The following is a 112,910-nucleotide window of genomic DNA, read 5'->3' as shown; positions in this document are numbered from 1 at the left end:
CTCGACGGCGCGTTCAGCGCGGGCGACCTGATGATGGTGTCGGTGCTGCTCAGGCTGAGAGCATCGGGCATTCTCGAAGAATATCCGGGCCTGTCCGCCTATGTCGCCCGCGGCGAAGCGCGGCCGGCTTACCAGCGCGCTTTCGAGGCTCAGCTGGCGGTCAACACGGGTAAGCGACCGACCGGCTGAGGTTGGCGACAACAGGGACAGCGCCCTTGCGCGGACGGCAAAGCCCCCGGACATCGCTGCACTCGTCCGGGCCAGGTTTGCTAGTCGAATGGATCGTGTTCTGGCAGCGGTTCGGTCAGTTCGAATCCTGGATGAAGTTGCGAGATAATCTCCAGTGCGGTGCGGCCGGGTGCGATCCCCGCGGGGTGCACGCCCGACGCATCGAAATACTGGTTGCTCAGCACCGCGACACCGCATTTCAGTTCCGGCACGACGATCACGATCGCTTCGAATCCGCCTCTGCTCGTCGCGCCGTTCTTTGTGAAAACGGTATGGCCCTGCGTGTCCGTGGTGATCTGCCAGGCGAGGCCCATGGTGACGCTGGTCTTCTCCCCGCAGATGGGGAATGTCCCCCGGTTCTGCTGCGTCAGTGCGATCTGCGACCCGAGCGGCCCCTTCGGCGCCGCGATCTGCGCCGCAAGGAACTTGATCATGTCGTCGCCGGTGGTCTTCAGATCAAAGGCCGTGCCGCCGGTCGGCGTGTTGCGGTCGAAGACGATCGGATATGGCGGCTCGGAGCTCTTGCTCCAATGCCCGATACATCCCTGCGCGATCTTCCATGATGAATTGACGAAGGCTCCGGTCTGCTTCATGCCGAGCGGACCGGTGACGTATTCGGCCAAAATTTCGTTGTAGTTACGGCCCTTGTCTTTCGCAAACATCTGCGTGACCGCAAAGCCCAGGGTCACGAAGCCGATGTTGGAATACTGCCAGCAGCCCTGCGGCGGCGTATCATATTGATTCCACCAGTTGATGAGTTCACTGGAGGGCGGCTCGTCCGCAAACAGCTGCTCGCTGTAGCCAGTCAAGCCGTCCCCCGGCTGCTCCGGCATGCCGGAGGTATGGGTGGCGAATTGCACGAGCTGGATGGCGTCCAGCACCGGCGTTCCCACCGCGCTCGCGCTGAAGAGGTTCAGATAAGGGCCGATGGCGTCGTCAAGAGAAGGCCCGCCCGCCTTGACCGCCACCGCCAACAATGTGCTGGTGAACACCTTGGTCACCGATCCGATCTCGAACACCGTGTCGGTCGTGACACTGAATGGCGCGGGCGAAGAGCCGGCCACGCCTGACAGTCCCTTGGGGTAGACGTAGCCCTTGGTGCCGAACGACTTTTCGTCGTAGACCGCGATGCAGCAGCCAGGGGCGTTGCTGATGCCGAGGTATTTTTCGGCCGCCTGTTGAACGATCTGTGCCGGACTTGTCGTCGCTTCGATCATTTGGTCGCTCATTTCGCCCTCCTGCCGGTGAAGATGCACCATGTTGACCTTTGGTTGCATCATTTCATAGATCGTCGTCCAGCGCGAGTGAAATCACCGTGACCATTTGTTTCAAGTTCGCTCGGTGGAACGTTTGCGCGGAAATCAGCATCGTCAGACGCCGGCTTGCGCCGACTTCCCGGCAGTCGCGAAAAGTCTGGCGCACCTCGCAGGGCGGGTTAACGACGCGCAATCCGCCGCCTCGCGCGTGGCTTCAAGATGCGGCGGATCACGCTTCACCGGTCCACCTGCGCGCTCGGCTGGATTATGCTTGCTGCCGGAGCATCGGAAATGACATGGTCGATCTCACACCGCCGATGCAGGCAGAGCGCAGGACTTCTTCGTGAGCAACAATCAAGCGATCAAACTTGCGGTGATCGGACGCGGCCTGATCGGATCGGCAGCTGCGCGGCATCTGAGCAAGATGGGCCACGATGTTGCGCTGATCGGGCCCGATGAGCCGGCGGATTTTTCGCGCCATGGCGGCGTCTTCGGCAGCCACTATGACGAGGGCCGCATCACGCGGAGTTACGATCCAGGGGCGTTCTGGCGGCAAGCGAACCGCGCTGCGATTTCGCGCTACGGCGAGATTTCAGCGGAGAGCGGCGTGGAGTTCTATCGGGAAGCCGGTGCGCTTCACATCGGCCGCAGCGAAACCACTGATGTTGCACGCAGACGATCACGGCGGAGCGCGCCGGCGCCCGGATCATCGACGAACCCGCGCTGGGGATTTCGGAAAGCGGCTCCGGCGTCACGATCCGGACGCGATCGGGGAGCGTCGAGGCCGAGCGCGTTCTGGTTGCGGCGGGCGGGCACACCCAATCGCTGCTCGGCCGCTCCCTGGGCTTTACGGTCTATGGGCGGACCGCGGCGCTGTTCCGGCTTGGTGCGGCGGAGGTTCAACGCCTGGCCGGAATGCCGTCGATGCGTTGTCTCGGGCCCAAGGGCGACAATCCCTACATCCTGCCTCCGATCCGCTATCCGGACGGCCAGACCTGGCTGAAGCTCGGCGGCGATCCGGTCGATCTTCCGCTCGGCAGCGAGGCCGATATCAAGGACTGGTTCCGCTCGGGCGGATCGATTGAAGTCGCCGATCGGCTTCAAGGACAGATCCTTGAACGCATTCGCGACCTCGCTTTCGAGGAACGCCGCGTCGTGCCCTGCATGACCACCTTCGGCGACAGCGGCCTGCCCTGCATCGGACCGCTTCAGAGCGCGTCACGGTCGCGTTCTGCTGCTACGGCAAGAGCGCAAAATGTTCGGACGAACTGGGCCGGCTCGGCGGCATGGCGCTGCTCGGCGAGGTCCGAGCCGAGCTCGCGCCGTGACGGAGTTTTGTGCGGCGTTTGCGTCCGAACGTTCCTGGGCACGCAGGACGGGTTCGCCAGCGGGTAGCCCGCATGAGCGCAGCGATATGCGGAACGCCACGACACGCCCCGGATGTCGCTTCGCTCATCCGGGCTCCGCTTGCTGAACCCGTAGGAGTGCCAACGCGGACGTAACGCACCCTCACGATCATCACCCGAAGACGTGATGGATTACGCTTCGTTCATCCGGACTGTCGGTGATGGTCTGCATCGCGTGACACAACGGCGAGGATCTCGTTGCTCACGCAGCGTTGAGCCGGCGTGAGTGATGATTGCATTCAAGTCCGCCGATGCCGCGCACAAATATCTGACGAGGCCAGACTCCTTGGCCCCATAAACAACACGGAGAAACTCCATGACCAACGTCGAACTCCTGTCGGCTTCCTTGATCGCGGTTGCCATGATCGCGTCGCCGGCAATGGCGCGTGAAACCCACGCGATGTCCCGCCACGTCGCGGAGGCGAGCGCCGCCGCGCCGACTGACCACGTCTATGTCGACGGTCGCGCCTGCATTCCGGCGCCGCGCGTCGGTTCATTCGCCACCGCGCCCTGGACCGGCAACAATGTCCCCTGCGAGCCGGGTCCATATTGATCGCGTGGCGCGCATCGATCGGTCGAGCGGCCTCCTAGCTGCTTGACCGGCGCGATGTGCCATCGCTCCGCTGAAACAGTGAGTAGCCCGCATGAGCGCAGCGATATGCGGGACTCCACGCGACACACGATAGAAGATGCCCTGGATATCGCTTCGCTCATCCGGGCTACGCTTGCTACCGTCAGCAGCGCAAGGGATTGACCGCGATTTCGCTTGGTGCAATCGCGGCTCGGCTTCCGATCGGATTGCGGCAAGCGCCATCGGCGACCTGCCGCGCATCAGTCGCGTGATACGGACAGTCCGGCGAGAAGCGGAGCGTATGCGGTGAGCCTGCGGGATACGAACTCGGTGAAGAGCCGCACGCGCTTCGTCTTGCGTGTCTCTCCCTGTGTGAGAAGCCAGAGCGTTCCGTACATGTGCAGGTCGGTGCCCGGCACCCTCACAAGCAGAGGGTCGGCATCTCCGACGAAGCACGGCAGCGTCGTCATGCCGATCCCCTGCTGCACCGCGACGATCTGCGCCGCGGCATCTGTCGCCCTGAACGGAACCTCGGCGGCGCGAACCTCACCCTCGTGGGCCCAGTCCGGGATTCCGTGAATACTTATGACGATCCACCTGACGGGATCAGGCGCGCCCGCGCGCCACGCGGCCAGTCGATCGCGGGATATGTAGATGCCGCCGAACAGCTCCGGTCCCTTCAGGCCGTGAAGATTGAGCGGCAGGGTTTTGCGGTCGTAGACGACGCGGATCGCGACATCGGCCTCCCGGTTGGTCAGATTTGCCAGCTCACCGGACGACAGGATTTCCATCTCGATGTCCGGATGCAGTCGTGCGAAATCGGCGAAGTCCGGCATGAGCAGGTGTGTCGCGAGGGGCGGTGCCAGCGTCACCCGCAGAAGCCCGCGCACGCCTTGGTCGCGGCCGAAGACGCGCGTCTCCAGCTGGTGCGACGACGCTTCCATCTGGTCCGCGAGTTCGAGGACCTCCTCCCCCGCAGCCGTCAGGCGGTAACCCGAAGGCAGCTTCTCGAACATGTGCGCTCCGAGCCGCTCCTCCAGCTGGGCGACGCGTCGCAGCACGGTCGAGTGGTTCACCCCGAGCCGTTCGGCGGCAGCCCGCACCGAGCCTCCGCGCGCGACGGCAAGAAAGTAGCGAACGTCATCCCAGTCGATCATGGTGCAATCCGGCACCGCTGGGGTGCGCCTTCCAAAGCCCGTCTCCAATACATCGAACAGCATCTCGTATGTGGGTAGCACGGACGATCATCATAGCCCAAGCCGAATAGCCACGCCGACAAGCGCGGCCCAATTCCGAACGGCGGACACCGATCGTCGCGGCTGGCGTCAGTCATCCGGCCGGATCGATTTCGCACCACCGATGTGCGCGCTTCCGCACTCAACGCCTGACGCCGGCGGAGCTACGTCGAGGTTCTCGGGGGCCATCTCGCAGATGGGACCAGAGACGCTGTCCGACACGACGAAGGGAGAACTCATGGGAAAGCTTGAGGGTAAGGTTGCAGTCATCACGGGTGGATCGAGCGGCATGGCGCTGGCGAGCGCCAGGCGGTTCGTTGAAGAAGGCGCCTATGTTTTCATCACGGGCCGAAGGCAGGAGGCGCTCGACGAGGCGGTCAGGCTGATCGGCCGGAACGTGACCGGCGTGCGCGGCGACGCGGCCAATCTCGACGACCTCGACCGTCTGTTCGACACGGTCAAGCGGGAAAAGGGCAAGATCGACGTCCTGTACGCGAGCGCCGGCGTCGGCGAAGCCATCCCACTGGGCGAGATTACCGAGCGGCATTTCGATGCGACCTTCGACCTGAATACGCGCGGCACGCTGTTTGCGGTTCAGAAGGCGTTGCCGCTGTTCAGCGATGGCGGCTCGATCTTCATGACCGGGTCGGTCGCTTCGGTAAAAGGTTTTCCCGGTTACGGTGTGTATGCGGCGAGCAAGGCGGCGTTGCGCTCATTCGCACGCACCTGGCTCAACGAACTGAAGGGCAGGAATATCCGGGTGAACGTGCTGAGCCCGGGGCCGATCGCCACTCCGATGCAGGACCAGGTCCTCACCGAGGAGGCGAAGCGGATGTTCGAATCCCTGATCCCGCGGGGAAAGATGGGTCGCCCTGAGGAAATTGCGGCGGCCGCGCTGTTTCTTGCCTCAGACGATTCGAGCTTCGTGAATGGGGTGGAGTTGTCTGTCGACGGCGGTTTTTCGGCCATCTGAAATCGAATCAACACCAACACGGATCGGAGAAGCACCATGAGCTACGCGATTGTAGGATTCGGTAAGGTAGGCCAGGCCCTCGCCCACGCCTTCGCCCGTAAGAACATCAACGTGACCGTCGCGAGCCGCCGGCCGCCCGAGGCGTTGGCGCCGCAGGCGCGGGCGATTGGACCCACGGTCGTCGCCAAGTCGTTGCGGGAAGCACTCGAGGCCGACACAATCATCCTGGCGGTCCCGTTCGGGGAGCATCGCGAGGTTGCGAAGGCCCTGCCGAGCTGGAAAGGCAAGATGGTGATCGACGCGATGAACGCGTTTCCAGTCCCTGAAGAGCTGGACGGCCTCCCGTCCTCCGCCTCCGTCGCGAAGGCGTTCACCGGCGCCAGCTTCGTGAAAGGGTTCAATCACCTGGTTGCGGCCAAGCTGGCGGCCGATCCGATCGTCGAGGGTGGCCACCGGGTGGTCTTTCTGTCTGGTGACGACGAGGACGCGACCGCTCCTGTGGCGGCCCTGGCGGAGCAACTAGGGTTCGCACCCGTCAAGCTGGGAAAGCTCAACGAGGGTGGCGCGCTGGTGCACGCACGTGGCCGCACTTGGGGCCCGCTCATCTTCCAGGATTTGTTCAAGAAGGAGCAGTAACGGATTTGCGACCCGTAGCCCGCATGAGCGGAGCGACATGCGGGACAAGACGCGGAGCGCCGATCGGAAAACCCCGGATGTCGCTGCGCTCATCCGGGCTACGCTTGCTATCTTGCCGATCCGCCCTCGCGTAAGACTCGCGAGGGCGGTGTTCGCAAACTACGATCTTAATCAAGATGCCTCGATCGGCTCGGACATCGTTATCCGGTTCTTGACGCTAGGACGCTCCTGCATCGCTGCATACCATGCCAAGAGAGCCTCGCACTCGATCGGCACCGGCACGTTCAACAGTCCCGCGAAGATCAAGCCGCCGATGAGGGTGATATCGGCCATCGTGAACGCCTCGCCGGCGACGAACGGCTGTGCTTTCAGAATGCCGTCAAAGTAGTGCATCCCCCTGACGGCCTTGTCGCGCTGACGGAATCCCCATTCGGGGTTCTGATAGATCTCGACATGAGGCCCGAGACCCGGCGTGGCGTGGTGGAAATAGACGCTGATGGCATCGAGCAGTTCCAGTTCGGCGCGCTTGCTCATCATGTGGATCACGCCCTTTTCGCGCGGCGTCCTGCCGGTCAGCATCGGCGCGCCATCGAGCGCGTCAAGGTACTCGGTGATGGCCGTGCACTCGCCAATGAAGGTCCCGTCGTCGAGTTCGAGCACCGGCAGGGTGCCGGAGTAGTTCTTGGCGAGGAATTCGGGCTTCTTGTGGTCGCCCTTGTAGAGATCGACCAATACGAACTCCACTTGCGGCCGCAGGTTCTTCTCGGCCAAAGCGATGCGAACGCGGGCCGGATATGGGCCAGTTGGCCAATCGTAAATCTTCATCAGGACTCCTGTGTCTACCTGCCACTTGGTAGGCTGAAATTAACCTTCAAATCCGGCCGGTCAACGCCTATCTGTCACTTGGTAGATAACGAAGCGGTGAGGCAACGAAGTGAGTTCGAGCTCTCGGGAAGCCATCCTGGCGACAGCAAAGCGGACCGCGCAGGCACGCGGCTATGGCGGCTTGAATTTCCGTGATCTGGCGGACGAAGTCGGGATCAAGGCCGCCAGCATCTATCACCATTTTCCGAGCAAGGCCGATCTCGGCGTGGCCGTCGCGCGGCGCTACTGGGAAGACACCGCCGCCCAACTCGAGGCGATGCTGGCAGAAACGGCCGATCCTGTCCGCTGCCTGCGTCGATATCCCGATGTGTTTCGCAAAGCGCTCGAGAGCAACAACCGCATGTGCCTCTGCAGCTTCATGTCGGCGGAAGTCGACGACCTGCCGGACGCAGTGAAGAAGGAGGTCCAGACCTTTGCCGACGTCAACGTGGCGTGGCTGAGCAAGCTGTTGGTGGCCGCGGGCCTGGTCAGTTCGAGAAAGAGCGAACAGCGGGCCCGCGCCATCTTCGCCGCCGTCGCCGGCGCGCAGCTCGTCGCCAGAAGCCGCTCCGATATTTCGCTCTACGACTCGATGATCGACAGCTATCGCGCCGCGGGACTTCTGCCGGCATAGATGGCCCGAACGTCAGATCGACGTGAGGCGGCGACGCCCTGCTCCAACTCGATCGTTCTAAGCCATGGTAGCGAGTAGCCCGCATCAGCGAAGCGATATGCGGACACCACGTGACACGCTGACAGGAGGTGCCCCGGATATCGCGGAGCCCGTCATCGGGCGCGCGTTCGCGCGACCCGTTGGCTCATCCGGGCTACGCTCGCTGGTGCACGCACGCGGCCGCGTTTGGGGCCAGCTCATCTTCCAGGATTTGTTCAAGAAAGAGCAGTGATCGGCGCACGGGCGCCGTTCGAAGGGCGGGGAGACGCGCTGGCCGCGCCGGACGGGCAGCGCGCAGTTCGGATCAACGGTTTCAAACAGCGTCAGATATGACACCACGTTCTCGCGACGATAATCGTCCGAGCTTTGCTGTTGGTTTCACCCTCTTCGATCGGAGGGCGCAGGGAAGACCGGGTGCCGATCGCACCCATGGGCCCCGAGCAATGGGTAGGAAGCTCGGGGGTAGGACCACAGGTGTAACCGGAAACATCCGGCCTTCCCTGCGCGATGGTTGTGCGGCTTCCGTCCAAAAACGGGTGGATCCAATTCAACCGCCAAAGCACGTACGACGAAAGCTCAATCGCACTTTTGCTGTCCCAGTTTTGGTTGACGTAGCGGCAAAGGTCTTCGATCGCCTTAACTACTTGGCCTGGGTGAATGGGCTCGAATTCGTTCTGCGTTATACGAACCGTCGCCGTTCGATAGCCGATTGGTGATGCACCCGGATATCCTTGGCGCTAAATATACTATCTACCCATCGGAAAAAATCGCTCTCTCGTCTCATTGTTGGAGAGCCATCCGGGGCCACATATGTCGGCTCCCAGGCATCATTAGCGAAAAATCCAAACGATCGAATTGGTCGACGCGGGTTCGGATGCAACAGGCAAGCATGATGAATCCAGAAGTTCCCAACTGGCTCATCGGTCCCGCTGACATGCATCTCCACTACGAATACGACCGCCGTTACTCGGCGCGTGCGATGGAAAAATCGTTCAGTAAGTTCGCCAAGAGACGGCCCCAAATTTTCTGTTGTGGCCCAGCTTTCCGGCAGCACGCAAAAAATGATGGAAGCATCTGTATCAGGCAGTTGCTTTCGCTTGTGATTCAGCGCATTTTCGATTGTTTGGATGGGAAAACTCTCTGCGGTGAGCGCTGTGACTTCAACGTTCACTGTCTCCCCGTCCGCGATCGCTTGAAAATCAAAATCTTCGCGCCTGATTCCTACCTCGGGCTTAGCTCGTACGTCATAGCCACCCTCAAGAAACATCCGCGCGGCATACATCTGGTAATAAGTGGATCGAAGATCTCGTCCACGCATTCGACGACAAAACTCCGAGAAGCCCGGACATGACCGCATCAGAAAGAGTGTTTCTCCGATAAGCAGCACGCGTCCAACGTAACCATGCCAGATCCCTCCTCTGCTGGTCCGCTGAAGGTCTAGAAAATCGCTTGTTTCTGCCTTTGTTAAATTCTTTCCGAGATAAAATAGGCCGATGTAAGCAGCCGCGAACCAATAGAAGCTCTCCCTATCAAAATCACAAGCAGCATCTCTCAAATAGTCTGCGAGGCGCTTAGGAACGTCATCAAACATCCTCGCCCCCGTCGCACGGCTTAACGCGCTGGAGAACCCCTCACTCCCACTCAATTGTTTAGGAAGATGCCTCCGCGTTGATTTCCAAGCACAAATCCTTAGAGCTGACGGTCTAATTCCGACGGTATACCCGCCCCATTTTTTTGGTCTTGAATTCACAGGAAAATTTCTGTGGCCCTGAGGAATGGTGCCTTCACCAAGTATCGGAATCAATCGAGGCACTAGACGGACTCTAGCTCGGAATGGCCTCCTCTTGAGCTTTCCGCGAGTTTCAGCAAATACCCTCACCGCTCTGCAGGGCGGACCCTTAAGGTCGCGTTTGCGCCGACAGCGGCCACTCCTAACAACTGGGCTCTCCACCCTGTCAAACGCCATCCGGAACTGCCCCCTTTGCGTCATGAAGAACTGCCCCCACCATCGGGTTATGGTACGCATCCGACGGGGGCCGTCTTGCGTGATGGGTGGCAATTCGCGAAGCGTGTGGCCTTAAGTCTAGCTTTAAGGTCATCAGGCGATGCGGGTCGAGGTTTTGGGCGGGTTGGAGCGGCGGCGGCGCTGGTCGCAGGACGACAAGGCACGGATTGTCGAGGAGACATTGGCACCGGGCGCGAAGGTGACTGAGGTTGCGCGTCGCAATGGAGTAGCGGCCAGCCTGGTGTTTACCTGGCGTCGACAAGCACGGACATCGGAACAAGTTGTGCCATCTTTTACGCCGGTGCAGATCGCCGCCGTAGCGGCCTCGGCTGAGGAAGCTCCGAAGCTTTTGCCTACGGTTGATGGCCGAGTTCGCTCCGTGACAGCCGCGCGTACTGGATTGATAGAGATCGATCTCGGCAACCGACGGTGCATCCGGGTGGATGCGCACGTCGATCCGGAGGCGTTAGCGCGGGTCCTCGATGTGCTTGGACGCCGATGATTGCGATACCGGGGAATGTGCGAGTGTGGCTCGCGACAGGCTACACGGATATGCGCAGAGGCTTTCCGTCGCTGGCACTCCAAGTGCAGGAGGTGCTGCACAAAGACCCGCTCAGCGGTCATCTGTTCGTCTTCCGCGGTCGCCGCAGCGATCTTGTGAAGGCGATCTGGCACGATGGCCAGGGAGCCTGCTTGTTCACAAAAAGACTCGAGAGAGGAAAGTTCATCTGGCCATCGGTTACCGGAGAATCGGTAACGATCTCGCCGGCGCAGTTGAGCTATCTGCTGTCTGGAATCGATTGGCGTAACCCTCAAGAAACCCATCGGCCGACGCGGGTCGGATAGCCGCTTTTACGGTTTGAATCTGCTGCTTGATCTGATTCAATGGCTTCATGATATCGAAGCCGGACGATCTTCCATCGGACCTCGTCAGTGCCCTGGCGGCGCTGCAGGCCGAGCGTGAGGCACGGCTGCGAGCTGAGGCGGTGGCTGCCAATTGGCAGGCGCAAGCCGCGAATGCGCAGGCGCAACTGTCGGATACCGAGGCGCTGATCGCGCATCTCGAGTTGCGCATCGAGAAGCTGAAACGCGAACTGTACGGGCAACGCTCCGAACGCACGGCACGGCTGCTCGAGCAGTTGGAGCTAGAGCTGGAAGAGCTCGTCACCACAGCGAGCGAGGATGAGCTTGCCGCGCAGGCCGCAGCGGCGAAGACGCAGAACGTCCGCCCCTTCATGCGCAAGCGGCCGGTGCGCAAGCCGTGGCCGGACGACATCGAACGCGAGCGCGTCGTCATTGAGGCCCCAACGACCTGCGCCTGCTGTGGTGGATCGCGGTTGGCGAAGATCGGTGAGGATGTGACCGGGACGCTGGAGGAGATCCCGCGGCGCTTCAAGCTGATCGAGACGGTACGGGAGAAATTTACCTGCCGCGATTGCGAGAAGATCAGCCAGCCGCCGGCGCCGTTCCATGCCACGCCGCGTGGCTTCATCGGCCCACAATTGCTGGCGACGATGCTGTTCGACAAGTTCGGCATGCACATCCCGCTCAACCGCCAGAGTGCGCGCTTCAAGGCCGAGGGGATCGACCTGCCGTTGTCGACGCTGGCGGACCAGGTCGGCCACGGGACCTTCGCCGTCATGCCGCTCTTCCACTTGATCGAACGCCATGTGCTCGCGGCCGAGCGTCTTCATGGCGATGACACCACCATCCGTATCCTGGCGAAGGGCAAGTGCACGACCGGGCGGATCTGGACTTATGTGCGGGATGACCGGCCCTTCGCCGGGCCTGCGCCGCCGGCGGCGGTCTATTACGCCTCGAGCGATCGACGAGGCGAGCATCCCCAGAAGCATCTGGCGGCCTTCGCCGGTATCCTGCAAGCCGATTGCTACAACGGCTTCGAGCCGCTGTTCGACCCGCAGAAGAAGGCGCTGCCGATTACGCCGGCGTTTTGCTTTGCCCATGCGCGGCGGGGCTTCTTCGAGCTGGCTGACATCGAGAAAAATGCTCGGGAAGGCAAGAAGGGCAAGCCGGTCTCTCCGATCGCGCTGGAGGCGGTCAAGCGCCTCGATGCGTTGTTCGAGATCGAGCGCGCCATCAACGGCCGTGGCGCCGACGAGCGGCGCGCCGTGCGCCAGGAAAACAGCAAGCCGCTTCTCGAGGACATGCACGCTTGGCTGCTGCGTGAGCGCGAAACCCTCTCGCGCTCCTCCGAGGTCCTGAAGCCGATCAACTACATGCTCAGGCGCTGGGACGACTTCGCCCGCTTCCTCGACGATGGCAGGATCTGCTTGACCAACAATTGTGCCGAGCGCGCATTGAGAGGCATCGCATTGGGAAGGCGCAACTGGACCTTCGCCGGCAGCCAGCGTGGCGCCGACCGCGCCGCCATCATGCTGACGATGATCACGACCTGTCACCTCAACGACGTCGATCCCAAGGCCTGGCTTGCCGACGTCCTCGCCCGTATCGCCGATCTTCCCGCTTCGCGTCTGCACGAACTGCTGCCCTGGGAATGGAAACTCCTGCGCCAAGCCGCCGGTCAGCAGGCCGCCTGACCTTCACGCAACGCCATCATAGAGCCCGCCGCGCCCGCGCGCATGCGTCAATCAGGCGGTCTTCGTCGTATGCGTACGGGTTATGATCTTGGTTGAAGGTTGCTTCCGTCGGTGACGGGACGGAGGGAGGCGGAGCCGACCGGAGGGCCGTCACCGACGGGCGGCGGCTTGATGAGGCCGCTCTTCCGTTTGGCGCGGAGCCGGTAGCTGTCGCCGCGGATAGTCAACACGTAGCTGTGGTGCAGGAGCCGGTCGAGGATCGCGGTGGCGACCACCGGATCGGCGAACACGGTGCCCCATTCGGCAACGCTGCGGTTCGACGTGATCAGCATGGCACCAGTTTCGTAGCGCCGGCTGACCAGTTGGAAGAACAGATGGGCCGCGTCGGGTTCCAGCGGCAGATAGCCGAGCTCGTCGACGATCAGTAGCTTTGGCTTCGACAGCGCGAGTAGTTTCTCGTCCAGGCGCCGATCGCCATGCGCCTTGGCAAGGCCAGCGACCAGCGTCGTCGCCGTGGTGAACTGCACCGTATACCCGGCCAGGATTGCCTCTCGCCCGAGCGCGATCGACAAGTGCGTCTTACCGACGCCCGGCGGGCCGAGCAGCAGCACGTTCTCTCCGTTGGCGATCCAACGTGACGCGGCCAGGTCGCGGATCTGCTTCGGATCGATCGACGGCTGCGCCTCGAAGTCGAAGCCAGCAAGCTCCTTCACGGCCGGGAAGTGTGCAAGCTTCAGCGCCATGTCGATGCGGCGATGATCCTTGCGTGCGATCTCGCGCTCGCACAGCAGGATCAGCGTCTCACGTGCCGACAGGTTCGCGCGCGCTGCCTCGTCGAGCAGGCTATCGAGCTGATCGCGGATGCCGGAGAGCTGCAATCGCGCCAGCATGGCATCAAGGGGATCAGTCGGTACTTCGGTTGCCTTCTTTGCGCGCGTCATCAGAAGCTTCCCCCGATCACGGCTTCATATTCGGCAAGAGGACGCAACAACGAAGGCGGTGGAGACGACCCCGGCACCGCCGCCGCAATCTCCGGCCGGCGGACCGCGCCATTGCGCCCGGCAACACCATCGAGATGGGCGGGATCGGCGATCCGCAGCCGGCGCCCCTCCGATTGCTTGTGGACCGCCACCTGGTGCAATCCATGGCGGATCCGCACCTCGCCGCGCCGCGACCGTTATCGCCACGCGCTCGCCAATTAGGCGCCACGGCACTGAGTAACTGTTCGTGTCGATCTCGATGGCGCAATCGTTGCCGACGACCCGGGTTAGTTCGCGCAATGATCCGAACGAGGGCTGCCCGCCGAGCGGTTTCAACCGGTGTGCCTCGTCGCGTACGAAGCGAACCATCGGCGCCTCGCCGGTCGTGCCGTGGATACGCACGTTCGCCACCTCACGCTCCCACTTGGCGAGATGCGCCTCGAATGCCTCCCAACTTACGAAGGAATGCCCCGCGATCGCGTTCTTCTTCACGTAGCCGACGCCATTCTCCGTCTTGCCCTTCGTGCGTGCCCGATATGGCGCGCAGGCGCGTGGACGGAAGCCCCAATGCTTCGCAAACGCGATGAGTTTGTCGTTGAACTGAACCGACCGGCTCACCGCGTCGTGACGCACGACGAGCGCGCGTGGATTGTCCATCAGCACTTCCTCCGGCACGCCGCCGAAGGTCGTAAATGCGCTCTCGAGCCCGGCGAACCAGTGCTCTTGCTTCTCCGCCCGGAACGCACGCACATGCAGCCGTCGCGAATGCCCGAGCGTTGCCACGAACACGAATGCTTTGACCTTCACCCTGCCGATCTCGACCAGACGCTCCCCGAAGTCGATCTGCAGCTGTCGGCCAGGAGGCGTCTCGAACCTCGTCGTCGCCAGCGCCTCCGCCTTCAGCGCCTGGCGATAGGGCTGCACGGCGCGTTGCAGCGTTCGCCGGCTTACCTCCACGCCTTTCTCGGCCAACAGATCCTGGCGAACCACGTCAGCATTGCCGCGATGGCGAATGAACCTCTCGTGCAGCCAACCCTCAAGGCCGTCGAGCAGCTTCGGCCGCTCAGGCGACTTGAACGGCTTCACCCCGCCCGCCGCCACGTAGTCCTTCACCGTGTGATGGCTGCAGCCCAGCTGGCGCCCAATCCGCTTCAGCCCCCATCCGCACGCCCTTAGGCGCAACATCTCCGCCACGTCATCCGGCGTCTTCATCACCTGCCCCCGTGGATCACTCCACGGCGAGCCTCTAGTGATTCGTTCCTCGTTCATTCGCTCTCTCCTCAGCTATCCGAGGAGGGGGCAATTCCTCATGACGCCGAGGGGGCAGTTTTCCATGGCGCGCGACACCACCCTTTGGAGTGGGTGTCGAGCGGAATGCAGGGCTGCTCGGACGGCTGCGCTTTTCCTGCACTTCCAACCTGCAGCAAAGCCGGCGGTCGAAAACGCTAAGAAAGGTGGAGTGCGAGAAAGCGTGACCCTAAGGCGGACGGGCGACGGCGCCCATTCTGGAAGAATATCCTAAAGCCCGCGCTCTTGAGGTCGCAATTCGGGCCGACAAGGTTCACGTGGCGAACAACCTAAAGCGCTGGCAGAGAGCAGAAGGAAGTAGGCCCGTTGAGCCTTGTACCGCGCCTCCGCTCGTCTCGTCTCGAAACCATAGATCACGGCATCTCCAGCCAGCGTAGTGACGCTCCATTTCCATCGGCAGCCACGTTTCGTCAGCAACATCTCAACGCGGAGAACAATTCACCGCGGCCATCTTTCGCAGGATCCATCCAGCCCAGCATGCCCCTTACGGATTTTGTGTAGGTTAGCGGCTCGGCCCAGCCGGCAAATAGAACTTCCGTCGTCGGCAGCGAATGGAACTTGTTCCCCCTTAAGGCTCGCCACAGCGGAACCGGGAACTCTGCGCTGTGGGTTGGGCGGACCGGGGGCTGCGGCCCATGAGGAAGGCGCCATTGCGGCAAAGGCGTCGTGTCAAGCTGTCGTCGCTATTGCAGGACCGCCTTGCGTCGTTTGCAAATTGGGGCGAGGGAAAAAGCTTTGAAGCTACCGCCCGGACCGGAGCGAGAAAGCCTCTTGGTGAAGGTGCGGCAAGCCGAAACTGCGTAGCACACACACGCCGCTCTCGCTCAGACGACAAAGAAGTCCGCCTAGCGGTCTCCCCCATCCTTCTGGACCCAGTTGGCGCGACGACGCGCAGCAACTTCATTCCTTGGATGACGCCAGAACTCGTCGATAGTCACCCTAGGCACCGAAGTGTGACTGGCATCGAAGTCGCAGCCGCCTTCGGTGCCTCACGGTTGAGGCAATTCCTCAGCGACCCTTTCTCGATTGATCCGGGGCAACGATCCCTGTCGAGACCATGAGTATCCTTCTACGAATAGCTCATCAGGGATGGACGGACTTGGCATAGTTCACGAGTCAGATCATGGAGCTAACCAAATAGTTCAAGAAGCGCGATGCTAGCGACCAACTGACAATTTGGCACAACTAAAAGGAAGGATCGAACAATGAAAAGACTGGCGCTTTTTATTTCCCTCGTGCTTGGCGCGACATCTCCATTTGCCTCCGCCCATGCAGGCACGGGAACGGCAACGACTTTGATGACCAAAGAGCTACCCGACTTTCCAGGGAAGGAAGGTATGGTCGAACTTGTCGACTTCGCCCCCGGCGAGGTCTCGCAACCGCACCGGCATAATGCGGATCTCTTCGTCTACGTTTTGGAGGGGAGCATTGTCACGCAGGTCGGAGGTGAAGCCTCCAAGACCGTCAATGCCGGCGAGGTCTTTTATGAAGGGCCCACGGACGTACACGTTGTGAGCCGCAACGCCAGCGCGACAAAGCCTGCGAAACTCATTGTCTTCTATCTGAAAGGTAGAGGCGTGCCGCCGACCGTACTTGTCGGCCATCAAGATAAATAGCGCCGTTTGACGGACTGGAAGGACCGAGCGTGCGGAGTCCCGACGACTTCATCTGAGGGATTGTGAGGTATCGAATGAACCATACAGGGCACTGCCTTTGCGGCGCCGTTGAACTGCGGACCACGGGAGCACCTGAGGCCATGGGATACTGTCATTGCACCACCTGCCGTACCTGGGCCAGCGGGCCGGTAGTTGCCTTCACTATCTGGAAGGCGGAGGCCGTCACGATCACAGCTGGTGAGGAGCATGTCCAAACTTTTGAGAAAACCGAACGCAGCAAGCGTAAGTTTTGCAGACGGTGCGGGAGCCAATTGATGATTGCTATTCCGACGTTGGATCGGGTAAACGTATTCGCAACGACGCTTCCGACGCTCGTGTTCAAGCCATCGCTGCACGTAAATTACGCTGAGACGGTTCTGCCCATGCGAGACGGCTTGCCGAAATTGAAGGATTTTCCGGGCGAAGTGGGGGGATCGGGCGATTCTTTGCCCGAATAGGCTGGCGCGTACATGTGACCAGGGGCACCATGAGAGCCCAGCTGTTAGCGACTTCAGCCGCGATGACCAAGCGCACACCGGGCGCATCAGAAGGCGTAGGTTCAAAGATCGAACTCGGACATCAACGGTGACAGAAGGCTCGCCACGCTGCTGAGCAAGCCATCTCCCATCGCCGCGACCTTCAACGCTTGCGTACTTCGTCCTGAGTGAAACACCCCTCAGCGTACTTTTAGGCTGTAGAGATGAAGCGGCTTTCGGCAGCCTCTGAGCAGATGTTCTCCTTCACTTGTGAAGGCGTTGGCGACGTCGACGCTGCCTTCCGCAATCAGCGATTGAATGAAATCTCCGGTGACCAGTACTGTCGCGTTGAGTGTTCGGCAGTAAGCTTCCACACGACTTGCGATGTTTACGGTATCGCCAACCACTGTGAACTCAAGCCGCTTATCGGTGCCGATGTCGCCCTGCACAACCTCCCCCCAGTGAATGCCGACGGCAATGCGAATGAGCTTGCCTGGGTCGTTGGGATGTCGGGCATTCCATTGGGCGAGGCAATCACGGATTCGCATGGCACAAAGCGCCGCGTTTGTTGCATCCCGGTCACTGGCAAGTGGTGGGCCGAACACGGCCATGAGACCGTCCCCAAGGAACTTGTCTATCGAACCACCGTGCGCAAATACGGCTTCGCCGAGCATTGCCAGCAACTCGCGCAAAAATCCGATCACTTGGTCAGGTGTCTTTTCAGACGCGAAGGCGGTGAATCCAACAACATCGGCGAACAAGACCGCTGCTTTCTCGCGACGAGCTGCGGAAAAGGGCACATCGATCTGAACGAGCCGTTTCACGATTTCCGGCGAGAAAAAACGCGCCAAGTTCCTACGCTCTCGTTTGACCTCAGCAAGACTCGCATTTGCTGACCGATTTTTCAGCACCAGCGCGGTCGTTATTGCGATTGTCGCGAAGCTGACAATAGACCTCAAGGGAGCCGCGCCGACAAAGGTGATTCCGTGCGTTAGAAGATAGCTGAGCGCGGTTAGCGCGACGCATGAAATTCCACTGAAAATGATGCCCGTGCACTCAAGATCGTGCGCGCCAATCAGAATTGCGGCCACGTACAGGGAGGCCACAGTAAAGTGAAGAGATGAAAGCGTATCGACAAGGAAGATGCATATCGCCAGGACAATCGCGAGGAAGGGGTGTGAGCGCGCTCGGTGGAACATGTTAGTCGCTTTGACACTTGATGCCGCGAGATTATGAGGACCTTCCCGCAAAGGATCGGGATGATGATGGCCCATCGCATCCGCCGTTAGGAGCGACGCTTCGAACAAGCCCACAGCAACCGTCGCAGTCCGACGCCTGCCTCAACCTTGATCGCCAACGATACGTATTCGCGACTTGCATCCAAGGGCCATGAAATTGCTTTGCGACTGGTCCAACAGTCTGTCCTTGACGGCCCCGTTCTGTGAGAAGCCAGACAACTCCGAGCCGCTCCGGCACAGCGGGACATCTGGTCAGCGAGATCGTACCTTTAAGCCTCAGTTCGCTGAGACAAGTTTTAGCCCAATCACGCCTCCCACAATGAAGACGATGCAAAACACGCGCGCGAGCGAGGCTGAATCGCCCAGCAATACCATACCGAAAATTGCGGTACCTGCCGCGCCGATACCGGTCCAGACGGCGTAGCCCGTTCCCACGGGAAGCGTGCGGAGCGCGAGGGATAGAAGAAGGACGCTCGACAAGCCGGCGGCGGCGGCAAACAGCGACGGCGTTAGCCGCGTGAAACCCACTGACCACTTCATGCTCAAGGCGAATCCGATTTCAAGAAGACCGGCGGAGACTAGGATGATCCATGTCATATGCGTTAGATCCATTTGTTAGTAAGCGCGATTTTCCGCGCACGTTGTCGGCCGCGATTTGACGGATGGCCTTCGTATCGGGGCGATGCTGAGCCGTTCAGGCAGTGGCCGCTTTGGGGAAGTTGAAGGGCAACAGGTCAGCGATATCGGCGTTGTCTGCGCGCTGAGGCAACTCGGTGAGCACATGGCGCAGCCATGTTAACGGCTCGACACGTGAGGCGCGGCAGGTCAGCATCAGGCTGTAGACGACGGCGCTGGCCCTGGCTCCGTCGACGGTGTCGCTGAACAGCCAGCTTTTTCGGCCAGTGGCAAAAACCCTGATGTCGCGCTCCAGAAGATTGTTGTCGATCGGCATCCTGCCATCTTCGGTGTAACGCGTCAGATAGTCCCATTGGTTCCGGGTGTAAGATACGGCGTCGCCAAGCTTGCTGTCCGGCAGGACCTTCGGGGCGATTTGATCGAGCCATTCCTTGAGGGCGTTCAGGACAGGAATGCTGTGTTGCTGGCGGAAGCGACGGATGCATTGATCCGGCGTTTCGTCTCTGTCCGGTTTCTCGTCCCGCGCCTGCCTTTCAACCCGGTAGAGCTGCTCGAAGAACCGCAGCGCCTGCTCGGGCGGCCCGCCGCCCTTCTTTCTCGCTTTGAGGGCGTCGACAAAACGCCGCCGGGAGTGGGCCATGCATCCAATGTGGGTGGCCCCTTCCAGCGTGCGCCACGCGCTATAGCCGTCACTCATCACGATGCCACGGTAATCGCCGAGGAAGACCTGCGGGTGGATTTGGCCGCGGCCCGGCTGATAATCCAGAAGAACGATCGGCTCGTGACTATCCTTGCCGCTGCGATACGCCCACATGTACGATGTGCTGGTGGCCGCTTTGTCCTTCTCCTTGAGGACCTGAACCGTCGTCTCGTCGCCATGGATGAGAGGCTGCGATCTGAGCCGCAGCTTCAGGGCGTCATAAATGCGATGCAGATGCTTCTCGCTCGAGCCGATCACCCAGTGGCCCAAAGCGCCGCGGCTGACAGGAACGCCTGCGCGTTCGAAGGCCTGCGCCAAGCGGTAGAGCGGCGTGCCGTCGACATATTTGTGAACCAGCGCGAACGCCAGCGTCGAGGCCGTGGCAACGCTGCCCGGCAACGGCTGCGTCGGCATCGGCGCGGTCACGACAGGGGCGTTGATCCCGGTGCGATCGCAATGGCGGCAGGCATATTTGAAGCGCACATTCTGTAAAACCTTCGCCTTCACCTCGATATGAAGTTGCTCGGTGACAGCCTCGCCCATGCGATGCATCTGGCCACGGCAGCAAGGACACGCCTTCTGATCGTCGGGCAGGTCATACTCGACGCGCTCGCGCGGCAGGTTTGCCGGCAGCGGCCTGCGGCCGCGCTTCTTTCCCGTCGTGCTTTCGACCGATGGCAGACCCGTGTCCGGAAGTTCGGCGGTATCGTTCGTTTCGCTGCCGGCGTCATCCTCATCGGCGGCCTGCTCGGCTTCATTGAAGAGACGGTCGACGTGCTTTTCGCTGCGCGGCGCAAAACGATGCAGGCGTGCCAGCGCCAGTTCTTCCTCCAGCTTGACGACGCGCTCCGTGAGCTGACGATTCTCCGCCTCCAGCGCGGCAATGCGCGCCAACAGCACCTCGACACTCGGATTGCCGGTTCGATTCATCGGATTCTTGAATCTGAACCGTTCCGACGCGTCAACCGCTCAACTCAAGAGCTCAGCCGGCAACCTGATATTGCCGCACCGGATGACGGACCATCGCATCGATATCGATGCCGTCGAGGATCCAGTGCAACTGCTCGGTCGTAAGCCGGACGACCGCCTCCTGGCGGCGCGGCCATCGGAACTTGTCCTCGGTCAGCCGCTTCAGGACCAGCACAAAGCCGGACCGGTCGAAGAACAGCAACTTCATCCGGTCGCAACGGCGATTGCAGAACGCAAAAACCGCCGGCACAAACGGATCGAGCGCCATCGTCTCCTGAACCAGAACCGCAAGGCTGTTGATGCCAGCTCGGAAGTCGATCGGCTCACGGTGCAGATAGACCTGCAGGTCACCGCCCAGTCTGAACATGGCCCAGGGCTCCAATGATCGCCGTCAATGCATCCACATCCCCGCATTCCAGCGCGAGCTTCACGCCATTCGGCAGCGACGCGCTCACTTTGGCCGGAGAACAAAAAGCTGGAGACCCCTTGGATTCCGACCCACCCACTTCAGCGCAAGTCGCCGGCAAATCCACCGCCGCCACACTGCCTTGCCGCGACAAACCCCGCTCGGCGGCCCCCTCAAGGTGAACCGGGATGAACGCCGAGGGTGACGACGACGGCGCCGACCTGGCCGCGGCGTCCTTCTTGATCCACTTCCGAAGCAGGTTCGCGTTGACCCCATGTTCGAGTGCAAGTCTCGAGACCGAAACGCCAGGCTCAAGGCAGGCCGCCACAAGACGCTCCTTCGATGTCGTCTCAAAGCGCCGGCGACCGTTCCGACCAACAAGCCTGACACGCAGTTTCTGACCATCGTCGCTCATCATGAGGTATCCACCTATTTAAGTGGACACCTCATGCATCAGAGCACTCAAAACCAAAAGGTGCGGGGAAATTCGCGCTTACATTTGTTATCTGCCGAGCTTCGACCGCATTCGCGGAAACGCGAGATCAACCAGTTGCTGGTCAAGGTCACTTTCTCGGAGGGGTGCTCCAGCTTCAGACCTTCAGTGTCTCGCCTCTTCGCCCCTTCAAAAAGGACCATGACGGAGGTCTATAGATGGGCCATGATTTTGCACCGGCCGGTTCTCAAGCTTGAGTTACATCGAATCCAAGATGCGCCGTCCGAGATTCTCGGCCGTGCGCTGCGAATCGATATTTGTGAAGTTCAAGAGAAGGCCGGATACCCCGTATCGGCCCTTGGTCCAGTCGGTGAGGGCTTCCGCGTACAAGCCCCCTGCCCGCATGCTTGCGACAAGCCGGCGGTCTGAACGGTCGCCTCGCAGACGCAAGATGAGGTGCATACCGCCCGGTTGTCGGTCTATTCGCACGTGCTTTCCCAGCACGCTTTCCAAACCTGCGGCAGTCGCCTCGCGGCGCACGGCGTAGAGCTTCCGCATACGCTGGATATGGCGCGCAAAATGGCCCCCTGAAAGGAATGCAGCAACGATGGTTTGAGTAAGTCCAGGACTGCCCGCGGAAAGACTTTCGATGACTTGCGTAAACCTCTCGACTTGCACCAACGGCACCACGAGATAGGCCAGCCTTATGCCCGGAAAGAGCACCTTGCTAAACGTGCCGGCATAAAGAACTCGCCCATCCCGATCGAGGCTCTTCAGCGCAGGAAGCGGGCGGCTGACATACCGATATTCACCATCGTAGTCGTCTTCAACGATCCATGCCTTGCTTCGCGCGGCCCAGTCCAACAATGCTAGGCGCCGAGGCAACGACAACGACATGCAAAGCGGGCTCTGGTGTGCAGGCGTGACGACCGCCGCGCGAGCGCGGGGCGCCAGTTTGGTTGCATCGGAAACAATTATGCCCTCCTCATCGACCGGAACCGACACGCCTTCGATATTCATGTACTTGAGTATTTCGCGCGTGGGCGGATATCCCGGATCTTCAAGCCAGACGCCATCACCCGCCTTCAGCAAGGCATAACCGATCAATTCCACGCTTTGGCGGTACCCTGAGGTAAGGAACACCTGAGAGGGAGAACAGCTAATCCCGCGTGCAATCTGCAGATACTTGACGATTTCCATGCGCAGCGAAGCCAAGCCGCACACAGGAGGATGGATCATGTCAGATGGCTGCATGGCCCGCACACTGCGCGCGCCGAGACGCGCCCAGATCTTTCGCGGAAAGGCATCTAGGGCAGGCAAACCCATTTGGAACGGCAGGATCGATTCTGGGCGAAAGCTGACGGCGTCCGCGCGGGGAGTCGGTAGCGCTGCTGATCTGGCAATGGGCCCTTGCGGGTCAAGGACCGGGCTGACAATAGTGCCTGCCTGTCTGCGCGCCTCGATATACCCCTCGGCGGCCAACAGAGAATAGGCCGCTTCGATCGTCCCCCTGGCCAGCCCCAACTCGTTAGCCAGCGCCCGTGCCGAGGGAATGCGGTCTCCTGGTTTCAGCACACCATTGGTTATAGCGTCCCGAATGCGATCGTAAATCTGTTGGTAAAGCGGCGCGGCGGCAGCTGGATCAAGAGGCTGAAATTTTTGCAACTTCGCCGCGGGCATCACCTGATCCGATCTGTGAGCGACCAAACGCCCTCGGTGTGTTCCTTTAAAGCTATGAGCCGCCAGTCCCAGCCCGCCGCGGGCGCGCGAAGAGTAATCAAATTGCGCAACTCGCGCGCACAAGTACCCGGCTTCGCTCCTGCTAATGGGGATGCATACGCTGCAGCCCGCGCTGATAGGTCGGCGCCAATAGGCGTGGCATACAGCCGGGATGCGCATTCTCGTATGGCAGCTGACACTTCGAAGAAGCCATCATCCATGGATCAGTGTATCCGGTGGACATATCTACGATTCCTATCAACGAACCGCGGTGCAAGCCTATCTCGACCCTCTGAAGCGCGACCGTCGCTAATGCTCGGCCACATTGGCGATCCGCATCTCATATTGCTTGACTAACCGCACCGGCTCGATTCGAAGTCAGTTCGCGGTCGCTTTCGCCTTGCGAACCACAACGCTGTCGCCTTTCCGAGTAATCTCGACCGCATCCGATTGTCGCGGTGTTGAGAGAACCACGCGCTGGCCAGGTGCGAGTACAGAAATGACACGGATCGGCGTTCCCGCCTCGCCCTGCGCAAGAGTGGCAACGACGCGAAACCCATCGCGTTCGACAGTGTAGTAAGCGATCCCAGATATGCCTCCAAGATCGATGCTCTTGCCTCCGAGTGGACGAAGGCCTTCTGCATTGGCCGCCGTCATCGACGCGATACCGAAAGCAACAGAGAATATGTCGTTGCGGATTGACATACCGACTTCTCCTTTCATGTCTGAGACGTTTGGCCGCTAGAGAGGACGGCCACGCTCCCGATCACGGAAAGACGTCGCCGCTGCAATGCGGCCGTACCGGCAAATGGCGAAAGTACTCTTCCAGCGCCTGATCTGTCTTGATCCTCGCCTCAACGACAGCGTCCCGGCCGAGGGCAGTACCTTCGATGGAGAAGACAGTCAGATCATTCAGTCCTATGACGCCCAGGATGGCTCTTAGATACGGAGTAAGAAAATCCGGCTGACGCGCGCGCTCACCGGAGTATCTCCCGCCCGAAGACACGGCGACAAAGACTGGGCGGTCGCGCAACCTGCCTACATAGCCCTCCGTGGTCGAATCGAACGTTCGGCGGACGCGAACGACGTGATCAATCCACGCCTTTAGTGCAGATGGCACCGTGAAGTTATGCATAGGGGTCCCGATGACAACGTAGTCGGAGCGCTCCAGCTCCTGAATGAGCTCTTCGGATCGGGACATGGAGCCCATTGGGAACGCTTCCGCGAATGACGATTCGGTTGCACCAAGCGCGGATGCATAGCTCGCATCTATATGCGCGATCGCTCCGCCACCGATGACTCGATTTGTGAGCACCGAAGATGGCTCCTTCGCGCGCAACAATTCGATAATCTTCCGAGATATCCTGCAACTCTCGGAGAACTGCCCGCGAGAACTACAGCAAACATGCAGGATTTTCATCATCCACCTATTCTCGCTTCCTTCTCATGCCGGCGCTCATTCCTGCCGCGCCGCGTTGATGGCGAAGGCTCTTGCCTGACGAGCCTAACGGAAGCGCGTCCCGTCCAACCATCGGAGTCGACAAGCAACGCTGAACCTCATTGACTGCGGGTCCTCGGCGCGGCTGCCGTGCTTGGTATGGACTCTTGCCTCTGAGCTGGAGACGAATCTATTGCACCATGGTGTCGTCGACACCTTGTGATCTATCGGTACGCCATCCTGCCCGCGACCGCCAAGACAGCGGTCAATCATGACCCGGTGCCGAGGCTTCATCGCTGAGCCTTCCGCTCACCACGAGGCACCTTTCTCTATACCGGCCTGCCGACAATCGATTTCGCCCACGATGTTCGGTCTCTTTCGTCACGAGCGAATGCTCGTCCCGGAAGTCTGATTGAGACCACGGCACATCTAAACCCACAGATGCAATCCCTGCGACACCTTGGTGCAATGGATTCACTTCCAGATCTGCGCAACCAGAAGTGTGCAGCTGAGACGCTCCATTCGACACACGACGTTTCGTCTCACATCGGAAAGCACAACCCCTCTCACCGGGAGCACTCGATGGTTCATGGTGAATTTGACTACGTTATAGTGGGTGCCGGTTCTGCCGGATGCGTATTGTGACCTGTTCCCCAATTCGCCCCGTTTATAAGTAGACTCCGTTCTGGGTTTGGCCCGTTGGGGAGGGTTGCAAACTCGGTTGGTGTGAGCCCCTTGAGACACGCTCATCTGTCACCTCCATCTAAGGGCCGAGTGTCGATGCGATCTAAGAGTTCGGATGTCGGCTCGGCATTTGAGCTCCCGTCTGTTCATAACGCTTGGTCGCCATTGTCTGCCTGTCCGCGAGCATAGGACGATCATTGAAGAAGGAGCCGTCGGTTGTTCCGACGGCTCCAGTTTTCCCTGGCAGCGGGAGGAGGTGCCAGGACTTGGTCGATGCCCTACTCGTCGCGCCGGCCGACGGCCGATGCCGCATTCGCGACTTTGAGCGAGGCCGCGGGCGGCGTGCGGAATGCGATCGACAGGCGATTGAACACATTCATCAAGCTGACCGCATAGGTTAGGTCTGCGAGCTCCGTGCCGTTGAACTCGGCGACAGCAGATTCATAGTCAGCGGCAGGAACGTTGGTCTCGGCTACGCGAGTTACGGTCTCCGCCCAGGCGAGTGCAGCGCGTTCGCGGACGCTGAATAGCGCGCCCGCATCTCGCCAGACCGGTACAAGCACGAGCTTTTCGACCGCGACTCCGAACTTGAGCAGATCGCGTGAATGCATATCAATGCAATACGCGCAACCGTTTATCTGCGATGCCCGCAAATAGACGAGATAGATCAATTCTTGCGCGAGACTGCTCTCCTGAAGGAGCGCGTAAACCTCTGCGAACGCCTTGTAACCCGCCGGCGACGCCTTGATGTAGTCAATACGGCCGTTCATGGAAGATCCTTTCCTGTTGGTGAGGGCTCTTAGAGACAACGATCGGTATGCGCTGCGATTGCTTCATTTCTGACCTGGCTTGGCAGCAACGACGTCGACAAGTCGCGACTTGGCTTCGATCGGAAACGTCAGGGTCGATGTGGCGCCTTCCAATCCAAATTCATGGCTGATCGTGCCGCCCAGTTCCTTTGCTAGAGCAGCTACGATTTTCAGCCCTTGGCCGATCCCGTATGGGCTCTGGGCTGAGCCGTTGTCTTTAACGCAACATTCAACCAGCAAGCCCGAGGTACGCAGGGTGACCTCAAGGGTCCCGCCGCGATTTCCGAAGGCGTGACGTGCGCTGTTTGTGATCAGTTCCGAAAGGATGAGACCAAGCTTCCAACACCGCTCTGAACGCAACTTGAATGGTCGCAAGATGAGTATCAGCTCAATTCCTTGAGGATCAAGCCGAGCGCACGAGAGCGAATTACAGAGCGCGGCAGCGTATTCAGATGCGTCAATTTCGGTGCAATGTACCGGCATCTGTAACGCCCGATGCGCCACCGCATAGCAATGTAACGTATTGCTCACCTTGGCGAGGGCAGACTTAACTTCGTGAGATGTAGAGCGGCGCGCGATCGATACAGCGAGTCCAATCACTGACGTGAGCTCATTTTTTACACGATGGGAAAGCTCTTGGATGAGCAAATGGTCGACCGATGTTGGCTCGAGGCGCAAATCGACGACGTTCTGTGCGTTGCTGCTGGAGTGGTTCGTTTGCATGTGTTCGGCCTCCATCCCTTTAGTCCCTGTGTGAAACGAATGTTCAGACGTCCTCTCGGATTAAATCCGCAGCCTTTTCGGCAATCATGATTGTGGGAGCGTTGGTGTTGCCGCCGACGATGGTTGGCATCACGGACGCGTCAACCACGCGCAACGCGTCAACGCCGCGTACACGCAGCCGGGCGTCCACCACCGCCATCGGATCGTCATCCGGGCCCATCTTGCAGGTGCCAACCGGGTGATACTGCGTATCGGCTCGACTGCGAATATCGCTCTCAAGACCGGCAACATCGTCGGCTCGCGTCGGGTACAGCATTTCCCCGCGGAGTTGATGGAATGGGCGGGATTCGATAATTCCTTGCTGGATCTGGGCTCCCTTGACCAGCAGCCTTAGATCGCGCTCGTCGGAAAGGAAGTTGGGATCGATCCGGGGCGGATCGCGCGGGTCGTTGCTGGTAAGTCCTACGACACCTCGACTATGGGGTCGCAAGACATCAACGTGGCAGGATATGCCATGGCCAAGGTGGAGCTTGCGTGCGTGATCGTCGACGATTGCAATGACAAAGATCAATTGCAAATCGGGGGCCGGGACTTCTGGCGATGATCGAATGAACGCGCCCGCCGTGCCATAGGTCGTTGTCACTAAGCCGGTACGGCTGCAATTCCACTCAAGGATTGCACGCAGCATTCTCCCTGCGCCTCTGAACGAAATGCCAACCGTCCCGACGTTGTCCAGCACGCGCCACGACTGGATGTAATCGATATGATCTTGTAAATTCGCACCAACACCGGGTAGGTCGTTCAGGATCGGAATGCCAAGCTGCGTCAGCGCCTCGCCAGGTCCTATTCCGGAGAGTAGCAGAAGTTGCGGCGAACCAAAGGCGCCGCCGGAAAGTATCACTTCTCGCCGGGCGTGCGCCTCCTTCACCTCCCCGCCCTGGTAATATGACACGCCGTACGCTCGACGATCCCTCATCAGTATCTTGGCAGAGATGGCGTGTGTCAAAACTGCGAGGTTCTTGCGCGACAGGTTCGGAGTGAGGTAGGCCTTCGCCGTGCTGCACCGCTCGCCATCCTTATGGGTGACCTGATACGCGAAGGCACCTTCTTGCTCCGCTCCATTGTAATCGGGATTTGACCGGATTTGCCGCAGCGCCGCGGCCTCAAGGAACAGCTTGGTGAGCGGGCTCTCGTATCGCTGATAGGTAACGTTCAGAGGTCCGCCCTGACCGTGGTAATCATCCTTGAACTCTTCATTGTGTTCAGCCCGCTTGAACAGCGGCAACACGTCGTCATAGGACCAGCCAGGATTGCCGAGCGCGGCCCAGTGGTCGTAATCCCATTTGTTTCCGCGCACATAGAACATCGCATTGATCGAACTTGAGCCTCCAAGCACCTTGCCACGCGGTTGATATCCACGGCGGCCGTTCAGGCCAGGCTGCGGTACAGTCTGGAACGCGTAGTTGTTGAGCTTTGTCGGTACCATTGCGACGAAGGCAGCGGGGGCCTGTATCAGAACGCTCGTGTCTCGGCCGCCAGCTTCGAGCAGACAGACCGAGACGCTCGGATCCTCCGTGAGGCGCGAGGCGAGCACGCATCCCGCAGAACCTGCCCCGACGATGACGTAGTCGAATTCACGTTTGTCCATGACGCACTCCGGCAGAGAGCTTTACTTCGGCGCCGATTGCGAAAAACAAGGAAGCGACGTTTCATCGGCTGACGTTCGATCTAACGGGTATCGGCAATGAATCCATTGCACGAAGGTGTCGCCAGCCGTCTGACGTTTAAGTGACAAGTCGCGCGATCGTCAGTCGTCGGCCCATGCACGAGCCTTCGCCGATGCCAGTAAATGCCGAAGATCGCGGACAAAATCGATTGTCGATCGAGCAGGCCAGGGAGTAGGCTTCTGGTCAAAGCCGGAGCGGCGATCCTTGAACCGACACCAAGGTATCATCGACCCCGCGTGGCCCCCCGGCGCATTATTCTTTCACGGTGACCGTCAGGAACGAGCCCCATGGAGAACGACCTCAGTCCTGTACTCGATACGCTTCCAGGATTGGTTTGGACGGCGTTACCTGACGGAACTGTAGATCACGTCAGCCGTCGCTGGTGTGAGTACACCGGTCTTGATGCTGGCCAGCTAGTGGGGGCCGGTTGGCGGCGTGCCGTCCATCCGGAAGATCTACCCGGTCTGCTAGAGCGCTGGCGGTCGATTCTGATAGCCGGCGCGGAAAGCGCGATGGAAGCGCGCCTGCGTCGCCGCGATGGAGAATACCACTGGTTCACTATCCGAGTTCGACCATTAGTCGACGGGCCCCAAAAAATCGTCAAATGGATTGGACTGAATATTGATATCGAGGACCGAGGGAGGCTTGGTCGGGCGAGCGAGAGCCTTTATCGCTCCATTTCCGACACCATTCCTGCGATGGTATTCTTCATGACGCCGACGGGGGAACTCGAGAGCGTCAATCAGCATGTCCTCGACTATCTCGGGACGACGCTCGAGGATCTAAAGGGCTGGAGGACAGGAAGTCTGGTTCACCCCGACGATCTCCCTTCGGTAAGAGTGGCTTGGGACCGATCGATAGCCACGGGGGAGCCGTACGATGTCGAGCAGCGTATGCGACGCGCTGACGGCGTTTATCGATGGTTTCACGTGCGTGGGATGCCCCGCAGGGACGCGCGCGGACAAATCGTACGATGGTACATGATCGAGAGCGATATCGATGACCGGAGACGTGCTGAGTCGCTACTCTTGTGCGAAAAGCAACTGCTGGAAATGGCGGCCGCCGGCAGTTCAATGTCGGACATTCTCGTGGCACTGTGCCGCCTCGTTGAGACTACGAGCGAGGGCTGCTATTGCAGCGTGGTGCTGGTCGACCCAACCGGCACGCGGCTTGAACACGGCGCCGCGCCTAGCCTTCCGGCCACCTTCATCAACTCAATCATTGGCCGCCCGGTGAATGTCGATTCAGGCCCCTGCGCGATGGCCGCGCATCTGAACGAGCAGGTGATCGCCGCCGATCTCATGCTGGAAACACGATGGGCGGCCCATGCCTGGTGCCCAATGGCGATGGCGCATGGGCTCCAAGCGTGCTGGTCAACACCGATCACGTCGACGATGGGCAAGGTCGTCGGCGCTTTCGCGATCTACTACGACAAGCCTCGCACGCCCACCCGAGAACAACAGGATCTCATCGCTCAATTTTCGCACGTCGCCAGCATAGCCATCGAACGCGCCCTGAGCGACACCGCGTTGAAGCAAAGTGAAGCGCGCAAGGCCGCGATCTTGGACGCGGCGCTGGATTGTATCATCACGATGGATCACGAAGGGGGCGTAATCGAGTTCAACCCGGCTGCGGAACGCACCTTCGGATATCCCCGTGGCGAGATTGTCGGTAGGGAGTTGGCGGACGCCATCATCCCCCCGGCTCTGCGGAAGAAGCATCGGCAAGGCATGGCTCGATATCTGCGAACGGGTGAAACACGATTGATCGGCAAACGGGTTGAGATGACGGCCGTACGTGCGGACGGCAGCGAATTCCCCGTCGAGCTCGCGATCTCTCGTATTCCTCTGGAGGGACCACCATCGTTTACTTGCTACCTGCGCGACATAACGGAACGCAGGCGGTCGGAGGAGGCATTGCAACGAAGTGGAGCGTTTCTCACCGAAGCCCAGCACCTAAGCAAGACCGGCAGCTTCTCATGGTGCGTCGCGACCGGAGAGATCATTTGGTCAGAGCAGGTTTATCGCATTTTCGAGTTTGACCAAGCGATCCCGGTGACGCTTGAGCTCATCGGATCGCGAGTTCACCCCGACGACATCTCGCTGATGAAGGACATGATCGCCCGGGTGAGCGCGGAGGCAGAGGATTTCGAGTACGAGCACCGGCTGCTTATGCCCGATCAATCGGTCAAATATCTTCATCTGGTCGCGCATGCGACCCGGAACCGTAGAGGTCAGCTCGAATACATCGGCGCCGTACAGGACGTCACCAAGCGCCGGGTCTCGGAAGAGGCACTTGAGGATGTCAGATCAGAGCTTGCCCGGGTATCGAGAATCGCGAGCCTTGGAGCGTTGACGGCCTCGATCGCCCATGAAGTCAACCAGCCCTTGTCGGGCATTCTCACCAATGCCAGCACCTGTATGCGGATGCTGGCCGCGGATCCACCCAACGTTGACGGAGCACGCGAGACCGCGCGGCGCACCATACGGGACGGGAACCGTGCTTCCGACGTGATCGTTCGACTACGGGCGCTCTTCGGCAAACGCCGGTTTTCGATGGAGCGAGTTCACCTCAATGAAGCGACGCAAGAGGTCATCGCGCTGCTGCTGAACGAGCTCAAGAGGGATCGGATCAATATCGAGATGGATTTTGACGATGACCTTCCGACCGTCATGGGCGATCGCGTCCAGCTTCAGCAGGTTATCCTGAACCTGGTTCGCAATGCGTCGGATGCGATGGGCGGTATCGACAATCGCCCCAAGCGGCTCATCGTCAAAACCGAACGCGATACGGATGAGAGCGTGCGCCTTACCGTGAAAGACGAAGGAGTTGGCTTCGCCCCGCATGACCTGCACAGGATCTTTGATGCCTTCTTCACGACAAAGGAAGCCGGCATGGGGATCGGCTTGTGGGTCAGCCGGTCCATTATCGAAAATCATCATGGTCGGCTGTGGGCGCAACCAAATGATACCCATGGCGCTTCTGTTTCCTTTTCCATCCCACTTGGGCTTGCGAGTGCAGAGAACCACGATCTAAGCGTTAATTGGGGCCCTGCCACGCGGGACCAAGTGATGAGGAGCCTTTAATGACGAGCCGTTTGCTCGTTTCGATTGTCGATGACGACGAATCGGTACGTGAATCGCTACCAGACCTGCTGAGGGAATTCGGTTTCGCTGCTGAAGCGTTTTCGTCAGCCGAGGAGTTTCTTGCTTCCGACCATATCGATCTCACGAGCTGCTTGATTTTGGACATGGCCATGCCGGGAATGTCAGGACCGGACCTACAGCGAGAACTCCGGTTACGCCGGCAAGACGTTCCGATCGTCTTCATTACTGGTCACGGTGACGAGACGGTCCGGCCACGCGCAATGGCAGAAGGCGCGGTGGAATGTCTGCTCAAGCCGTTCAGTGACGCCTCGCTGCGCGATGCCATCGATCTTGCGCTTCGTGTGGGCAGAATGCCGCGTAGTACCATCGAATGCGGGAAGGTACGGTAAATTAACAGAGCGCTTGTCCTGGATGTCATTCATGTCGCACACCCTGCCGATCGTGTTTGTTGTCGACGACGATATTTCAGTGCGCGAGTCATTGGAATTGATGATCAGTTCGGCCGGTTGGCGACCGGAGACCTTCTCATCAGCTCAGGGGTTTCTTTCGCATCCACGAGTGCAGGCTCCCAGCTGTCTTATCCTTGATGTGAATTTGCCCGATCTGAATGGTCTCGAACTTCAAGTTCGCCTGGCAGGTGATCGCACGGACATGCCAATCATTTTTATTACCGGATACGGGGACGTGCCGACGTCCGTGCGGGCAATGAAAGCGGGTGCGGTCGAATTCTTGACCAAGCCATTCTCCGACGATGCTCTGCTCGAGGCCATTCGCAACGCCATTGAGCATAGCCGCACCTTACTTGATCGGGAAGTTGAAATTCAGGTCATCGCCGACCGATACCGGATGCTCAGTCGGCGCGAACGAGAGGTCATGTCGTTGGTGACGACTGGCCGGCTGAATAAGCAGGTTGCCTTCGATCTTGGTATCAGCGAAATCACGGTGAAGGCGCATCGAGGTCGGGTCATGAGGAAGATGCAGGCTTGCTCCCTTGTTGATCTAGCAACGATGGCCGCCAAGCTCCGTCTTGGTCAGGACAGGTCTACTTAGTACGGATCTGTGCTTTTCAACGGCGACGAGGCCCTTCTTCAAAGTTCTTCGGTTGCCTCTGGGTCTGTGGCCGCTTCCCAAAAGGCGAGAGCCGACGGCCGTTTGTGATCCGACCCCCCGTGGCCGGCGGTACGTGAACTTGCCTAGTCAGCGGCTACGAGCGCACTTTTCTCCATCGTGCGCTCGGCTTCACCCACAAGAATAGCCTGAGGCGTATCTGCTCGCAGGTGGACCAGTCCCGTTCCGATGGACACGTTGCGTCGCCGTCCTCAATGGGACAGGCGTGGGAAGCGCGGGACGGACGTCAGCGCCACGGGCCTGCGAAATTCCTTACCCAGCGTAGTATGATCGGCTAGAGCGGCTTTGAACTCGCCTGTCCTGCAGACACTTCGCTAGCGGACGCGGAAGCCCGGATAGCGGAAACCAACTCGGCGGTCGTCAGGATCTCGTGAGCAAAGGTCGGACCGTCGATGTCCAGCATAGCATGCAGGGCTTCATGTGAGCGCGCTGCGGTCCCATCACGTACCAACGTAACGTGGAAGCCGAGTTCCATTCCAATGCGGGCCGTCGCTTCGACGCAGGTGTTCGCCAACAAGCCCGTGCAGATGATCTTCTCCTTGCCGTATCGCTTGAGCTGGTGTTCTAGATCCGTGTTGGGAAAGCCGCTCGACGCCCAGTGCTCGGTTGCAACTATATCGCCCACCTCGACCTGGAAGTCTTTGTGAAACGTCCCGCCCCAACTATTCTTCGCAAAGGCTTGCCGTTCCGCCGCGCCGAGCTGATAGGGCGAGGGATACTTCCAATCCACGTAGTCTCCGGGTTCCCAGCGATGATGTGGAACGTGATAGATCGCGATACCTGCCTCACGGGCGGCTCGAACGATCGTGCGAAGGTTTTCCAGCAGGTTGGCCTCCTCGGCGCCTTCCTTAACCCACGGCCAGAGCTTTCCGCCGACGCTCAGGAAGTCGTTGTAGAAGTCGATGCACAGCAGCGCGGTGATCGCGGGTTCGTAAGTAGCCATCGATTTGCTTCCTTGTCTGCACTCAGCGCCAGTATTCGGCCCAGGCTTGCTACCGCCTTCGGATATGCAATCGATTCACGCCGGGCACGACGATCCGTCACTTCGGGGCGGAAGGCCAATCATCGGCGGTCTCAAGAGCAACTGACGACATCTGCGCCTGAACCTCGTGGACGTGCGCAGCCGGTGCGCGATTGATCAGAAGGCTGAGCAATTCCGGGCGACTATAGTGACCACGCGAATCCATCAGGCGCTTGCGTTTGTCGATCAATGAAAAGTCGAGGTCGGCAATCACCGCCCCCTCATCGCAGCGCAACGGCTGTCCCAGGAATTGTCCCTGTGGCGTGACGATTGCCGTGAAGCAACCGCCGGAAATCGGAGCGATCGGACAACCGGTGTCTTGCATGATCCGGGCTTGCTGATCTGCGTCGAGCCAGGCGCACGCATTGACGACGAAGCAAGCAGACTCAAGTGCGTGCTGCCTGATGTTGATTTCGGTCTGTTCGGCGAAAAGGTCGCCGCCGAATGAGCCTGGATACATCGCTGCATGAATCTGCTCGCCGTCCGCCATCAGCGCATATCGAGCCAATGGATTGTAGTGCTCCCAGCATGCCAGCTGCCCCACTCGTCCCACCGCGCTGTCGACGGCCCTGAGTCCCGAAGCGTCGCCCTGCCCCCAGATCATACGTTCGTGATGGGTCGGCGATATCTTGCGACGACGCTGGATAAGGGTGCCATCCGCATCAAAAAGCAGCTGAGTGTTGTATAGCGTTCCACCATCGCGTTCGTTGATGCCGATGGACACCACGATATTGGCTTGCCGGCAAGCCTCACCGATCGCTACGGTCGTGGGTGACGGCACCGTCACAGACTGCTCGAACAGAACGAGGTTCTGACCGATTGCTTCAAATGGACGCTGTACGAACGAGAAATAGGGATAGTAGGGCAGAATGGTTTCAGGAAAGGTCGCGAACTGCACGCCCTCTCGACCGAGCTTGACGATCTTCTGGACAATCTTCGCCGTCGTGTCTTCACGACTGTAGAGAACCGGGCTGATCTGTACAGCTGCTGCTTTGATGATGGTCATGGCTATATCCTCTAAGTGACCGACGTTTATGTGTAGCTAGGAGGACCCGCCGCCTGGCTCAATTGCACCATGGTGTCGTCGGCCATTCTGCGCGGGCACCTCGCGCATGAGCGCCGAGGCAACGAGGCGGCGGCGCGCCCCATCGAAGAGGGCCCAGTGAAACCAAGAAAGCGCCAACAATCGCGATGACTCGATCCCAAGGTATCGGCGACACCTTGGTCTGATTGAGGCGGAGCATGTGTGCGACCAATTGTGGCTGATGAGTTGTGGCCGCTCGATAAGCACCCCGCGGGATCGGAACGACTAACGCGTCGTCCGGATGGTCGCGCGCAGGTGCGATGCGTTGAAGCGCGCAATTCTCCACATACCGCGGTTCAGACCGCGGTCGATCTTGCGATTGGACCGGGAGAGAACGATGAATGAATTCAAACTGCTGATCGACGGCAAGTTGGTGGCTGGTGCAGCAACGCTCGACATCATCAACCCGGCCAACGAGGAACTGCTTGCGGTTGCTCCACGGGCTGATATCGCACAGCTCGAAGCAGCGATTGCTGCTGCGAAAGCGGCGTTCCCCGCATGGTCAGCCAAGCCGGTTCGAGAGCGCGGCGCTCTTCTTGGGAGAGTGGCCGACGCGCTCGAAGCGCGAAAAGACGAGTTCACACGATTGCTGACCCTGGAGCAGGGCAAGCCACTTTCCGAAGCGGCATGGGAGATCACGTTCTCCACAGACATCATTCGCTATCACGCGGAGCTCGATCTGCCGTATGAAGTGCTGAAGGACAATGCGACGCAGAAGGTCGTGCGTCAGCGCATGCCGCTTGGTGTGGTCGCAGCGATCGTGCCATGGAACTTCCCGGTTATTCTGCTGGTCCTCAAGCTGGCGCCGGCGCTGCTCGCCGGCAACACGGTGGTCGCGAAGCCGGCTCCGACCACGCCACTCACGACGCTTCTATTCGGCGAAATCTGCAAACAGATTCTGCCGGCGGGTACCCTCAACATCATCGTGGATAACAATGATCTAGGTGGGGCATTATCGAGCCACCCCGATGTGGCGAAAGTTGCCTTCACTGGCTCGACCTCGACCGGGAAGAAGGTAATGAGCGCCGCAACAAGCACCCTGAAGCGGTTGACCCTGGAGCTGGGTGGCAACGACGCCGCGATCGTGCTTGATGACGTCGACCCGGTCGAAGTAGCTCCCAAATTGTTTGTCGCCGCCATGATGAACGCCGGGCAGCTCTGCCTCGGAGCTAAGCGCATCTACGTTCATGATTCACAGTATGATCGGATCTACGAGGAACTCGCTCGCCTCGCGCGCGAATGGGTAGTCGATGACGGATTGAAGCAGGGGACGCAGATGGGCCCGCTGCAGAACAAGGCGCAGTTTGAGAAGGTGAAGGGCTTCCTGGAAGATGCCGAACGGAACGGCAAGATCGTTGCGGGCGGCGAAGTACTCGGACGCAAGGGCTATTTCATTCAACCGACCATCGTCCGGGACATCGCGGACGATGCGCGACTGGTCACCGAAGAGCAGTTCGGCCCGGTCGTCCCGGTGCTGCGCTACTCTGCAGTTGATGACGCGATCGCTCGTGCCAACAACTCAGAGTATGGGCTCGCCGGAACGGTTTGGGGCAAGGATCTCGATCGGGCGTTCTACGTAGCAGCTAAAATCGAAACCGGGACTGTCTGGATTAACAAGTTTCTCGACGTGTCGCCCGATATTCCCTTTGGTGTCGCCAAGCAATCAGGCGTCGGCGAAGAATTGGGACGAGAAGGCCTCGAGGCGTACACTCAAGCCAAGATCATCAATATGGCGAAGTAGCGTTCGGGAATCCGCCGACGTGCGAAGAGTTGTGCGCGTCTCAAAAGAGGAATGTCCGGCATCGCGGGAACGACTGTTCTGACCTATGGCGGAAATTCACCCCGGATCATAGGAATGGAGCGATTGCGTTCTCATCGCCGAATGCATCGGAGAGAAAGCGCACAGCGGGGTAGTCGCTGTTAAGGCGCATTCTGGTTCAGGAGTAAGAATGATGGGTTATAGGATATTCCTCGCGGGTGCATCAGGGGCCATCGGTAGGCGCCTGACGCCGCTCCTGCGCGGCGCTGGCCACTATGTCTATGGTAGCACCAGGTCAAAAGCGAATGTCGATACGCTGCGGTCGCTCGGGGCGGATCCGATCGTGGTCGACGTCTTCGACGCGTCAGCGCTATCACACGTTGTCGCATTGGCGCGCGCGGATATCGTGATCCATCAGCTCACCGACCTTCCGAAGGATCTTAACCCGCTTGAAATGGGAGCAGCAATCGTTCGTACCGCCCGCATCCGTAGCGAAGGAACGCGCAACATCGTTACGGCAGCAATCGCGGCTGGTGCCCGCCGGTTGGTGGCACAAAGCATCGCGTGGGCCTACGCGCCGGGGATCGAGCCGCACGCGGAGACGGATGCGCTCGATGCTGGGGCCGAGGGAGAGAGCGGTATCAACCTGCAAGGGGTGATTGCGCTGGAGGATTTCACTTTGAAATCGCCGCCGCTCGAGGGCGTCGTCCTTCGCTATGGCCAGCTTTATGGTCCCGGAACCGTTTCGGACCGCCCGTCGAATTCTGCGCCGGTTCATGTGGATGCGGCGGCCTATGCCGCTCTGCTCGCCATCGACCACGGCGATCCGGGTATCTATAACATCGCGCAATCCAACAGGTACGTGGCAACCGAAAAGGCACGCGCGCAACTGAGTTGGACTCCCGACTTTCGTCTTCTGGCTTGACGATTTTCGAGCGCGGTTCAGCTTACCAATCGGTGTTGTTTAAGTGCTCCTCGCGCCGCCGTCTGACCAGGAGCACCCTGCCCTTTCGCCGCTGTCCGACATCAACGAGTCCTTCAAGTCCCAGAAGATGTTCACGTCCAAGGAATGCGAGAGACGCACCCAAGACTACGCTGGACTACCCCACAGTGACCTGCACCACTACCCCCACTCTATCATCTCGGAAAACGTATCGCCGTTGATTTGCAAGCACAATTCTTCAAGTCTGACGGACAAATGCCGACGGTATATCCGCCGCAATTTTGTGGTCTTGAATTCACAGAAAAGTTTGGGACGTTCGCGCTGTCGGCGATTTCGCCATCTATCGTAGTCAATCGAGTGATCCGCGGCACAGACGTGGTCAAGACGGCCGTTACGACATGGAGTTGAGCTTAGTTCAAATACCGTCAAGGAGCGCGCCGGTGCGGTCGTTCGATGGTCCGTACCTGCCGTGCCTGCCATAGCGCGACTGGGATGCGACCAGTTTAATGCGTGCTACCTTCAGGTTTCGGCTGAGGACCGCGAACCGCGATTTGCAACGGTCCCCTCCGCACCATCTGAATCGTAGCTTTCAACCGCAATGCTATGCGACACACCACGAGCGATCGCGTAACACCCCGGCGCGTTACACATGGTGCTAGCCGTCTACTTTAACCGCTATTGTGTTTGTGGGCCCTTAGCTGTCTCCAGCCGCTGTAAACTACCTGAAGGATTCAAATCGTCGGCTGAGGCGTCGTACCTCTGATGATCCCGGCATCTTCCGCGCCCATCGGCTTGAAATCGAGGTACATGTCTGCGCGCGGGATCGCAACTGCACCGGCTCGGGCCACGGCGAGATCCTGCATGCCCGACCCGGAGCCTGCCGCCACTGCGTCAAGAATGAATCCGTCGACGCGGATGGGCAAACCACCGATCAGATTGGTCCAACGACTTTCGTGCGCCAAGGTGACCTGAATCTCCACATCTGCGTGAGCGCCGCCGGTCGGCACGCCGGACAGCGCCGACGTCCGCGCCTTGTTGATGGATGACGTAACGCTCAGGCCTTTCGAGCCGTCCATGCGTCCGAACGCCAAGAGATTGCCGCCAGTATCGACCACCGCGATACACATCGGTTGCCCGATGCGGGTGGCTTCCGTGATGGCTGCGTTGAGCACCTTGAGCGCACCGTCGAGCGTGAGCGTCTTCGTGTCCCTGACGTCGGTCATTGCCGCTCCTCGAACAGTCCTACCGAGAATTCGCGAGCCAGGGTCCGTGCCGCGGCAACAAGGGGCGCATCACCGCCGCGCCAGCCGATGAGAGACAGCCCCACTGGAATAGAGCCGGATGTCGCGACGGGAAGATTCACCTGAGGAAGCCCGGTCAGGCCTGCGATGCCGGTCAGGTCGACGATCTCGTGCACCGCAGCGCGGATCTCCGACAGGCGCGCGTCCCGGCTGATCGGCAGAATGGGCGACGTAGGCAGGCACAGCACGCGCCGCCCGTCGAGCAGATCGTCGAGCCGCTTCGACGCGCTCGTGCGAAAAGCCTTGGCCGCAGCGAGGTCGGCCGGTGGCGTGCGGCCGTCGTCGGCAAACGCGCCAGCGACTTCCGAGGAGAACCGCGGGTTCACCCGGTCGACCCAATCGCGAAAGGTCGCCTGGAATTCGCATCTCTGCAGGATGCGCTGATGCCGCGCCCAGTCGCGAAGCTCGCCTTCGGCCAGGGGTGGATACGATGGTCGCAGCGGCCTGATGTAGCCGATCAACGACCGGCTGGAGAGCGCCCTGCACTGGCGCGTCGGCGATGGCAAAGCAGTCGGACGCAATGATGATATCAGTCGGCAGGGCGTCGGGCACCTGCTCGCCGAGCAGCACGGCACCGACCCGCGCGAACGTCGTCGCATCGCGGGCGAAATAGCCGACGGTATCGAACGACGGTGCCTGGGTCATCATGCCGGCGACGGAGATCCGACCGTGCGTCGGCCGCAGTCCGTAGAGCCCGCAGAAGCAGGACGGCACGCGCACCGAACCGCCGGAATCCGTCCCCAAGGCAATATCGACCAGGCCGCCGGCGACGGCCGAGGCGGAGCCGCTCGACGAGCCACCCGGAACACGGTCCGGCGCGCGCGGATTGAGCGGCGTGCCGTAAAATTTGTTGATGCCGAGCAGTCCGAGCGAGATTTCATCGGTGATGGTCTTGCCAGTCAACGCGGCGCCCGCCCCCAGCAGATGGTCGACCGCCCAGGCGTCGGCCTCTTCTACCTCATGCGTGGCGGCCCAGTCCGGATTGCCGCAGCCGGTCACGGTGCCTGCGACATCAAACAAGTCCTTGACCGCAAAGGTCAGGCCTGAGAGCGGCCCTGACCGGTTTGGACCGCGCTGGATGATGGGACCTGGAACGAAGGCGCCGAGCGTGTCTTGCACTGTGTTTTCCCGATTGAAAGGCAAGCGCGCCCGATCGAGCGCGCTTGCCGTCGCCTCATTCCTTGTAGAGCTTGCGGAAGTCGGGATGGGTGTGGAACCAGTACTCAAAGCCCTTGACGTTCTTCTGGACCGCGTAGTCCGCAAAGCGGGTGTAGAGCGGAATGCGCGGCAGATCGGTCATAACGATGTCGACCATCTTGTTCAGACTGGTCTTGTAGATCTCGGGGTCGCGCGTGAAGCGCGCCTCGTCGATCACCTTGTCGAGGCTGGGGTTGACGTAATTGGCGGTATTGAAGACCGAGTTGTTGCCGCCATGGAACGTCCAGAAGAAGAAGTAGTCGGGGTAGTCGAGCCAGCCGTAGAATTCGGCGATGACCATCGGCATCGTCTTGCTGGCCATCTGGGCGAACCAGTTCGAGCCCGGCACCTTCTCGATCGTGAGCTCGACACCAATCGTCTTCAGCGCTTCCTGGATCAGGATGGCGGTCGGCTCACGCACGGTCGATTCCGACAGATCGATCGACAGCGTGGTCTTGAAGCCGTTGGGGAAGCCGGCCTCGGTCAGCAATTGCTTAGCCTTCGCGAGATCCTGGCCATGCTTGATCGGAACCGGCCACGTCGCATCCGGATAGGGTTTATCCGGGTCGCCGCCAAACATCGGCTTGGCGCGGTTATAGAGCGCGGAGCTGACGATTTCCTTGTAAGGGATGGCGTAGGAGATCGCTTCGCGCACTTTGGGATTGTCGAACGGGGCGATCTTGACGTTCATGTCGACGAACACGAGGTCGTTTTGCACGGGCACACCGATGATCGCGACCTTCCCCTGCTCTGCCAGTTCGGCATAGTCCTTCGGGGGCAGGCCGACCGACATATCGACGTCGCCCTTTTCCAGCAGCGCACGGCGCGTGCCGGCCGAGGCGATCTGCCGATAGATCACGCGCTTGAGCTGGGGTAGCGGGCCGGACTTCCAGGCGTCGAACCGAGTAAACACGGTCTGCTGACCGGGTGACCAGGACTCGACTTTGTAAGCACCACCGCCGCAATCATTGCGTGATACCCACTCGAACGCCCAGGGGTCCTGTGGCGTTGCATGCTTCTTGGCGAGCTCTGAATTGACGATGACGGGCACGGGAACGACGAGGTCGGGCATCGTCAGCTTGTTGAACTGGTCGAAGGTCGCTTTGAATGTGTGATCGTCGACCACTGTGAACTGTTCGGGCTTGACCAGCGATCCCGCCGCCATTTGCACCGCCGGAAAGCCGCCGGCGGCGATAGCGCGGTCGAACGACCATTTGACGTCCTTGGCCGTGACCGGGCTGCCGTCGTGGAACGTGGCATCCTTGCGCAGGTGGAAGATGTAGGTCTTGCCGTCCTCGGCGGCTTCCCAGCTTTCGGCCAGCTCCGGGGTCATGACCTTGGCATCGTACGACACCGTGCCATCCGCCAGCTTCTTCTCGCCATGGCTGACGAGCCGGTCGTAGGCCTGCCACACCACCATGCGGCTGTGATCGTTGGCGGTCGGCACCATCGTGTCGAGGCCGTTGGGGCCCATCTCGGACACGATGACCATCGTGTCCTTGGCGATTTCGGCCGCAAGTGCGGGTGCGCCGGGCAAGGCAGCGGACGCTGTGAGCAGCGCCGCTGTGAGAAGTCTACGATCGAGCCTCATGTCGTGCATTCTCCTTGATATGTGAGTGGGAACGTGACGGCAGCATCAGAGACCGAGGTCGCCCAGCAGCTTCGGCCATTTGTGAGCCCAGGGACGCGCTTGTTCGAACGCACCGGAGGCTGCGAGCACGGTGCGGTCCGCCAAATGGCGGCCGATGATCTGCATGCCGACAGGCAGGCCGGTCTCGGTGAAGCCGGCGGGAACGGTCGCCGCCGGCTGACCGGTCAGATTGCAGATGAAGGTGAAGCAGAGCCAGTCGCCGGTCGTGACCATCTTCTCTTCGATGATCTCGGGGCCCTGCATGTAGAGAGGGAACGCTGGCACTGCAAGCGTCGGCGTGATCAGCAGGTCGTAGTTGGCCATGAACCGCCACATGCGATTGCAGACCATCTGGCGCATCATCTTGGCGTCGGTGAATTCCTCCGCGGTCCACTGTCGCTGCAGCAGCGCGACGAGATGCGGCGACATCTCCTTTTCGTGCCCCTTCATCATGCGGCGCATACCGGTCAGATCAGTGTCGCCGGCAACGATGGTCCAGAATTGCGGGAACGGATCGTCCCATCCGGGACTGGCGCGCTCGACTGTGCAGCCGAGATCAGTCTCGAACACGCGCACCGCCTCGGAGACGACGCGGCGCCACCTCCGGGTCAACAGGCGCATAGCCCCAGTCTTCGCTATAGGCGATGCGAAGGCCCTTGATGCTTTCCCTGGTGGCAGCGACATAGTCGAAGTCGGCGGCCGGAATCGAATAGCGATCGCGCGGGTCAGGTCCGGTGATCACCTTGAGCATCAGCGCCGAGTCGGCCACGGTCCGGCTCATGGGACCGACGTGTTCGAGCGATTCCCAGCTTGACACGCCGGGATAGCGCTCATCGCGGCAACCTGGGTAGAGCGGCACCCGGCCCATCGAGGCCTTGATTCCGTACAGTCCGCAGAGTGCAGAGGGAATCCTGATCGATCCGCCGCCATCGGAACCGATCGCAAATGGCGCGACGCCCGCTGCGACCGATGCACCCGAGCCGGCGCTCGATCCGCCGGACGTCATGTCGAGATTCCAGGGATTGCGCGTGGCCGGGAAAACAGGATTGTGACCGACGCCGCTGTAACCGAACTCCGGCACATTGGTCTTGCCGATGATGACGGCGCCAGCGTCCTTCAGCCGTTCAACCACGATGTCATCCTCATCAGGCACGAAGTCCCGATAGAGGGGCGAGCCCATCACGGTCAGGATGTCCTTGGTGGCGACGAGATCCTTGATTCCGATCGGCACGCCCGCCAGCAGGCCCGGATCCTTGCCGGCTGCAATCTTGGCGTCGACCGCGGCGGCGGCGGCGCGTGCCACATCGGGCGTCGGCGTGCAGAAGGCATGGATGTGGGGTTCGAGCTTCTCCATGCGGCGCAGAACGGCTTCCGTGACCTCGGCGGCAGAAAGCGTCTTGTCCCTGACTTTCGCCGCGACGGTCATGGCATCCATACGGCAGATCTCGTTGTCAGCGCTCATCGGTTTCTCCAGGCGGTGAAGGGGCAAAATGGCAGGCAGCGAAGTGGTCCGGACCTACCGCGCGAAGTGGCGGCATAACCCTGGTGCAAATATCGGCCCCCTTGGGACAGCGGCCGTAGAAGCGGCAAACGTTCGGATCCGGATCGATGGGGCTGCTCGGACTGCCGTCGAGCCTGACCCGCGCTCCGCCGCGCCGTGCCGGATCCGGGATCGCCGCAACGAGGGCCTGCGTGTAAGGGTGAAGCGACGCCGTGAAGAGCGTCTCGGCCGGCGCGATCTCGACGATCTTGCCAAGATACATCACGACCACACGCGAGCAGAGAAGCCGCACTACGTTGAGATCGTGCGACACGAACAAATAACTCATCGACAACCGGGCGCGCAGGTCGGCGAGCAACCGCAGGATCACGGCCTGGACCGACACGTCAAGCGCAGAGGTCGGTTCGTCGAGGATCAGCAGCGAAGGTTCGACCGCGACGGCACGCGCGATGCCGACGCGTGCGCGCTGGCCGCCGGACAGCTGATGCGGATAGCGCTGCAGCAGCTCTTCCGGCAATCCGACCAGTGCGGCCGTGGCGCGCACGCGCTTGTCCAGCTCAGCGCCGTTGGTCATCCCGAGCAGCCGCTTCAGCGGATCGGCGATTGCCTGAAAAGCGCGAAACGAGGGATTGAGGCTTTCGGTCGCGTCCTGGAACACGACCTGAATGCGCCGCCGGCTCGGCGAGGCTGCAAATTGGGCTTGCGTCACGGCGGTGAGATCCTCACCACCGATCAGGACCTGGCCGACCGTCGGATCGATCAGCCGGCCAAGCAGGCGAACCATGGTGGATTTGCCGCAGCCGGACTCACCGACCAGGCCGACGCTTTCGCCGGCACCGATGGTCAGATCCACATCGTCGACCGCATGCAGCCGCGCGCCGCGCCCTCTCCGCTTGATCGGGTAAAACTTGGACAGCGATTTGACTTCGAGCAGCGGCATCATGACAGCGGAAACCGGCAGCGCACGAGGTGCGCGGGCGACAATTCGGTCCAGGGCAACTCCGCCTCGTCACAGATCAGCTGCCGCCGCTCACAGCGGCCGCTGAAGCGGCATGGCGGCAACGCACCGCGCAAATCGGGCAGATGACCGGGAATAGAATTGAGGTCGTCCAGACGGGATTCGGGCACGGGCGTGGCAGCCAGCAGCTGGCGCGTATAAGGATGTGCCGGATGCTGCAGGAGCGCCTCAGTCGTCCCGATCTCGACAATGTGCCCGGCGTGCATGACCGCGATCCGATCGCAATACTCGCCGGCTAGGCCGAGGTCGTGCGTAATCAACAGCGTCGACATCCGCGTCGACCGGCTCATCTCCCTGATAAGATCCATGATGACGGCTTGCGTCGTTACATCGAGCCCCGTCGTGGGCTCATCGGCAATCAGCACGGACGGCGTGCAGGCCAGCGCCATCGCGATCATCACGCGCTGGCACATGCCGCCCGAGAGTTCGAACGGATAGGCGTCCGCCCGACGTTCGGGATCGGGGATGCGGACCCGCGCCAGGGCCGCAATCGCCGCTTTCTTGAGATCGCGGCTCGGCAAGCCGGCATGCTCCTGCAGCACGTCCTCAATCTGCTTGCCGATCTTGCGGATCGGATTGAGCGCCGTACGGGGGCTCTGAAAGATCATCGCCATCTCGCGCCCGCGAATCTCGCGCATGGCCTCTGGCCGCGCGGCCAGAAGATCGATTCCGCCCATCGTGATGCTGCCCTTGGTGATCCGCGCGGCTTCATCGTTCAGGCCCATGACGGTGTAGGCGGTAACCGATTTTCCGGACCCGCTTTCACCGACCACGCCGACGATCTCGCCGCGCGTCACGGACAGGCTCACGCTGTCGAGTGCGCGCACCACGCCGTGACGGGTACGAAATTCCAGGGAGAGGTCGTCGATCTCGAGCTGTGCCATCAGACGCGCTTCCTCGGATCGAGCAGGTCGCGCAGTCCGTCGCCCAGCATGTTGAAGGAAAACACCGCGAGCACGAGCGCCGCGCCCGGGAACATGAAGGCCCACCACTCGCCGGAAATGATGTAGCTCGCGCCTTCCGACACCATGATGCCCCACTCCGGCGTCGGCGGCCGCACCCCGAGTCCGATGAAGGACAGGCCGGCGGCGTTGAGGATCGCCCAGCCCATGTTGAGCGAGGCCTGCACCATCATCGGCGGCAGAATGTTCGGCACGATGTGGTTGACGAGAACGCGCAGCGCTCCGTTGCCGCCCATGCGCGCCGCCTCGACATAGCCGAGTTCGCGCCGCACGTTGACCTCGGCGCGCGCGAAGCGGCAGTAGAATGGCAGGTTGATGATCATCGTGGCGATGATGATGTTGGCGACGCTGTTGCCGAGCGCCACCACGATGCCCATCGCCAGCACGAACAGCGGGAACGCCATGATGGTGTCCATGGCGCGGCCAATGATGCGGTCGGTCCAGCCGCCGAAATAGCCGGCCATAGAGCCCAGCGCGAGGCCCACTACGAACGACAGCGCTACCGCCGAAACCGCCATGCCGAGGTCAAGGCGTGTCGCCACGATGACGCGGCTGAGGATGTCTCGGCCAAGCGCATCGGTGCCGAACGGATGCAGCGCACTGGGTCGCGCCAGCTTGGTGGTGGCGGAGGTCAGCAGCGGATCATAGGGCGCGATATAAGGGCCAAAGATCGCGAACAGCGCGAGCAGCGCCAAAATGATCACGGCGACCAGCGTCAGGCGATTTTCGCCGAAGGCATAACCGGTGTTGCGGGCGAGCGTGATGATGCTCATCGCTCAGCCCTCGTACCGGACGCGGGGATCGACCAGCATCGCGAAGATGTCGACAGCGAGATTGAGCAGAACGTAGAGCACCGCCATCATCAGGACGAAGCCCTGCACTGCGGCGTAGTCGGAGGCGATTACGGCCGATACCGCATAGGCGCCGACGCCCTGCCAACCGAACACCTGTTCGATCAGGACGTTGGAGCCAAGCAGGAACGAGAACACCATGCCGAGAACGCTGCTCACGGGTAGCAGCACGTTGCGGAATGCGTAGGTCATCAGGATCTTGCGGACCGGCAGTCCGCTGGCGCGCGCGGTGCGGATGAAATCGCTGCCCAGCGCCTCCAGCATCGCTGCCCGCGTGATGCGCGCGATCGGCGCCAGCGCGAACAGGCCGAGCGATATCGCGGGCAGGATCAATTGGGACAATGCCGCGCGGAGCACCGGCCAGTCACCCGCAATGAGGGCGTCGACGGTGTAGGCTCCGGTGACGTGCGGCGGCGGCGAAAAGGTAATCTCGTTTAGGCGGCCGAGCGGCTGCGGCGCCCAGCCGAGCAGGAAATAGAAGATATATACGAACAGCAGACCGACGAAGAACGTCGGAAAGGCTGCACTCACGGTGACGAGCCCGCGGCAGGCATGATCGACCCCACCGTTGATGCGGGTCGCAGCCCACACGCCCATCGGGATGGCGATGCTGATCGCGAACAGCAGCGCGAAGGACGATAATTCGAGCGACGCCGGCAGCCTTTCGATCAGATCGGTCAACACCGGCTGGCCGGTCGTGAGCGAGCGGCCGAGGTTGCCATGCGCGAGGTCAATCACATAGTGCAGGAACTGCACCGGAAGCGGGCGATCGAGTCCAAGTGTAGCGCGGATGTTCTCGATCGATGCGGCGTTCGCGGCGGGCCCAGCGAAGAAGGCCGCAGGGTCGCCGGGCAGCGCGTGCGAGATGAAGAACGTGAGAACAACAACTCCGATCAGGCTCGGGATGGTGCCCAGCAAACGTTTCCAAACGAAAGCCATCAGCGGTTCGCCTGCCGTTACTCACCGAAGCGACGGCATCGCTGCCGGAGCGCATCAACGTGATCGGGCCCCGTCAACGTCAGACGCAGCCGGGGGCAATCGACATGCATCACAGTCATGCAAAAGGTTAAGCAAGCGCTATGCCAGCTCGGTCATTCCGGTGATCGAGCCGGCAAGTTCTCGAATTGGAGGTTTTTGGGATGCAACGCCGTCGCGCTCGCGCCGAAAAAGAAGCGATGTTGAGCCATCGCTGCTTCAGTTTTCGCCACATGCATCTAATTCATGCACTGGCGCGATCGCCTCAGTGGACCTGCGGCGTGTTGACCCAGACGATCCGCGCTTCGTCCGGCCCGACATTGCGATAACTGTTGGTCAAATAAGCCTTGAAGAAGAAGGAGTCGCCGGCCGTCATCAGATATGTGGTGTCGTCGACGGTGAGTTCGATGGTTCCTGACACGAGGTAGCCGACGGCTTCGCCCTGATGGGTGATGAGGTCGACCTTCTCGCCGCCCGGGGCGACCACATGAATGTTGCCCTCGAGCAAATTGCCCGCGGCGATCGGCACCAATCGCTCATAGGTCACACCGGTGCCGCCGCGCAGTGCGTCCACCAGCACCTTGAGCCGGTCCTCAGGCTTCTGCACCAGCTTGTAGTCGTCGATCTTTAGGCCAAAAAACGAGGCCATGTCTCGGTCGAGCGCGTGGACCATCTTGTCGAGCATGGGCAGCGACGGCATGACCTTGCCGGCCTCGATCTTGGAAATCATGCTCTCGTCACATCCGACGACCTGCGCCAGGTCTCTCATGCGCAGCCCCTTGGACAACCGGGCACGCCGGAGGCGCGGTCCAATATTCAAGGCATTGTTTTCGGACGTCACGTTACGTTCCCAGCAATGCAAGCGGGCTAATACTATGCATATAAATCACATGATTTACCAGCATGTCGTGGCAAATCCAGAGCAAATTTGGGGAAGCCGCCCTCTCGCCCGCTTAAAGGCCGCCTTCCCGAAAACGAGAGTTTGTTAGGATTTATGCCCCGCGGGACTTCGGGTCTCGCCAGCATCGATGCATGGCCTCGGGTGTACCGGCCGTAAGGTCGAACTCCCGCGCGGCAAGGCCTGAAAGCACGTGCGTGGGAACGTCCATCTCATGGACGATTGATTGAGGCTCACTGCGAATAGTTTCTAGTAGAGAACCGGTCGAGCGAAGGCACCGCCGTTTTCTGCGTTAGACGACCGCGCCAGAATGCCTGCTACTGTCCGTTGCCGACCTGACTCTGAGCGCCACAACGTCTTCTTTGAGAATCGTAGCCCCAGCGACACTCTTGCGATAGCGTCGAAGCGTCACTTCCCGCTCCACACCGTTCGTAGATGCGCTACCATTTTTGGGAACAGCGTCGCTTTGCTCTCGTACAGAGAAGTAGCGCGTTGTAGGACTGCGAACCGCATACAACAGTTCATCGACCAATGCCCTCGACCATGCAATGGCTTTACAGGTTGCGGTCACGCAGGGCAGCGCTAACCGCAAACATAGCGCTGAGCCGGGTATCGCGCATGAAACGAGCGAGTAACATCGTGAGACCGACAGATCGGTGCGAATGGGTCGCCGTGCCCGGCGTACGCAATGACCTGTTACGGTGGCTACCTGAAACCGTGAGACGCAGTTTTCGTGACCAGTCTGCCATTCGAAATATTCCGGCTGGTCAGGTCATTTTCCAGTATGGCGATGAACGTAGGGAGATGTACCGGGTCCTCCGTGGGACCGTCCGAATATCCACGATGCGGGTCGATGGTCTCGAGATGGTCTACGCTTTGCTTGGTCCAGGAGAGTGTTTGGGCGCCAGTAGCCTGATCGACGGAGACCGCATGCCGCAAACCGCTGAGGCGCTTGACGACGTCCGACTTCAGGTCTTAAGTTCCGCGGCATTTTCCAAGCTTCGCGAGAGGCATCGCGTCTTCGACGACGCTTTGCTCAGACTGCTGTCGAGCCGCCTGCGGATGCTGAGCGCCCATATGGCAAATGCTGTACTTGCTGATCCACCGAACCGGGTTGCCTTACGCCTGCTTGAGGTCGCGCATGTCGCGCCGGACGGCGGACTGCATGTTTCAATAACGCAGGCAGCACTTGCACTTCTAACTGGAGCGTCCCGTCAAACAGTTAACAAGGTCCTGAAACAATTGGAGCGCAAGGGCCTCATTCGTTTGACCTACCGTCGCATTGAGCTAAGGAATATCGACAAGCTGAAGCGGATGGCGGAAATCATCTGAGTTTCGCTTCCATTCGCTGCTCCTAGCACGACTCGTCTGGCTCAAGTTTCAGTCATGGCGCCAGATATCGCAGCAATTCCGGATCGCTCCGCACCTTCCCCGCCTCGCCCTGCAGCGCGACGCGGCCGCGGTCCAGCACATAGGCGTAGTCGGCGACGCGCAGCGCGAGATCGAGATGCTGCTCGACGATCACGACCGAGATGCTCTTGGCGAGGTCGATCAGCCGCTCGGTGATCTCCTCGATCACGCCGATCCAGACGCCTTCGGTCGGCTCGTCCAGCAGCAGCAGCTTTGGATTGCCGAGCATGGCGCGGCCGATCGCCAGCATCTTGCGCTCGCCGCCGGACAGCGTGCCGGCCGGCTGGTCGAGCCGCTGGCCGAGTTTCGGAAAGATGGCCAGCACGCGATCGACGGCGCTGGCATCGGAATTGAACAGCGAGCCGACGGCGAGGTTGTCGCGCACCGACAGGCGGGCGAACACCGAATGCTCCTGCGGCACATAGCCGATGCCGGAGCGCACCCGCTCCTCGGTGCGGCGGCGGGTGATGTCGCGGCCGTCGAAGAACAACTCGCCCTGCGAGCTTGCGAGCTCGCCGACGATGGTCTTCATCAGCGTGGTCTTGCCGGCGCCGTTGCGGCCGAGCACGGCGACGCCGCCGCGCCAGGGAATGCCGATGTTGACATCGAACAGGACCTGGCTGCGGCCATAACCGGCGTCGAGATGCCTTATATCGAGGAAGGTTTGCTCAGGCACGGCGAAGATAGATCTCCTGGACGCTTTTGTTGGCCTGGATTTCCGCGACCGTTCCCGAGGCCAGCACCTTGCCCTGGTCGAGCACGGTGAGGCGGTCGCAGATGTCGCGGATGAAATCGAGGTCGTGTTCGACGATGACGAGCGAGCAATGCTGCTTGATCGGCTGCAACAGCTCGCCGGTGACGCGGCGCTCTTCGAGGCTCATGCCGCCGGTCGGCTCGTCCAGCAGCAACAGCCGCGGCTTGCCGGCGAGCGCCATCGCGATCTCGAGCCATTGCTGCTGGCCGTGCGACAGCGCCGCGGCGGCGTCATGCGCGCGATCGGCGAGCCGGAACTGGGTCAGCATCGTCATCACCTGGTCGTGCAGCTTCTTGCGGGTGCGCGAGAACACCAGGTCGAACAGCGAGCAGTGTGCCTGCAGCGCCAGCAGGATGTTGTCGTACAGCGTCAGCGTCGGCAGCACCGAGGTGATCTGGAACTTCAGGCTCATGCCGGCGCGCGCGCGCTCGGTCGGCGTGAACGCGGTGATGTCGGTGTTGACGAAGGAGACCTTGCCCGTGGTCGGCACCTCGGCGCCGGCGACGCATTTCATCAGCGTGCTCTTGCCCGAGCCGTTGGGGCCGATCAGGCCGTGGAACTCGTTCTCGCCGACGGTCAGCGCCGCACCGTCGAGCGCGGTCAGCTTGCCGAACACTTTGCTTATGCCTTGCGCCTCAAGGAGCGGCATTGCCGGTCTCCTTCGGGGCTTTGCCGAAACTGCCGACCCGCTCGCGCTCGCCGAGCACGAAGGAGATCAGCCCGAGCGGGCGGAACATGATGACGAGCAGCAGCAGCACGCCGAGGATGATCGGCCAGACGTCGCGATAATTATCCGACAGCCAGAAGCTGACGCCCTCGATGATCACGGTGCCGATCACGGCGCCGATCAACGTGCCGGAGCCGCCGAACAGGACGTAGAGCACGACCTGGGTCGAGAACACGACGCCCAGCATGTTGGGCCAGACGAAGCCCTCGTGGAAGGCATAGAGGCTGCCGGCAAGACCGGCGATGGTGCCGCCGACTGCAAAGATGATCGCCTTCAGATGCTGCGCCTTGTAGCCGAAGAAGGCGATGCGCTGCTCGTTCTCGCGCAGGCCGGCGAGCGCGAGGCCGAATTGCGAGCGGACCAGGAAGCGGCAGAGCAGATAGACGACCACGAGGATGCCGAGCACCATGTAGTAGTAGATCGGCCCCTCCTCGAACTCGTAGCTGCCGAGGGTGAGCGGCGGGATCGACGGGATGCCGTTCTGGCCGCCGAGATAGTACCAGCCGCGCGCCAGCCGGTCCGCGGCATAGGAGCCGGTGAGGGTGCCGAGCGAGACGAAGATCACGCTCGAGGGATAACGCCCGAGCAGCAGGAAGCCGCCGAGCAGCAGCGACGCGGTGAGCCCGATCAGCGTTCCGGCAGGCAGGATCAGGAGGATCGAGGTGACGTTGAGATCGCGCGCCAAGAGCGCCACGCCGTAGCCGGCGGCGCCGAAGAACAGCGCCTGGCCGAAGCTCATGATGCCGGCATAGCCCCACACGAGGTCGAACGACAGGGCGAACAACGCGAGGATCACCACGCGGGTGGCGAACACCGTCAGATAGTCCTGCAGCACCCATGGCAGGACCAGTGCGATCAGCAGCACCAGCCCTTCCACGATCGGCAGGACCTTCCATCCTGCCGATACCCGTCCCGCCGGCGCGCTTGCGGCCGGTGTACCCTTGCCCGTCACGACATCCGGTCCCTCGCCGATGCGTGCGACGGCCTCTCTTGCTGCACCCATCGACTGCTCAGCACTCCTTTGGGTCGACGAGACCATTGCTGCACCCGACGATTTCGTAGTTTCCTCCCTTGGCGACCGCGATGTACATGTTCATCTTGCAGTGACGCTTGCCCGGCACCATCTCGGCGGGCCCGCCGGGACCTTCGGCAATCCTGGCATGGTCGAGGGTGGCCGCAACCGACTCGCGATCGACCTTGCCGGCTTCCTTGACCGCCGCCTCCCACAGCTTGAGGCCGCGCCAGGTTCCGGTCGCAGCACTTCCGGCGGCGAACAGGATCTTGCCGGGAAAGCTCCTGTCGTAAGTCGCCTGGATCTTCGCGCTCACGGGATCGCTCGCGGTGACCGCCCTGAAATAGTCAAGGCAGCTGGCCATACCTTCGATCTCGTGGGGCTGACTTATATTCAAGAGGTTCTCATCAGCCCAGACGCAGGCAAGGCGACCTCCGTTCTTCAAAAACCCGGCTTCACTGAGTTGCTTGAATAATGGGCCAACTCCGGGCGGAATGATCGTGTTGAACACGACGTCGACCTTGTTGGAAATGATACGATTGACAGTCGCACTGAAGTCCACTTGATCGAGCGGGTAATATTCGTCGAACACGACTTCGCCGCCATGGGCTTCGATCAACCTTCGGGCGTAGACGTTAATCGTATGCGGATAGATATAGTTGGATCCGGGCAGCGCGAATTTCTTTCCGCCGTTTTTGATCAGCCACGGGATCAGATCGTCGCATTGCTGCGCGGGGGTGGGTCCAGTGCAGAACAGGTAGGGCGTGCACTCCCTGCCCTCGTAAAGCTCTGGATAGATGTAGAGCGTCTTGCCGCGCGCTACGATCGGATCCTTGATCGCGTTACGCATCGAACTCGTGACGCCCCCAAGGACGAGGTCAACCTTATCCCGCTGAATCAGCTTTCTCACGTTTCCGACTGCGATCGATTCGTTCGATGCTGTATCCTCGAAATAGAGTTCAATCGGACGCCCCAGGAGACCTCCGTTGTCGTTAATCTCCTTGATCACCATCTTTGCAACATTGGCGTCGGCCACGCCAGCGAACGCGATCGGTCCTGTTAGATCGGTGGCGATACCAACCTTGATGGGCCCTTCCACAGCGTTCGCCCAATCGGGCCGGACCACCCAGCTTCCGACGCCGGTCGCGATCGCTCCGGTCGCGAAGGCGAAATTGCTCATGAAGCGGCGCCGCGTCAGGTTCGTGCGTTCAATCGACATGGTGATTAGACCCCTTTCCCTGCAATGAGGCCTTGCGGCCGGAACTTGATGAACACAATCGCGAGCACGAAGACGAGGACGTCGGCGACGACGGGCGACATGACCCATGGCAGCGCGGCGCTGAGCGTGCCGATGACGCCGGCGCCGGCGACCGGGCCGATGAAGGATCCGACCCCGCCGACCATCACGGCAACGAAACCCTGGATCAGGAAACGGATGCCGAGATCGGCAAACAGGCTGAACACTGGCACGATCAGCGCGCCGGCAAGCCCGGCCAGCGCCGCGCCGAACGCAAACGTCGCGCCGTAGATCAGGGGCGTCGAGATACCCGAGGCGCGCGCCAGTCCCGGGTTCTCCAGCGTGGCGCGCACGCGCAATCCGAACGAGGTGCGTGCCAGCAGAAGATAGCAGGCGCCCATCACCAGCAGCGTGATCACGATGATGGTGAAGCGCCAGGCCGAGATGTGGATGGCACCAACGTCGATCGAGCCACCGACCGGCTCCGGCACCGTCAGATAGAAACCGCCGATCAGGCCGCGTACGCTTTCGCGGATGATCAGGCCGAGCGCATAGGTACCGAGCATCGCCACGATCGGCGCCGCATAGAAGCGCCGGATGATGAGCGCTTCCAGCACGAAGCCGAACGCGCCGACCACGACGGGCGCCGCAACCATGCCGGCCCAGATAGGCGCCCCGTGGGCGTAAGCCAGATAGGTGACGTAGGCTCCGAGCAGCACGAACTCGCCCTGCGCGAAGTTGAAGATGCCCATCATGCTGGCGATGATGCCGAGCCCCAGCACGAAAAGGACGATGATCGCGCCGAAGCTCGCGATCTCGAACACCGCAACGAACGTACTAGCCATGTGTGGCGATCCAACTCACCCGCTGAAACCTGTCAGGTCACTACGGAAAGTGCCTCGAGTGTCTCGAATGCCAGTCGGTTGCTCGTTGGAACGCTGCACCAGCCTGTAGAACGGCGGCCTCATCAAAGTGCGCTCCGATGAGCTGAATTGCCATCGGTGCACCCCGGTCGTCGAAGCCCCCGGGTAGAGTCAGGGTTGGACTTCCCGTGCTGTCAAAGACACAGGTGAAGCGGAGCAGATCCTCAAGGGGAGAGATCTGAAGAATGTCGGCGGTGGCGGCGGTGGTCGGGGTCGGCCAGATGGTCACGGGGACGAGAATGACGTCGAGGTTACTGAACTTGGCGCGAAGACGGCTCGAAAATTCCAGACGCGCATGCTGCGCGGACGCGAGATCCATTGCCGTGCTGCTCCGTCCCAGATCGATAAGTGCCGATAGCGCTGATCCGTAACTCTCGGATTTCGACGGATATGTCGCCGCATGCGTTAACGCTGTCTCGGACGAACACAGAATCGGCCAGGTCGACGCAGCGTTCCGCCATTCGGGGAATGAAATTTCTTCAACGATCGCGCCAAGGTCCTCGAAAACCTTTGCCGCTGCCTGCCACACCGCCACGATGCCAGGGTCGACGCCTTCGGTCGCGTAGACACGCGGCAGTCCGATCCGCATCCCCGCAACGCTCCGCAAGGCTGCCGCCTGGTAATCTTCTACTGAATCGTGCACAGCGGTCGGATCGGCAGGATCCGCGCCGGCGATGGCTCCGAGCATGATCGCACAATCGACAGCCGACCGCGTCATTGGCCCGACGTGATCAAGGGAAGCAGCCAGTTCGAAGACGCCGTGGCGGCTGACACGCCCCCACGTTGGCTTGAGACCCGTCACGCCGTTGACCGCGCTGGGAAAACGGATCGAACCGCCGGTGTCAGAGCCGAGCGCACCGAAAGTCAGGCCGGCAGCCGTGGCGACGCCCGATCCGCTGGAGGACGCGCCTGCATATAGCTCGGCACCCCAGGGGTTTTTGGGCGCCGCGACGGTCGGATGATGTTCTGTCCACGCCTGCTCCGTCGTTTTCAGTTTTCCGAGCGAAATAGCACCCGCCGCCTCCAGCCGCCGCACCGCGGTCGCGCTGTAGGTCGGCTGAAAGCTCTTGTGTATCGCCGTACCTGCCGTTGTCAGGGCAAAATCCGTGTAGAAAATATCCTTGTAAGCCAGCGGAACACCGTGGAGAGGGCCACGCCACCGTCCAGATCCGATCTCGCGCTCCGCGCGGTCGGCCTGCTCCAGAGCGCGCTGCGCGGTTACCGTCACGTAGGACTCAAGCTGCGGATCAAGGGCATTGATCCGGTTGAGCATGTGTTTGACGAGTTCGACCGGAGAGATGGCTTTCGTCCTGAGCAAAATGGACAGCTCTGAAAGTGCTAGATAGTGCATCTGGTTCTCCGTATCCGGCCAACTAAATCTGTAGCGCTCAATAGCCGCCCCACCCCAAAAAGCTCGCGAAGAGCTTTTGGGAGCCATGTCGCCGTATCCATCCTGAGGGCCTCAGATCATCTCCCGGCAGGAGCGAGGACAGATCTACCCAGATCGAAGCAAGTACTTCGATTGACTGCCAATCGGCCCATGCTACCTTCGAGCGGATCGTCCCCCGGTCCTGTTTGCTGTTGAGCTTGTAGCGATCTGGAATTCGGGGCGGCATCGGCATTATTGCCGATGGTGGTTTGGCTACATGACCCTGCACCGGCGGGGGCCGTGTGAGGTCATTGTCCGCCGGCGAATTGGGTGTCAGCTGCCGAGCTGTACTTGGCGCGCACCTTGCATAAAATTTACACTGGGGAGGATTGGGGTATGACACCGCATATCCGGGACATCACGTCGAGCGAGCTGAAGCTCTTTGCTGACATCGTCCACCGCCTGGAACGGCTGAGTGCGCAGGATGACGTTCGGCGGGCCGCACTCAGTGACCTCGTCAAACTCCTTCGTGCTGACGGCGGCTGCTCTTGTGTCTGGCAGGAGACAAAGCAGCGATTCTGTGAATCGATCTACGTGGGCGCCCCGCCGGAAATCCGATCGCTCTACGATGATTGGTACCAGTTCAATGATCCCATAACCTCGCGTTTGCGAGCGGCGCGGCGCGCCACGATCGTCGATGAGGTCCTGGACCGGCGCGAGCTAATCAAGACCGAATTCTATAACGACTACCTGCAGCGCGATGCGCTCGAATGGGGCATCAATATCTACATGTTCGATCAACGGAATCGCGACTTGGGCGATTTCCGGATCTGGCGGCGGCGCGGAAAGACAAATTTCGACGAACGGGAAAAGGTGCTGCTGGACGTCCTGGAACCGTTCATCCGGTCCGCGTTGTTACGGGGACACACTCATAGCGACGGCCTGACCACCCGGGAACGTGAGATCACCGAACTGGTATCACGTGGGTGTACAGACCGTGACATTGCTCGCGTGTTAGGCATTAGTTTTGGCACCGTACGAACTCATATCAGCCGAGTGCTCGAGAAATTCGGCTGCGCAAATCGAGCGGAACTGGCTGCCAGTTTTACGAAAGCCCGGTGACCAGACCGCAGGTCATCACAAGCCATTATGTCCCAGCGCTTCCGAGCACTCAGAGGTGATGAGCTATCGGCGGTCTCGTCCGTTCCCAAACGTGTCGCGCAGAAATGCCTGTAGCAGGCCGCCGACCTCAGCCGGCCGTTCCTGCTGCACCCAGTGTCCAGCTCCGTCGATCAAGTGGCAGGCAGCCATTCTTGAACAGACCGTGGCCCGCATCGATTCATAGGCTCCGGGGTGTTGATAGATGCCCCAATCCTGCTTGCCAGCAACGAAGAGAGACGGGACGTCAATACTGCGACCCGACCAGATTTGCAGTTCGGAATTGAACCTGCTTGAGAGAGCACAGCGATACCACTGCAGACCCCCCTGAAAGCCAGTACGGGCAAACTCTGCACTGCAGAACGACAGATCGGTATCCGGGAGCCATTGGTTGGCGGCAACTGCAGCTGCTGACGGCATATGCTCTGCCACGGTAGCTGGCATATCCTTGTCCCGCTCCATGATGTAGTAAGTCGGCATGTTTGCGAGCTCGGCCGCCGACCACGACTTTAGCGGATATGGCGCCTCGCCTTTCCAATCAGCGCTCTTGTAGTGATAGTAAGCCCGCAAGAACGCATGCACTCCCTGCGGAGCATGGCGCATGTGTCTGTCAGCTTCCCGCGTCGTATAGTACCATTGATAGTGCTTCCGCGGCCGCGGCAAGGCCGCGAGTTCACGATGAACGAGGTCTTCCGGTGGAGAAACAGCAACTTTATTTACCGAATTGAACGGAAGCCGAGGCGCCCCGGCGAACGGCGCGCTCATCATGACCACGGACCGGAATACATCCGGTCGTATTAGCCCACACCAGGCGGCGACTGCGGAGCCGAAGTCGTGTCCGATGACGGCATCGACGGCATCGTAGCCAAACGCCGCAACAACGCCGATCGCATCGCGAACGAGGTTCGTTAGCCGAAAGGAAGCAAGATCGCCGTCGTAGTCTGGATCCCACCCGCTTGTACGCCCGTAGCCCCGTTGGTCAGGTGCAATCACATGATAACCGGCCTCGGCCAGGGGAATCATCAACTTGCGCCAGCAGAAGGCCAATTCGGGAAAGCCGTGCAACAGCAGCACGCAAGGCCTGTCAGGCAATTTGAATCCAGCTTCCAGGACGTGTACCCGCAGACCGTTGACGTTTTCCACGTACCGCGAACGGATTCCTGAAGCGAGCGGAATCTCAGGTAGTGAGCTTGTTATCGTCATGCATTCGGTCCTCACTGCTTTCGACGAGCCGCGCACACTCAGCAGCTCGACGACATTCCTGAATTCGCCGGCTCAAATGCCAGGAGCGAACCGTCGCTCCAATGCCCTGTCCTGGCCACGCTGCATGAGGAGAACCCGACGGCTCGAGCATTGGAGCCCCTCGTCGCTATCGATATCACAAGAGAACCGGATCGATTGTCGCCAAATTGACAGAGACGGATAGAGCGACCTGATAGCCTGGCGCCTCTATTAAAACGAAAGACTCAAACGCTTTCCTGCTGGCGACCGTTTGAGCTCGTTCGCTTCCTCCAGACAACGCCAGATGCTTCGCCGATCAAGCGTAAGCCTGCCGGCAACCCAACAATACAGGAACTGCGCGTATGAGCGACCATCCCGATTCAACCGCAACACAGAACGTTATTTCAGCGGCGCGAGCAACCGACAGACGGACGCAAAACGAAAAACCGTCAACGATCCTCCTGAACAGCTCCGACGATGTATTGATCGCGCTTCGCGCTATCGCCGTTGGTGAGACCGTGTCGGACGGGGTAGTCGCGATAGATCCGATTCCAGCCGGTCACAAGATTGCGCGACGTCGGATCGACGCGGGCACAGCTGTTCGCCGTTACAGCTCAGTAATCGGCGTAGCGTCGGCTACCATCGCTCAAGGCGAACACGTTCACGTCCACAATCTCGGCATGAGCGACTATTCCCAAGACAGCAATACTTTTGGCCAGGATGTTCGACCAACGCCTCTCGCGTCCGTGCAACGTACCTTCAATGGCTATGTCCGTGCAGATGGACGCGTAGCGACGCGCAACTATATCGGCGTATTGACCAGCGTGAACTGTTCGGCGACTGCCGCCCGCATGATCGCAGACCATTTCAAGGGCCGTCTTGCCAACTATCCGAATATCGACGGCGTCGTGGCGCTGACGCACAAGAGCGGATGCGGACTTGATGCCAGGATCGATGGCATCGAAGCGTTGCGACGATGTATCGCCGGCTACGCCGCTCACCCGAATTTCGCGAAAGTGCTCATGATCGGACTGGGCTGTGAGGTCAGCAATCTCGATGGCGTGCTGGGAGGGAGTGCGGGCGACGCGCTTGTTATTCAGCAATCTGGCGGGACCGCAGCCACGGTACGAGCGGGTATTGAACGTCTTGAGGCAAGCCTGGAGCGGGCGAACAACATTCAACGGACGCCGGTACCGGCAAGTGAATTGAAAGTTGCGCTTCAGTGCGGTGGATCAGACGGGTACTCCGGAATCAGCGCGAACGCCGCACTGGGAGCTGCTGTTGATCTGATCGTCGCTCACGGTGGAACTGCAATCCTGTCTGAAACGACAGAGTGCTATGGGGCCGAACATATCCTGACCCGGCGTGCTGTTCGGCGAGAAGTTGGAGAAAAGCTCGCTGCGCGCGTGAAGTGGTGGGACGAATTTGCTGCCAGTCACGGAATGGAGATCAACAATAACCCGTCCCCCGGCAACAAGGCCGGCGGCCTCACGAACATCATTGAAAAATCCCTTGGCGCAATGGCCAAGGGCGGCACCACCAATCTCGTGGAGGTCTACGACTATGCCGAGCGCGTGACGGAAAAGGGTCTGGTTTTCATGGACGCGCCGGCGTTCGACCCTGTCGGGGCGACAGCGCAGGTCGCGGGAGGAGCAAATGTCCTGTGCTTCACGACCGGGCGCGGATCAGCCTTCGGGTGTAAGCCGACTCCTTCGCTGAAGCTGGCGAGCAACACGCCGCTTTACCAGCGCATGCCCGACGACATGGACGTTAACTGCGGCACCATATTGGACGGAACGGAGACAATTGAAGAGGCCGGCACGAGGATATTCGATTTGATCCTGGCGACCGCCTCCGGACAAAAAACTGCCAGCGAACGGCTGGGCTACGGGGAAGAAGAGTTTTCGCCGTGGGACAAAGGTATAATGCTTTGAGACTGGTTCATTCATTGTGCTCCTCCGCTATCTTCACGCAGGTGGACGGCTTTGAAATGACCGCTGGCAGCTCTCCGCGGCTACTCGTCCCCAACAGGGTTGTTCAGCCGGGCGGCGGAAGGATGCCCACCTCGGGTTGCCTAGGTCCCGATCCGGTACACATTGTCGCCCGAGAAGCTGAACAATGAAGTCTCCTGCAATGCGCCTCGAACAGCAACTCCCATTGCAGGGTTTGCTTTAGGACGATCTGCAATCAGTCTGAAATGCTCCCTCGGCGCCATTTTCATCTCAACCAGATAGGTCTGGAGATCCATTGGACGCAGTCGCTTGTGGAGCAACGTCAAAGCATCAACATAGCATTCCGTCGATCGCAGCAGAAACCGGCGTTTCCGGCGAAGTGAATTTGAGGTATGCGAGCATCGGACACTTTTTCGTAGCGAAAGAAGCCGCAGCAGCGTATGCTGATGCTGCCCGATGCAGCATTTGATACTCGCAATCGGCGATTTCTTCGAGCGATTGCGGCGCGCACTCGAGCCTCATCAAGGCCAGCCACCCCTTAGGCACTTTCTCCCGGTTCGGTAAGTCGCCGCCCTTTGAAAGCCAGGTACCGACAGTATCGTAAGAAGGCTCGGTCCACTTAGACTCGATAGCAATGCATACGTCCTCGGAGATCGCCATGAGATCGGTGTGTGACGGCGCCCCTCGCCCCTTCGACTGATGATCGACCTTGAACTCAAAATGAAGGTCCACCGGCATCGACACCCGACAAGCACTCAGTACTTTGCGAAACGTGTTCCGTTCGTCTTTCACGAGCGCCAATAGCGGCACAGTTGATCGATACGGCGAGTTAAATTCGTCAACATTGTATGAATGAAGCAACGCGGCAAGATCATGCACTGGCGTTCGATCAAAATAGAGCCCTGCATCACTCGTCATGCAATATGATCCTCTCGATGAAAATCTATGAGGACCGGGTGACCGTTTCCGTTCTCTTGAGTCAGCTCCACTTCTCACCCGGCCAGGATAGTTTCATTATCGTTCTCCCGGCTGCCATGTCGACAGCCGATTGCCCGCCGGAACCCTGGTCTGCCGCAGCGCAACAGGATGGTCTCGCCGCAGCTGCTGGCAGATGGTTCGCCCGGACCGGGCATTTGGAACGCCCCAGGACTCCGACGGCGTGCACTCGCTCCCGGTGTTCACCTCCCTCTCCCGGTTTCGAGAGCACGAGCTATGGCCAGCAGTTTCCAGTCTTCGTCGCGTTGGCCGACCAACATCAAGCCGACCGGGGCACTTCCCGGCTCATGTATCGGGATGCTTATCGATGGGCGATCGAAGTAGTTGAACGGGGACGTGTTCCTGATGATCCGGGCCCGGACGCTGCCTTCGTCACGCATGCAAGTCGCAATTGACGGAGCGATGATCGGGACAGTCGGCATGATCAGGGCATCGAAGCCCGCGGTAAGGTGATCGAGCTCGTGTGACAATGGTTCTCGACGCATCAGGCAATCGGCGTATGCAGTCGCTGCGATCCGGTCCCCAGCCTCGATGCGCGCTCTCACGTTCGGGTCGTATTCGGCGCCCCTTCGGCCGATCAGATCGCGGTGCCAGGCCATCGACTCAACCGCCTGGATGGTTGCGTTCGGACTCAGGGTCTGGAACACGTCCAGCGTTGGCACATCGATCTCGAGGATTCTGGCGCCCGCACGGGACGCCGTGCTGCATGCACGCGCAAAGGCGCTTGCCACCTCTGGATCGAGCCCCTCCAGCATCCTTCCTTTCGGAATCGCGAACCGCAGACTGGTGAGATCGAAGCCGTCCGTCGGGCGCACCTCTTCGCCAGCAATGACACCGAAGACCAGCGCGCAGTCCTCGACCGACCGCGCCAGCGGGCCAACTGTGTCCAGGGTCGTCGACAACGGAATTGCACCGTCGCGGGGCACCCGACGTTGGGTAGGCTTGAAGCCAACTACTCCACAAAAGGCAGCAGGTACGCGGATAGATCCGACGGTATCGGATCCGATGGATGCAACCGCCATACGATCTGCGACCGAAACTGCTGCCCCCGAAGAGGATCCTCCGGGTGTACGGGAGCGATCCCAGGGATTGCCGGGCGTGCCAAAATGCGGGTTCAGCCCAACCGCCGAATAGGCAAACTGCGTCATATTCGTGCGCCCGATCAGGACAGCGCCCGCCGATTTGAGCCGGCTGATTACAGGAGCGTCGGATGCAGCTGGCGCCGTATCGTCCCGTGCCGGAGCGCCGGCCAGCGTCACCTCGCCCTTGACGTCGAACAGGTCCTTCACCGAGACCGGAAGTCCTGCGACCAGCGAACGAGTCTCACCGATCCTTTCCGGGGTGAAGGCAGCTGCGGCAAGCCGCGCCTCCCGATCCCAGACCTTGATGAATGTTCTGGCGCCCTCGCCCGCCGGGTCCTTGATGCGGTCGAGGCATTCTTCGACGAGGTCGATACTGCTGGCCTGTCCCGCGGACAGTCCGGCTGCCAGAGCCCGAATTTCGGACGCAGCAGATGACAGTCCGTTCAGTTGTTCAGTGTGCTTCATTGGCTGACCAGTCCTCGCTGAGCCCGCCAAGCAGCGGGTGGAACATTTCATCGCCGGAGTGCTGTGTGAACTCGACGTTCACCTGATCTATCCGCAGCTCCAGTATCTCTACGCAGGCATTGACGAGCGCGCGTGCCAGGCGTTCCCGCTGTTCGGGCGGGCGCCCCTTCCGGATGTCACACATCAACAGAGCTGCCTCGTACGGCTCTCCTTCAGTGCAACGCCAGACGCCGCCGTCATGGAGCTCGCGAACAGCCACCGAGATCCGCCGGATGTTTGCTTGCATGATGTCGGCGTAGATCTCGCCAAAGCGCCTGGCCAGGCGCTGTTTTTGCTCGGCCGGGTAACGCCCCGGAACGTCGATTTGCAGGTAGGGCATCTTTCACCTCTTCAGTGCTGGCAAAACGCCATTCATGCGAGCCGCGGGGCGCGCAACATGGTCTGGCCACGCGCCCCGGCGACCATCACATTGTTATCGGGGAAGCGCCGACGCCCCACGGAAGCCGAGCAACTGATCGTAGAGATCGGTACGGCGGTCTCTCACCAGGTCGTTCAACTTGTTCCAGATCGGTGCTGTCCGGGCCTCGACGACGTCGATATCGGCGTACAGGATCGTGTCCTCTTCAGGTCCGGCAATCCGGCCAATTGGCCAGCCATTGGTGCCTGCGATGAGGGAATTCCCCATAAAGCCGGCGCCGCGCTCGGTGCCGATCCGGTCGGCAGTTGCGATGAAGACGTTGTTTGCATGGGCTGCAGTCATGGTCAGGTACGCAGCCATGCAGGTACCGCTCGCATCGTAGAGCGGCGGCGGCGTCCACACCCAGCCGGTCGGGATGCAGATAATGTCGGCACCCAGCTGGCTAACAATACGCGCGGCTTCCGGAAACCAGATGTCCCAGCATACCAGGAGACCGATCCGGCCGATCCGCGTCTCAAATACCGGATAGCCCAGATTGCCTGGCGTGAAGAACAGCTTTTCCTCGTTCCAGAGATGAGTTTTTCGATACTTGCCGATGTAGCCGTCCGGCCCCACCAGAACAGCAGTATCGAACAGCTGGTGCCCTTCCAGCTCAGGCAGGCAGCCGACGATATAAACCTGATGCTGTTTGGCAAAAGCTTCCCAGCCGCGAATCGTCCGTCCCTCGGGCACCGGCTCGGCATGCGCGAACGCCTCCGCACGCGAGTCGAAGCAATAGCCCGTCGTCGCCAACTCAGGCAGCACGATCAGATTGGCCCCTTCCGAGACCGCCTGCTGAAGGCGCTTGCGAACAGCAGCCTCGTTCGTCTCCAGATTTTCCAGGCCGACCTGTGGGTTAAACTGGACCACCGCTACACGAGCGGCACTCTTGCGCTTGGTCGCGGCGCTGGCAGTTGCAGATGTCATATGTTGTTACTCCGATGGATTTGGTTCTATTATCGAACCACTTGCGCAAACGCTTGTCTAGTCCTATTTTAGTACCAGACGCAATTTCGAGTCTGGAGCGATCATGAAAAGAACGAGTCTCGGGGATGTGGAATGTCCGGTGGCCAGGGCTCTGGACGAAATCGGTGACTGGTGGTCCCTGCTGATCATCCGGGACGCTTTCGACGGGATCCGGCGGTTCACCGAATTCCAGAAGAGCCTTGGAATCTCGAAGGGGATTCTGACTGCCCGTCTCAAACATCTGGTCTCGATCGACGTTCTGGAAACGGCCCCGATCTCTGACGAAGGCGGCTACCAGGAGTACGTGCTGACAAGGAAGGGCCGCGACCTCTTTCTGGTAACTGTGAGCCTGCGGCAATGGGCCGAGGACCACTGCTTCGGAAAGGCGGAACGCCATTCGATCCTTACGGAGAAAGCGAGCGGGAAACGCGTCCCGAGGCTTTCTCTGCAGGGACGCGACGGCAAGGAGCTTGACGCATCCATGACCTTTGTCCGCAAGGCCGTTGACCTGGACGCACCGCGGAAAGTCGGCGCGCGCCGTGCTGCGCAGCGCTGACGAACCGGACCAAGAGCAGGAGCTGAGAATCGACCAGCGCCTAAATTAGATGTCGCTTGATGCGATGATCGCCTCTGCCACCGATGCGATCGTTGTGTTCGAGTTCATCGCCTTCTCCCGCAGCCGGCGATAGGCTTCTTCGTGCGGGATATTGCGCGTGGTAGTGAGTATCTCGACGGCCTTCTCGATCTTCCGCCTCGCTTTCAGGGTCTCATCCAGCGACTTGATGCGCTGCTTCAGGCGCGCCTCGTGACTGGCAAGACTGACCGCAGTGGTTAGTGCCGCCAGGATACCGAAGATCCGGATCGGCTTGGAGATTACGCCGTGGACATTCAGGCTATGAAGTTCACTGAGTATCTCCGGCGTCTCGTACGCGATGATGCCGATTCTTGCCACGGCATCGGACATGGTCATCCAGCCCGGGGTCTTCCCGTCGCGGCTCGGATTGACGAGGAACAGGACGACGTCGACGTAGGAAGGCAATGTCTCGGGCGCGGGCCAGACGCCCTCGACCTGGCACCCGATGCGCTTGATGTGCGCGAGAAACAGCGCGCGTTCCTCATCATCAGGATGAATGACGAGGACCCGCATCCGGCGCAAGCGCCGCAGCAGATCCTGGTCTTTAAGCGAAATGCGGTCGCTCATCCTCGAGCCTCACGCGACCAGGGAACGATCGTACGAAATCAGATAGGGATCTGGCCGAACAGCCCCTGCGCTCTTCCACACAATCTCGAAGCTGCCGTTCTCGGAAGCCCTGCCGATCATCGGTCGCATCAGGAAGTGGTTATTGTCGAGATCGATCACCTTGTCCCCCGCAGGCCCCCTGAATACAGCGCCGGACAGGATCGGAAGGATGGACTCGCTATCGGAGTCTCCGGCCTGCCTTACTGCATCTGCAAACATGTGGGCGAGCGCATAGCCGGCTTCTGTGTAGACACCCGGTACCTTGTCGAGGCCATATCGCTTTTGATAGGCGGCGACAAACTCCGGGTTCTGCGGCGTGTCCAGCGAGCCGAAATACGTCAATGCTGAAAGATGGCCGGCACGCGCCTCTGGCGACATGCTGCCCAGCTCCGATTCCGTTGTGGTGAGCGACGCGATCGGAACGTTGCGTCCTTGCCGGACCTTGTTGAAGGCCTCGTACAGGACGACGGTGTCTTCGCCGACGACGGTTGAAATGATCGCTTGCGGTTCCTTCGCAACGAGTTGTTCAAGGAACGGCTCAAAGCGTTCTCTTGTGGTCGCGAAAGGAAGGTAAACCTCCCCGACGACTTTTCCGCCACTCTCGGTGAGAAACTCCTTGACGATGCGGTTGATCTCGCGCGCGTACAGGGTATCGGATCCAATCAGGCCGACATCCTTCCCGAAACTGGCGAATAGATACTCCAGTAGCGGGACAATCACCTGGTTCGGAACGGCCCCTCCGTAAATCACATTGGGAGAATACTCGAAACCCTCATAGACAGATGGATAGAGCAACACGCCGTTATAGCGCTCGACGACGGGCACGACCTTCTTTCGGCTGGTCGACAGACAGCACCCCACAATTGCACGGACGCGCTGACGAAGCAGGAGATCAGTAGCCAATTCCTCATATCGCCGGTCATCGCCAGCCGGATTGGCAATTACCGGCTCGAGGGGCCGGCCATTGATACCGCCGCTAGCGTTGATCTCATCGCAGGCAATGAGAACGCCTTCAATATTCGCATTCTCCGTCACAGCCATCGGCCCGGTCTGCGAGAACAGGACGCCTAATTTGACCGTCGCTCCGTCCATCGTCATGCGTCCATGTTGATCCGTCGATCCACCCAGCGTGCAACGGCCAGAAGACGTTCGTCCTGACCATACCGTCCCATCAACATCATGCCGACGGGCAGTCCTTCGGGCGAACTTCCGCACGGGATCGAAATGCAGGGAAGCCCTGCCAGGTTTCCGATCCAGCAGAACCAGGTCATGCTATCCTGCGTCGTAACCCGCCGGCCGCCAAAGGTCTGCCAGTCATCCCCGATCTTCGGAGCAACGACCGGCAAGGTCGGAAGCACGAGCGCATCCCAGTCACCAAGACCGTTCAGCTGCGTGGTGAGTTGGCCACGAATTCGCTGGGCTTTCAACAGCTCGACGCCGGAGATCCGGGTTCCAGCCTCGAGATGTGCCCTGGTCAGGGCGGTGAACCCTGATGGATTTCGGGCAAGCAGCTCAGCGTGATATGAAGATGCTTCACAATGGAGGATCGCTTCCCACGCTGCGAAGTAGGACGAAACTCCCTCCAGCTCGCGATTGGTAACCTCGGCTCCCGAGCGCCTCAGCGCCGACAAAAAGCTTCCATCAACATCATCGGAGCGCTCCAGCCCCTCGCCAGCAAGATTGATCAGCCGAGGCCTGTCGAGGCGTCCGACAGGTCCGAACGCCAGAGACCGCAAGGTGGCAGGATCGTTGCCGTCCTCACCGCAGATGAACGGCATCAAGTGGATGATATCGTCGAGCGCTGCGGTGATCGGACCCGGGGCGTCGAGGGACCAACTGAGTGGAAGAACGCCATTGCGGGAGGCACGGCCATAGCTCGGCTTGAAGCCATAGATGCCACAGGCTCCGGACGGAATACGAATCGAGCCTCCGGTGTCGCTGCCGAGGGCAGCTGACACGATACCGGCCGCGACCGCGGCACCGGATCCGCCGCTGCTACCCCCGGTAATGTGATCAGGGTTGCGGGGATTGCGGGTGGCGCCAAAGCTGGAGGCCGAGTTTGTCGCTCCATACGCCCATTCATGCATGTTGGTCTTGGCAAAGATAACCGCCCCCGCCTTGCGGAGGTTTGCAACGATGGTGGCGTCCTGCCCCTGGCGCTCGAGCGGCAATGCATTGGAGCATGCGGTCGTCGGATAGTCTGCGGTCAGGTAGTTATCCTTGATGGCGATCGGCACCCCGTCGATCGGGCTCAGGGCCTTGCCTTGCCGCCGCCGCTCGTCCGCCGCCCTTGCCTGCCGCATGACAAGGTCGGGATCGAGGGCAACGAAAGCATTGAGTTTGGCATGGCGTGCCGCCCGATCAAGGGAGCCGGCGGCGAGTTCTGAAGACGAGTTGACGCCGGACGCAAGCGCCTCGATCTGCTGGGTAAGGGTCTGTATCACAGCTGCATAGTTTCCTGGATTCCGGGAGTGAAGTAGTGGGACGGTTCGGATCCAACCAGGCGATCCGCGCAGTCAAGGCCTTCGCGAATTCGCTTCAGCGTCGCAGCAACCTGCCCGAGCTGCTCCTCGCTCAACTCCGATGATTCAGGCTTCTTTTGCATGGTCAGACTCCGAGTAGCTCTTGCTGTAATTTCCTGTCAGTTCGCAAACTGTCGCGATCTGTCTCGAGCCGCACGCTGCCCTTCTCCATGACATAGGCACGTGTAGCGATCGACAGGCAGAAATCGAGATCCTGCTCTGCGACCAGAATGGCGACCCCGCGCTCGCGGTTGATGCGCTTCAGGATACCGGCCATCTCGTCGATGATGGATGGCTGGACACCCTCGGTAGGCTCATCGAGGAGCAGGATCTTCGGCCGGGTCGCCAGGGCGCGGGCAAGAGCCAGCACCTGTTGCTGCCCGCCAGACAGGCCGCCGGCAAGATCATCTGCCTTCGGGCGGAGCATGGGGAATTCCCGCAGGGCAGTTTCCACCGCCACGCGGCCGCTGTGGCCATTGGTTTCAGCCGCGACCGCGATGTTCTCGGTAACGGTCATCCGGGGGAAGACATACCGGCCTTGTGGCACGTAACCGATGCCCGCTTTCGCGCGCCTGGCAGGCGACTCCGGCGCGTTATGGCCTTCGATCTCGACATGGCCGGAAAAAGCAGGAATCAAGGCCATGGCGAAACGCATCAGCGTGGATTTCCCAACGCCGTTGCGTCCCAGCAGCGCGACGATCTCGGCCTTGTCCACTGCGATTGACACATCGCGGATGATAACGGTCTTCCCGTATCCGCCGGTCGCGTTGACAATTCTAAACATGCTCGCGCCTCCCGAGATAGATGTCGAGGACCCGATCGTCCGCGCGCAGTTCAGCAATGTCACCTTCGGCAAAGACCTGGCCATGGTGGAGTACCGTCACGTGACCTTCGAGTGTCCTGACGAATTCCATATCGTGCTCCACAACGATCACGGTGGTATGCCGCGCCAGCGTCCGCACGAGAGCCGAGAGCTCCCGCGTTTCCTCATTCGTCATCCCGGCCGCGGGCTCGTCGAGCAGTATGACGCGGGGCGCGAGACAGAGCACCATGCCGATATCCAGCCATTGTTGCTGTCCGTGCGAGAGCGCCGAAGCCTGGACTTTTGCCTGTTGTTCGAAGCCCAGCATGGCAAGTATCCGGCGGCTCACATCAGCCGCTGCCTGCCTGTCGCGAGTCCGGGCGAAGGCAGCAATCGCCAGATTCTCATCCACCGTCAGTTCGCCGAATATCTGTGGCTTCTGGTTCTTCACGCCGACACCCTGGCGAACGCGTTCGAAGATTGGCGCGTTCGTCGCATCCACGTCGCCGACCACCACTGATCCGGCCTCGGGCATGTAGATGCCGACGCAGGCCTTGAGATACGAACTCTTTCCGGCGCCGTTCGGCCCGATCAGCGAATAAGGTCGTCCGGGCTCGAATGCGCGCGTTACCTTGTTGACCGGGATGACGCCACCGAACTGCTTGTAGAGATCGACGGTCGCAAGCCGTTTCGCCGGCCCCGCCTGCTCCGCAGCTTCAACAAGAATGCCTTCCAGCACACCGGGATCAATTGAAACGGCCCCGGCATCGCGCGCTGCCGCATTCGCGTCTGGAAGCGTTCTTCGCCAGAGCTCGCCGATAGCGCCCACCAGACCATTCTTCAGAAAGAGAACGAGCAGGATCAAAACAATGCCAAGGATCAGCGTCGTCTGCCCGCCGACGGCCCCGCCGCCCAGATAATAGGACAGGCCGCCGATCGCGAACGCACCGACAAACGCTCCCGCCAGGGTACCGAGGCCGCCGACCAGGACGTAGATCGGCACAAGGAGCGCCTCCTGAACCGAGAAAATCGACGGGTTAAGGTAGTTGGCCCAAGCCGCGAACATCGCTCCGGCCAGCCCGGCGATCGCCCCTGCGAGAGAAAAACTGGCAACCTGATATTTGCGAATGTCGTAGCCGAGAAGTTCCGTCTTCTGCGGGTCAATCCGAATGCAGTCGATGACACGACCGAACGTGCCGCGCATCAACCACCAGCACAGGAAGTAAACGGCAGCCGACACAATGACGACCGTGACGAATACCTCGACGGGATCGAGTGATTCCGCCCCCCGCCTGAATGCGAGGACTACGCCTGGAATATTCGACAGCCCATTATCGCCGCCGATCTCCGCCTGTCCGACCGAGATCTTCAAGGATTGCGTCAGCGACCACAACAGCAGCGTAAAGGTGTACGAAAGGATCGTCGCCTGCAACGGTCCCATTCGTGCAAAGAAGATAATCGCGCCCAGTGCAGCCGCACTGGCAGCACCGAAGACGGCGCCGGCCGGAAGGCTCCAGACGAGCGTGTTGCCCGTCAGCGGCGCCATGTTGATGGCAAGGATGCTGCCGAAATAGCCGCCGAGGCCGTAGAAGGCCGTTTGTCCGAGGGACAGCAGGCCGCCTCGCCCCCAGACAAGATCGAGGCTGAGACCGAGTAATCCAAAGATCACCCATGACGTTGCGACGTACGCAAGGTAGGGATCGATGAAGCTGGCCGCCGCAAGCGCGGCGCCCGTTGCAAGAACCGGGAAAACCAGGCCAGCGTTCTCGTAGAGCTTCTCAGACAGACCTGTTGCGCGGTTCACGTCTCGGGTCATCTGAAGGTGCTCTTGAGCTGACATTGTCAGTGTCGAAACACGCGGATCCTTTAAAGACAGACTCATGGCTCGTCTCACATCTTGCTGCGCCATTTGGCCGTAATCCCGAGCGGATAAAGCCAGAGGAGAAATGCGGTAATCAGAAAGAAGAAGGCGTCGCCCGCGACCGAAGTCAAAAAGCTCGCCGTTACGGATGCGCCACCGCCGAGACCGATCGCTGTCAGCGCGCTGCCCGTGAGCGTCACCGGCCCTGCGACCACGACGGCAAGAAACGCCTTGATGACGAAAGCGAAGCCCATGGATGGGGTTGCCGGCACGATAGGTAACAGAACAGCCCCGGCAAACCCCGCGAGACCGCATCCGATCGCAAACGTGAGCGTATTGACACGGTACGACTCGATGCCGATTGCCCGCGCCATCTCCGGCATCTGGATCGCGGCACGCGCCTTCATCCCGTACACAGTACGTGTCATGAGGACGTAGACGAAAAGTGTCGCGAGCACGGCGACGCCGATCATCAAAATCGGATAGCCAGCGAGACTGTAATTGCCGATCTTCAGGTTGAACTGCGGCATGCCGATGCCAGGCGTAACCGTACCGAAGATCGTGACCGCGAGCTGATAGAACGCAATACTGAGCCCCCAGGTCGCCAGCATCGTGTCAAACAGGCGGCCGTAGAGACGGCGGATGATCAGAACCTCGACAGCCGCACCAATGGCCATGGTGACAAGAACGGCAATCGGGATTGCGAAGATGAATGGCACACCGTATCGGGTGGCCGTCAGGGCTGCATAGGCCCCGATCATCAAAAACTCACCGTGCGCAAGATTGATAACGCCCATCAGACCGAATACGACCGCAAGGCCAATTGTCGCAATCAACAGGATCGACGCGCTCGACAACGAGGACAGCAACACGGTTGCCAGATAATCCAGTTCCATCATCAACCCTTCCTCCAACGGCGGGGCGCGCGTTGATGGCGCGCGCCCTCCTCGGTGCCTACTTGCTCTCCGGTGCAAAATGCTGGGCGAGCGTGGGGTTTGCGACCAGGTCGCACTTCTCGTTCTCGTAGGCTGGCGCGACGTCCTTGAACGTCTCGACGACCTTGAAGCCATGCCTGTCGTCGCCTTCGACGATGTAGATGTTCTGGCGCAGATGGTGCGACTTCGGCTCGAGCTTCACGGTACCGTTCGGTGCCTCGAAGCTCAGCCCGCTTTCGAGGGCGGCGATAACCGGAGCTGTCTGGGCCACTCCTGCCTTGTTGACCGCCGCCGCCCACAAATGCACGGCATTCCAGATGTCGACCGCTTCCGAGATGATCGGCGTGTCGCTGCCGTACTTCGCAGTCCACAGCTTGACGAACTCGGCATTGACCGGATTGTCGACGACCTGGAAGTAGCCCTGGTCCGCGACGAGCCCCTTGCCGGCCGCCGGTGACACCACGACCTGCTGGTTGCCGGAGCCGTAGTTGGTCGAGACGACGCCGATCCTGTCCTTGAGGCCGGCGGCGGCGAACTGCTCGAGGAAGCCGGTCTGGTTGGCACCGACCGGCAGCGCCACGACGAAGTCCGGCCTGGCAGACTGGATCTTCTGGACGGTCGGCGCGTAGTCGGTGACCGTCAGCGCCAGGAAGTCCTCGCCCACAACCTCCGCACCGGCCTTCTTCGCATATTCCCTGACCCAGTGCGCCGAGATCGTCCCGAAATTGTAGTCGGGCGCCATGATGTAGATCCGCTTGCCGTATTTCTTCACCGCCCAGTCGATGAGTACCGACAATTGCTGCGAGGCGGACGGTCCCGTGACGAAGGTCTGCTTGTCGCAGGCACCGCCTTCGTAGAGCGATCCGTAGAAGTAAGGGATGTTGGCCTTGCGGACGATTGGCCGGATCGCCTCTCGTGACGAGCTGGTGAGACCGGCGAACAGCGCGCTCACACGATCCCGCAGGACCGCCGTATTCGCATACTGGGTGTATTTGCTCAGCTCCGACTGCGCGTCGTAGCCGACAACCTCGATCGGCTTCCCGAGCACGCCGCCCTTTGCATTAATGGTATCAACGGCCAGTTTCAGCGCGTTGTTCTGCTGAATGCCGTAGATGTTCAGGCCGCCGGTCAGGTCGAAAATAGCGCCGATCCTGATGCCGCCTTCGGCGCGCACTGGCTTCCCCGCAAGACAAAACGTGACAGCCACCAATGCGCCAAGGCGCAGTAGCCTTGTCCACGAGCTCCGACTGATGTCCTTGCCCGTTTTGCTGCGCAAAGCACGCCCGTTCGAAACGAAGAGATTGATGCGGGATAACATTTAGCTTCCTCCCTAATATCTTATATGGTTCTATCATCGAACCACATGCCGCAGCCGGTGTCTAGTCTTATTACCGAACTAGTACAAGTCTGTCGTCAGACAGGCCCGTAAGGGCGCGCGTTGATGGGCGCGCCCTCCTCGGCGCCTACTTGTTCTCCGGTGCAAAATGCTGGGCGAGCGTGGGGTTTGCGACCAGGTCGCACTTCTCGTTCTCGTAGGCTGGCGCGACGTCCTTGAACGTCTCGACGACCTTGAAGCCATGCCTGTCGTCGCCTTCGACGATGTAGATGTTCTGGCGCAGATGGTGCGACTTCGGCTCGAGCTTCACGGTACCGTTCGGTGCCTCGAAGCTCAGCCCGCTTTCGAGGGCGGCGATAACCGGAGCTGTCTGGGCCACTCCTGCCTTGTTGACCGCCGCCGCCCACAAATGCACGGCATTCCAGATGTCGACCGCTTCCGAGATGATCGGCGTGTCGCTGCCGTACTTCGCAGTCCACAGCTTGACGAACTCGGCATTGACCGGATTGTCGACGACCTGGAAGTAGCCCTGGTCCGCGACGAGCCCCTTGCCGGCCGCCGGTGACACCACGACCTGCTGGTTGCCGGAGCCGTAGTTGGTCGAGACGACGCCGATCCTGTCCTTGAGGCCGGCGGCGGCGAACTGCTCGAGGAAGCCGGTCTGGTTGGCACCGACCGGCAGCGCCACGACGAAGTCCGGCCTGGCAGACTGGATCTTCTGGACGGTCGGCGCGTAGTCGGTGACCGTCAGCGCCAGGAAGTCCTCGCCCACAACCTCCGCACCGGCGTTCTTCGCATATTCCCTGACCCAGTGCGCCGAGATCGTCCCGAAATTGTAGTCGGGCGCCATGATGTAGATCCGCTTGCCGTATTTCTTCACCGCCCAGTCGATGAGTACCGACAATTGCTGCGAGGCGGACGGTCCCGTGACGAAGGTCTGCTTGTCGCAGGCGCCACCTTCGTAGAGCGATCCGTAGAAGTAAGGGATATTGGCCTTGCGGACGATTGGCCGGATCGCCTCGCGTGACGAGCTGGTGAGACCGGCGAACAGCGCGCTCACACGATCCCGCAGGACCGCCGTATTCGCATACTGGGTGTATTTGCTCAGCTCCGACTGCGCGTCGTAGCCGACAACCTCGATCGGCTTCCCGAGCACACCGCCTTTTGCATTGATGTTATCGACGGCCAGTCTCAGCGCGTTGTTCTGCTGAATGCCGTAGATGTTCAGGCCGCCGGTCAGGTCGAAAATGGCGCCGATCCTGGTCTGGGCCTTTGCCGGCTCACCGGCCAGTAGCACAACCGCTGCAGAAAGATAGATAGCCAAACAAGCGTGTCTCATGGTGTCCCGCTCCGAATCTTCGAGCAGAGCACCAGCTTGGGACTATAGATTGTTCCTAAAAACGCAAAAAACGACGCGCCAAGACCAGATGCCCAGCTACGTCGTTGGAATTTTTCGTGCGCGTCCTCGCACGTCGTCCTGCTTAAACACCGCGCAACGGCTTGTCAATGTGGAAAGAGCCCCCGCCGAGCTCTGTGGCAGCTCAGTGCCTCTCTGGCCCATTTGTACGCTGCGACGCGCAACAACACTCTGGTCATGGATGCGCGATGGAATTGCGGAGCTCGATCGAGTTAGATCAACGTACACAGCTCAGAACGAAAACAGGCAAAAACCGTCTCACAAGAAGCCACGCGACGTTGCGCGATTGCAGCCGATCGCCTGCTCCCACTCTATCATTTTGAACGACGGCACGTCGTTGAGCTGTAAGCACAATTTTCTCGATCTGACGGACAAACGCCGACGGCATACCCGCCGTATTTTTTTGGTCTTGAATCCACAAGAAAAATTGCTCCTCATGGAATGCAGGCAATTCCGCTACCTATCGGAGTCTATCGATTGGATGGCGCGCCGCATGCGCAACCAACACTGACAGTGCCCGCACTGACACAAATCTTAAAATACCGTCAGATGTCAGGAGCATTCCTCCGCTCCCCGGACTGCCGTGCTCCGGCCTAGGCGCCCGGCGTCGACGAACTGGCGACGTCGATAGTGCGCGCTTCGGCGTTAGTCCTCTCCTTCGAGTCAACGTTGAAAGACGATTTTGCCGCCGACAAGCGTGATGTCCGCCTTGATGTCTTTAATTTGCTCTTCCGGAATGGCCATGTAGTCCGCGGAAAGGACCGAGAGGTCGGCAAGCTTGCCCGGCTGGATCGTACCCTTGCGTGCCTCGTCGAACATGTAGCGGGAAGCTGCCGACGTGTAGAGGCGGAGTGCCTGTTCGCGACTGATAGCTTCCGGCGCACCGTAGACGCTTCCGTTCGGATCCTTCCGCGTCACCATGATGTACATGTTGAGGAACGGGTTGATCGGGTTGACCGGGAAGTCGGTTCCGGCACCGAGATTGTCCAGCCCCATCTTCTCGATCAAGGTCTTTGTCGGCACGGCGCGATCGGCTGTTGGCCGCCCCAGGAAGCGCTCGACGGTCGCAGCCTTGTCCCACATGAAGACGTTCTGGAAATCGACCCTGACCCCCAACTTGTGGGCGCGCTCCATCTGCTCAGGTCTGATCAGGCTCGCGTGGATGAGAACAAAACGACGGCCGCTTATGGACCGTTCCTTGTCGGCCGCCTCGAAGGCGTCGAGCACCTGGTCGATGCCGAGATCACCTACGACGTGCACGCCAACACGCCAGCCGTAGCGATTGCAGATTGAGACGAGTTGCGTGAGCCGCTCGGGGGTCTGCTGGGCGATGCCGTGGTAGTTGTCGTGCGAATCCGGATAGACGTCGCGCATCAACGCCGTCTTCAAGGTCATGCCGCCATCGTAGAAGATCTTGATGCCGGCAAACCTGACCCAGTCGTCGCCGAAGCCGGACGAAGCGCCATTAGCCGACATGATCGCTTCCCAGGCGCCTAGATCGGCGGGCGGCTCAGGTCTGTACATCAATCCCGTCCGCAGCGTCGCTTGTCCGGACGCCGCGAGCTTCTGCAGCGTACGGACGTCGCGCGCTTCCGTGGCGCCTTCGACCGCGCTCGTGATCCCAAAACTGTTCAGCGCGCCTTCCGCAAGTGTGAACTGCCTGATTTCATCCTCTTCGGTCCACGGCGGAACGGCCTTCTCGACCCGGTCGATCGCGGTCTCGACGAGGACGCCGATCAGTTCGCCGGCCGCGTCGCGCTCGAAAAAGCCACCGTCCGGGTTTGCGGTGGTCTTATCGATGCCTGCCTTCTGCAACGCCATCGTGTTCGCCATCGAGAAATGCCCGACGGTGCGCAAGTAGACCGGATTGTTCGGAGCGACGCTGTCGATCTCCTGTCTCGTCAGGTAGCGCTTCTCGGCGAGTTGTGACGGCGGGTGCCACGCTCCCCCAACGATCCACTCGCCCGGCTTCTTCTTGGCGACGAAGGCCTTGATTGCCTCGAGCGCTTCCGCGACCGTCTTCGCCCGGCCCATGACGACGACATAGTCGCCAAGTCCAGCCGCCTTGAAGTGCGCATGCGTATCGATCAATCCGGGAACGACGGTCTTGCCGGATACATCAAGCACCTGCGTGCGCGCTCCGGCGAGCGCCCGCATGGACGCGCTGCTTCCGACCGCGAGAATCTTTCCGTCCCGGACGGCGATCGCTTCGGTCACGCTGGATTGCTCGTCAAGGGTCAGGACCCTTCCGTTGACGAGAACGAGATCGGGCGAATTGACGTCCGCCGGCTGTGCTGTAGCGGGTGCTGCGGCTGCGAACAGAATTCCAGCACCGAGTATCGCGAGCACCGTCGACCTGCGGACCATTCAAACCTCCCGATTATCTTGTTCAATAGGCGAACATCTGGTCTTTCTTCGATGATAGCCGCGCGTATCGAAGCGGTCCAACAATCCGGCAGCCGCTCACGCCGCGACGGTGGCTCCCCCATCGACGACGACGGTCGAACCGGTCGAGAAGGGATTGCATGCGAGAAAGAGGACCGCGTTCGCGATGTTCGGCCAAAGCGGTCGGCGGAGAGGGTCTGGCGGAATACCAGAAAGGGACGCTGCTTCGTAATGCTGGTCGAGAGCTTTCCTATACGAGCGAGGATGTCGGTGAAGTTGCCCATCAGGCACCGAATATTTTCGCCAGCAGGTGGACGATTTCTGCGGTCGACACTTTCATGCCGAGATCCTTGCCGAGATCGACCAAACGAGTGCCCCAGCGCTTCAGCTTCCCAACATCCGACCGCGGGCAATTCATCTTCCCCCGGACGACTGATCCGATTGGCACAGCGAACGCGAACTTATTTGCTCGCTCTCTCGCGGGCCAAACGGCGCCACTGCGCTGGTGTCGTCCCCGTTCGGTCGATGAACACGCGCCGGAACGCCGCCACAGACTGATACCCGACCGATTCGGCCACGACCTCGATGCTGATCGTCGGCTTCTTCAGCTCGTTGGCGGCCAAGCTCATCCGGATATCCGTCAACAGATCGGCGGCCGAACGCCCCAGCTTGTCCTGAAAATGACGCGCGAAGGTAGCCCGCGACATGCCGCACAAGTCAGCGAGATCGATCAGATTCCAGTGTCGCGTCGGATCACCGAACATTCCTGCAATAGCCGGTGCAAGTCGCGAATAACTCGTCAGCGCCAGCAGTCCTTCTGGAGCTGACTCAGATTCGCTCGCTGCACGTAACACCAGCGTGAACAGCACCGAGGAAAGCCCGCGAAGGATGGCATCGCCTCCCGGTTTGTCGCTTGTTGCCTCCATCCGCATCAGCGCCACGAGATTGGCCAGATGGTTCGAAGCTGACCCAGTATCGTCCCCAGCAAGCCCCTCTATGGACCGCACTACCAGCTTCGCGGGGAGGCAGTTACGAATCAGGCGATCATGGGGCGCTCCAATGAAAAATCGCCCGCACAACATGTCTAGACGCTCACCCGGGCCACTATTCTTTTTGAAGGCCCACCCTCCAGAACCTTGCCGAACATCAGTCGGCCCCGCTGGAGCTCCACTGCCATCGTGCAGCACATAGGCCGACCCATGAGGCAACAGGATGATATCACCGCCTACCAGTTCTTTGGCCGTTTCAGTATCCGTCTCAAGAAACTCGATTACAGTCCGGCCATTGAGCACGATATGGTAAGGAATCTCATGTGCCGCACACTGAGACTTGGCCAAACGCCACGGCGCACCATACGAGCAGCAAATCTCTAGCTGCCCGGTGACGGTAATAATTTGCAGAAGCCGGCTCAGCCAATCGGCCTGGGGCACATTTCCTCCGGAAAATTAACTGCTCCCGCCTGGATGCGCTCCTAATGACTTTTCTTGAGGCGCATCCAGACTCGAACATTACGCTCGCTAGCTCAGATCGACCCAGCCGGGCTTACGGGAGGGAAGTCTTTGTCTGGATCGAACACGTTGTTGAAGAAGTTCGTCAGGGAGTACATGGCCACCAGGGCGATGATCTCCATGATGTTCGCATCCGTGTAGCCAGCATCGCGCACGGTCTTCAGGTCGGTGTCGCTGACCTGTCCGCGCGACTGGATGACCTTGCGCGCGAACTGGAGGGCGGCGTCGCGCTTCGGATCGGAGGCATGACCCTGGCGCGCAAGGATGATGTCATTGGCCGGCAACTTGGCCATGTGTTCGGCCGTATAGCTGTGCACGGTCAGGCAGTAGTTGCAGCCATTCACCTCCGAGACCGCGAGACCGATGCTGTCACGGGTCTTCACGTCAAGCGTCTTGCTCAAGGAGCCGATTAGGTCGGCCCACGCGTTGAACGCAACCGGGCTCTGCGCGAAGCACGCCAGCATGTTGGGGGTGAATCCAATAGTCTTGGTGAACGCATCGAGCGTCGTTTTCGAATCCGCCGGGACGTGTTCCGGCTTAGGGGTTGTAATTCTGGACATCGATAGCTCCGTATGTGTTGGTGCGCCCCGCTATGGGTTCAACGGAAGCTCAGGACGTCGAGCACGGGCCGGCGTGGCTTCGACGGCCAATTCCCATCACGCATCGGCCCGACCGCGAGAAGCATCACGGGGATCTCGTTGTTGGCGAGGTTGTATTCCTTTCTCGCCGCGGCGGGGTCAAAACCGATCATCGGGGTCGAGCCCCAGCCCATCGACCGGGCAGCGTAAATGATCGCGGCCGCGCCGAAAGTTGCGCTGCGCATCGCCTCGTCTCGTTGCTGCTGCGGGTTATCGTCGTAAATACCGCGGGCACCCTTTTCCGCTTCAGGAAGCTGGTCCGCCGGCATGTAGCCCGCTTTCACCATCGGGCCAAAGACCGCGGGTACGGTGCTCGCATCAGCGAGCTGGCCGATGATGATGAATGTCACCGCCGCTTCGTAGCTAATCGCCTGGTTCCAGGCGATCGGGCGTAGCCGCTCCTTCGCCTCGGGTGAACGCACGGCAACGAAACGCCAGTTCTGGAAGTTGAACGAGGTCGGCGCCGAGGTCCCGATCTCCACTAGGGCGGTGATCTGTTCGTCAGTCAGAACAGCCTCAGGATCATAATACTTCGTAGCACTGCGGCTCAGCATGGTTTCGATGACTTCATTGGTTATGACGAGATCTACGTTAACACTGCGAGTTTGAGCGTTTTCGGCGATGGCGGTGGTCATAGCGGTCCTTTGATCGACATGTTGGAGAGGTATAGATACGGCCACGCACTAAGTGGTTCGAGACGAACTCGGCTCAATTAAAGGCTCGATACGCTCATCTTTCTCCGAACCGACGATGCGCTCTCTCCCCCGTGTTGCATGGCGCAGTTGCAGACACACTGTTCGCACCTCTGCCGTTACAGTGATCAACCTGATTTTCGTAAATGGAGCAGGACGGTGCGAGGCGCTGCCTGCTGGAACAGCATTGGCGTGCCTGGCGACATTCGGAATTGTTTTTAAAAATGGTTAGAGAAGATCAAGCACATCGGCCACCGACATACGCGGCTTCTGCGGCCAGTTCCCAGCTCGCTCCGGTCCAACGGTCAACAACATGGCGGGCACTTCGTTTTCGCCGAGACCAAACTCGGCGGTGCACCGCGTCGGCGTCAAAACCGATCATCGGTGTGGATCCCAGGCCAAAGGAGTGAGCGGCATAGATCATCGCCGCTGCGCCAAAGGTTGCGGTCCGCATGGCTTCGTCACGCTGGCGCTGCGGTTGGTCGTCATAAAGACTGCGTGCGCGGCGTTCGCTCTCCGGCACCATATGTGCCGGCATGATCCCGGCTTCCACGACAGGTGCCAGGCGCTGTGGGAGAGTGTTCGCATCCGCCAACCTGTCAATGACGATGAAGGTGACTGCTGCATCCATGATCGCCGGCTGGCTCCAAGCGATCGGACTGAGGCGTGCCTTGGCTTCAGGCGTACGTAGGGCGATGAAACGCCAATTCTGCAAGTTGAAGGACGTGGGCGCGGTCGTACCGATGCGCACTAGCTCGCGAATCTGATCGTCGCTCAGAGTGGCGGCTGGATCGTAGACTTTGCTAGAGCGGCGACTCAAGATACATTCGATGACGGCATTGATCTTGGTGGTTGCGTTGGGCACGATTATCTCTATGGATGACGGGATAGATTGAGGTACACGAGTGCTTTCGCTCTATGCGGAATTGCTCTCACTCACCGCCCGTATAAGCAGCCAGAAGACACTTGAATGAACGATGCCTGATCCGCCCTGCGAGGCGGTTTTACTCGACGGACGGAAAGTCGACGTCGGTGCCGTTGATACGGTTGAAGGTATTGGTGAAGATGCCGAGTGCAATGGTCAGCGAGATTTCCGCCAATTGGGTGTCGGTGTAGCCGGCCTCACGGATGGCATTGAACTCGTCGTCGCTGATCGTGCCGCTCGTGGCATGCAGGTGGGATACGAAGCGCACCAAGGCATCACGCTTGGCATCACCCGTGGGCTGCCCTGCGCGAATGGCATGCAGCGCGTCGACCGGTAGACCCGCCAGTTTGCCGACGAAGCTGTGCGCAGCCACGCAAACGTCGCAACCGGTCTTCTCACTGATTAGCAGCTTGATGGTTTCGTGCTCTTGCCTGCTCAGGTTGCCCGCGTTCAATGTACCTTGGGCGTCGAGCACGGCGGCCAAAGACGCCGGTATAAGGTGGCCCAATGCGGCGTACGTATTGGGAACGCGACCACCGGAAAGTTTTTTCACGCGCGCATAAATATCGGCAGTGGCGCCGGTCGCGGACTCGACGGCGGGGATAGCGATGCGGCTCATGGTTTGGCTCTCTCGTTAGGCAGTTAAGACCTGCCGCTTTAAGCTCAGCCGATACCGATTTCGAGACTAGGTTTGCTCAATAAAAGACCTAAAAGTATCAAGACAACGAGACGATCGATTCGCCCGATTGCGGCGCGGGACGGCGGACGTTTTCTCGCCGAGTTGAGCTCGATATTCGGGTATTTTATCCAGGATGTACACCGAGAGCGAACGCGTCCTCGCCCTCGCGTGCCAAGCGACGCCATTGCCCCGGCCCCATCCCCACCTTGTCGGTGAAAACACGCCGGAATGCCGACACGGATTGATACCCGACTGCATCGGCCACGAACTCGGTCGACATTCCCGGCTTCTTCAGTTCGTTGGCGGCCATGCTCATGCGGATGTCTGTCAGGAGTTCGATAGGAGAACGGCCCAGCCCGTCTTGAAAGTGCCGCACGAGGGTTGCGCGAGACATGTTGCACAAGTCAGCCAGATCTTGAAGATTCCAGGGGCGCGCCGGACTGTCGAACATGGCTGAAATGGCTGGTGCCAATCGTGAATGGCCGGCAAGTGCCAATAGGCCTGCAGGCGCCTGTTCAGACTCACTTGCCGCGCGCAGTGCAAGTGTGAACAGCGTTAGCGTCAGTCCGTTGAGGATTGCATGCCCTCCTGGTCTTTCGCCAGCGGACTCTATGCGCATCATGCTCACCAGACTGGCCAAGTGGTTCGAAGCTGCCCCGATGCCCGCTTCACCACGACCGGCCATGGCGCGTACCATTAGAGTCCTGGGTAGATAATCGCGGATCAGCCGATCATGGGGCGGTTCGATGAAAAATCGCCCGCACAACATGTCCAGATGCTCTCCTCCGCCATCGTTCTCCCTGAGCATCCATCCTGCGGAAACTTGGCGTTCGTAGGTTCGACCCGGCATACGTCCGCTGCCATCGTGCAAGGCGTGTGCCGACCCGTGAGGAAACAACACAATATCCCCGGCCAGCAATTCCCTCGCCGTCCCCGTTTCCGGATCCTCAATAATGGCACTGCCTTTTAGCACAACGTGGTAGGGAATTTCGTGTGCCGCGGAGTGAGCGAAATCCACACGCCATGGTGAGCCATAAACGCAGCGGGCCTCCACCTGGCCAGTGACCGTCATCATTTGCAGGAGATGGCTTAGCCAGTCGATTTGGGACATACGAGAAGTACCTTCACTAATCTCCACGTGCGAAAAGGCGGGAAGGTGAAGAATCGCCCTCCCTTCCCGAGTCCTCACGGACGAACGCGAATGATCGTCTTCCCCGGCCGTCGCTCGGTCGGGTTGAAGGCAGCGACAGCATCGTCGAGGGTTGCGACAGTGCCAATGTTCGTTCGCAGTCGTCCGTCCCGCACTCGCTGGACGATCTCGCTCAGTTGGGCGCGGTTGGCCTCGACAACGAAGTCAATCGTCCGGCCATCAGCGGGGCGCGCCTCTGTCGGGCCTGCGATTGTCACCAGCGTTCCCCCGGCTCGAACCGCGCTTGCAGACCGCTTCGCGATGTCGCCGCCGAGGACATCGAAAACCAGATGGACTCCGCCAACATCTTCCAGAGCGTCGTTATCGAGGTCGACGAACTCCTGCGCGCCGAAGTCGAGAGCCGTCTGGCGGCCGGCAGCGCGTCCGGTGCCGATCACATATGCCCCGGCCTCACGCGCGAGCTGGGTTGCCATCGAACCGACCACGCCAGCCGCACCGTGCACAAGGACGCTCTGCCCCGCACAAAGGCGGCCGTGCTCGAACAGCCCCTGCCACGCGGTCAGGCCCGGCATCACGAGGGCCGCGCCCACCGTGAAGTCAACGTCCCCCGGTAGCGCGGCGAGGTTGCGGGCCTCGACGACCACATACTCCGCCAGCGTGCCGTCGCGAGTCCAGTCCGTGAGGCCGAACACCCGCTGTCCCACCGATAGCCCCGTTGTTCCATAACTGAGGGCGGTGACCACTCCGGCCAGCTCGTGGCCGGGGATCGAAGGCGTCCGGTCACGGCCGAGACGATCGATCCAGGTCGAGGGCCATGCCAGTTCATCTCCGGTGAATCCCGACGCATGGACCTGAACAACGACATCGCCGTAATTAGCGCCCGATAGGCTGGCGAGCGCTGCCCCCTGCGGCTCCGGCCGTTCCACCAGCTTCATCCCGGCCGTTCCCGCAGCTTGGTCCGTCACAATGATCGCCTTCATCGTGAATCTCCTTGTTTTGACTCACTCGGACTGGCAATGGCATTTGAAAGCTTCGCGCAAGCCGATGGCATCCACGCGCATATGGCGTGATGTCGCGGCCGGCAACCTAGCTTTCACCAAGACGCCACACCTTCAACCAATTGTATTAACAGAGAAATTTGGCGAGTATGGGCTCCTATGGGGTAAGATAAGCAAGCCAACCAGATGCTACAATTGGCCATTTCCGATGGATTGGTTCGGCCAAGCCGAAGGATGAGAAATTGCGCTTCGATCTGACGGATATGCGGTTGTTCTTAACCGTGGTGGAGCGGGGCAGCCTCACCAAGGGAGCCGAGAGCATGAATCTGGCTCTCGCTTCCGTGAGCGAACGCATTTCCGGGATGGAGTCTTCGCTTGGCGCCCAGCTCCTGGAGCGAAATAGGCGGGGTGTCACTACGACGCCGGCCGGTGACGCTCTGGTTCGCCATGCACGGTTGATACTGGATCAGGTAGAGCAGATGCGCGGTGAGTTGCGCAGCTACGGCACTGGCCTGAGAGGACGCATCAGGCTCTTGTCCAACACGGCCGGGTTGGCCGCATTTCTTCCTCCTCGGCTCGGCCGTTTCTTGGTCGCTTATCCAGATCTTTCAATAGATCTCTATGAACGACCGAGCGCCGAGATTGCGCGGGCCATCCTGGAAGGTCGTGCTGACCTGGGAATTGTAGCTTACCACACTGGTCTGGCGGCGTTGCAGACTCACGTTATCGCGCAAGACCAACTCGTCGCTGTTGTGAGCGAAACGCACCGCATCAGCGATCACCAATCGATAGCTTTCGCAGATGTCGTTGATGAGCCGTTCGTTGGCGTGGCCGACGCTGCATTGGAAGCATATTTAGGAGAACGTGCCGCACGCCTGGGTCGGCAAATTTACTACCGCATTCAACTCAGGCGCATTGAGAACATCGCAATGATGATTGAGTCCGGCGTTGGGATCGCCATTTTGCCCGAAGCCTCCGCCAAAGATGTAAGCCACCTCGGTTTGACAATCGTGCCCCTTCGAGACTCCTGGGCGCTAAGGCAGCTTCATCTTTGTGCGCGTGACTTCTCTGCGCTCACACCGCACGCCGGCTTGCTTGCGCAGCAGCTTATGGAGCCGAAGGTCGCGATCTCTTAAGCGCTATGGCCGCCGCAACCCCTCGTGTGAGCTGGCATCGAGCGGTAATAGGCGTGGCTGTCTATGTCATACGCTCGCACATCGTCATCTGCTTCAGAAGAGGAATGGGTGAGCAGCGAGTTCAAGACCGAGAATACCGATAAGGATCAGGAACCAACGTCGAAAGGTTGCCGCGCTTATGCGCCCACGGACCATTGTTCCGACGTGCATCCCCAGCAACGCAGGAATGATCGCAAGGACTGACAGGGTAATACTTCCAAGATGGAAAGCTCCGCCACGGGCGAGGCCTGCCGCCAATGCAATTGTTGAGACCGTGAACGACAGCCCGAGCGCCTGGATGAGATCGTTTTTGGAAAGACCGAGAGCCTGAAGATAAGGAACGGCGGGAAGCGTGAAAACTCCGGTTGCTCCGTTGATTAGTCCGGTTGCCAACCCGATGACAGGCGACAATGAACGTTCGAAGCGCGTGGGAACCGACAGTGGCTTCGCAAATAGGCCGTGCACTGCAAAGATAATCAGGGCGGCACCCAATCCAACACTTGCGTATACGGTATTGGCGCTCGTCAAAAGCCACGAGCCGGCAAGGGTGCCAACCAGTATGCCGAGCATCATCACCCAAAGTCTTTTAATCAGGCCCAGAAAATTCGGCCCTGTAAACAACTGCCAAAAGTTTGTGACGAAGGATGGAATGACCAGCAGAGAAGCTGCACTGACTGGCGGCATGATCGCGCTGAGGACGCCCATAGAGACGGTCGGCAAACCCATTCCCGCCACGCCCTTGACGAATCCGGCGACGAAAAACGTCAGCGCGACAAATAGAACATGCGGCGAAAGATAACCACTCATCCCGACTCCTCGGACCAGGCCGTGTCCCCATTTTTGACTTCGCGTAGGCCCATGGCATCCGCGTGCATATAGCGTGATAGCTCCGAAAAAATGTCGCTCTCACTAAGGGTAAGCGCGAATTTCCCCGCACCTTTTGGTTTTGAGTGCTCTGATGCATGAGGTGTCCACTTAAATAGGTGGATACCTCATGATGAGCGACGATGGTCAGAAACTGCGTGTCAGGCTTGTTGGTCGGAACGGTCGCCGGCGCTTTGAGACGACATCGAAGGAGCGTCTTGTGGCGGCCTGCCTTGAGCCTGGCGTTTCGGTCTCGAGACTTGCACTCGAACATGGGGTCAACGCGAACCTGCTTCGGAAGTGGATCAAGAAGGACGCCGCGGCCAGGTCGGCGCCGTCGTCGTCACCCTCGGCGTTCATCCCGGTTCACCTTGAGGGGGCCGCCGAGCGGGGTTTGTCGCGGCAAGGCAGTGTGGCGGCGGTGGATTTGCCGGCGACTTGCGCTGAAGTGGGTGGGTCGGAATCCAAGGGGTCTCCAGCTTTTTGTTCTCCGGCCAAAGTGAGCGCGTCGCTGCCGAATGGCGTGAAGCTCGCGCTGGAATGCGGGGATGTGGATGCATTGACGGCGATCATTGGAGCCCTGGGCCATGTTCAGACTGGGCGGTGACCTGCAGGTCTATCTGCACCGTGAGCCGATCGACTTCCGAGCTGGCATCAACAGCCTTGCGGTTCTGGTTCAGGAGACGATGGCGCTCGATCCGTTTGTGCCGGCGGTTTTTGCGTTCTGCAATCGCCGTTGCGACCGGATGAAGTTGCTGTTCTTCGACCGGTCCGGCTTTGTGCTGGTCCTGAAGCGGCTGACCGAGGACAAGTTCCGATGGCCGCGCCGCCAGGAGGCGGTCGTCCGGCTTACGACCGAGCAGTTGCACTGGATCCTCGACGGCATCGATATCGATGCGATGGTCCGTCATCCGGTGCGGCAATATCAGGTTGCCGGCTGAGCTCTTGAGTTGAGCGGTTGACGCGTCGGAACGGTTCAGATTCAAGAATCCGATGAATCGAACCGGCAATCCGAGTGTCGAGGTGCTGTTGGCGCGCATTGCCGCGCTGGAGGCGGAGAATCGTCAGCTCACGGAGCGCGTCGTCAAGCTGGAGGAAGAACTGGCGCTGGCACGCCTGCATCGTTTTGCGCCGCGCAGCGAAAAGCACGTCGACCGTCTCTTCAATGAAGCCGAGCAGGCCGCCGATGAGGATGACGCCGGCAGCGAAACGAACGATACCGCCGAACTTCCGGACACGGGTCTGCCATCGGTCGAAAGCACGACGGGAAAGAAGCGCGGCCGCAGGCCGCTGCCGGCAAACCTGCCGCGCGAGCGCGTCGAGTATGACCTGCCCGACGATCAGAAGGCGTGTCCTTGCTGCCGTGGCCAGATGCATCGCATGGGCGAGGCTGTCACCGAGCAACTTCATATCGAGGTGAAGGCGAAGGTTTTACAGAATGTGCGCTTCAAATATGCCTGCCGCCATTGCGATCGCACCGGGATCAACGCCCCTGTCGTGACCGCGCCGATGCCGACGCAGCCGTTGCCGGGCAGCGTTGCCACGGCCTCGACGCTGGCGTTCGCGCTGGTTCACAAATATGTCGACGGCACGCCGCTCTACCGCTTGGCGCAGGCCTTCGAACGCGCAGGCGTTCCTGTCAGCCGCGGCGCTTTGGGCCACTGGGTGATCGGCTCGAGCGAGAAGCATCTGCATCGCATTTATGACGCCCTGAAGCTGCGGCTCAGATCGCAGCCTCTCATCCATGGCGACGAGACGACGGTTCAGGTCCTCAAGGAGAAGGACAAAGCGGCCACCAGCACATCGTACATGTGGGCGTATCGCAGCGGCAAGGATAGTCACGAGCCGATCGTTCTTCTGGATTATCAGCCGGGCCGCGGCCAAATCCACCCGCAGGTCTTCCTCGGCGATTACCGTGGCATCGTGATGAGTGACGGCTATAGCGCGTGGCGCACGCTGGAAGGGGCCACCCACATTGGATGCATGGCCCACTCCCGGCGGCGTTTTGTCGACGCCCTCAAAGCGAGAAAGAAGGGCGGCGGGCCGCCCGAGCAGGCGCTGCGGTTCTTCGAGCAGCTCTACCGGGTTGAAAGGCAGGCGCGGGACGAGAAACCGGACAGAGACGAAACGCCGGATCAATGCATCCGTCGCTTCCGCCAGCAACACAGCATTCCTGTCCTGAACGCCCTCAAGGAATGGCTCGATCAAATCGCCCCGAAGGTCCTGCCGGACAGCAAGCTTGGCGACGCCGTATCTTACACCCGGAACCAATGGGACTATCTGACGCGTTACACCGAAGATGGCAGGATGCCGATCGACAACAATCTTCTGGAGCGCGACATCAGGGTTTTTGCCACTGGCCGAAAAAGCTGGCTGTTCAGCGACACCGTCGACGGAGCCAGGGCCAGCGCCGTCGTCTACAGCCTGATGCTGACCTGCCGCGCCTCACGTGTCGAGCCGTTAACATGGCTGCGCCATGTGCTCACCGAGTTGCCTCAGCGCGCAGACAACGCCGATATCGCTGACCTGTTGCCCTTCAACTTCCCCAAAGCGGCCACTGCCTGAACGGCTCAGCATCGCCCCGATACGAAGGCCATCCGTCAAATCGCGGCCGACAACGTGCGCGGAAAATCGCGCTTACCACTAAGGCGCCATTCTCCAATCTCTTGTTTTATAGTCAAAATCGGCAAGCATGGCGTCGCACTTAGCAAGCTACGCTCACATTACCGATCGCCACAATTGGTCATTTCCGATAGGAAACTTCGGCGACGCCGAAGATTAAGAATTGTGCTTCGATTTGACGGATATGCGGTTGCTCATGACCGCGGTGGAGCGAGGTAGGTCCGCGCCAACCTGAACAGAATCGCGACGAGATCCTTGAGAACACCTTCACAAGAGGCTTGCCCCAAGGAAGCGCAATTCGAAGTGTCGCGAGAATTCAAGGACGACATGTCCCGCGCAGGAGCCAGGGCGCGATGACGACAGCAGACGCTTTCTCCCACTACTACTCGCACTTTACGCGAGACCAGGATCACTTCGAATCGCGACTGGCCAGGCTCAAGACTCCGGTGAAGGTGGTTCGGGGCGAGAAGGACCTCTACATCAAGAAAGAGATGGGCCTTGAGTTCGCCGAAAGTATCCACGCAGAACTCACGCTCCTCCCCGGCATTGGGCACTTTCCTCATCTGCAGAACCCAAAGCTGACTATCGATGAGGTTCGTGCTTCATTTCGATGAGTGCGCAATGGCCCAATCGCTGCACCTCGAGCCGAAGTAGAAGCGCCGGTCCGTGATTGACACCAGACTGATGACCGACATGCTTCTGGCCCGTTGCTGCCGTCGGCCCGGATGTCCGCTTCGCTCCAACTGCTGCCGATCCCTCAAACTGAGGCTTCGCCTCGCAGGCTCCGGCCACTCTGCACGCTATAGTGCGCCACAATACTCTGTTCGTGGAAACGCGGTGGAATTCAGACACCGAGCGGGGTTAAGTAGAGGCCACAACTCGGACCAGCGCTCGTATATGAGAGGAGTGAGAACAGCTTCACCAAAACTACGCCAAACTGCGCGATAGCAGCCGGCCGCCCTACTCCCACTCAATCGTCCCCGGCGGCTTAGACGTCACGTCGTACACCACCCGATTCACACCCTTCACCTCGTTGATGATGCGCGTCGCGGTCTCGGCCAGGAATTTCATGTCGAACTGGTAGAAGTCGGCGGTCATGCCGTCGGTCGAGGTGACGGCGCGCAGGCCGACGACGTATTCGTAGGTGCGGCCGTCGCCCATCACGCCGACGGTCTTGACCGGCAGCAGCACCGCAAAGGCCTGCCAGATCGCATCATAGAGGCCGTGCTTGCGGATCTGGTCGATATAGACCGCATCGGCGTTGCGCAGGATGTCGAGCTTTTCCCGGGTGATGTCGCCGGGGCAGCGGATGGCGAGGCCGGGGCCCGGGAACGGGTGGCGGCCGACGAACACTTCGGGCAGGCCGAGCTCGCGGCCGAGCACGCGCACCTCGTCCTTGAACAATTCGCGCAGCGGCTCGACCAGCTTCATGTTCATGCGCGCCGGAAGGCCGCCGACATTGTGGTGCGACTTGATGGTCACCGACGGGCCGCCGGTGAAGGAGACGCTCTCGATCACATCAGGATAGAGCGTGCCCTGGGCCAGGAATTCGGCGCCGCCGATCTTCTTGGCTTCGGCCTCGAACACGTCGATGAACAGGCGCCCGATGGTCTTGCGCTTCACCTCAGGGTCGGTGACGCCTTCGAGCTCGCCCAGAAACTGCTTCGACGCGTCCACATGGACCAACGGGATGTTGTAGTGGTTGCGGAACAGGTCGACGACGGTCTTGGCCTCGTCGAGCCGCAGCAGGCCGTGATCGACGAACACGCAGGTGAGCTGGTCGCCGATCGCCTCGTGGATCAAGACCGCCGCCACGGCGGAATCGACGCCGCCGGACAGGCCGCAGATCACCTTGCCCGTGCCGACCTGGGCGCGAATCTTCTCGATCGCCTCCTCGCGGAAGGCGCGCATGGTCCAGTCGCCGGTCAGCCCCGCGACCTTGCGCACGAAGTTGCGCAGCAGCTTGGCGCCGTCGGGCGTGTGCACCACCTCGGGATGGAACATCAGGCCGTAATATTTACGCGTCTCATCCTGGATGATCGCGAACGGCGCATTCGGCGAGGTGCCGGCGACGGAGAAGCCCGGAGGCATCTTGGTGATGCGGTCGCCATGGCTCATCCACACCTGGTGCTTCTCGCCATGGCCCCAGATGCCGTCGAACAGCTGGCTGTCGGTCTTCACCTCGACATCGGCGCGGCCGAACTCGCGGTGGTGCCCGCCCTCGACCTCGCCGCCGAGCTGGGCCGCCAAGGTCATCTGGCCGTAGCAGATGCCGAGCACTGGAACGCCCGACTCGAAGATCAGCTGCGGCGCGCGCGGCGAGCCGGTCTCATGCACCGATTCCGGACCGCCAGAGAGGATCACCGCCTTCGGCTTCATCTCCTTGAAGGCGGCCTCCGCCTTCTGGAACGGCACGATCTCGGAATAGACGCCCATCTCGCGGACGCGGCGGGCAATCAGTTGCGTCACCTGGCTGCCGAAATCGACAATCAGAATCTTGTCATGCGCCGAGGCCACGGAGGGCGTCGACGGCGCTTGAACTGTGTCTTGGGCTGTGTGCTGGGCTGTCATGGCAAGCAGATACGCGACGGCGCCCGCCCCCGCAACCGCGCTCGAAGGGGCGCCCACATTCTTCTTTGGGCATGGACAAATCCGTATAGGTCAGTATTATTGACCTAATTTGGCCATAAGCCACATGGAGGAAACCAATGCCGGATTTTCACGACCCGCCCCGCCTTGCCGCGCTCGGCCGCGACTGGATCGCCGCCTGGAACGCGCGCGACCTCGAGCGTGTGCTGGCGATGTATGCCGAGGATGCCGAGATGACCTCGGACCGGATCCCGCCGCTCGGCTTCGGCGCGTCAGGCACCGTGCGCGGCAAGGTGAGCTTGCGGGCCTATTGGAGCACGGCGCTGGCGAAATTGCCCGAGCTGCATTTCGAGCTGATCGACCTCTATGTCTCGCCCGACAGCGTCGTCGTGTTCTACCAGAACGAAAGCGGCAAGAAGATCTGCGAGTATTTGCGGCTCGACGCCGAGGGGAAGATCCGGCAGGGCTCGGCGAACCATCTGGTGGGGTAAGGCTGCTTCTCAGCCGTCATTGCGAGCGAAGCGAAGCAATCCATTTTGTCCGCATATGCGGAACGATGGATTGCTTCGTCGCTTCGCTCCTCGCAATGACAGCAGAGGACTCGTAGGTTGAACAGAACGTCAGGAACCACGCGCATGAAAATCCCGACCCTGCCCTTCACCGTCACCGACTGGAACAAGCTCGAGCCTTCAGTGCATCCCGGCGAGACCGGACAGGCGCTGTGGCGCACGCTCAACATCGGCGAGCTGCGGGTCCGGATGGTCGAATATTCGCCCGGCTACCTCGCCGATCACTGGTGCGATCGCGGCCATGTGCTCTACGTCGTCACGGGCGAGCTCGACACCGAGCTGCGCGACGGCCGCAGATTCACGCTGAAGCCGGGCATGAGCTACCAGGTCTCCGACTTCGGCGACGCCGCACATCGTTCGTCGACGAAGACGGGTGCGACGCTGTTTATTGTGGATTGAACACACGTCGTCCGTCACCCCCGCGCAAAGGCTTCGCCTTTGTCGCTGGAGGAGCGCGTAGCGCGTCTCGAAGGGCGACGGCCCGGCTCCATCCCCGTCATTGCGAGCGTAGCGAAGCAATCCATCGCGCCGCTTGCCGAGACATGGATTGCTTCGTCGCTTCGCTCCTCGCAATGACGTGGAGAGAGTTCGCCCTTCGCTCACCGCCTCCGCGCAGCGACCTTCCTCACCTTCGTGTCCGCCCAGCCCAGCGGCTTGCCGCTCTTCGACGGCAGCACGAGCTGCCCGACCGCCTGGCCTGCCTGGTCGAGCAGCACCGAATGCGGCTCGCCGCGCGCAAAGAGATGCGCCTCGCCCCATTGCCGCAAGCCGACCACGATCGGGAACAGGTCGTGGCCCCGCTTCGTCAGCACATATTCCTGATAGGCGCTGCCGTCGGAGGCTGCGACCTGCTCGAGCACGCCGAGCTCGATCAGCGTGCGCAGCCGCGTTGTCAGCATGCCCTTGGCGATGCCGAGATTCTTCTGGAAGTCGCCGAACCGGCGCAGGCCGTCGAACGCGTCGCGCACGATCAGGAGCGACCACCAGTCGCCGATCGCATCCAGCGCGCGCGCCACCGGGCATTCCGCTTTGGCGAATCCGGTCCGCTTCATCGCGGCCAACCTTTCTCGATCACGATTCCGAACTGGTCCTAAAATAGGACTAGACAGCGCCCGGCGCAACTGGTATCATTATGAGACCAGCTTGCGAATTGCAGCGGAGGCAAGATGACGAACCAGACCATGGCTGAGGCCCGGCCGGCCGAGGACCATCACAAGACAAACGACAAGCCCGGCGACACCATGGCTCGCGCTCTGTCGCCCGCCGTCGTGCTGCTGTTCGCCGTCGCCTGCGGGCTGAGCGTCGCCAACATCTATTTCGCGCAGCCGCTGCTGGACACCATGGCGCAGGATCTCTCCATCACGCCGGCGGTGATCGGCGGCGTCGTGACGCTGACCCAGATCGGCTATGCCTTCGGCTTGATGCTGATCGTGCCGCTCGGCGATCTCTGGGACCGCCGCAGGCTGATCGTCGGCCAGACCGTGCTGTCGGCGATCGCGCTCACCATCGTCGGCACCGCGCCGAACGCCGCGGTGCTGCTGGCCGGCATGGTGCTGGTCGGGCTGCTCGCCGTCGTGATCCAGGTGCTGGTCGCCTACGCCGCGACGCTGGCCGCGCCGGCCGACCGCGGCCGCACCATCGGCACCGTCACCAGCGGCGTGGTTTCGGGCATTCTGCTCGCACGGTTTGCCGCCGGCGCGCTGGCCGATCTCGGCGGCTGGCGCGTGGTCTACCTCACCTCGGCCGCACTGACGCTGGTGCTGGCGGCGCTGTTGGCACGCGCGCTGCCGCGGCATGCGCCGCAGCCGATGGCCGGATCGTCCTACGCCAAGCTGTTGCGCTCGACGCTCGCGCTGTTCGTCGAGGAGCAGGTCTTGCGCGAACGCGCGGTGTTCGCGCTCTTGATCTTCGCGAGCTTCAGCGTGTTCTGGAGCTCGGTCGTGCTGCTGCTCGCGGCACCCCCGCTCTCGTTGTCGCATACCACGATCGGGATGCTCGGGATCGCAGGCCTCGCCGGCGCGCTGGCGGCACGCAATTCCGGTCAGTTCGCCGACCGCGGCTGGGGGCAGCGCACCACCGGCTTGTCGCTGCTGCTGATGCTCGCCGGCTGGGTGCCGATCGCCTGCCTCAACACCTCGCTATGGCTGGTCGTGGCCGGCGTCCTGATGATCGACTTCGCGGTGCAGGCGATCCATGTCACCAACCAGAGCCTGATCGTCGCCGCGCGCCCCGACGCGGCGAGCCGGCTGGTCGGCGGCTACATGGTGTTCTACTCGATCGGAACGGGTTTTGGCGCGATCAGCTCGACAATGGCCTATGCCGCCGCCGGCTGGTCCGGCGTCTGCGTGCTGGGTGCCGCGATCAGCGCCTGCGCGCTGCTGTACTGGGTCATCGTGGTGAGCCGGACGCCGGTGCCGATTGGTGCGTGCTCCGAAGCGTAGTGGACACGCCCGTCGTTGCGAGCGAAGCGAAGCAATCCATCGTGCCGCAAGCGGAGAAATGGATTGCTTCGTCGCTTCAGCGCAAAATTGCTCTGCAATTTTGTCGCGAGCTCCTCGACGGCGGGGGAAGCGTTACGCCTTCCTCAGCACCGAGACGAAGAACCCATCCGTGCCGGTGCGGCGTGGCGTCATCAGCAGGCCTTCCGCTGACTGCAGCGCAGCCTCGGCAAAGGCTTCGGCCTTGTCCCACAGCACCGCTGCGGTCTGCTCCGGCGGCTGCACGGAGAACTCCGGATGCCGCGCGATGAAGGCCCTGACCTGCTCGCCGTTCTCCTCCGAGAGCACCGAGCAGGTGATGTAGGCGATCCGGCCGCCGCCCTTCACCAGCGGCGCGGCGCGCTCCAGGACCTCGGCCTGATCCTTCAGCCGCACCTCGAGCGCGCCGGGGCGCATGCGCCATTTGGCGTCGGGATTGCGGCGCCAGGTCCCGGTGCCGGTGCAGGGCGCGTCGATCAGCACGAGGTCGGCGGACGCCTTGATGTCGGACAGCACCTCCTCCTCGCCGCGCGGCGTGCGCACATCGCAATTGTGCACGCCGGCGCGCGACAGCCGCTCATGGATCGGCGCAAGCTGGCGCTTGTCGCTGTCGGTCGCCATCAGCCGGCCCTTGCCCTGCATCATCGCCGCCACCGCCAGCGTCTTGCCACCGGCGCCGGCGCAGAGGTCGATCACCTGCTCGCCGGGCTTGGCCGCCGAGAACAGCGCGGCGAGCTGTGAGCCCTCGTCCTGGATCTCGATGGCGCCCTTGATGAAATCCTCCTCGGCATGGATGCCCGGATTGCGCGCGTCGGCGCCGAGCTCGATGCGCAGGCCGAGCGGCGACCACGGCGTTTCCCTGGCGCCGAGATGCGACAGCCGCGACAGCACCTTCTCGCGCTTGCCGCGCAGCGTGTTGACGCGCAGATCGAGCGGCGCGCGGCTCGCCATCGCGGTCGCTTCCGCGGCGCGGTCGTCGCCGAACACCCTTGCCAGATGCGGGTCGAGCCAGTCCGGATAATCGCCCGCGACATGCGCCGGCGCATCCTCGAGCGAGCGCGAGGCCAATGCGGCCTCCTCGGTCGCGGTCAGCGGATCCGGCGCGAACCGGCCGCCGTCGCACAGCGCCTGGATCGTGGCGATGTCCATGCCGCGTTCGAGCTTCAGCATGCCGAGCACGCGCGACCGGGCGCTGGCGTCGTCCATCAAATAGGCCGCGGAGGATTGCCGGCGCAGCACGTCCCAGATCAGGCCGGAGATCGCGGCGCGATCGCCGGAGCCGGCATAACGGTGCGCGGTGCCCCATTCCTTCAGCGCTTTCGCCGCGGGAATGCGCTGTGCGTCGATGGTGGCGATCAGCTCGATCGCGGCGGAAAGCCGGGCAGCGGGGGTCATTGGTCTCTTTCGGTTGGGCGCATCAGATCAGCAGCAGCAGTCTGAGCGCGAAATACAGCCACATGGCCGCCAGCACCAGCGCGCCGGCGAACCAGGCGAGCGAGCGCGGCCGCACGTCGTTGGAGGTGACGAACACGCCGGCATGGGCAAATCGTGTCACCACGAACACCCAGGACATCAGCACGATGAACAGATCGGCACGGCGCAGCGGCAGCGCAATAGCGATCAGGACATAGAACAGGATCGGCAGCTCGAACTGGTTGGCGAAGCAGTTGCCGAACTTGGTGGCCTGGGCCGGCCAGTTCGGCTCGCGCAGCGCGATGTCGGCGATCTTGGTCTCGCCGCTCGTCAGAGCCCTCGTACGCGTCGTCGCCATGGCGAACAACAGCGCGAAGGTGATCCCGATCTGGATGAAGACCGGTAACAGAACCATTTGAACCGACATCAAAAATCTCCCTCAGCCGCGGGCGCCCGGCCGCCCTCTTAGCCGCGACTCGCCCCCAACACAATGAAGCGTGCGCGGTAACCCGTTGAACCGTAATCCGAGCCCGGGTGACCAACTCCCAGGACCAATGGCGGTTTCAGCCCCTCACGGTTGGCCCGATCAGCATCATCACCCTGATCCTCGACAGCGCGGCCCGGGCAGCGGCGTGCCCGGCATGGTGACGGCAGGACTCGCCGGCGTCGGTGCGGCAACTGGCGATCGAGCGACCGCCCAAGGCGCAAAACCAAACAACACATCAAACAGGGCTTCAAACGAGGCATCGAACAAGACGGCAAAATCGTCATCGTTCCGACTTCGCGCCGACCTATGCTCCGGCCGAAAGGAGCGATGCATGCCCCAATTTCGCCTGACACAGATCTCCGACACCCATCTCGCGCGCCGCTTCAAGCCGCTGATCGACAACTTTCATCGCGTCAGCGAGCACATCGACGCGACGCGTCCCGATCTCGTGCTCAACTCCGGCGACGTCTCGTTCGACGGGCCGACCAGCCGCGACGACCTCGCATTCGCCAAGGAGCTGCACAACGCGCTGCCGGTCGATTGCCTCTATCTGCCGGGCAATCACGACATCGGCGACAATCCGACCGCGGTCGGCCCCACGCCTTCACAATTGCCGACCGAGGAGACGCGCGGCGCCTTCACCTCGGTGCTCGGCGAGGACCGCTGGCATTTCGACGCTGCCGGCTGGTGCTTCATCGGGCTGAATTCGCTGATCATGAACACCGGCCTCGACAGCGAGGCCGAGCAGTTCGACTGGCTCGCAGGCGCGCTCGACAAGGCGGTCGGCAGGCCGGTCGCGCTGTTCCTGCACAAGCCGATCTATCTCGACCTGCCCTACGATGCCGAGCACGCCGAGACCGCGATCCGCTTCGTGCCGCAGCCGGCGCGCCGCCGCCTGATCGAGATGCTCGGCAAGGTCGATTGGCGTCTGGTCGGCAGCGGCCATGTGCACCAGCGTCGCGACTATACGTTCGAGCATGTGAGACACATCTGGGCGCCCTCGGCCGGCTTCGTCATCTCCGACGCGCGGCAGGAGGTGATCGGCATCAAGGAAACCGGTCTCGTCGAATACCGCTTCCAGCCCGACAGTTTCGAGGTCCGCCACCTCAGGGCGAAGGGCCAGGTCGATGTCGACCTGGACATGCTGCTCGGCAAGGAGCCGGCCTGAGCCGCGTCAGCTCCGCGCCGCGTCGTGCAGGTCCTGCTTGATCACGGTGAGCAGCGCCTGCAGCGTGTCCTTGTCGGGCTGTGGTGCCGCCTGCGCGGGCCGTACGCAAGCTACGTGCGGCATGAAGCGGACCGGCGTCGTGTCCGGCTGCTCCTCGACGAATTTTCCATGCAAGACGTCGTCGCGGCGGCCCATGACGAACATCGTCGCCCAATAGCCGACGGCGAGGAGAATGACCCCGAAAACAATAGCTTCAAAAATCATGGCTACACCTGAAATATAGCCATATTGAATCAACTGCTGCGGGTCTCCGTCAAGCAAATGGGGGCCAAAAGGCCCCCAAATCCCCGCCATTGTCGCGCTTTTGATACTTTGTTGCGCGGAATGGGAGCTTCCGGAGCCTGTAACTTAGGCCTTGTCCGGCCCGACCCGGACCAGTTGCTTGCCGAAATTGGCGCCCTTGAGCAGGCCCATGAAGGCCTCCGGCGCGCTGTCCAGGCCCTCGGTCACGAACTCCTTGTACTTGACCTTGCCCTCGCGCACCCACTGCGACATGTCGCGGAGGAAGTCGCCATGCATGGCGGCGAAGTCGCTGACGATGAAGCCGCGGAAGGTCAGCCGCTTGGTCAGGATGTTGCGCATCATCGCGCCGGCCCATTTCGGGGCATGCGCTTCGGTGTCGTTGTAATGCGCGATCAGGCCGCAGACCGGGATGCGCGCGAACGCGTTGAGCAGCGGAAACACCGCGTCAAACACCGCACCGCCGACATTCTCGAAATAGACGTCGATGCCCTTCGGGCAGGCTTCCTTCAGCTTGGCCGCGAGATTGGGATCGCGGTGGTCGAGACACTCGTCGAAGCCAAGCTCGTTCTTGACGTAGGCGCACTTGTCCTTGCCACCGGCGATGCCGATCGCCCGCGCGCCCTTGATCTTGGCGATCTGGCCGACCGCCGAGCCGACCGCGCCGGACGCCGCCGCGACCACCACCGTCTCGCCCGCCTGCGGCTTGCCGATCTCGAGCAGGCCGGTGTAGGCGGTCATGCCGGGCATCCCGAGTACACCGACCGCGGTCGAGATCGGCGCGATCTTCGGATCGATCTTGGCAAGGCCCTTGCCGTCGGACAGCACATGCGTCTGCCAGCCCGCGCGCGATAGTACGATATCGCCCTTGGCAAAGCCGGGATTGTTGGAGGCGATCACCTCGCTCACCGTGCCGCCTTCCATCACGCCTCCGACCGGCACCGGTGCGGCATAGGACGGACCGTCGGCCATGCGGCCGCGCATATAGGGATCGAGCGACAGCCAGATGGTGCGGAGCAGCACCTCGCCCGCACCCGGTGCCGGCGGCGTGTAGTCCTCGAGCCTGAAATTGGCCGACGTGGGCTCGCCGTGCGGGCGCGAAGCCAGAACGATGCGCTTTCCTTGGGACATGATTTCCTCTTGGGATGATTGGTTCGTGGCGCACACGTAGTCATGCAATCCACCTCCCCGCAAGGGAAATGGATTTGCTGTCTTCGCGTTGCGTTGTTTGAAATGTTGTTTGAAATGACAGCCATCATGCCAGGCACATTGGCGCCAACGCGATACCGTCACGTCGCGCGGTTCGCAGGGCCCCCTGGTGGCGGCAGTTTGTCACGGCGCGCCACCGGCAGACGAAGCAGCCGTAGTCAAGTCGCCTGACCCGACCTCGCGATCCGGCAGGGCGGAGCCAGGCGGTCAGGCGGCCCTCCATTGTCGCAACGAGGGCGGCCGCGCAGCTGATCGGCAACCGGTTTCCGGTCGCCCTCGAAACCTGAGTGGCGCAGGACTCCGGTCAGCTTCGCGGGACCGTCCGATGGACGTGAGGCTCTCCGAAGCATTGGGGTTACCTCTTGAGAGCCGATCAGCGTCTTCGCGCCGCAATGTCCGTTTGGTGGCGGCCGGATTCACCTTCGGCGAATTGGCAGCCGGTAGACCTATCTCTGCCGCGCGCGCCCGCGGCAAAAACGCGACCTATCAATCTGGCACTTGTCGGACTTTCGATTCGCTGTAATCTCGGACCATGCGGCACTCGCATGTCTGTTACCCAAAAATGGGGCAGGCATCACCATAACAGGAGCGAACCAACGCTTCGGTTTTTGGATCGAGACCGACATGGCCGGCGACGGATCGTATGATACGTTTCCCAAATTGCTGCTGCGAAACACGGCACAATTTGGCACGCGGCCAGCGTTCCGGCATAAGGATCTCGGCATCTGGCAGAGCTGGACCTGGGCTGAGGTTGCCGAGATCATACGTAGCTACGCCGCCGGCTTGCATCGCCTTGGCTTGCGGCCAGGCGAGACAATCGCGGTCGTCGGCTCCAATCGGCCCAAGCTTTACTGGACCATGATGGCAGCGCAGACGCTGCGCGCAATCCCCGTTCCAGTCTACTCCGATGCAGTGGCTGATGAGCTTGCTTTTGTTCTCGCTCACGCCGAGGTGACGCTGGTCGCAGCGCAGGACCAGGAGCAGGTCGACAAGGTCCTGTCGGTGTCCGACCGACTGCCGCAACTCAACAGGATTATCTACGACGAACCGCGCGGAATCGACGGCTACGACCACGGTCGACTGATCGCAATCGGCGATATCATCAATGACGGCCGCGCCGCGCTTGCAGCCGACCCGGCGCTTGGCGAACGGATCGATGAATCCATTCGGGCCGGCAACGGTTCGGACATCGCGATCATCCTCTACACCTCGGGAACGACCGGCGCGCCCAAGGGCGTCATGCTGTCGGCGCGAGGCTGCATCGATGCTGCAACCGACACCACGCGGTTCGACAAGTTGACCGACAAGGACGTGGTGCTGGCCTATCTGCCGCTGGCTTGGGCGGGCGATCATTACGTCAGCTATGCGCAAGGCCTGGTGGCCGGATTCTGCATGGCGTGCCCCGAGAGCAGCAACACAATCGAGCAGGATCGGCATGAGATAGGACCAACCTTCTACCTGGCCCCGCCACGCGGTTACGAGGCCATGCTGACGCGGCTGATGGTCCGGATGGAGGACGCGGCGCCGATCAAGCGGCGATTGTTCAGCTACTTTCTGGACGTCGCGCGGCGGTATGGCGAGCAAGTCTTGACGGGACGTCCGGTGCCGCTGTCAGGCCGATTGCTCTATGCGCTCGGACGCTGGCTGGTCTACGAACCTCTCAAGAACGTTCTTGGCCTGTCTCAGGTGCGCGTCGCATACACTGGAGGCGAAGCTATCGGTCCGGATCTGTTCGCGTTCTACCGCGCGATCGGACTGAACCTGAAACAGCTCTACGGCCAGACCGAGGCGTTCCTCTATGTAACGTGTCAGCCCGATGGCGAGATCTATCCGGATACGGTTGGTCCGCCGGCGCCCAACGTCGACATCCGCATCGCGGACTCGGGCGAAGTGCAGTTTCGCTCGCCCGGCATGTTCCTCGGATATTTCAAGGATCAGGCAAAGACCGCGGAAGCGATGACGTCCGACGGATATGTCAGGACCGGCGATGCGGGCTTTTTCGACGAGAAAACCGGGCATCTGAAGATCATCGATCGTGCGAAGGACGTCGGTCGATTGGCTGACGGCACGATGTTTGCTCCCAAGTACCTTGAGAACAAGCTGAAGTTCTATCCCAATATCAAGGAAGCGATCACCTTCGGTGACTCCAGAGAGTTCGTATGCGCCATGCTCAACATCGACCCGGTCGCGGTCGCGAATTGGGCGGAACGCAACAACGTCGCCTACGGGTCCTATCAGGAGCTTGCCGGGCATCCGCTGGTCTACGACATGGTCGCCAAAGACGTTGCCGCGGTGAACCGCTCCCTGGCCGGGGAACCGGTGCTTGCGGGCGCCCAGATTCGCCGCTTCCTCATTCTGCACAAGGAGCTCGACGCGGATGACGGCGAGCTGACCCGCACGCAGAAAGTGCGCCGCCGCTTCATTGCCGAACGCTATGCGTCGTTGGTCACGGCACTCTACAACGGAGCGCATGACGCCGACATTTCCACGGAAGTCACGTTTGAGGATGGCCGGAAGGGCACGATCGCTGCACGAGTCGAGATTCGCGACATGCAAATCATCGGTCCGGCAGAATCGCTCGGAAGAGCAGCATGAGAGCGCCAAACGCCAACGAAATCCTGCTGCAGGTCGAGGGCGTGGCACTGGCCTTCGGCGGCGTCAAGGCGCTGCGGGACGTCTCGTTCAACGTCAAGAAAGGCGAAATTCGCGCCATCATCGGCCCCAATGGCGCCGGCAAAACCTCAATGCTGAACGTCGTCAACGGGTTCTATCACCCCAACCATGGCGCCATCACCTTCAAGGGAAGCACCCGGTCCAAAATGCAGCCGTTCGAGGCGGCGCGCGGCGGCATCGCGCGCACCTTTCAGAATGTCGCCCTGTTCAAGGGCATGAGCGCGCTCGACAACATCATGGCAGGCCGCACCTTGAAGGTGCGCCGGGGGCTGTTGTGGCAGCTGCTGCGTTATGGCCCTGCCCTCGCAGAGGAGATCGAGCATCGGCGCAAGGTCGAGGAGATCATCGACTTTCTCGAGATCGAGACAATCCGCAAGGTACCCGTCGGGCGTCTGCCATACGGCTTGCAGAAGCGTGTCGAACTCGGTCGCGCCCTGGCGATGGAGCCCGACCTTCTGCTCCTGGACGAGCCGATGGCAGGCATGAACCTCGAGGAGAAGGAGGACATGTCGCGGTTCATCATTGATGTGAACAACCATTACGGCACGACCATTGCCCTGATCGAGCACGACATGGCCGTGGTCATGGATCTGTCAGATCGCGTAGCGGTGCTTGATCACGGCGTGAAGATCGCCGACGGCACGCCTGATGAAGTGAAGAGAAGCCAAGCCGTCATCGACGCATATCTTGGCGTCGCGCATTGAGGTGCGTCCATGATCGCACTGGGTCAGTTTCTCGAGGTCCTGATCGGCGGATTGATGTCCGGCGTGCTCTATTCGCTGGTCGCGCTCGGCTTCGTGCTGATCTTCAAGGCATCCGGCGTATTCAACTATGCGCAGGGAGCAATGGTGTTGCTCGCGGGATTGGCGCTGGTTCGCGCCCTCGACCTCCTGGTCGCCAACGGCCTTCCGCTTTGGGTCGCGGTCATCCTCGCTATCGGCTTTGCCGCCGTGATCATGGCAGCAACCGCCTGGCTCATCGAGCGGTTCGTGATCGGACCTCTCGTCAATCAGGATGGCTTGACGCTGTTCATGTCGACGATCGGCGTGACATTCGTTATCGAGGGCGCCGCGGAGATGATCTTCGGATCGGATGTCTACCCGTTGCGGCTGTTCCCGACCGACGCCTGGTTCTTGTTCGAAGGCCTGTTCCCGGGCGGGATTCTGGTCAACAAGCTGGACGTCTGGGGCGCATTGATCGCGGGCGTCCTGGTCGCCGGCCTCGCGGTCTTCTTTCAGCGCACCAAGACCGGTCGCGCGCTCAGAGCCGTGGCCGACGACCATTTGGCCGCGCACTCGATCGGGATTCCAATCAGCTGGATTTGGTTCGTGGTCTGGCTCGTTGCCGGCCTCGTTGCGCTCGTCGCGGCGACCGTGTGGGGAACCAAGCTTGGCGTGCAGTTCTCCATCACGTTTCTCGCGCTGAAGGCTTTGCCGGTCCTGATCATCGGCGGCCTCACCTCCATTCCCGGGGCCATCGTCGGCGGGCTCATTGTCGGGGCCGGCGAGAAGCTCGCAGAGGTATATCTCGGTCCATCCATCGGCGGCGGCATCGAATATTGGTTTGCCTACGTGCTGGCGTTGGCGGTGCTGCTCTTGCGGCCGCAGGGCCTGTTCGGCGAACGCATCATCGAACGTGTCTGAGGCAGGGAGGTCGTTGTGCTCTATCGCGAAGCTGGCCAGTTCAAGGCGACCTATGCGGAGGATATGGCGATCTTCCCGATCCGGCAGGATCGTATCGCCCTCGCCGTCTTGCTCGCGATTGCTTTCATTGGCGTGCCGCTGTTGGCCACCTTCCGGATCTGGCCGTTCGGCACCGACTATCTGTTGTGGGCCATCCTGCTGCCCTTCCTCATCCTGGCGCTCGCCGCCATCGGGACGAACATTCTCGTCGGCTATTGCGGCCAGATTTCGCTCGGCAGCGGCGCGTTCATGGCCATCGGCGCCTATTCCGCCTACAAGCTGGCGACCGGCGTTCATATCCCGCTTGCCTGGCTTGGCTTCGCGATCGCGATCCCACCGTTGCCCGTGCTGGCATCCATTCTGCTTGGCGGGTTCATGGCGGCGGGTGCCGGAATCCTGTTCGGCATTCCCAGTCTCCGGATCAAGGGTCTCTACCTGGCGGTCGCAACGCTCGCCGCGCAGTTCTTCTTCGATTGGGCCTTCCTGCGGATCCCGTGGTTCACCAACTACGCCCCGTCGGGATCAGTGAATGCGCCGGAACTGGATTTCTTCGGCATGGTCGTTCGCTCGCCGGTCGAGCGCTACCTGCTGTGCCTGCTCTTCGTGACCGTGATGGCGGTGTTGGCGAAAAATCTCGTGCGCGGCAATCTCGGCAGGCAGTGGATGGCGATCCGCGACATGGATATTGCCGCCGAGCTGATCGGCATCAGGCCGCTTTATGCAAAACTGACGGCTTTCGCGGTCTCTTCGTTCATCATCGGGGTGGCGGGTGCGCTCTGGGCGTTCGTCTACCTCGGTTCATGGGAGCCGCTCGCGTTCTCGATCGACCGCTCGCTTGAGCTTCTGTTCATGGTCATCATCGGCGGGCTCGGCTCGATCATGGGTTCGTTCATCGGAGCAGCGTTTATCCTCATCGTGCCGATCATGCTGAATGTGATTCCGACCAAGCTCGGCCTGCCACTGTCGACGCAAACGATCACTCACCTCCAGTTCATCATCTTCGGATCCTTGATCTGCTATCTGCTCATCAAGGAACCCCATGGCTTCGCCCGGCTGATCTCGATCGGCAAGGAGAAGCTCAGGCTTTGGCCGTTTCCCTATTGAGGCAGTGATCGTGCCTTGATCGCAATCGGGTGACGGCCGCCGACAACGGAGAGGAAGGAAGTACCGCAAGGAGGATATCAATATGGCAAGTATTGCACACAGGTTACTGATACTCGCGACCGCCTTGGCCGGCGCGGCGCTTGGCGCACCGGCCGCAGCGCAAAACGAACAATTCATCCCAATTCTGTCTTACCGGACCGGACCGTACGCTGTGAACGGCGCGCCCTACGCAAACGGCGTGGTAGACTACTACAACCTGATCAATGAACGTGACGGCGGCATCAACGGCGTCAGGATTCTGATCGAGGAATGCGAGACGGGTTACGCGACCGACAAGGGAGTGGAGTGCTACGAGCGTCTCAAGAGCAAAGGACCAACCGGCGCGGCCTTCATCAATCCGCTGTCGACCGGGATCACCTTCGCACTCACCGAAAAGACCGCGGCTGACAAGATCCCGATCATTACGATGGGGTATGGCCGTGCCGATTCCAAGAACGGCGCGGTGTTCGCATATAATTTTCCATTGCTCGGCACGTATTGGTCCGCGGCCGACATCGCGATCCAGCACGTCGCCAAGGAACTCGGCGGCTTCGACAAGCTGAAAGGCAGGAAGATTTCGCTGCTGTACCATGACAGCCCCTACGGCAAAGAGCCAATTCCGATGCTGCAAGTGCTGGCGCAGAAGTACGGCTTTGAGTTCACGCCGATTCCCGTCACGCATCCCGGCGTCGAGCAGAAGTCGCAATGGCTGGCGATCCGCCAGCACCGGCCGGACTATGTCCTGGTCTGGGGCTGGGGCGTCATGAACAGCACGGCAATCAAGGAAGCGGCCGCCGTCGCCTATCCGCGCGACAAGATGATCGGTGTTTGGTGGTCAGGCGCGGAGCCGGATGTGACGCCGGCGGGCGATCAGGCCAGCGGCTACAAATCGTTGATGCTTCAGCATGGCGCAGGAAAATTCCCCGCGCACGCCGACATAGAGAAGTACGTCTACGCCAAGGGAAAGGGTTCGACAGAACCTGGCAAGATCGGCGAAGTTCTCTACAACCGCGGCATCACGAATGCCATGCTCGGCGTAGAGGCGATCCGCAAGGCGCAAGAAAAATTCGGCAAGCAACCGCTGACGGGCGAGCAGGTCCGTTGGGGGCTTGAGAACCTGATACTCACCGAAGCACGAATCAAGGAGCTCGGCTTTGAGGGAATGTTGAAGCCGGTCAGCATTTCCTGCTCCGACCACGAAGGCGCGCGCTACGGGCGCGTCCAGCAATGGGATGGCAAGGGTTGGAAAGTGATCTCCGACTGGTACACGGCTGACGAATCGCTCATCGAACCGCTCGTCGCCGACGTGTCCGCGAAGTATGCCGCGGAGAAGAAGATCAAGCCGCGCGACTGCGCGAAAGAAACCTGACCCGTGCGAGTGATCCGGGAGGCAGGATTGCCTGCTCCCGGATCGCAGCCCCTGCTCGGTTTGGAGGTCCGCGCATGTCAATCGCCAAGGTCGTCACCGCTGCGACGGAAGCGGCAGCGCTGATTTTATCGGTCAACAATATCGAGGTTGTCTACGATCACGTCATTCTCGTGTTGAAGGGCGTCTCGCTGGAGGTCCCGCGAGGCGGCATTGTTGCGCTTCTCGGCGCCAACGGCGCCGGCAAGACGACGACGCTGAAGGCGGTCTCCAATCTGCTGCACGCAGAGCGCGGCGAGGTCACCAAGGGCTCGATCCTGTTCAACGGCGTCGAGGTGAAGTCCCTGTCGCCAAACGAGGTGGTGCGACGCGGCTGCATCCAGGTGATGGAGGGGCGGCGCGCCTTCCCTCATCTGACGGTCGAGGAGAACATCCTGACCGGCGCCTTTACACGGACGGACGGCAAGCTCGCGATCGCGCAGGACCTTGAACGTGTCTACGCTTATTTCCCCCGCCTCAAAGAGCGACGCAGTTCCACCGCCGGCTATACGTCGGGCGGCGAACAGCAGATGTGCGTGATTGGCCGCGCGCTGATGTCACGCCCGAAGATGATCCTGCTCGACGAACCATCGATGGGCCTCGCGCCGCAGATCGTCGAAGAGATCTTCGAGATCGTGAAGGATCTCAACGCCAGGGAAGGTGTGTCGTTTCTTCTCGCCGAGCAGAACACCAATATGGCGCTCAGATATGCAAGCCACGGCTACATCCTCGAAAACGGCCGCGTGGTGATGGACGGCGAAGCGCACGCCCTTGCCGCGAACGAGGACGTCAAGGAGTTCTATCTTGGCGTCGCCGGAGAGAAGCGAAAATCATACCGCGATGTGAAGCACTACAAGCGACGCAAGCGCTGGCTCGCCTAGCGGATGACGGCATCCCGGGCTCCCGGGACTCCGGGTTCGGCCCTTCGGACCCCCCCGGAATGACGGTGCTGGGGCTTACACCCCGCCCGGATAGTTCGGGGCTTCGCGCGTGATGGTCACGTCGTGGACGTGGCTCTCGCGCAGGCCGGCGCCGGTGATGCGGACGAATTCGGCCTTGTCGTGGAAATCCTTGATGTCCTTGGCGCCGACATAGCCCATCGCCGCTCTGAGGCCGCCGGCGAGCTGGTGCATCACATTGCCGACCGGGCCCTTGTAGGGCACCTGGCCCTCGATGCCTTCGGGGACGAGCTTCAGCGTGTCCTTGATGTCCTGCTGGAAGTAGCGGTCGGCCGAGCCGCGCGCCATCGCGCCGACCGAGCCCATGCCGCGATAGGCCTTGTAGGAGCGGCCCTGCCACAGGAAGACTTCGCCCGGCGTCTCGTCGGTGCCGGCGAGCAGCGAGCCGACCATGGCGATGTCGGCACCGGCGGCGAGCGCCTTGGCGAGGTCGCCGGAATATTTGATGCCGCCGTCGGCGATCACGGGCACGTCGGCCTTCTTCGCCGCGGCCACCGCGTCCATGATCGCGGTAAGCTGCGGCACGCCGACGCCGGCGACGATGCGTGTGGTGCAGATCGAGCCCGGGCCGATGCCGACCTTGATGCAGTCCGCGCCGGCATCGATCAGCGCCTGCGCGCCGCCCTCGGTCGCGACGTTGCCGGCCACCACCTGCACCGCGTTGGAGAGCCGCTTGATGCGGTTGACGGCATTGAGCACGTGGCGCGAATGGCCGTGCGCGGTGTCGACCACGACGACGTCGACGCCGGCATCGATCAGCCGCTCGGTGCGTTCATAGCCGGTCTCGCCGACCGTGGTGGCGGCGGCGACGCGCAGGCGGCCGTGCTCGTCCTTGCAGGCGAGCGGATGGGCGACCGCCTTCTCGATGTCCTTGACGGTGATCAGGCCGACGCAGCGATACTGGTCGTCGACGACGAGCAGCTTCTCGATGCGATGCTTGTGCAGCATCCGCTTCGCCTCGTCCTGGCCGACGCCCTCGCGCACCGTGACGAGGTTCTCGTGCGTCATCAGCTCCGAGACCTTCTGCCGGGGATCGCTGGCGAAACGCACGTCGCGGTTGGTCAGGATGCCGACCAGCTTGCCCGGCACGTTCTTGGCGGCACCGGTGACGACCGGAATGCCCGAGATGCCGTTCTCCTTCATCAGGGTCAGCGCATCGGCCAGCGTGGCGTCGGGGCCGATGGTCAGCGGATTGACCACCATGCCGGACTCAAACTTCTTGACCTGCCGCACCTGCGCGGCCTGCCCTTCCGGATCGAAGTTGCGGTGGATGACGCCGAGACCGCCGGCCTGCGCCATCGCGATCGCCATGCGCGCCTCGGTGACGGTGTCCATCGCGGACGCCATGATCGGAATGTTGAGCGAGATTGCGCGGGTGACGCGCGAGCGAATATCGACTTCCGAGGGAAGCACGTCGGACAAACCGGGCTTCAGCAGCACATCGTCGAACGTGAAGGCTTCGCGGATAGCCGGAAATCCCGTGGCCATTGCCAACTCCTTTATCTGCGGCCCAGCCGCGATGGTCTTACGGATGAACGCCGCCTGCGGCGACGCTCGCTGCGTCACCGTCGAATCGGCGCCCATCGGTGGGGTTGACGCTGGTCGATAGCATGGCGGCATGACGAATCAAAGTGTTTGCCAGCCATGCACAGGCCTTTTTAGGGAGCCGGTTCAGGGCGCCCGGTAACCCGGCGGCGGCCCATGGCGGCGGATCGCCTCGACCATTTCGCGATGGCGCCGGTCCTCGCGCTTCATGTGGACCGCGATCAGGGCATGGGCCGACGGCACCAGCAGCAACACGTGGAAAAACAGCCCGAAAACCGCGCAAAACACGATCAGGACCAGATTAAAGATGGCCGAAAACGGCTGTCCGTTCAGGAGCAGTCCGATCGGCGGCAGGAGAGCGGCAAGGACGTAGATCACGGCGAACCTTTGGACACGGGCGGATGCATACCAGCGTCACGCAGGATTTAGGGCGTTTGGCCGGTTCCGCAATAGCGTGGCCGAGGGCAGGATGATATGGCCCGCTCGCCCGCCTTTTCAGCACAGCTGTCCTGTTTTGATGAACAAGCAACGCCTGATCCCGCTCATCGTGGCCACCGCCCTGTTCATGGAGAACATGGACTCCACGGTGATCGCGACCTCGCTGCCGGCGATCGCCGCCGATATCGGCACCAGCCCGCTGACGCTGAAATTGGCCATCACCTCCTACCTGCTGTCGCTCGCGGTGTTCATCCCGGCGAGCGGCTGGACCGCGGACCGCTTCGGCGCCCGCATCGTGTTTGCCGGCGCCGTCGGCGTGTTCATGCTGGGCTCGATCGGCTGCGCACTGTCGTCCTCGGTGACCGATTTCGTGTTCGCCCGCATCCTGCAGGGCCTCGGCGGGGCGATGATGACCCCGGTCGGTAGGCTGGTGCTGCTGCGCTCGGTCGACAAGAGTGCGCTGGTCAACGCGATGGCCTGGGTGACGGTCCCGGCGCTGATCGGCCCGGTGATCGGGCCGCCGCTCGGCGGCTTCATCACCACCTATTTCTCCTGGCACTGGATCTTCCTGATCAACATCCCGATCGGGCTGCTCGGCATCTTTCTGGCGCTGAAATACATCGATCCGATCAAGAGCGAGGATCCCGAGCGCTTCGATCTCGTGGGACTGGTGCTGGCCGGGATCGGCCTCGCCGGCATCGCCTTCGGGCTGTCGGTGGCCGGGCTCAATCTGCTGCCGTGGCCGATCGTCGCCGCGCTGGTCGGTGTCGGCACGGTCTCGATGACGCTTTACGTCATCCACGCACGGCGGACCGGTTCGCCGGTGCTCGATTTCGGCTTGCTGCGGCTGCCGACCATGCGCGCGTCGATCGTCGGCGGCTTCATGTTCCGGCTCGGCATCGGCGCGCTGCCGTTCCTGCTGCCGCTGTTGATGCAGGTCGGCTTCGGCCTGTCGCCGTTCCAGTCCGGTCTCGTCACCTTTGCCTCGGCGGTCGGCGCCATGGGCATGAAGACGCTGGCGGCGCGCATCATCCGCGCCTTCGGTTTCCGCAACATGATGACCGTCAACGCGGTGGTCAGTTCGGCTTTCCTGGCCGCCTGCGCCCTGTTCACGATCTCGACGCCGCTGATGCTGATCTTCACCATCCTGGTGGTCGGCGGCTTCTTCCGCTCGCTGCAGTTCACCGCGATCAACACGGTGGCCTATGCCGAGGTCGAAGCGCCGCAGATGAGCCGGGCCACCACCCTCGTCAGCGTCAATCAGCAGCTCGCAGTGTCCGCGGGCGTCGCGGTCGGCGCGTTCTCGGTTGAAACCACGCTGGCGCTGCACCACCAGACCGAGCTCTCCGCCGACGTGTTCGCGCCGGCCTTCATCGTGGTCTCGTTGATCTCGGCGGCCTCGGCCTGGTTCTTCTGGCAGATGCCGGCTGAGGCCGGCAACGAGATCGCCGGCCGCAAGGCGATCGACATCTCGAGCCGCAAGGGCGCCGAGAAGCGCGCCGCGACCGAAGCCGTCAAGGTCGCGACCGAGGACACCCAGAACGCGCGCGATCAGCGGCTCGGCTGGTCGATCGAACTAGCCGTTTCCGAGGCACGGACACCGCGAGTCGCCGTCAGGTCACGACCAGGCCCATCAGGGGTGGCCGGTCATTCCGCCTGGCTATCCTCGATCCGGACGTTCGATTAGTTCGTATGTGGGAACGTGGGTCGCTTCCAGCCACGATTCCAGCGCAGCTCCGCAGACCGTGCAGATCGCATCACCCGTATGCGGCACCAAGAACTTCTCTTCGGTGCGTCTGTACTCGGCGCCGCAATTGCAGTGAACAATGGTCGCCATCTGGGAAATATGCGCTTGCGTCGCCCGATTTTCCAGTCCTGCAAGAAACGGCCCCAGTGCGCGAAACTGACGCTGCACCAAGGCCGCCAACCCGTGGGGGTTTTCTCCCGGTGGGCTTGGGGGGCATTGGCCGGGAGCAAAAGAGTCGACTCCAGCTACGCACCGAGGTTCCAAGCAGTCGCGCCTAAATGTCGTGCTGCGCGCCTTCAGATCGGGATGACACCCGACTACCCACCCTCCTAAGGCAAGCGGTCGGAATGTCCAGCTGCGCCGGCTGCGCCACCGCCGCGATCGGTGGCTTAACTCCCCACGATGCCACGATACGACGGCCGCTTCGTTCCGGAAAAAAATCTCCGCGAGAGTCAGAAAGCGAACGGAAGCTGCACCTCCGATCCTGCATAGTCCTGCTCAAGCGGGCACGCGGTGACCCGGCATCAGCAAAAAAACCAAATGGAAGGGAGCACTCCAGCTGCGCTTCCCCAGCGTCCGTGCACCGCGAGGCGCGGATTTTCCTTGATTTTGTTTCCCTTGAAAGGATCAGAGCCAGTGAGTGACGTCCAGACGAATGAAGTGAGCGACAATCCGAAAGCCGGCGGCTTCAGCGTGCCCCTGTTCGCGCTGCCCCAGGCCTTTCAGGGCATCGCCGAACAAAATGCGACACGCGCCCGGGAACAGTTCGAGAAGGTCAAGGAAGCCTCGGAGGAAATCTCCGTCTTGCTCAAGGAGGCATATGCGGTCAACGCCAAGGGCGCTGCGGATTACGCAGCCAAGGTGATCGAGATCTCGCATTCCAACGCCAGTTCGGCCCTCGCTTTCATATCCGAACTCGCCGGCACCAGGTCGCTGTCGGAAGTCATCCAGCTTTCGGCCGATCACGGCCGCAAAAATTTCGAAGCGACGACCGCGCAGAACAGGGAGCTCTGGGAGATCGCGAAGAAAGTCGCGACCGAGACCTCCGAGCCGATCAAGAAGAGCTTTGCCAAGGCCTTGAAAACACCTTCCTGAGGAGCCGCCCCCCCCCCCCCCCCGCTCCCAGGCCGGCTGGACCAAGCGTCTCCGTCAGAAGAGGCACGGTCCAGCCGACGGTGCGCGGGACCAGCAATTCCTGACATTGGAGGAGGACCAAGGTGGGCGTCATCATGATCAAATGCCCGCGGACGGGACGTGCGATCAATACCGGCATGAAATCCGACCGTGAGACGTTCCGGTGCAGCACCGTGTTCTTTTCGCGCAGCTATTGCACGAGCTGTCGGACCAATCACGAATGGTTCGCCAGGGACGCGTGGGTGCACGAACCCGAGCACGAATTGCGCAAGGCGTCCTGACATCCGCGCTTGCGTAATCCTTATTCAATCCTTATTCAATCCTTATTCAATGGCTTCGTGATCGCTCAGCACCCGCGCCGCGCGTATGTGCATGAACCTTGTCGCCATTGGTCCACGGTCCGGCGTGCGAACGCCGAGGTCCATGTGGCGGCGCGCCGTGACCGGACGACCTCATCCCTTCCGCAGATATGATGCGGTCGATCCTGCCGCGCATGATCTCGTAGCATTCACAGGCCGCGGTTTCGAGCCGCGGCCTGTCGACCTCGATCGAGCTCCGCCGGTTGGAGCGGATTGCGCCCGAGGCGCGAAGCTTGTGCACGACGTGGGTCACGGTCGTTCGTCGCACGCCCAGCAATTCCGACAGCGTCTCCTGCGTCAGCGGCAGCGTGTCGTCGCCGATCTGATCGTGAACCTGCAACAACCACCGGGCCAGGCGGGCCTCCACGGAATGGAGCGCATTGCACGCCGCGATATGCTGGAACTGAACCAGCAGCGACCGCATATGGAGCTGCACCGCGCTGCCAAGTGCGTGACTGTGCGCGAGCGCGGCGTGAAATCGTGCCGGCGAAATCTGCCACGTCGTGCCCGCGACGCGAACCACCGCGGTCATCGGCGAGCGTATCGACCTGAGTGTCGACAGGATGCCGGCGGCGCCCTCATTGCCGATCATTGTCGTCGCAACGGCCTGTCCGTTCGGCATGTCCATAACGAACGCGATCAATGCCGTGCAGGGAAAATAGATCTGTTCGACGAGGTCGCCCGACCGCACCAGCACGGCGTCGCGTTCGAGCGATATCTTGCGGAGATGAGGCGCAAGCAAATCAAGGTCGGCGGGCGGCAAGGCCGCCAGAAGGCGATTACCTATGCTCGACCTGCGTTCCATCACGGAAGAGCTCCGCAAGACGGAGGCGCGGCTCGCTGCACAAACCTGCCGTGGCGCCAGGCCGAAATACGCAACGAACTGACCGCGCCGGGAAGATAGAATACGCCGTAACGGGAAGAGTTCCAATGGATTCAGGTCAGCTCGCGACGCGCTCGCGTACCGGGCAGCGCTCCGGCCGGGCCCTATGAGGGATCTGGATTGCCTTCGCGGAGGCTTCGGCGAACGCGTCGTCGCTACGTCCCGCGCGATGACGGCTGTTGCTGCCCGCGAAATCCCGTCGCCAGCACATAGCGCTCCGACGAATCCTGCCGGCTGGCGGACGGCTTGACGTGGCGGACGGTGGCGAAATCGCGCTTCAGCTGCGCCACCAGCTCGGCGTCGGCGCCGCTCTGGAACACCTTTGCCAGGAACGTGCCGCCGGGATTGAGCACTTCGCCGGCGAAATGCGCGGCGGTCTCGACCAGGCCGATGATGCGGAGCTGATCGGTCTTGCGATGGCCGGTGGTGTTGGCGGCCATGTCGGACATCACAATGTCAGCGCGGCCGCCCATCATCGCGATCAGTTTTTCCGGCGCGTCGTGGTCGAGGAAGTCGAGCTGCGCGAAGGTGACGCCGGGAATCTCGCCCATCTCCAGCAGATCGATCGCGACCACCTTGCCCTTGCCGTCGACAGCACCGGTCCGCTTGGCCGCAATCTGGCTCCAGCCGCCGGGCGCCGCGCCGAGGTCGACCACGGTCATGCCCGGCTTGAGCAGACGGTATTTGTCGTCGATCTCGAGCAGCTTGAAAGCTGCGCGGGAGCGGTAGCCCATCGCCTTGGCCTTGGCGACATAGGGATCGTTGAGCTGGCGCTCGAGCCAGAGTTTTGACGAAAGCTTGCGCTTGCCGCCGCTCTTGACCGTGACGTGCAGCCGCCCGGTGGTGTCTTTCGCCATACTGCTTCTCTACTCCCTCGCCCCGCTCTTGCGGGGAGAGGGTTTGGGTGAGGGAATGTTTCCGCAATGAAGATGAGAGATGCGCTCGTGGAGAGTTCCCCTCACCCGGATTGCATTAACATGCAATCCGGCCTCTCCCCGCAAGCGGGGCGAGGCAAGGGAAGCTTTAGCACGCCCGCAGCGCGCCGTCCTCGCGCATCATCTCGACCAGCATGCCTTCGCGCAGGCCGCGATCGGCAACGCGGAGCCGCGGCATCGGGAACGCGTTGCGGATCGCATCGAGGATCGCGCAGCCGGCGAGCACCAGATCGGCGCGCTCGACGCTGATGCAGTTGTTGTTGACGCGCGCCTCATAGCTCATGCCGAGCAGCTTCTGGATCGTCGCGGTGACGTCGCAATCGTTCATCCAGATGCCGTCGATGCGGCGGCGGTCGTAGCGCGACAGATTGAGGAACACGCCGGCGAGCGTGGTCACGGTGCCTGAGGTGCCGAGCATGTGCATGTCGCGCAGATCCTTGCCGTGCTCGGCCGCGAACGGCGCGACGTGCCGCGCGACCTCATCGATCATTCGCGCATACAGATCCCTGGTGACGTTCTTGCCGCCGAAATGTTCGGCCAGCGTGACGACGCCGAGCGGGATCGACATCCACGCCTTGATGCGTGGCGCTACGTCGGGCGCGTTGGGGTCGCGCTCGATCCGCACCAGCTCGGTCG

The 112,910-nt window shown here is 61.1% G+C and carries 107 protein-coding genes and 5 pseudogenes (2 of these 112 only partly in view); 39 read left to right on the top strand and 73 right to left on the bottom strand.

Annotation, left to right across the window (positions count from 1 at the left end; genetic code table 11):
• A protein-coding gene (locus ACVMB1_RS10115) for a glutathione S-transferase family protein (protein WP_076831775.1) crosses the window boundary here: on the top strand, positions 1–189 show its 3' portion. The gene continues 465 nt to the left of window position 1, outside the view; 189 of the gene's 654 nt are visible here — the last part of the coding sequence; the start codon falls outside the window, past its left edge; the stop codon is at positions 187–189.
• 80 nt (positions 190–269) lie between these two features.
• Here the strand turns inward: ACVMB1_RS10115 and ACVMB1_RS10110 are convergent, their stop codons facing one another.
• The 3 genes from ACVMB1_RS10110 to ACVMB1_RS10100 all read right to left on the bottom strand — a co-directional run bounded on the left by ACVMB1_RS10110 (position 270) and on the right by ACVMB1_RS10100 (position 1,965).
• On the bottom strand, positions 270–1,508 hold the full coding sequence (locus tag ACVMB1_RS10110; protein WP_141342117.1) for a serine hydrolase domain-containing protein: 1,239 nt from the start codon (positions 1,506–1,508) through the stop codon (positions 270–272).
• A gap of 1 nt (position 1,509) precedes the next feature.
• Positions 1,510–1,677, bottom strand: coding sequence for a hypothetical protein (locus tag ACVMB1_RS10105; RefSeq protein ID WP_456848524.1), 168 nt, complete (start codon positions 1,675–1,677; stop codon positions 1,510–1,512).
• Between the two features lie 72 nt (positions 1,678–1,749).
• A complete protein-coding gene (locus tag ACVMB1_RS10100) occupies positions 1,750–1,965 on the bottom strand; it encodes a hypothetical protein (RefSeq protein ID WP_206601536.1) in 216 nt (71 codons plus the stop codon).
• Between ACVMB1_RS10100 and ACVMB1_RS10095 the strand changes: the two are divergent.
• The 3 genes and pseudogenes from ACVMB1_RS10095 to ACVMB1_RS10085 form a co-directional block, all read left to right on the top strand.
• Positions 1,909–2,118: pseudogene (locus ACVMB1_RS10095) on the top strand (FAD-dependent oxidoreductase); the annotation flags it as partial. The gene ACVMB1_RS10100 and the pseudogene ACVMB1_RS10095 overlap by 57 nt on opposite strands.
• Before the next feature lie 44 nt (positions 2,119–2,162).
• A complete protein-coding gene (locus ACVMB1_RS10090) occupies positions 2,163–2,879 on the top strand; it encodes an FAD-dependent oxidoreductase (protein ID WP_206601534.1) in 717 nt (238 codons plus the stop codon).
• A gap of 327 nt (positions 2,880–3,206) precedes the next feature.
• Positions 3,207–3,443 (top strand): hypothetical protein, encoded by a 237-nt coding sequence (locus ACVMB1_RS10085; protein ID WP_076831769.1) that lies wholly within the window; start codon positions 3,207–3,209, stop codon positions 3,441–3,443.
• 278 nt (positions 3,444–3,721) lie between these two features.
• On the opposite strand, the gene ACVMB1_RS10080 is transcribed toward ACVMB1_RS10085, so the two are convergent.
• Complete coding sequence (locus ACVMB1_RS10080) at positions 3,722–4,618, bottom strand: LysR family transcriptional regulator (protein ID WP_076831767.1); 897 nt, start codon at positions 4,616–4,618, stop codon at positions 3,722–3,724.
• A 316-nt stretch (positions 4,619–4,934) separates the two neighbouring features.
• Between ACVMB1_RS10080 and ACVMB1_RS10075 the strand changes: the two genes are divergently transcribed.
• Together ACVMB1_RS10075 and ACVMB1_RS10070 are read left to right on the top strand one after the other, a co-directional pair.
• Positions 4,935–5,669: an SDR family NAD(P)-dependent oxidoreductase gene (locus ACVMB1_RS10075; protein WP_456848522.1), complete on the top strand. Its 735-nt coding sequence runs from the start codon at positions 4,935–4,937 to the stop codon at positions 5,667–5,669.
• 36 nt (positions 5,670–5,705) lie between these two features.
• Positions 5,706–6,305 (top strand): NADPH-dependent F420 reductase, encoded by a 600-nt coding sequence (locus tag ACVMB1_RS10070; protein ID WP_076831762.1) that lies wholly within the window; start codon positions 5,706–5,708, stop codon positions 6,303–6,305.
• A gap of 171 nt (positions 6,306–6,476) precedes the next feature.
• On the opposite strand, the gene ACVMB1_RS10065 is transcribed toward ACVMB1_RS10070, so the two are convergent.
• Entirely contained in the window at positions 6,477–7,130 is a 654-nt protein-coding gene (locus ACVMB1_RS10065) for a glutathione S-transferase (RefSeq protein ID WP_456848520.1), read from the bottom strand.
• 109 nt (positions 7,131–7,239) lie between these two features.
• Here ACVMB1_RS10065 and ACVMB1_RS10060 point away from each other — a divergent pair, with 109 nt between their 5' ends.
• Positions 7,240–7,803, top strand: coding sequence for a TetR/AcrR family transcriptional regulator (locus tag ACVMB1_RS10060; RefSeq protein WP_076831756.1), 564 nt, complete (start codon positions 7,240–7,242; stop codon positions 7,801–7,803).
• Between the two features lie 202 nt (positions 7,804–8,005).
• Positions 8,006–8,074 (top strand): annotated as a pseudogene (locus ACVMB1_RS10055) (NADP oxidoreductase coenzyme); the annotation flags it as partial.
• Between the two features lie 91 nt (positions 8,075–8,165).
• Here ACVMB1_RS10055 and ACVMB1_RS10050 read toward each other — a convergent pair.
• Together ACVMB1_RS10050 and ACVMB1_RS10045 are read right to left on the bottom strand one after the other, a co-directional pair.
• A complete protein-coding gene (locus ACVMB1_RS10050) occupies positions 8,166–8,501 on the bottom strand; it encodes a Fic family protein (RefSeq protein ID WP_244558939.1) in 336 nt (111 codons plus the stop codon).
• Positions 8,502–8,521: 20 nt separating this feature from the next.
• Positions 8,522–9,433, bottom strand: a complete 912-nt coding sequence (locus ACVMB1_RS10045; RefSeq protein ID WP_143271136.1) for a hypothetical protein — start codon at positions 9,431–9,433, stop codon at positions 8,522–8,524.
• Between the two features lie 514 nt (positions 9,434–9,947).
• On the opposite strand from ACVMB1_RS10045, the gene tnpA (ACVMB1_RS10040) reads away from it, so the two are divergent.
• Genes tnpA (ACVMB1_RS10040) through tnpC (ACVMB1_RS10030) form a run of 3 tightly spaced genes read left to right on the top strand, consistent with a single transcriptional unit; the run spans position 9,948 to position 12,405 of the window.
• Complete coding sequence (gene tnpA, locus ACVMB1_RS10040; RefSeq protein ID WP_139486052.1) at positions 9,948–10,349, top strand: IS66-like element accessory protein TnpA; 402 nt, start codon at positions 9,948–9,950, stop codon at positions 10,347–10,349.
• A gap of 23 nt (positions 10,350–10,372) precedes the next feature.
• Positions 10,373–10,693: an IS66 family insertion sequence element accessory protein TnpB gene (gene tnpB / locus ACVMB1_RS10035; protein WP_430641956.1), complete on the top strand. Its 321-nt coding sequence runs from the start codon at positions 10,373–10,375 to the stop codon at positions 10,691–10,693.
• Positions 10,694–10,740: 47 nt separating this feature from the next.
• On the top strand, positions 10,741–12,405 hold the full coding sequence (gene tnpC, locus ACVMB1_RS10030; protein WP_253637928.1) for an IS66 family transposase: 1,665 nt from the start codon (positions 10,741–10,743) through the stop codon (positions 12,403–12,405).
• An 80-nt stretch (positions 12,406–12,485) separates the two neighbouring features.
• Here tnpC (ACVMB1_RS10030) and istB read toward each other — a convergent pair whose 3' ends face one another.
• Both istB and istA read right to left on the bottom strand, forming a co-directional pair.
• Entirely contained in the window at positions 12,486–13,346 is an 861-nt protein-coding gene (gene istB, locus ACVMB1_RS10025; protein ID WP_141343233.1) for an IS21-like element helper ATPase IstB, read from the bottom strand.
• Positions 13,346–14,654, bottom strand: a pseudogene (gene istA / locus ACVMB1_RS10020) (IS21 family transposase). The gene istB and the pseudogene istA overlap by 1 nt, the downstream one beginning before the upstream one ends.
• 1,244 nt (positions 14,655–15,898) lie before the next feature.
• On the opposite strand from istA, the gene ACVMB1_RS10015 reads away from it, so the two are divergent.
• Together ACVMB1_RS10015 and ACVMB1_RS10010 are read left to right on the top strand one after the other, a co-directional pair.
• A complete protein-coding gene (locus ACVMB1_RS10015) occupies positions 15,899–16,309 on the top strand; it encodes a cupin domain-containing protein (RefSeq protein ID WP_141343231.1) in 411 nt (136 codons plus the stop codon).
• Between the two features lie 74 nt (positions 16,310–16,383).
• A complete protein-coding gene (locus ACVMB1_RS10010; protein WP_141343230.1) occupies positions 16,384–16,806 on the top strand; it encodes a GFA family protein in 423 nt (140 codons plus the stop codon).
• Between the two features lie 218 nt (positions 16,807–17,024).
• On the opposite strand, the gene ACVMB1_RS10005 is transcribed toward ACVMB1_RS10010, so the two are convergent.
• The 11 genes from ACVMB1_RS10005 to ACVMB1_RS09955 all read right to left on the bottom strand — a co-directional run bounded on the left by ACVMB1_RS10005 (position 17,025) and on the right by ACVMB1_RS09955 (position 28,227).
• Positions 17,025–18,098: an adenylate/guanylate cyclase domain-containing protein gene (locus ACVMB1_RS10005; RefSeq protein ID WP_159109504.1), complete on the bottom strand. Its 1,074-nt coding sequence runs from the start codon at positions 18,096–18,098 to the stop codon at positions 17,025–17,027.
• Positions 18,099–18,338: 240 nt separating this feature from the next.
• Positions 18,339–18,659 (bottom strand): SMR family transporter, encoded by a 321-nt coding sequence (locus ACVMB1_RS10000; protein WP_141343228.1) that lies wholly within the window; start codon positions 18,657–18,659, stop codon positions 18,339–18,341.
• Positions 18,660–18,756: 97 nt separating this feature from the next.
• A complete protein-coding gene (tnpC, locus tag ACVMB1_RS09995) occupies positions 18,757–20,328 on the bottom strand; it encodes an IS66 family transposase (RefSeq protein WP_456783894.1) in 1,572 nt (523 codons plus the stop codon).
• Positions 20,329–20,380: 52 nt separating this feature from the next.
• A complete protein-coding gene (gene tnpB / locus ACVMB1_RS09990) occupies positions 20,381–20,734 on the bottom strand; it encodes an IS66 family insertion sequence element accessory protein TnpB (protein ID WP_076834308.1) in 354 nt (117 codons plus the stop codon).
• Positions 20,715–21,188: an IS66-like element accessory protein TnpA gene (tnpA, locus tag ACVMB1_RS09985; protein WP_076834346.1), complete on the bottom strand. Its 474-nt coding sequence runs from the start codon at positions 21,186–21,188 to the stop codon at positions 20,715–20,717. The genes tnpB (ACVMB1_RS09990) and tnpA (ACVMB1_RS09985) overlap by 20 nt, the downstream gene beginning before the upstream one ends.
• A 276-nt stretch (positions 21,189–21,464) precedes the next feature.
• Positions 21,465–22,886: a MocR-like pyridoxine biosynthesis transcription factor PdxR gene (gene pdxR, locus ACVMB1_RS09980; protein WP_141343227.1), complete on the bottom strand. Its 1,422-nt coding sequence runs from the start codon at positions 22,884–22,886 to the stop codon at positions 21,465–21,467.
• Between the two features lie 417 nt (positions 22,887–23,303).
• Positions 23,304–23,630 carry a hypothetical protein gene (locus tag ACVMB1_RS09975; RefSeq protein WP_141343226.1) on the bottom strand — a complete coding sequence of 109 codons (327 nt, stop codon included), beginning with the start codon at positions 23,628–23,630 and terminating at the stop codon, positions 23,304–23,306.
• A 61-nt stretch (positions 23,631–23,691) separates the two neighbouring features.
• Positions 23,692–24,348 carry an FMN-dependent NADH-azoreductase gene (locus tag ACVMB1_RS09970; protein WP_200844562.1) on the bottom strand — a complete coding sequence of 219 codons (657 nt, stop codon included), beginning with the start codon at positions 24,346–24,348 and terminating at the stop codon, positions 23,692–23,694.
• 977 nt (positions 24,349–25,325) lie between these two features.
• Positions 25,326–25,817 (bottom strand): carboxymuconolactone decarboxylase family protein, encoded by a 492-nt coding sequence (locus ACVMB1_RS09965; protein ID WP_141342853.1) that lies wholly within the window; start codon positions 25,815–25,817, stop codon positions 25,326–25,328.
• A 63-nt stretch (positions 25,818–25,880) separates the two neighbouring features.
• Positions 25,881–26,594 carry a sensor histidine kinase gene (locus ACVMB1_RS09960; protein WP_141342854.1) on the bottom strand — a complete coding sequence of 238 codons (714 nt, stop codon included), beginning with the start codon at positions 26,592–26,594 and terminating at the stop codon, positions 25,881–25,883.
• Between the two features lie 28 nt (positions 26,595–26,622).
• Entirely contained in the window at positions 26,623–28,227 is a 1,605-nt protein-coding gene (locus tag ACVMB1_RS09955) for a GMC family oxidoreductase (RefSeq protein WP_141342855.1), read from the bottom strand.
• Between the two features lie 366 nt (positions 28,228–28,593).
• Here ACVMB1_RS09955 and ACVMB1_RS09950 point away from each other — a divergent pair, with 366 nt between their 5' ends.
• The 3 genes from ACVMB1_RS09950 to ACVMB1_RS09940 are packed head-to-tail and all read left to right on the top strand — an operon-like array spanning position 28,594 to position 32,463.
• On the top strand, positions 28,594–31,392 hold the full coding sequence (locus ACVMB1_RS09950; RefSeq protein WP_076832911.1) for a PAS domain S-box protein: 2,799 nt from the start codon (positions 28,594–28,596) through the stop codon (positions 31,390–31,392).
• Positions 31,392–31,802, top strand: a complete 411-nt coding sequence (locus ACVMB1_RS09945) for a response regulator (RefSeq protein WP_076832908.1) — start codon at positions 31,392–31,394, stop codon at positions 31,800–31,802. The genes ACVMB1_RS09950 and ACVMB1_RS09945 overlap by 1 nt, the downstream gene beginning before the upstream one ends.
• A 31-nt stretch (positions 31,803–31,833) precedes the next feature.
• Positions 31,834–32,463 (top strand): response regulator transcription factor, encoded by a 630-nt coding sequence (locus ACVMB1_RS09940; protein WP_076832914.1) that lies wholly within the window; start codon positions 31,834–31,836, stop codon positions 32,461–32,463.
• 352 nt (positions 32,464–32,815) lie between these two features.
• Here the strand turns inward: ACVMB1_RS09940 and ACVMB1_RS09935 are convergent, their stop codons facing one another.
• Positions 32,816–33,484, bottom strand: a complete 669-nt coding sequence (locus tag ACVMB1_RS09935) for a cysteine hydrolase family protein (RefSeq protein ID WP_141342856.1) — start codon at positions 33,482–33,484, stop codon at positions 32,816–32,818.
• 97 nt (positions 33,485–33,581) lie between these two features.
• On the bottom strand, positions 33,582–34,568 hold the full coding sequence (locus tag ACVMB1_RS09930; RefSeq protein ID WP_141342857.1) for a nitrilase-related carbon-nitrogen hydrolase: 987 nt from the start codon (positions 34,566–34,568) through the stop codon (positions 33,582–33,584).
• 415 nt (positions 34,569–34,983) lie between these two features.
• On the opposite strand from ACVMB1_RS09930, the gene ACVMB1_RS09925 reads away from it, so the two are divergent.
• Complete coding sequence (locus ACVMB1_RS09925; protein ID WP_456814322.1) at positions 34,984–36,387, top strand: aldehyde dehydrogenase family protein; 1,404 nt, start codon at positions 34,984–34,986, stop codon at positions 36,385–36,387.
• 208 nt (positions 36,388–36,595) lie between these two features.
• Positions 36,596–37,330 carry an NAD-dependent epimerase/dehydratase family protein gene (locus tag ACVMB1_RS09920; protein ID WP_246786648.1) on the top strand — a complete coding sequence of 245 codons (735 nt, stop codon included), beginning with the start codon at positions 36,596–36,598 and terminating at the stop codon, positions 37,328–37,330.
• A 749-nt stretch (positions 37,331–38,079) separates the two neighbouring features.
• Here ACVMB1_RS09920 and ACVMB1_RS09915 read toward each other — a convergent pair.
• The 10 genes from ACVMB1_RS09915 to ACVMB1_RS09870 form a co-directional block, all read right to left on the bottom strand.
• A complete protein-coding gene (locus tag ACVMB1_RS09915) occupies positions 38,080–38,571 on the bottom strand; it encodes a GlcG/HbpS family heme-binding protein (protein ID WP_141342859.1) in 492 nt (163 codons plus the stop codon).
• 69 nt (positions 38,572–38,640) lie between these two features.
• On the bottom strand, positions 38,641–39,768 hold the full coding sequence (locus ACVMB1_RS09910) for an amidase family protein (RefSeq protein ID WP_456848517.1): 1,128 nt from the start codon (positions 39,766–39,768) through the stop codon (positions 38,641–38,643).
• Between the two features lie 55 nt (positions 39,769–39,823).
• Entirely contained in the window at positions 39,824–41,437 is a 1,614-nt protein-coding gene (locus ACVMB1_RS09905; RefSeq protein WP_141342861.1) for an ABC transporter substrate-binding protein, read from the bottom strand.
• Positions 41,438–41,482: 45 nt separating this feature from the next.
• On the bottom strand, positions 41,483–42,046 hold the full coding sequence (locus tag ACVMB1_RS09900; RefSeq protein WP_456848515.1) for an amidase family protein: 564 nt from the start codon (positions 42,044–42,046) through the stop codon (positions 41,483–41,485).
• Positions 42,033–42,938, bottom strand: coding sequence for an amidase (locus tag ACVMB1_RS09895; protein WP_456848513.1), 906 nt, complete (start codon positions 42,936–42,938; stop codon positions 42,033–42,035). The genes ACVMB1_RS09900 and ACVMB1_RS09895 overlap by 14 nt, the downstream gene beginning before the upstream one ends.
• Positions 42,928–43,917: an ABC transporter ATP-binding protein gene (locus ACVMB1_RS09890; RefSeq protein ID WP_375166567.1), complete on the bottom strand. Its 990-nt coding sequence runs from the start codon at positions 43,915–43,917 to the stop codon at positions 42,928–42,930. The genes ACVMB1_RS09895 and ACVMB1_RS09890 overlap by 11 nt, the downstream gene beginning before the upstream one ends.
• Positions 43,917–44,879: an ABC transporter ATP-binding protein gene (locus ACVMB1_RS09885; protein WP_141342864.1), complete on the bottom strand. Its 963-nt coding sequence runs from the start codon at positions 44,877–44,879 to the stop codon at positions 43,917–43,919. The genes ACVMB1_RS09890 and ACVMB1_RS09885 overlap by 1 nt, the downstream gene beginning before the upstream one ends.
• Positions 44,879–45,730: an ABC transporter permease gene (locus tag ACVMB1_RS09880; RefSeq protein ID WP_141342865.1), complete on the bottom strand. Its 852-nt coding sequence runs from the start codon at positions 45,728–45,730 to the stop codon at positions 44,879–44,881. The genes ACVMB1_RS09885 and ACVMB1_RS09880 overlap by 1 nt, the downstream gene beginning before the upstream one ends.
• Positions 45,731–45,733: 3 nt before the next feature.
• Positions 45,734–46,750, bottom strand: a complete 1,017-nt coding sequence (locus ACVMB1_RS09875) for an ABC transporter permease (protein ID WP_200844477.1) — start codon at positions 46,748–46,750, stop codon at positions 45,734–45,736.
• A 298-nt stretch (positions 46,751–47,048) separates the two neighbouring features.
• Positions 47,049–47,624 (bottom strand): cupin domain-containing protein, encoded by a 576-nt coding sequence (locus ACVMB1_RS09870; RefSeq protein ID WP_143270795.1) that lies wholly within the window; start codon positions 47,622–47,624, stop codon positions 47,049–47,051.
• 588 nt (positions 47,625–48,212) lie between these two features.
• Here ACVMB1_RS09870 and ACVMB1_RS09865 point away from each other — a divergent pair.
• Entirely contained in the window at positions 48,213–49,013 is an 801-nt protein-coding gene (locus ACVMB1_RS09865) for a Crp/Fnr family transcriptional regulator (RefSeq protein ID WP_083714955.1), read from the top strand.
• 52 nt (positions 49,014–49,065) lie between these two features.
• Here ACVMB1_RS09865 and ACVMB1_RS09860 read toward each other — a convergent pair whose 3' ends face one another.
• The 6 genes from ACVMB1_RS09860 to ACVMB1_RS09835 are packed head-to-tail and all read right to left on the bottom strand — an operon-like array spanning position 49,066 to position 55,095.
• Positions 49,066–49,767: a branched-chain amino acid ABC transporter ATP-binding protein gene (locus tag ACVMB1_RS09860; protein WP_310884773.1), complete on the bottom strand. Its 702-nt coding sequence runs from the start codon at positions 49,765–49,767 to the stop codon at positions 49,066–49,068.
• Positions 49,760–50,494: an ABC transporter ATP-binding protein gene (locus tag ACVMB1_RS09855; protein ID WP_253638081.1), complete on the bottom strand. Its 735-nt coding sequence runs from the start codon at positions 50,492–50,494 to the stop codon at positions 49,760–49,762. Before ACVMB1_RS09855 ends, ACVMB1_RS09860 begins: the two co-directional genes overlap by 8 nt.
• On the bottom strand, positions 50,481–51,575 hold the full coding sequence (locus tag ACVMB1_RS09850; RefSeq protein WP_244558755.1) for a branched-chain amino acid ABC transporter permease: 1,095 nt from the start codon (positions 51,573–51,575) through the stop codon (positions 50,481–50,483). Before ACVMB1_RS09850 ends, ACVMB1_RS09855 begins: the two co-directional genes overlap by 14 nt.
• A 7-nt stretch (positions 51,576–51,582) precedes the next feature.
• Positions 51,583–52,803, bottom strand: coding sequence for a substrate-binding protein (locus tag ACVMB1_RS09845; RefSeq protein WP_076826670.1), 1,221 nt, complete (start codon positions 52,801–52,803; stop codon positions 51,583–51,585).
• 5 nt (positions 52,804–52,808) lie between these two features.
• A complete protein-coding gene (locus ACVMB1_RS09840) occupies positions 52,809–53,666 on the bottom strand; it encodes a branched-chain amino acid ABC transporter permease (RefSeq protein ID WP_076826668.1) in 858 nt (285 codons plus the stop codon).
• 40 nt (positions 53,667–53,706) lie between these two features.
• On the bottom strand, positions 53,707–55,095 hold the full coding sequence (locus ACVMB1_RS09835; RefSeq protein WP_076826666.1) for an amidase: 1,389 nt from the start codon (positions 55,093–55,095) through the stop codon (positions 53,707–53,709).
• Positions 55,096–55,509: 414 nt separating this feature from the next.
• On the opposite strand from ACVMB1_RS09835, the gene ACVMB1_RS09830 reads away from it, so the two are divergent.
• Positions 55,510–56,235, top strand: a complete 726-nt coding sequence (locus ACVMB1_RS09830; RefSeq protein ID WP_076826756.1) for a helix-turn-helix transcriptional regulator — start codon at positions 55,510–55,512, stop codon at positions 56,233–56,235.
• Positions 56,236–56,298: 63 nt separating this feature from the next.
• Here the strand turns inward: ACVMB1_RS09830 and ACVMB1_RS09825 are convergent, their stop codons facing one another.
• Positions 56,299–57,474, bottom strand: a complete 1,176-nt coding sequence (locus tag ACVMB1_RS09825) for an alpha/beta hydrolase (protein WP_141339939.1) — start codon at positions 57,472–57,474, stop codon at positions 56,299–56,301.
• 380 nt (positions 57,475–57,854) lie between these two features.
• Between ACVMB1_RS09825 and ACVMB1_RS09820 the strand changes: the two genes are divergently transcribed.
• Positions 57,855–59,426, top strand: coding sequence for a UxaA family hydrolase (locus tag ACVMB1_RS09820; RefSeq protein WP_083714954.1), 1,572 nt, complete (start codon positions 57,855–57,857; stop codon positions 59,424–59,426).
• 140 nt (positions 59,427–59,566) lie between these two features.
• On the opposite strand, the gene ACVMB1_RS09815 is transcribed toward ACVMB1_RS09820, so the two are convergent.
• The 5 genes from ACVMB1_RS09815 to ACVMB1_RS09795 form a co-directional block, all read right to left on the bottom strand.
• The gene (locus ACVMB1_RS09815; protein WP_253641372.1) at positions 59,567–59,740 is read right to left on the bottom strand and encodes a hypothetical protein; all 174 of its coding nucleotides are present in this window, start codon (positions 59,738–59,740) and stop codon (positions 59,567–59,569) included.
• Positions 59,741–59,774: 34 nt separating this feature from the next.
• Positions 59,775–60,362 carry a DUF6946 family protein gene (locus ACVMB1_RS09810; RefSeq protein WP_141339940.1) on the bottom strand — a complete coding sequence of 196 codons (588 nt, stop codon included), beginning with the start codon at positions 60,360–60,362 and terminating at the stop codon, positions 59,775–59,777.
• A gap of 260 nt (positions 60,363–60,622) precedes the next feature.
• Positions 60,623–61,987: an amidase gene (locus tag ACVMB1_RS09805; protein ID WP_076826660.1), complete on the bottom strand. Its 1,365-nt coding sequence runs from the start codon at positions 61,985–61,987 to the stop codon at positions 60,623–60,625.
• Positions 61,974–62,366 carry a tautomerase family protein gene (locus ACVMB1_RS09800; RefSeq protein ID WP_076826658.1) on the bottom strand — a complete coding sequence of 131 codons (393 nt, stop codon included), beginning with the start codon at positions 62,364–62,366 and terminating at the stop codon, positions 61,974–61,976. Before ACVMB1_RS09800 ends, ACVMB1_RS09805 begins: the two co-directional genes overlap by 14 nt.
• Before the next feature lie 93 nt (positions 62,367–62,459).
• Complete coding sequence (locus ACVMB1_RS09795; RefSeq protein ID WP_076826657.1) at positions 62,460–63,371, bottom strand: nitrilase family protein; 912 nt, start codon at positions 63,369–63,371, stop codon at positions 62,460–62,462.
• A 103-nt stretch (positions 63,372–63,474) separates the two neighbouring features.
• On the opposite strand from ACVMB1_RS09795, the gene ACVMB1_RS09790 reads away from it, so the two are divergent.
• Positions 63,475–63,966 carry a winged helix-turn-helix transcriptional regulator gene (locus ACVMB1_RS09790; protein ID WP_083714952.1) on the top strand — a complete coding sequence of 164 codons (492 nt, stop codon included), beginning with the start codon at positions 63,475–63,477 and terminating at the stop codon, positions 63,964–63,966.
• 45 nt (positions 63,967–64,011) lie between these two features.
• Here the strand turns inward: ACVMB1_RS09790 and ACVMB1_RS09785 are convergent, their stop codons facing one another.
• From ACVMB1_RS09785 to ACVMB1_RS09705, 17 genes and pseudogenes are all read right to left on the bottom strand, one after another.
• A complete protein-coding gene (locus ACVMB1_RS09785; protein ID WP_076826653.1) occupies positions 64,012–64,611 on the bottom strand; it encodes an ANTAR domain-containing response regulator in 600 nt (199 codons plus the stop codon).
• 9 nt (positions 64,612–64,620) lie between these two features.
• The gene (locus ACVMB1_RS09780; protein ID WP_210254775.1) at positions 64,621–65,748 is read right to left on the bottom strand and encodes a transporter substrate-binding domain-containing protein; all 1,128 of its coding nucleotides are present in this window, start codon (positions 65,746–65,748) and stop codon (positions 64,621–64,623) included.
• On the bottom strand, positions 65,745–67,094 hold the full coding sequence (locus ACVMB1_RS09775; RefSeq protein ID WP_076826651.1) for an amidase: 1,350 nt from the start codon (positions 67,092–67,094) through the stop codon (positions 65,745–65,747). Before ACVMB1_RS09775 ends, ACVMB1_RS09780 begins: the two co-directional genes overlap by 4 nt.
• Entirely contained in the window at positions 67,091–67,255 is a 165-nt protein-coding gene (locus ACVMB1_RS09770) for a hypothetical protein (RefSeq protein ID WP_158074175.1), read from the bottom strand. The genes ACVMB1_RS09775 and ACVMB1_RS09770 overlap by 4 nt, the downstream gene beginning before the upstream one ends.
• 2 nt (positions 67,256–67,257) lie before the next feature.
• Positions 67,258–67,956: an ABC transporter ATP-binding protein gene (locus ACVMB1_RS09765; RefSeq protein ID WP_076826649.1), complete on the bottom strand. Its 699-nt coding sequence runs from the start codon at positions 67,954–67,956 to the stop codon at positions 67,258–67,260.
• On the bottom strand, positions 67,949–69,790 hold the full coding sequence (locus ACVMB1_RS09760; RefSeq protein ID WP_200844637.1) for an ABC transporter permease subunit: 1,842 nt from the start codon (positions 69,788–69,790) through the stop codon (positions 67,949–67,951). The genes ACVMB1_RS09765 and ACVMB1_RS09760 overlap by 8 nt, the downstream gene beginning before the upstream one ends.
• 74 nt (positions 69,791–69,864) lie before the next feature.
• Positions 69,865–70,734 carry an ABC transporter permease subunit gene (locus ACVMB1_RS09755; protein ID WP_200844638.1) on the bottom strand — a complete coding sequence of 290 codons (870 nt, stop codon included), beginning with the start codon at positions 70,732–70,734 and terminating at the stop codon, positions 69,865–69,867.
• A gap of 55 nt (positions 70,735–70,789) precedes the next feature.
• Complete coding sequence (locus ACVMB1_RS09750) at positions 70,790–71,944, bottom strand: urea ABC transporter substrate-binding protein (protein WP_200844639.1); 1,155 nt, start codon at positions 71,942–71,944, stop codon at positions 70,790–70,792.
• A 289-nt stretch (positions 71,945–72,233) separates the two neighbouring features.
• The gene (locus ACVMB1_RS09745; RefSeq protein ID WP_200844640.1) at positions 72,234–73,430 is read right to left on the bottom strand and encodes an urea ABC transporter substrate-binding protein; all 1,197 of its coding nucleotides are present in this window, start codon (positions 73,428–73,430) and stop codon (positions 72,234–72,236) included.
• Between the two features lie 756 nt (positions 73,431–74,186).
• Entirely contained in the window at positions 74,187–75,890 is a 1,704-nt protein-coding gene (locus ACVMB1_RS09740) for an amidohydrolase (RefSeq protein WP_141339942.1), read from the bottom strand.
• Between the two features lie 479 nt (positions 75,891–76,369).
• A complete protein-coding gene (locus tag ACVMB1_RS09735; protein WP_076826641.1) occupies positions 76,370–77,338 on the bottom strand; it encodes an AraC family transcriptional regulator in 969 nt (322 codons plus the stop codon).
• A gap of 92 nt (positions 77,339–77,430) precedes the next feature.
• Positions 77,431–77,976 carry a carboxymuconolactone decarboxylase family protein gene (locus ACVMB1_RS09730; protein WP_076826639.1) on the bottom strand — a complete coding sequence of 182 codons (546 nt, stop codon included), beginning with the start codon at positions 77,974–77,976 and terminating at the stop codon, positions 77,431–77,433.
• A 38-nt stretch (positions 77,977–78,014) separates the two neighbouring features.
• Positions 78,015–78,689, bottom strand: a complete 675-nt coding sequence (locus tag ACVMB1_RS09725; RefSeq protein ID WP_076826637.1) for a nitroreductase family protein — start codon at positions 78,687–78,689, stop codon at positions 78,015–78,017.
• Between the two features lie 285 nt (positions 78,690–78,974).
• Positions 78,975–79,623 (bottom strand): annotated as a pseudogene (locus tag ACVMB1_RS09720) (nitroreductase family protein).
• A 127-nt stretch (positions 79,624–79,750) separates the two neighbouring features.
• Positions 79,751–80,290 (bottom strand): carboxymuconolactone decarboxylase family protein, encoded by a 540-nt coding sequence (locus tag ACVMB1_RS09715; RefSeq protein WP_076826635.1) that lies wholly within the window; start codon positions 80,288–80,290, stop codon positions 79,751–79,753.
• 184 nt (positions 80,291–80,474) lie between these two features.
• Positions 80,475–81,461, bottom strand: coding sequence for an AraC family transcriptional regulator (locus ACVMB1_RS09710; RefSeq protein WP_076826633.1), 987 nt, complete (start codon positions 81,459–81,461; stop codon positions 80,475–80,477).
• Between the two features lie 74 nt (positions 81,462–81,535).
• Complete coding sequence (locus ACVMB1_RS09705) at positions 81,536–82,480, bottom strand: NADP-dependent oxidoreductase (RefSeq protein WP_076826631.1); 945 nt, start codon at positions 82,478–82,480, stop codon at positions 81,536–81,538.
• 260 nt (positions 82,481–82,740) lie between these two features.
• Between ACVMB1_RS09705 and ACVMB1_RS09700 the strand changes: the two genes are divergently transcribed.
• Entirely contained in the window at positions 82,741–83,634 is an 894-nt protein-coding gene (locus ACVMB1_RS09700; RefSeq protein WP_141339943.1) for a LysR substrate-binding domain-containing protein, read from the top strand.
• Positions 83,635–83,727: 93 nt separating this feature from the next.
• Here the strand turns inward: ACVMB1_RS09700 and ACVMB1_RS09695 are convergent, their stop codons facing one another.
• Positions 83,728–84,480 (bottom strand): sulfite exporter TauE/SafE family protein, encoded by a 753-nt coding sequence (locus tag ACVMB1_RS09695; protein ID WP_076826628.1) that lies wholly within the window; start codon positions 84,478–84,480, stop codon positions 83,728–83,730.
• A 190-nt stretch (positions 84,481–84,670) separates the two neighbouring features.
• On the opposite strand from ACVMB1_RS09695, the gene tnpA (ACVMB1_RS09690) reads away from it, so the two are divergent.
• From tnpA (ACVMB1_RS09690) to ACVMB1_RS09675, 4 genes are all read left to right on the top strand, one after another.
• Positions 84,671–85,144 (top strand): IS66-like element accessory protein TnpA, encoded by a 474-nt coding sequence (tnpA, locus tag ACVMB1_RS09690; protein WP_076834346.1) that lies wholly within the window; start codon positions 84,671–84,673, stop codon positions 85,142–85,144.
• Positions 85,125–85,478, top strand: a complete 354-nt coding sequence (tnpB, locus tag ACVMB1_RS09685) for an IS66 family insertion sequence element accessory protein TnpB (protein ID WP_076834308.1) — start codon at positions 85,125–85,127, stop codon at positions 85,476–85,478. The genes tnpA (ACVMB1_RS09690) and tnpB (ACVMB1_RS09685) overlap by 20 nt, the downstream gene beginning before the upstream one ends.
• Before the next feature lie 52 nt (positions 85,479–85,530).
• On the top strand, positions 85,531–87,102 hold the full coding sequence (tnpC, locus tag ACVMB1_RS09680) for an IS66 family transposase (RefSeq protein WP_456783894.1): 1,572 nt from the start codon (positions 85,531–85,533) through the stop codon (positions 87,100–87,102).
• Positions 87,103–87,512: 410 nt separating this feature from the next.
• Positions 87,513–87,773 carry an alpha/beta fold hydrolase gene (locus tag ACVMB1_RS09675; protein WP_194295337.1) on the top strand — a complete coding sequence of 87 codons (261 nt, stop codon included), beginning with the start codon at positions 87,513–87,515 and terminating at the stop codon, positions 87,771–87,773.
• A gap of 346 nt (positions 87,774–88,119) precedes the next feature.
• On the opposite strand, the gene guaA is transcribed toward ACVMB1_RS09675, so the two are convergent.
• Positions 88,120–89,730 (bottom strand): glutamine-hydrolyzing GMP synthase, encoded by a 1,611-nt coding sequence (gene guaA, locus ACVMB1_RS09670; RefSeq protein WP_076826747.1) that lies wholly within the window; start codon positions 89,728–89,730, stop codon positions 88,120–88,122.
• Between the two features lie 137 nt (positions 89,731–89,867).
• On the opposite strand from guaA, the gene ACVMB1_RS09665 reads away from it, so the two are divergent.
• Entirely contained in the window at positions 89,868–90,239 is a 372-nt protein-coding gene (locus ACVMB1_RS09665) for a nuclear transport factor 2 family protein (RefSeq protein ID WP_076826626.1), read from the top strand.
• Between the two features lie 144 nt (positions 90,240–90,383).
• On the top strand, positions 90,384–90,716 hold the full coding sequence (locus ACVMB1_RS09660) for a DHCW motif cupin fold protein (protein WP_076826624.1): 333 nt from the start codon (positions 90,384–90,386) through the stop codon (positions 90,714–90,716).
• A gap of 200 nt (positions 90,717–90,916) precedes the next feature.
• Here the strand turns inward: ACVMB1_RS09660 and ACVMB1_RS09655 are convergent, their stop codons facing one another.
• Positions 90,917–91,369 carry a winged helix-turn-helix transcriptional regulator gene (locus ACVMB1_RS09655; protein WP_076826623.1) on the bottom strand — a complete coding sequence of 151 codons (453 nt, stop codon included), beginning with the start codon at positions 91,367–91,369 and terminating at the stop codon, positions 90,917–90,919.
• A 114-nt stretch (positions 91,370–91,483) separates the two neighbouring features.
• Between ACVMB1_RS09655 and ACVMB1_RS09650 the strand changes: the two genes are divergently transcribed.
• Positions 91,484–92,758 (top strand): MFS transporter, encoded by a 1,275-nt coding sequence (locus ACVMB1_RS09650; protein WP_076826621.1) that lies wholly within the window; start codon positions 91,484–91,486, stop codon positions 92,756–92,758.
• A gap of 132 nt (positions 92,759–92,890) precedes the next feature.
• Here the strand turns inward: ACVMB1_RS09650 and ACVMB1_RS09645 are convergent, their stop codons facing one another.
• Positions 92,891–94,189, bottom strand: coding sequence for an RsmB/NOP family class I SAM-dependent RNA methyltransferase (locus ACVMB1_RS09645; protein WP_076826620.1), 1,299 nt, complete (start codon positions 94,187–94,189; stop codon positions 92,891–92,893).
• Between the two features lie 22 nt (positions 94,190–94,211).
• Positions 94,212–94,634, bottom strand: coding sequence for an MAPEG family protein (locus ACVMB1_RS09640; RefSeq protein ID WP_076826618.1), 423 nt, complete (start codon positions 94,632–94,634; stop codon positions 94,212–94,214).
• 391 nt (positions 94,635–95,025) lie between these two features.
• Between ACVMB1_RS09640 and ACVMB1_RS09635 the strand changes: the two genes are divergently transcribed.
• The gene (locus ACVMB1_RS09635; protein ID WP_076826616.1) at positions 95,026–95,862 is read left to right on the top strand and encodes a metallophosphoesterase family protein; all 837 of its coding nucleotides are present in this window, start codon (positions 95,026–95,028) and stop codon (positions 95,860–95,862) included.
• 6 nt (positions 95,863–95,868) lie between these two features.
• Here the strand turns inward: ACVMB1_RS09635 and ACVMB1_RS09630 are convergent, their stop codons facing one another.
• Positions 95,869–96,216: a hypothetical protein gene (locus ACVMB1_RS09630; RefSeq protein ID WP_307720386.1), complete on the bottom strand. Its 348-nt coding sequence runs from the start codon at positions 96,214–96,216 to the stop codon at positions 95,869–95,871.
• Between the two features lie 54 nt (positions 96,217–96,270).
• Positions 96,271–97,293 carry an NADP-dependent oxidoreductase gene (locus ACVMB1_RS09625; protein WP_076826615.1) on the bottom strand — a complete coding sequence of 341 codons (1,023 nt, stop codon included), beginning with the start codon at positions 97,291–97,293 and terminating at the stop codon, positions 96,271–96,273.
• A gap of 702 nt (positions 97,294–97,995) precedes the next feature.
• Here ACVMB1_RS09625 and ACVMB1_RS09620 point away from each other — a divergent pair.
• From ACVMB1_RS09620 to ACVMB1_RS09595, 6 genes are all read left to right on the top strand, one after another.
• Entirely contained in the window at positions 97,996–99,966 is a 1,971-nt protein-coding gene (locus tag ACVMB1_RS09620; protein ID WP_076826613.1) for an AMP-binding protein, read from the top strand.
• Positions 99,963–100,748, top strand: coding sequence for an ABC transporter ATP-binding protein (locus ACVMB1_RS09615; RefSeq protein WP_050386723.1), 786 nt, complete (start codon positions 99,963–99,965; stop codon positions 100,746–100,748). The genes ACVMB1_RS09620 and ACVMB1_RS09615 overlap by 4 nt, the downstream gene beginning before the upstream one ends.
• A 9-nt stretch (positions 100,749–100,757) precedes the next feature.
• Positions 100,758–101,687, top strand: coding sequence for a branched-chain amino acid ABC transporter permease (locus ACVMB1_RS09610; protein ID WP_080667122.1), 930 nt, complete (start codon positions 100,758–100,760; stop codon positions 101,685–101,687).
• A 15-nt stretch (positions 101,688–101,702) separates the two neighbouring features.
• The gene (locus ACVMB1_RS09605) at positions 101,703–102,830 is read left to right on the top strand and encodes a branched-chain amino acid ABC transporter permease (protein WP_141339946.1); all 1,128 of its coding nucleotides are present in this window, start codon (positions 101,703–101,705) and stop codon (positions 102,828–102,830) included.
• An 82-nt stretch (positions 102,831–102,912) separates the two neighbouring features.
• On the top strand, positions 102,913–104,238 hold the full coding sequence (locus ACVMB1_RS09600; RefSeq protein ID WP_076826610.1) for an ABC transporter substrate-binding protein: 1,326 nt from the start codon (positions 102,913–102,915) through the stop codon (positions 104,236–104,238).
• A 74-nt stretch (positions 104,239–104,312) separates the two neighbouring features.
• Positions 104,313–105,155 (top strand): ABC transporter ATP-binding protein, encoded by an 843-nt coding sequence (locus tag ACVMB1_RS09595; RefSeq protein ID WP_057019776.1) that lies wholly within the window; start codon positions 104,313–104,315, stop codon positions 105,153–105,155.
• Between the two features lie 75 nt (positions 105,156–105,230).
• On the opposite strand, the gene guaB is transcribed toward ACVMB1_RS09595, so the two are convergent.
• Together guaB and ACVMB1_RS09585 are read right to left on the bottom strand one after the other, a co-directional pair.
• Complete coding sequence (gene guaB, locus ACVMB1_RS09590) at positions 105,231–106,721, bottom strand: IMP dehydrogenase (protein ID WP_028344677.1); 1,491 nt, start codon at positions 106,719–106,721, stop codon at positions 105,231–105,233.
• 183 nt (positions 106,722–106,904) lie between these two features.
• On the bottom strand, positions 106,905–107,156 hold the full coding sequence (locus ACVMB1_RS09585) for a hypothetical protein (protein ID WP_076826608.1): 252 nt from the start codon (positions 107,154–107,156) through the stop codon (positions 106,905–106,907).
• Positions 107,157–107,295: 139 nt separating this feature from the next.
• Between ACVMB1_RS09585 and ACVMB1_RS09580 the strand changes: the two are divergent.
• Both ACVMB1_RS09580 and ACVMB1_RS09575 read left to right on the top strand, forming a co-directional pair.
• Positions 107,296–108,780: pseudogene (locus ACVMB1_RS09580) on the top strand (DHA2 family efflux MFS transporter permease subunit); the annotation flags it as partial.
• A gap of 786 nt (positions 108,781–109,566) precedes the next feature.
• Positions 109,567–110,058, top strand: coding sequence for a phasin (locus tag ACVMB1_RS09575; protein ID WP_253623945.1), 492 nt, complete (start codon positions 109,567–109,569; stop codon positions 110,056–110,058).
• A gap of 366 nt (positions 110,059–110,424) precedes the next feature.
• On the opposite strand, the gene ACVMB1_RS09570 is transcribed toward ACVMB1_RS09575, so the two are convergent.
• The 3 genes from ACVMB1_RS09570 to ACVMB1_RS09560 form a co-directional block, all read right to left on the bottom strand.
• Entirely contained in the window at positions 110,425–111,261 is an 837-nt protein-coding gene (locus ACVMB1_RS09570) for a Crp/Fnr family transcriptional regulator (RefSeq protein ID WP_083714948.1), read from the bottom strand.
• Between the two features lie 233 nt (positions 111,262–111,494).
• Positions 111,495–112,196 (bottom strand): RlmE family RNA methyltransferase, encoded by a 702-nt coding sequence (locus ACVMB1_RS09565; protein WP_076826602.1) that lies wholly within the window; start codon positions 112,194–112,196, stop codon positions 111,495–111,497.
• A gap of 166 nt (positions 112,197–112,362) precedes the next feature.
• Positions 112,363–112,910, bottom strand: partial view of a Ppx/GppA phosphatase family protein gene (locus ACVMB1_RS09560; RefSeq protein ID WP_083714947.1) — the 3' portion only. The gene runs 496 nt beyond the window's last position; 548 of the gene's 1,044 nt are visible here — the last part of the coding sequence; its start codon lies beyond the right edge, outside the window — the gene reads right to left on this strand; it ends in the stop codon at positions 112,363–112,365.

This window comes from Bradyrhizobium sp. USDA 4504 (assembly GCF_054063995.1).
Note: the sequence above shows the minus strand (reverse complement) of the source record. Positions and strands in the feature narration are given on the sequence as shown.

What these genes read in the sequence shown, in the direction of transcription:
- ACVMB1_RS09935 (WP_141342856.1), bottom strand. Translation starts at nt 33,484, where the DNA reads ATGGCTACTTACGAACCCGCGATCACCGCGCTGCTGTGCATCGACTTC.
- ACVMB1_RS09760 (WP_200844637.1), bottom strand. Translation starts at nt 69,790, where the DNA reads ATGACCCGAGACGTGAACCGCGCAACAGGTCTGTCTGAGAAGCTCTAC.
- ACVMB1_RS09730 (WP_076826639.1), bottom strand. Translation starts at nt 77,976, where the DNA reads ATGTCCAGAATTACAACCCCTAAGCCGGAACACGTCCCGGCGGATTCG.
- ACVMB1_RS09920 (WP_246786648.1), top strand. Translation starts at nt 36,596, where the DNA reads ATGATGGGTTATAGGATATTCCTCGCGGGTGCATCAGGGGCCATCGGT.
- ACVMB1_RS09645 (WP_076826620.1), bottom strand. Translation starts at nt 94,189, where the DNA reads ATGACCCCCGCTGCCCGGCTTTCCGCCGCGATCGAGCTGATCGCCACC.
- ACVMB1_RS09715 (WP_076826635.1), bottom strand. Translation starts at nt 80,290, where the DNA reads ATGAGCCGCATCGCTATCCCCGCCGTCGAGTCCGCGACCGGCGCCACT.
- ACVMB1_RS09885 (WP_141342864.1), bottom strand. Translation starts at nt 44,879, where the DNA reads ATGGCACAGCTCGAGATCGACGACCTCTCCCTGGAATTTCGTACCCGT.
- ACVMB1_RS10015 (WP_141343231.1), top strand. Translation starts at nt 15,899, where the DNA reads ATGAAAAGACTGGCGCTTTTTATTTCCCTCGTGCTTGGCGCGACATCT.
- ACVMB1_RS09930 (WP_141342857.1), bottom strand. Translation starts at nt 34,568, where the DNA reads ATGACCATCATCAAAGCAGCAGCTGTACAGATCAGCCCGGTTCTCTAC.
- istB (WP_141343233.1), bottom strand. Translation starts at nt 13,346, where the DNA reads ATGACGCGCGCAAAGAAGGCAACCGAAGTACCGACTGATCCCCTTGAT.
- tnpA (WP_076834346.1), top strand. Translation starts at nt 84,671, where the DNA reads ATGAGCGACGATGGTCAGAAACTGCGTGTCAGGCTTGTTGGTCGGAAC.
- ACVMB1_RS09615 (WP_050386723.1), top strand. Translation starts at nt 99,963, where the DNA reads ATGAGAGCGCCAAACGCCAACGAAATCCTGCTGCAGGTCGAGGGCGTG.
- ACVMB1_RS10010 (WP_141343230.1), top strand. Translation starts at nt 16,384, where the DNA reads ATGAACCATACAGGGCACTGCCTTTGCGGCGCCGTTGAACTGCGGACC.
- pdxR (WP_141343227.1), bottom strand. Translation starts at nt 22,886, where the DNA reads ATGCCCGCGGCGAAGTTGCAAAAATTTCAGCCTCTTGATCCAGCTGCC.
- ACVMB1_RS09800 (WP_076826658.1), bottom strand. Translation starts at nt 62,366, where the DNA reads ATGCCCTACCTGCAAATCGACGTTCCGGGGCGTTACCCGGCCGAGCAA.
- ACVMB1_RS09625 (WP_076826615.1), bottom strand. Translation starts at nt 97,293, where the DNA reads ATGTCCCAAGGAAAGCGCATCGTTCTGGCTTCGCGCCCGCACGGCGAG.
- ACVMB1_RS09960 (WP_141342854.1), bottom strand. Translation starts at nt 26,594, where the DNA reads ATGGAGGCCGAACACATGCAAACGAACCACTCCAGCAGCAACGCACAG.
- ACVMB1_RS09970 (WP_200844562.1), bottom strand. Translation starts at nt 24,348, where the DNA reads ATGATGAAAATCCTGCATGTTTGCTGTAGTTCTCGCGGGCAGTTCTCC.
- guaA (WP_076826747.1), bottom strand. Translation starts at nt 89,730, where the DNA reads ATGACAGCCCAGCACACAGCCCAAGACACAGTTCAAGCGCCGTCGACG.
- guaB (WP_028344677.1), bottom strand. Translation starts at nt 106,721, where the DNA reads ATGGCCACGGGATTTCCGGCTATCCGCGAAGCCTTCACGTTCGACGAT.
- tnpA (WP_139486052.1), top strand. Translation starts at nt 9,948, where the DNA reads ATGCGGGTCGAGGTTTTGGGCGGGTTGGAGCGGCGGCGGCGCTGGTCG.
- ACVMB1_RS09925 (WP_456814322.1), top strand. Translation starts at nt 34,984, where the DNA reads ATGAATGAATTCAAACTGCTGATCGACGGCAAGTTGGTGGCTGGTGCA.
- ACVMB1_RS09795 (WP_076826657.1), bottom strand. Translation starts at nt 63,371, where the DNA reads ATGACATCTGCAACTGCCAGCGCCGCGACCAAGCGCAAGAGTGCCGCT.
- ACVMB1_RS09765 (WP_076826649.1), bottom strand. Translation starts at nt 67,956, where the DNA reads ATGTTTAGAATTGTCAACGCGACCGGCGGATACGGGAAGACCGTTATC.
- ACVMB1_RS10085 (WP_076831769.1), top strand. Translation starts at nt 3,207, where the DNA reads ATGACCAACGTCGAACTCCTGTCGGCTTCCTTGATCGCGGTTGCCATG.
- ACVMB1_RS09600 (WP_076826610.1), top strand. Translation starts at nt 102,913, where the DNA reads ATGGCAAGTATTGCACACAGGTTACTGATACTCGCGACCGCCTTGGCC.
- ACVMB1_RS09635 (WP_076826616.1), top strand. Translation starts at nt 95,026, where the DNA reads ATGCCCCAATTTCGCCTGACACAGATCTCCGACACCCATCTCGCGCGC.
- ACVMB1_RS10070 (WP_076831762.1), top strand. Translation starts at nt 5,706, where the DNA reads ATGAGCTACGCGATTGTAGGATTCGGTAAGGTAGGCCAGGCCCTCGCC.
- ACVMB1_RS10100 (WP_206601536.1), bottom strand. Translation starts at nt 1,965, where the DNA reads ATGGCGCGAAAAATCCGCCGGCTCATCGGGCCCGATCAGCGCAACATC.
- tnpA (WP_076834346.1), bottom strand. Translation starts at nt 21,188, where the DNA reads ATGAGCGACGATGGTCAGAAACTGCGTGTCAGGCTTGTTGGTCGGAAC.
- ACVMB1_RS09955 (WP_141342855.1), bottom strand. Translation starts at nt 28,227, where the DNA reads ATGGACAAACGTGAATTCGACTACGTCATCGTCGGGGCAGGTTCTGCG.
- ACVMB1_RS09830 (WP_076826756.1), top strand. Translation starts at nt 55,510, where the DNA reads ATGACACCGCATATCCGGGACATCACGTCGAGCGAGCTGAAGCTCTTT.
- ACVMB1_RS09855 (WP_253638081.1), bottom strand. Translation starts at nt 50,494, where the DNA reads ATGCCGCTCCTTGAGGCGCAAGGCATAAGCAAAGTGTTCGGCAAGCTG.
- ACVMB1_RS09620 (WP_076826613.1), top strand. Translation starts at nt 97,996, where the DNA reads ATGGCCGGCGACGGATCGTATGATACGTTTCCCAAATTGCTGCTGCGA.
- ACVMB1_RS09865 (WP_083714955.1), top strand. Translation starts at nt 48,213, where the DNA reads ATGCCCTCGACCATGCAATGGCTTTACAGGTTGCGGTCACGCAGGGCA.
- ACVMB1_RS09825 (WP_141339939.1), bottom strand. Translation starts at nt 57,474, where the DNA reads ATGACGATAACAAGCTCACTACCTGAGATTCCGCTCGCTTCAGGAATC.
- ACVMB1_RS09740 (WP_141339942.1), bottom strand. Translation starts at nt 75,890, where the DNA reads ATGGTCCGCAGGTCGACGGTGCTCGCGATACTCGGTGCTGGAATTCTG.
- ACVMB1_RS09705 (WP_076826631.1), bottom strand. Translation starts at nt 82,480, where the DNA reads ATGAAGGCGATCATTGTGACGGACCAAGCTGCGGGAACGGCCGGGATG.
- ACVMB1_RS09565 (WP_076826602.1), bottom strand. Translation starts at nt 112,196, where the DNA reads ATGGCGAAAGACACCACCGGGCGGCTGCACGTCACGGTCAAGAGCGGC.
- ACVMB1_RS09785 (WP_076826653.1), bottom strand. Translation starts at nt 64,611, where the DNA reads ATGAGCGACCGCATTTCGCTTAAAGACCAGGATCTGCTGCGGCGCTTG.
- ACVMB1_RS09630 (WP_307720386.1), bottom strand. Translation starts at nt 96,216, where the DNA reads ATGGCGGGGATTTGGGGGCCTTTTGGCCCCCATTTGCTTGACGGAGAC.
- ACVMB1_RS09905 (WP_141342861.1), bottom strand. Translation starts at nt 41,437, where the DNA reads ATGAGGCTCGATCGTAGACTTCTCACAGCGGCGCTGCTCACAGCGTCC.
- ACVMB1_RS09975 (WP_141343226.1), bottom strand. Translation starts at nt 23,630, where the DNA reads ATGTCAATCCGCAACGACATATTCTCTGTTGCTTTCGGTATCGCGTCG.
- tnpC (WP_253637928.1), top strand. Translation starts at nt 10,741, where the DNA reads ATGATATCGAAGCCGGACGATCTTCCATCGGACCTCGTCAGTGCCCTG.
- ACVMB1_RS09815 (WP_253641372.1), bottom strand. Translation starts at nt 59,740, where the DNA reads ATGGATCTCCAGACCTATCTGGTTGAGATGAAAATGGCGCCGAGGGAG.
- ACVMB1_RS10000 (WP_141343228.1), bottom strand. Translation starts at nt 18,659, where the DNA reads ATGACATGGATCATCCTAGTCTCCGCCGGTCTTCTTGAAATCGGATTC.
- tnpC (WP_456783894.1), top strand. Translation starts at nt 85,531, where the DNA reads ATGAATCGAACCGGCAATCCGAGTGTCGAGGTGCTGTTGGCGCGCATT.
- ACVMB1_RS10075 (WP_456848522.1), top strand. Translation starts at nt 4,935, where the DNA reads ATGGGAAAGCTTGAGGGTAAGGTTGCAGTCATCACGGGTGGATCGAGC.
- ACVMB1_RS09850 (WP_244558755.1), bottom strand. Translation starts at nt 51,575, where the DNA reads ATGGGTGCAGCAAGAGAGGCCGTCGCACGCATCGGCGAGGGACCGGAT.
- ACVMB1_RS09805 (WP_076826660.1), bottom strand. Translation starts at nt 61,987, where the DNA reads ATGAAGCACACTGAACAACTGAACGGACTGTCATCTGCTGCGTCCGAA.
- ACVMB1_RS10065 (WP_456848520.1), bottom strand. Translation starts at nt 7,130, where the DNA reads ATGAAGATTTACGATTGGCCAACTGGCCCATATCCGGCCCGCGTTCGC.
- ACVMB1_RS09895 (WP_456848513.1), bottom strand. Translation starts at nt 42,938, where the DNA reads ATGAGCGCTGACAACGAGATCTGCCGTATGGATGCCATGACCGTCGCG.
- ACVMB1_RS09820 (WP_083714954.1), top strand. Translation starts at nt 57,855, where the DNA reads ATGAGCGACCATCCCGATTCAACCGCAACACAGAACGTTATTTCAGCG.
- ACVMB1_RS10045 (WP_143271136.1), bottom strand. Translation starts at nt 9,433, where the DNA reads ATGTTTGATGACGTTCCTAAGCGCCTCGCAGACTATTTGAGAGATGCT.
- ACVMB1_RS09725 (WP_076826637.1), bottom strand. Translation starts at nt 78,689, where the DNA reads ATGACCACCGCCATCGCCGAAAACGCTCAAACTCGCAGTGTTAACGTA.
- ACVMB1_RS09890 (WP_375166567.1), bottom strand. Translation starts at nt 43,917, where the DNA reads ATGCCGCTGCTCGAAGTCAAATCGCTGTCCAAGTTTTACCCGATCAAG.
- ACVMB1_RS10080 (WP_076831767.1), bottom strand. Translation starts at nt 4,618, where the DNA reads ATGATCGACTGGGATGACGTTCGCTACTTTCTTGCCGTCGCGCGCGGA.
- ACVMB1_RS09940 (WP_076832914.1), top strand. Translation starts at nt 31,834, where the DNA reads ATGTCGCACACCCTGCCGATCGTGTTTGTTGTCGACGACGATATTTCA.
- ACVMB1_RS09675 (WP_194295337.1), top strand. Translation starts at nt 87,513, where the DNA reads ATGACGACAGCAGACGCTTTCTCCCACTACTACTCGCACTTTACGCGA.
- ACVMB1_RS09835 (WP_076826666.1), bottom strand. Translation starts at nt 55,095, where the DNA reads ATGCACTATCTAGCACTTTCAGAGCTGTCCATTTTGCTCAGGACGAAA.
- tnpC (WP_456783894.1), bottom strand. Translation starts at nt 20,328, where the DNA reads ATGAATCGAACCGGCAATCCGAGTGTCGAGGTGCTGTTGGCGCGCATT.
- tnpB (WP_076834308.1), top strand. Translation starts at nt 85,125, where the DNA reads ATGTTCAGACTGGGCGGTGACCTGCAGGTCTATCTGCACCGTGAGCCG.
- ACVMB1_RS09915 (WP_141342859.1), bottom strand. Translation starts at nt 38,571, where the DNA reads ATGACCGACGTCAGGGACACGAAGACGCTCACGCTCGACGGTGCGCTC.
- ACVMB1_RS09655 (WP_076826623.1), bottom strand. Translation starts at nt 91,369, where the DNA reads ATGAAGCGGACCGGATTCGCCAAAGCGGAATGCCCGGTGGCGCGCGCG.
- ACVMB1_RS09595 (WP_057019776.1), top strand. Translation starts at nt 104,313, where the DNA reads ATGTCAATCGCCAAGGTCGTCACCGCTGCGACGGAAGCGGCAGCGCTG.
- ACVMB1_RS09650 (WP_076826621.1), top strand. Translation starts at nt 91,484, where the DNA reads ATGACGAACCAGACCATGGCTGAGGCCCGGCCGGCCGAGGACCATCAC.
- ACVMB1_RS09810 (WP_141339940.1), bottom strand. Translation starts at nt 60,362, where the DNA reads ATGACGAGTGATGCAGGGCTCTATTTTGATCGAACGCCAGTGCATGAT.
- ACVMB1_RS09660 (WP_076826624.1), top strand. Translation starts at nt 90,384, where the DNA reads ATGAAAATCCCGACCCTGCCCTTCACCGTCACCGACTGGAACAAGCTC.
- ACVMB1_RS09770 (WP_158074175.1), bottom strand. Translation starts at nt 67,255, where the DNA reads ATGCAAAAGAAGCCTGAATCATCGGAGTTGAGCGAGGAGCAGCTCGGG.
- ACVMB1_RS09965 (WP_141342853.1), bottom strand. Translation starts at nt 25,817, where the DNA reads ATGAACGGCCGTATTGACTACATCAAGGCGTCGCCGGCGGGTTACAAG.
- ACVMB1_RS09780 (WP_210254775.1), bottom strand. Translation starts at nt 65,748, where the DNA reads ATGACGATGGACGGAGCGACGGTCAAATTAGGCGTCCTGTTCTCGCAG.
- ACVMB1_RS09840 (WP_076826668.1), bottom strand. Translation starts at nt 53,666, where the DNA reads ATGGCTAGTACGTTCGTTGCGGTGTTCGAGATCGCGAGCTTCGGCGCG.
- ACVMB1_RS09880 (WP_141342865.1), bottom strand. Translation starts at nt 45,730, where the DNA reads ATGAGCATCATCACGCTCGCCCGCAACACCGGTTATGCCTTCGGCGAA.
- ACVMB1_RS09640 (WP_076826618.1), bottom strand. Translation starts at nt 94,634, where the DNA reads ATGTCGGTTCAAATGGTTCTGTTACCGGTCTTCATCCAGATCGGGATC.
- ACVMB1_RS09695 (WP_076826628.1), bottom strand. Translation starts at nt 84,480, where the DNA reads ATGAGTGGTTATCTTTCGCCGCATGTTCTATTTGTCGCGCTGACGTTT.
- ACVMB1_RS09950 (WP_076832911.1), top strand. Translation starts at nt 28,594, where the DNA reads ATGGAGAACGACCTCAGTCCTGTACTCGATACGCTTCCAGGATTGGTT.
- ACVMB1_RS10110 (WP_141342117.1), bottom strand. Translation starts at nt 1,508, where the DNA reads ATGATGCAACCAAAGGTCAACATGGTGCATCTTCACCGGCAGGAGGGC.
- tnpB (WP_076834308.1), bottom strand. Translation starts at nt 20,734, where the DNA reads ATGTTCAGACTGGGCGGTGACCTGCAGGTCTATCTGCACCGTGAGCCG.
- ACVMB1_RS09945 (WP_076832908.1), top strand. Translation starts at nt 31,392, where the DNA reads ATGACGAGCCGTTTGCTCGTTTCGATTGTCGATGACGACGAATCGGTA.
- ACVMB1_RS10005 (WP_159109504.1), bottom strand. Translation starts at nt 18,098, where the DNA reads ATGGGCCATCATCATCCCGATCCTTTGCGGGAAGGTCCTCATAATCTC.
- ACVMB1_RS09570 (WP_083714948.1), bottom strand. Translation starts at nt 111,261, where the DNA reads ATGGAACGCAGGTCGAGCATAGGTAATCGCCTTCTGGCGGCCTTGCCG.
- ACVMB1_RS09790 (WP_083714952.1), top strand. Translation starts at nt 63,475, where the DNA reads ATGAAAAGAACGAGTCTCGGGGATGTGGAATGTCCGGTGGCCAGGGCT.
- ACVMB1_RS09710 (WP_076826633.1), bottom strand. Translation starts at nt 81,461, where the DNA reads ATGTCCCAAATCGACTGGCTAAGCCATCTCCTGCAAATGATGACGGTC.
- ACVMB1_RS09755 (WP_200844638.1), bottom strand. Translation starts at nt 70,734, where the DNA reads ATGATGGAACTGGATTATCTGGCAACCGTGTTGCTGTCCTCGTTGTCG.
- ACVMB1_RS09610 (WP_080667122.1), top strand. Translation starts at nt 100,758, where the DNA reads ATGATCGCACTGGGTCAGTTTCTCGAGGTCCTGATCGGCGGATTGATG.
- ACVMB1_RS09845 (WP_076826670.1), bottom strand. Translation starts at nt 52,803, where the DNA reads ATGTCGATTGAACGCACGAACCTGACGCGGCGCCGCTTCATGAGCAAT.
- ACVMB1_RS09665 (WP_076826626.1), top strand. Translation starts at nt 89,868, where the DNA reads ATGCCGGATTTTCACGACCCGCCCCGCCTTGCCGCGCTCGGCCGCGAC.